A 110,689-nucleotide genomic window follows, 5' to 3' on the forward strand; every position below is an offset into this window, starting at 1 on the left:
TTTTGCGACATGCCCGGCTCGAAGCCTCCGCCTTGCACCATGAAGCCGGGGATCACGCGGTGGAACACCGTGTTGTCGTAGTGGCCCTTGGTCACGTAGGCGAGGAAGTTCTCGACCGACTTCGGCGCCTTGTCCTGGTCCAATTCGAGCGTGATGACGCCCTGGTTCTTGATGTGCAGTTCGACTTGGGGATTGCTCATGACGGCTCCTTGTTGATTGCTTACTTCGCCACGGTGGCGGATTGAATGGTGACGCTTTCGAGCGGCACGTCCTGCATGCCGCCTTTGTTGCCCGTGCGCACGGCGCGGATTTTGTCGACGACCTCGGTGCCGGAGACCACTTTGCCGAACACGGTGTAGCCGTGGCCGTCGGGATTGGGGGCGTTGAGCATCGCGTTGTCCTTCACGTTGATGAAGAACTGCGAGGTCGCCGAATTGGGATTGGCGGTGCGCGCCATCGCGATCGTGTACTTGTCGTTCTTCAGGCCGTTGCTCGCTTCCAGCGGGACCGGCGCGCGCGTGGGCTTCTGCTGCAGCTCGGGCGTGAAGCCGCCGCCCTGGATCATGAAGCCGTCGATCACGCGGTGGAACACCGTGCCGTCGTAATGCTTGTCGCGCACGTACTGCAGGAAGTTCTCGACCGTCTTGGGCGCCTTGTCGGGCGTGAGCTCGACCACGATGTCGCCGGCCGAGGTAGCGAGCTTGACGCGCGGCGCGCTCTGTTGCGCCCACGCGGCGCCTGCCAGGCTCAGCGTCGAGACGAGGATGAGTGCCGTGCGACGGGAAAGAGTGTGCATGGTGTGAAGTAGAACGGGCTGAAAGAAAGGCGCCTGGACGACCGCGCGCCCAAAGGCAGCAGGCTAGCGGCGCACCGGCTTGCGGGCCTCGGCTGGCGCTGCCGGCAGCGTGGCGCTGCCCGGCGCGCTGAACAGCTGGCGGATCAGCGCGAGCTTGGGCGCGATGCTGGTGTTGCTCGTCTCGAGCTGTTGCGCGCGGCCATAGGACTGACCGGCGAGACGGGCATAGACGTCGCCCAGGTTCTCGTGCGCAGTGGCGTAGCTCGGATTGAGCTTGATCGCCATCTCCAGCGCCGCGCGCGCCTTGTCGAACTGGCTCTGGGAGGCGTAGAGGGCCGCGAGGTTGTTGTAGGGCTCGGGCAATTCGGGAAAGTCCTGAGTGAGCTGCGTGAAGGCCGTGACCGCCTCGGCCTGCTTGCCCTGCTCGGTCAGGATCACGCCGCGCAGGAAGCGCATCTGCGGGTCGCGCGGCTTGCCGGCGATGTAGGCGTCGGCCTTGGTCAGCGCTTCGGCCGCCTTGCCCTGGCGCAGCAGGGTGTTGACATCGAGGTAGTCGTCGGCATGTGCCGCAACGGCCGCGAAGGCGAGCAACAGAACCGACAGGAAGCGCGGGATGGAGGAGGGGGAGGGGGCAGCGGCGTGCTTCATGAGCCTCGAGAGATGGGGAGGAACGCGGGCCTCGCAAACACCAGGGAAAATAACGGGACCGGCCGTTTATACTGACGCGGGATTGTAGCCGAGGGGCTCCCTTCATCCTCTCGTTGCCATAGCATCCTCACCCCTGAAAAAATCTCTGTCGCTCGCCCATGTCGCGTGGGCGCATTCGGCATTTCCCCTGTCTCATGAGTCTTCGCATCTACAACACGCTGTCGCGTGAACTGGAGGATTTTTCTCCTCTGCAACCCGGGCGGGTGCGCATGTACGTGTGCGGAATGACGGTCTACGACTACTGTCACCTCGGGCACGCGCGTTCGATGGTTGCCTTCGACGTGGTGCAGCGCTGGCTCAAGACCTCGGGCCTCGAGGTCGAGTACGTGCGCAACATCACCGACATCGACGACAAGATCATCCGGCGGGCCGTGGAGAACGGCGAGAGCATCCGCGCGCTCACCGACCGCATGATCCAGGCCCTGCACGAGGACGCCGACGCCCTGGGCATCGAGCGGCCCACGCACGAGCCGCGGGCCACCGAATATGTGCCGCAGATGCTGGCGATGATCTCCACGCTGGAGCAGAAGGGCCTGGCCTACCGCTCGACCAACGGCGACGTCAACTACGCGGTGCGCAAGTTCCCCGGCTACGGCAAGCTCAGCGGCAAGTCGCTGGACGAGCTCCATGCCGGCGAGCGCGTGGCCGTCCTGGACGGCAAGGACGACCCGCTCGACCCGGTGCTCTGGAAGAGCTCCAAGCCCACCGAGCCCGAGGAGGTGAAGTGGGCCAGCGAGTTCGGCCCGGGCCGTCCCGGCTGGCACATCGAATGCTCGGCCATGGCCTGCCAACTGCTCGGCGAGACCATCGACATCCACGGCGGCGGCATGGACCTTCAGTTCCCGCACCACGAGAACGAGATCGCGCAAAGCGAGGGCGCCAACGGCAAGCCCCTGGCCCGCACCTGGATGCACAACGGCTTCATCAACATCGACGACGAAAAGATGTCCAAGAGCCTGGGCAACTTCTTCCTGATCCGCGACGTGCTGAAGGAGTTCGATGCCGAGACCGTGCGCTTCTTCGTCGTGCGCGCGCATTACCGCAGCCCGCTCAACTACAGCGACGTGCACCTGGACGACGCGCGTGCCTCGCTCAAGCGGCTCTACACGGCCTTGCACCTGGTGGCGCCGGCCGAGGTCGCCATCGACTGGACCGACCCTCATGCCGCCCGCTTCAAAGCCGCGATGGACGAGGACTTCGGCACTCCCGAGGCAGTGGCCGTGCTCTTCGAGCTGGCCGGAGAAGTGAACCGCACGAAATCGGCCCACGCCGCCGGCCTCCTGAAGGCGCTGGGCTCCTGCCTTGGGCTTCTGCAGGCCGACCCCGAGGCCTTCCTGCAGGCCGGCAGCACGCTCGACGATGCCTCGATCCAGGCCTTGATCGCGCGCCGCGCCGAGGCCAAGGCGGCGAAGAACTTCGCCGAGGCGGATCGCATCCGCGGCGAGCTGCTGGCCCAGGGCATCGTGCTCAAGGATTCGCCGACCGGCACCACCTGGACCACCGTCAAGTGAGGGCATGAGAACAACAATGCCTCCCGCCAAGAAGTCCCCCCTCATCGAAATCCATACGCCGCCCTACTGGGAAGAGGCCTGCAAGTACCTGGCGCGGAAGGACCGCGTCATGAAGCGGCTGATTCCGCAGTTCGGCGATGCCTGCCTGGAGTCGCGCGGCGACGCCTTCACCACGCTGGCGCGCAGCATCGTCGGCCAGCAGATCTCGGTGAAGGCCGCCCAATCGGTGTGGGATCGCTTCGCCGAGCTGCCGCGCAAGATGACGCCGGCGAACGTGCTCAAGCTCAAGGTCGACGACATGCGCGCGGCCGGTCTGTCAGCGCGCAAGGTCGAGTACCTGGTCGACCTGGCGCTCAATTTCGACTCCGGCACCGTGCACGTCGATGCCTGGAAAGACATGTCCGACGAGATGATCATCGCGGAGCTGGTCGCGATTCGCGGCATCGGCCGCTGGACCGCCGAGATGTTCCTGATCTTCCACCTCATGCGGCCGAACGTGCTGCCGCTCGACGATGCCGGGCTGATCACGGGCATCAGCCGCAGCTACTTCTCGGGCGATCCCGTCAGCCGCAGCGACGCGCGCGAGGTCGCCGTCGCCTGGGCCCCATACTGCAGCGTCGCGACTTGGTATATTTGGCGATCGCTCGACCCCCTGCCGGTGGTCGCATACTGACAAGAGGAGAAGACGTTGGCGAAACGAACCTTTCTCGACTTCGAGCAGCCCGTCGCAGAGCTCGAATCCAAGATTGAAGAGCTGCGCTATGTGCAGACCGAATCGGCGGTCGATATTTCGGAAGAGATCGACCAGCTCGGCAAGAAGAGCCTTCAGCTCACCAAGGAAATCTACAGCGACCTGACGCCCTGGCAGATCACCAAGATCGCCCGGCATCCGGAGCGCCCCTATACGCTGGACTACGTCCACGAGATCTTCACCGACTTCGTCGAGCTGCACGGCGACCGCCATTTCGCGGACGACCTCTCCATCGTCGGCGGTCTGGCGCGCTTCAACGGTACGCCCTGCATGGTGCTGGGCCACCAGAAGGGCCGCGACACCAAGGAGCGCACCGCGCGCAACTTCGGCATGAGCAAGCCCGAGGGTTACCGCAAGGCGCTGCGGCTCATGAAGACGGCCGAGAAGTTCAAGCTGCCTGTCTTCACCTTCGTCGACACGCCGGGCGCCTACCCGGGCATCGACGCCGAGGAGCGCGGCCAGTCCGAGGCCATCGGGCGCAACATCTTCGAGATGGCGCAGCTCGAGGTGCCGGTGATCGTCACCATCATCGGCGAGGGCGGCTCCGGCGGCGCGCTGGCCATCTCGGTCGGCGACCAGGTGCTGATGCTGCAGTACTCGGTCTACTCGGTGATCAGCCCCGAAGGCTGCGCCTCCATCCTCTGGAAGACCAGCGACAAGGCGCAGGAAGCGGCCGACGCGCTGGGCATCACCGCCCACCGGCTCAAGGCCCTGGGCCTGGTCGACAAGATCGTCAACGAGCCGGTCGGCGGTGCGCACCGCGACCACCGCCAGATGGCCGCCTTCCTCAAGCGCGCGCTCAACGATGCCTTCCGCCAGGTCGCCGATCTGCGGCCCAAGGAGCTGCTCGACCGCCGCTACGAGCGCCTGCAGAGCTACGGCCGCTTCGCCGACACCAAGGCCGAGAGCGCCAAGTAGCCCTTCGCGGGCTGCCTGCAGCCCGCCAATCCCGATGGAGAATCCCGCCGCCCTCGCGCTTGCGTCCTGGGCGGCGCCGCTGCCGCTGGGCATCGCCTACAGCGGCGGGGCCGACTCCACCGCGCTGCTGCACGCCGCTGCGGGCCAGTGGCCCGGGCAGGTGCAGGCGCTGCACGTGCATCACGGCCTGCAAGCGGCGGCCGATGATTTCGAAGCCCACTGCCGTGCGACCTGCGAGGCCCTGGGCGTGCCGCTGCAGGTGGGCCACGTCGACGCGCGGCACGCGCCCGGCGAAAGTCCCGAAGACGCGGCGCGCCGGGCGCGCTATGTGACGCTGGCGGCGCTGGCGCGGGCACACGGCCTGGGCGATGTGGCGCTGGCCCAGCATGCGGACGACCAGGTAGAGACGATGCTCATCGCGCTCAGCCGCGGCGCCGGCCTCGATGGATTGGCCGGCATGCCGCAGCGGATGCAGCGGCATGGCGTGAACTTCCATCGGCCGCTGCTGGAAGTGCAGGCCGTGGCGCTGCGCGAGTGGATCGCCGGGAGCGGCACTGCCCACATCGACGACCCCAGCAACGCCGACCTGCGCTATACGCGCAACCGGATCCGGCTGCAGCTGCTGCCGGCGCTCGCCGCGACGCTGCCGCAGTTCCGCGAGACCTTCGCGCGCTCGGCGCGCAACGCCGCCAAGGCCTCGCGGCTGCTGGCCGAGGTCGCCGCTTCGGACAGCGCAGCCGCGGGCTCGCCGCCCGCGCTGGAAGCCTTGCGCAGCTTGCCGCGCGGGCGGCTCGCCAACGTGCTGCGCCATTGGCTCAAGCGCGAGCACGACGCGGTGCCCAGCGAGGCCCAGCTCGAACAGCTGCTCGACCAGATCGAGGCCTGCAGCACCCGCGGCCACCGCATCCGCCTCAAGGTTGCGGACGGTTACGTCCAGCGCGAGGGCGACATTCTGCGTTGGTACAATGCCCGGCCTCCGTCGCAGCCTGCAGCCTTGCGCTGAACTGGCACCCCAGGCATACGACAGGGCCCCCGGACGCCGGCACTGCGGCAGGCATCCGAATCCTTCTCCTTGACTTCACCCATGGCATTGATCGTTCACAAATACGGCGGCACGTCGATGGGCTCGACCGAGCGCATTCGAAATGTCGCCAAGCGCGTCGCCAAGTGGGCGCGCGCCGGCCACCAGATGGTGGTGGTCCCGAGCGCCATGAGCGGCGAGACCAATCGCCTGCTCGGCCTCGCCAAAGAGCTGGCACCCGGCAAGGTCGACGACGACCACAACCGAGAGCTCGACATGCTCGCGGCCACCGGCGAGCAGGCCTCGTCGGCACTGCTGGCGATCGCGCTGCAGGCCGAGGGCATGCAGGCGGTCAGCTATGCCGGCTGGCAGGTGCAGGTGAGGACCGACAGCGCCTTCACCAAGGCTCGCATCGAAAGCATTGAAGACGAGCGCGTGCGCGCCGACCTCGACGCCGGCAAGGTAGTGGTCATCACCGGCTTCCAGGGTGTGGACGACGCCGGCAACATCACCACGCTGGGCCGCGGCGGCAGCGACACCTCGGCGGTCGCGATCGCGGCGGCGATGAAGGCGCACGAGTGCCTGATCTACACCGACGTCGACGGCGTCTACACCACCGACCCGCGTGTCGAACCCGATGCGCGCCGCCTCACCACCGTGAGCTTCGAGGAGATGCTCGAGATGGCGAGCCTGGGCTCCAAGGTGCTGCAGATTCGCTCTGTCGAGTTCGCCGGCAAGTACAAGGTGCCGCTGCGGGTGCTGTCCAGCTTCACGCCCTGGGACATCGACATCAAGGAAGAGGCCCGCTCGGGCACCCTGATCACATTCGAGGAAGACGAAAACATGGAACAAGCCGTCGTATCCGGCATCGCGTTCAACCGTGACGAAGCCAAGATCTCCGTGCTCGGCGTGCCCGACAAGCCGGGCATCGCGTACCACATCCTGGGCGCCGTGGCCGATGCCAACGTCGAGGTCGACGTCATCATCCAGAACCTGAGCAAGGACGGCCGCACCGACTTCAGCTTCACGGTCCACCGCAACGACTACGCCAAGACCGTCGACCTGCTCAAGGAAAAGGTGCTGCCCACCCTGGGCGCGGCCGACATCGTCGGCGACACCAAGATCTGCAAGGTCAGTATCGTCGGCATCGGCATGCGCAGCCACGTGGGCGTGGCCAGCAAGATGTTCCGCGTGCTGAGCGAGGAGGGCATCAACATCCAGATGATCTCCACCAGCGAGATCAAGACCTCGGTCGTGATCGACGAGAAGTACATGGAGCTCGCCGTGCGCGCGCTGCACAAGGCCTTCGATCTCGATCAACCGGCCTCTTAAGCTGGCATAATCGCTTTTTGCTGGAAACGTGACCGAGTGGCCGAAGGTGCTCCCCTGCTAAGGGAGTATGGGGTGTAGAGCCTCATCGAGGGTTCGAATCCCTCCGTTTCCGCCAGGATCCAAATGAGAAAAGCCGTTGTGACCCAACGGCTTTCTTCATTTCTGGCGCCGCCATGGGCCCCTCATGGCAGGCGCTTCAAGCCTCCCGCTCCTCGATCCAGTGGGTGCCGTCGCCGTAGGTCTCGTTGCCGGCCGCCATGATCTGCTCGAGGGTCCGGCGGTTGTCGAAAGTGTCCGGATGCCACAGCCCGCCGCCAGGGTGCGCCGGCACACCCTCGACGGTGAGCTGTTCGTCGTCCTTTGCAATCCCATCGGACCAGCGTAGTCGGATCTCTTTCAATTTGGCCTTCCCGGCGGGGTGCATGCGATGGATAGTCTGCAACCATCGTCCATGCTTGGGTGTCCTGGCAAGCCCATGCCTTCCGCGCGCCTGCGTTTCCTATGTATCGATGATACGGCGCAGGATGTTGAACGGTGCAAGGCTCATCGTGCAACTGTCCGCGGGTTCGCGGGGCTTCGCTTCGGCGCCCCATCTCCGGTCAAGGGCGGCTCCTCGATGCCGCCGACTGCTGCGATCGATCGGACATGAAAAAGCCGCCTCGATGGGCGGCTTTCGCTTGTTTGGCCGTGGGCACTTACGCGGCCCACGTTACGGCATGTTCACTTGCAGGAGCCACCTTGTGTTTTTCTCGTCGTGGTAGCTCTTGTTCGACGTGCCGTTGTGAGATCCGGCTTTGCCTGCGCAGGCATTTGCTCAGCAACTTGAGCAAGGGCGGAGTGTACCACGCCCGGTGAGACGCCCTTCCAGAGAGGCGCTCACCGTACATGCGTAGTACACGCAACGACGGAATGGGGTCATACTGGCCTCACGCCGTCCCTAGCGTCTTGACAACTCGCTTCCGACCCCAGTATTGCTCCTCGATAACCCAGAGGAGCCATCGCGGAGCAAGATCGTGTTAATACGCCTTCCCAGCCGGCCAGCTTCAGCTCAGATGCCGATGCATCTTCTCCACATTCTGGGCTTGAGCGCATTGCCGCTATGCGTCACCGAACTGGCCGACATCGAGAGGGTGGCAAGGCTCCAGACGGCCGGTCTGGTGACGGCGACGTTGCCGAAGTGGCGGGACAGCTGTCGGGCTGTCTGGGCCACTGTTCATTCGATCACCCCTCGCGGCTACAGGGCGTTGGGGCGGTTCAAACTGGCCGAGGCGGCGAACGCGAGCTCGCTCGAGGCTTGAGCGCAGCGCAAGGAATCGTTTGAGCGATTCAGGCTGGCATCGTGGCCTTGGAGGGCTCGGTCAGGGCCATGAGCACGTCCGCGTACCAGGCGCAGTTGAGCCCAAGCGATTCGTCCTGCACAAGGTCGCGTGTTCGCATGTCCATGCGCGTGGAATGCACCCCCAGCAATTGCCAAGGCAACTGCGATCTGTCCGCGTTCGGATGGTGGATGCGCCGCAGCACCGGGGCACCGCTGCTGCCTCGATGGGTGCGGGCATCGGTCAGAAAGTAGCCCTGCTGCTGGAAGCGCACGCCGAATGCCGAGGCAATGGATGCACTGCGCACCACGGGCAGATGATGCACCGTGTCATGGAAGCCCAGCGGGAAGCCGACGATGACCAGCGCATCTCCGACCTCGGCCACGTCACCGGAGGGCTCGAGGTGCTCGGGGCCGAACGCATGCAGGATGCTCGGGGCAGGCAAGCTGCTGACGTCGATCTCGATGGCGGCCACATCCACGTCGCCGGCGGTGTCGGCTGCCTGGCGCCATTGGCTCAGGCCCCCGCGATACAGCGGCACCGAAACGGCCGCGTAGCGCGTCAGATTGAGCTTGTCGGTATGCACCTCGATCTCGATGCGGTCGGGGTAGTGGCTGCTCGTTTCATCGGCAAGGACATGCCGACTGGTGACCAGGAACAGCCGCCCGTCGCGGCGAAAGAAAAAGCCGCTGGCGCCGGACAGGGAGCAGGGCCCTTGGAAGGTGCTGACGCGCGTCGTGGTCAGGAGCGCCGCTTCGGTGGCAGTGCGCGGCGCGGCTGGCGCCGTGCCTGCGAGCACCGCGCGCATGCGGGCAATCTCGCGCTCGAAGGTGGAAAGGACCTGGTCGAAGAGGGGAGCGTGCTGCATCACCGTGCGCGTGGCCTCGGCATGCGCCTCGAACGAACGCACCAGGTGACCATGGGAGGCGACCGGCAGTGCCTCCAGCAGCGCGGGAAGGAGGGCGTCGATCGCCATCAAGCTCCCTTTGAGTTCGCAGATGCGCTCGCTGGCATCTTGAAGGCTCTTCATCATCGCGTGCGCCTTCCAAAAAAAGAAACGCGGTCAAGCCGCGTTCTCGAGATAGGGGCTGCCGTGGATATCGCCAGGGTCTGCGCGACGATCGGGTGCAGCGCGAATGTTGGAGGACTGGATCCCCCTCGGCGTCATGCTGGTGCAGCGCAGTGTACGCCGGATCGACATCCGCGCTCTCGCAGGATGAGGCCTCGCGCTCCTCGATCCAGCGCGTGCCCACGCATGGGTCTCGTTGCCGGCCTCAACGGCCTGCAAGCTCAACCCCCCGGCCAACGCCCAAAGCGCTCGTAGATCGCCGACTTGAGCCTCTTGATCTCCATCAGCGCATCCAGCTTCGGTGCCTCCTTGCCCGAGAGGATCGGCGCGACATGGCCTGCGATGTCCCTGCAGGCCTGCGCGTCGCAGGCGCAGCGCGCGAGTTCCTTCTGGCGCTCGGGAAGGCTCAGCTGCGCGAAATCCTGCATCAGGGATTCGCTGACACGCAAAGAGGCCGCGGCGGCCGCCAGGCTCATCTGGATGGCGGCGCGCAGGCGGTTGCCGAAGTCGTTCTCCTCCTGGATGCGCGATTCGGCTTCCTGCCTCGCCGGCGTCAGGCAGCCGATGTCCGTGGGCGCGAAGTAGGGGACCGCCGCCGCCATCGGACTGCGGCCGGCAATGATTTCCTCGACCAGGGCGCGTGCCTTCTCAACCGTTTCAAGATCCGGTGATTCCATGTCCAGTCCTCGAAGTCGTCAACGTCGTTTCGAACCTGTCGAAGTGTCGTTGTTGCGAGGGAGGCCAGATGTGGAGATCGCCAGAAATGCACGCGCGTTGTTAAATCGTCGACGCTTCCGGCATGCGGACCGCGGGCGCGGCATTGCGGCGCCGAGCTGCATTGATACTTTTCACTTCGGTGCCCATGACCCGTCACCCCCGATCCGGTTTGGCGCCGCCAAAAAAGAGACCCGCCGAAGCGGGTCAAGGTCGGCCCTTCACAGATGAGGAACGGAGGGGGCCAGGGCCGACAAGAGCCAATGTAGTCCCCGAATTGGGAGCGATTTGGGAGAAGGGCTCGCAAGGCGCCTGCAAGCGCATGCAGCGCCTTCTCAACGGGCGGCAGCCCGCGCTCCGAGCATGCCGCTCGCGATGGACTGCGCGGTGTTGATGGAATCCGTGAGCCCCAGGTGACCGTGGCCGACCGCCAGCCACAGCCCGGGCCGGCCGGCCGCCGGACCTATGACCGGCACCGAGTCGGGCATGCAGGGGCGGTGCCCCATCCATTGCGTGGTCTGCAGGTCGTCCAGGCCTTCGAAGGTCTCGCGCGCGATGCGCTCCAGGATCGCGGCGCGACGCGGATCGGGCGGGTGCTCGAGCCCGCCGATCTCCACCGTGCCGCCCACGCGCAGGCCGTCTTCCATCGGCGTGACGAAGATCTTGCGATCGGTCAGCACCACGGTGCGCGAGACGGTGTCGCGTCCGCCCTGGAACTGTACGTGGTAGCCGCGCTGGCTCTCCAGCGCCAGGCGCAGGCCCAACGGGTCCAGCAGCCGGCGCGACCAGGCACCGGCGGCCACCACCACCTGGTCGAAGCTGTCCTCGGCGCCATCGGCCGCGCCCGCCGTGGCGAGGCGCCAGCGCCCACCGTCCAGTGGCGTCATCGCGCGCACCTCCTCGCGCCGCAGCCGGCCGCCGCGCGCGGTGAAGGCACGCACCATCGCCTGCACATAGCGGAAAGGATTGACGATGGTCGCGTGGTCGGCCACGAACACCCCGATGCGGTAACGCTCGCCCACGCGCGGCTCCAGCGCCAGGATGCCGTCGCGGTCCAACTGCTGGAACGGGTAGCCGTAGTGCTGCCGCATGCGCCAGCCATCAGCGTCCTTGGCCAGGGCACGTGCATCGGGGTACAGGTGCAGGTGGCCGCGCCGCACGAAGAGCTCGGGCACGCCGAGCTCGCGAGCCAGCGCTTCGTGGCGGTCGAGGGCGCCCGTGTGCAGCGCGGCCAGCTTGGCGGCCGAGAGCGCGACCCGCGAGGGCTGGGCGGAGGCGACGAAGCGCATCAGCCACGGTGCCGCCTTCGGCAGGTAGGACAGGGGCAGATGCAGCGGGCTCTCCTCGTCCAGCAGCATGCGCGGCACCGAAGAGAGGATGCCGGGCATGGCTAGCGGCGCCACCGAGCCCGGGCTGATGGCGCCCGAGTTCCCGTAGCTGCAGCCGCGGCCGGGCTCGTCGCGGTCGATCAGCGTGACGGCCGCGCCGCGCTTGCGCAGCGCCAGCGCGATGCAGCTGCCGACCACGCCGGCGCCGACGATGGCGACCCGCGGTTCAGACGACGGCATGGGAGCCGGAGCGCCGGCGCCCGGCCGACACGAACAACTCGCCCGCCGGATGGCTGGAGGTGTCGTTGCCGGGCAGCGGGGCCGGGAGCAGGGCGATCAGAAAGGGGAGTCTCAGCATGAGGGCTTCGCGGGGGAAGGCCGCACTGTATTACGTGCCCTATCGTTTATCAATACGGTGTATTGCAATGCAATAATGACGTCGCCACTCGAGAGGCACGCATGCCCCGCCCCAGATCCATCGCAGCTACCCCCGCACGCAAGGCGCGCAAGCCGGACGCCGGCCTGGACAGCTCGCTCTTCATCGCATCGGTCGCCAAGTGCTTCCAGGTGCTGGAGGCGCTCAATGCGGCAGGGCGCGCGGTCGCGCTGACCGAGCTGGCGGCGCTGGCGCAGCTGGATCGCAGCGCGGTGCAGCGCGTCACGCACACCCTGCATGCGCTCGGCTATCTGCGCCAGCATCCGCTCACGCGGGCCTTCACGCTGTCGGGCCGGATGCTGGAATTCGGCCACACGGTGCTGGCGACCGACCGGCTGCGCGAGAAGGCGAGCCCGCACCTGGAGGCGCTGAACCGCAAGACCGGCGAGACGGTCAACCTCACGGAGATGGAGGGCCCGGAGATCGTCTACGTCGTGCGCTTTCCCAGCCTGCACGCAGTGAGCGTCGACCTGCATGTGGGCTCGCGGCTGCCGGTGTACTGCAGCGCGGCCGGCCGCGCGATCCTGTCGAGGCTCGACGAAGCCGAGGCGATGGCGATGCTGGGGGCCGTGAAGCGCACGTCGATGACCAAGCGGACGGTGACCGATCTGCAGGGGCTGCGCGCCGCGCTGGCGAGGGCGCGCGAGCTGGGCTATGCGCTGAACGACCAGGAGATCTTCGTGGGAGATATTTCGATCGCGACGGCACTGACCAATCGCGCCGGCGAGCCGGTCGGCGCCATCAACATCGCGGTCCCTTCGCCGCGCTGGCAACTGGCGGAGGTGCTGCGGCGCCTGGTGCCGCAGCTGCTGAAGACGGCGCGCGAGATCAACCGGGAACTGGCCGATCTCTGAAGAGGGGCCGGCCGTGCGGTCTCAGCGGGTGCGCGCGTCTTTGCAGGTGTCGATCAGCGCGATCGAGCGCTCGACGCGCAGCGCGATCTCGTCGTGCAGTGCCTTCGGTGCCCGGCTGGTGGCCAGCACGAGCAGGATGCCGGTGCCGATCGCCGAAAGAAGGCCGGTCATCAGCTCGGAAGAGGTCAAGACGTCCATCTGGGAATCCTTGGAGTAGGTGACGGCTCGGGGTGAGCAGGCACGCAGTCTCCCACCGGCCCCCACGACCTCTCAATACGCCATTTGGAGGAGAGACGAAGGTCGGAGGACGTAGAAGATGCGGCGCTGTCCTACACCACGACCAGCCCATCCAGAGACGGATCGGCGGGCGGCACCGCGAGCTCCATGCTGCGCAAGGTCTTGACCAGCAGCTGCGCGATCATCAGGTTGCGATGGCGCTTGCTGTCGGCGGGGATCACATGCCAGGGCGCGTGCTTGCTGGAAGTGGCGGCCAGCGCCTGTTCGTAGGCGTGCTGGTAGGCCGCCCATTTCTTGCGCACGTCCAGATCGCTGCGCTGGAATTTCCAGCGCTTGGCCGGCTCGTCGATGCGCGCCTGCAGGCGTTCGCGCTGCACCTTCTTGCTGATGTGCAGCATGCACTTGACGACCACCGTGCCGGTCTCGGCGAGCAGGCGCTCGAAGTCCTGGATCTGCGCGTAGCGGCGCCGCAGCTCGGCCTTGTCGATCCAGCCTTCGACCCAGGGCACCAGCACGTCCTCGTAGTGGCTGCGGTTCCACACCATGATCTCGCCGCTGCGCGGCACGTTGGCGTGGCAGCGCCAAAGGTAGTCGTGGGCGCGTTCGTCATCGCTCGGTGCCTTGAAGGCCGTCACGCGCACGCCCAGCGGCGAGGTGCGCGAGAACACCCAGCGGATGGTGCCGTCCTTGCCGCTGGTGTCCATGCCCTGCAGCACCAGGAGCACCTTGCGCCGGCCCTCGGCATGCAGCAGGTTCTGCAGCTCGTCGAGCTCGCCGGCCAGTTGTTCGAGCCGATCCCGCTGGGCCTGCTCGTCGCCTTCCAGAAAGGGCGAGTCGGCGGGGTCGATGCTCGCGAGGCTGAACTGGCTGCCGTCGACGCGGTACTTCTTGAAGCTGGCCATGCGCGGGACTCCTTTGTCGCAACGAGCCCGAGGGTAAGCGATGTTCAGTCTTCGTCTGGATCCAGCGATGCGCTCCAGCGCTTGTTCCAATCGACATGGCGGGCCTGATCGAGCTCGCGCCGGTCGCGCTTGGTGGGCCGCCCCTGCAAGATGCTGAGCGCCGGCTCGCTGCCCATGCGCCGCTGCTCGCGCGCGGCCGCCTGCGCAGCCAGGCTCTCGGGCGTTTCCTCGTAAAGCTGCTGCGCCACCGGTGCCGGCCCGCGCTGGCCGCTGAGCCCGAGCACCCGCACGATGCGGTCGACCCCGCCGCCGACCCGCATCGCGACCAGGTCGCCCGCCTTCACTTCGCGCGAGGCCTTGGCCACCTCGCCGTTGATCTGCACGCGGTTCTTGCCGATCTCTTCGGCGGCCAGGGTGCGCGTCTTGTAGAAGCGTGCGGCCCAGAGCCATTTGTCGATGCGCAGGCGGTCCATGTCCCGTGTGAGTGGTTTCAGCGATTGTCGCCGGCCAGCGGCAGTTGCACGACGGCATCGAGCCCGTGGCGTTGTCCGCCGCCTTCCCGGTTGTCGAGCGCGATGCTTCCGCCCAGCGCGAGCACGATTTCGCGGCAGATCGCCAGCCCCAGCCCCGAGCCGCTGGCCACGTCGCCGGCTGCGAAGGGCGCGAACAGGCGCTGGCGCAATTCGTTCGAGATGCCGGGGCCCTGGTCGCTGACGACGAAGACCGCGCTCTCGCCCTCGGCCTGCACGCCCACCCGCAGCGCGCCGCCGCGCGGGCTGTGCTTGATGGCGTTGTGCAGCAGGTTGCGCGCCAGTTCCTGCAGCATCCAGCGGTGGGCGCACACCAGCATCGGCGCGGCGCCAACCGAAAGCTCGACGTCCAGTGCCTTGTCGGCCATCAGCGGCGACAAGTCGAGCGCGAGCTGGCGCACCGTCTCGCCGAGGTCCAGCACCTGCCACTCGGGCTGCTGGCGCAGCTGCTCGACCTTGGCGAGCGACAGCATCTGGTTGGCCACCGTGGTGGCGCGCTCCACCGTGTCGCTGATCTCGGTGAGCGCCTGGCCGGTCGGCACGTCGCCGCGGCGCGCCGACTGCACCTGGGCCTTGAGCACCGCCAGCGGCGTGCGCAGCTGGTGCGCGCTGTCGCGCACGAAGCGCTTCTGGTGGTCCAGCAGGCGCTGCAGCCGGCCCATGACCTGGGTGGTGGCGTCGACCAGCGGGCGCAGCTCGCGCGGCGTGTCGGGCGCGTCGATGGGCGAGAGGTCGTCGGCCGCGCGGGCCTCGATCAGCTCGCCGAGGTGGCGCACCGGCCGGGTCGCGCGCTGCACCACGAACACCGTCACCGCGGCGATCACGCCCAGCAGCACCAGCTGTCGCCAGAGCATGTCGACGAGCAGCTTGCGCACCAGCGTCTCGCGCAGCTCCAGCGTCTCGGCCACCTGCACCACGGCCATGCCGCGCCCGCGCGCGCTGGCCACGGGCTGCAGCAGCACGGCCATGCGCACCGGCTGCTCGCGAAAGCGCGCATCGTAGAAGTCGACCAGCGCCGCGTAGGGCGGACGGTCGGGCAGCCTGCCGTGCCAGAAGGGCAGCTCGGCGAAGCCGGAGATCATCTCGCCGCCGAGCGTGGAGACGCGGTAGAAGATCTTGCTCTGGTTGTCGGCCTCGAAGGCCTCCAGCGCGGAGTAGGGGACGATGGCGCGCAGCGAGGCCTTCTCGTCGTAGCCCTCGACGTCGAGCTGCTCGCCGATGGTCTTGGCCGAGGCGAGCAGGGTGCGGTCGTAGGCGGTGGTGGCGGCCGCGAGGCTCTGCCGGTACAGGCTCACGCTGTTGATCACGATGAACAGCGCGACCGGTGCCAGGATGCCGGTGAGCAGCCTGGCGCGCAGCGAGACCGCGCGCATCACGGCTCTTCGCGCAGCAGGTAGCCGAGGCCGCGCAAGGTCATCAAGGCCGCGCCGGTGCCGGCCAGCTTCTTGCGGAGCCGATACACCACCACCTCGATCGCCTCGTACTGCACCTCGCTCTCGCCGGGAAAGACCAGCTCGAACAGGCGCTCCTTGGCCACCGCATGGCCCGGCTTCACCATCAGCGCCTTCAGCAGGGCGAGCTCGCGCGGCGTGAGCTCCAGCACCTCGGCGCGGTGGTAGATGGCGCCGTTGTCGGGCTCGTAGCGCAGGCTGCCGACCTGCTGCGGGTTGTTCGTGGCCTCCGGCCCGGCGCTCTGGTTGCGCCGATGCAGCGCGCGAATGCGCGCCTCCAGCTCGTCGAGGTCGAAGGGCTTGGGCAGGTAGTCGTCGGCGCCGGTGTTGAGGCCCACCACGCGATCGCCCACCGTGCCGCGCGCGGTCAGCAGCAGCACCGGCGTGCGCAGGCCTTCGGCGCGCGCCTGCGCCAGCACCTGCAGCCCGTCGACGTTGGGCAGGCTCAGGTCCAGCGCGACCACGTCGGGCTCGAGCGCGCGCCATTGCGCCAGGGCCTGCGCCCCGTCGCCGCACACGCGCACGTCGATCATGCGGCGGCCGAGGGTGCGCTGCAGGGTGGTTTGCATCGAGGCGTCGTCTTCGACTAACAGCAGCTTCATGGCCGGTACTTCGGTGTTTTCCCCAGTGCGCAGGACAGCCAACTGACAGCGGGCGCGCGCATCATAGCGGCGTTCCAGCCTTCCCGATCCCCCAAGGAGACATGCATGCGTCGAGATACCTTCCTGAAATCCATGGCCGCGCTGGCCGCCACCGGGGCCCTGCCGCTGTCGGCCTGGGCCGCGCCCAACGTCAAGATGATGATCCCGGCCAATCCGGGCGGTGGCTGGGACACCACGGGCCGTGCACTCGGCAAGGCCATGACCGACGGCAAGCTGGCCGATACGGTCACCTACGACAACAAGGGCGGCGCCGCCGGCGCGCTGGGCCTGGCGCAGTTCGTCAACGGCTCCAAGGGTGACCCGAATGCGCTGATGGTGATGGGCGCCGTGATGCTGGGCGGCATCATCACCGGCAAGCCGCCGGTGAACCTCTCGCAGGCCACGCCGCTGGCGCGCCTGACCAGCGAATACAACGTGTTCGTGCTGCCGGCCAGCTCGCCCCTGAAGACCATGAAGGACGTCGTCGAGCAGCTCAAGAAGGACCCGGGCAGCGTCAAGTGGGGCGGCGGCTCGCGCGGCTCCACCGAGCACATCGCGGCGGCCATGATCGCGCAGAAGGTCGGCGCCGATCCCTCCAAGATCAACTACGTGGCCTTCCGCGGCGGCGGCGAGGCCACCGCGGCCATCCTGGGCGGCAACGTCACGGTCGGCGGCAGCGGCTACAGCGAGTTCGCGCCGTACATCGCCGACGGCAAGATGCGCGCAATCGCCGTCACCTCGGCGCAGCGCCTGCCGGGCATCAACGTGCCCACGCTCAAGGAGCAGGGCATCGACGTCGAGATCGGCAACTGGCGCGGCGTCTACGGCGCCCCCGGCATCACCCCCGAACAGCGCAAGGCGCTGACGGACCTGGTGCTCGCCGCGCTGAAGACGCCGACCTGGGCCGATGCGATGAAGAAGAACGACTGGACGCCCGCCGTCCTGTCGGGCGACGCCTTCGCCAAGTTCGTGGACGAGGAGTTCGCGAGCCTGCGCGCGACGATGGTCAAGTCCGGCATGGTCTGACGCGCCAGGTGTCGCGCGAGCGTGCGGGGGTGCGGCGCGGGGCCGCGCTCCCTTCTTTCCCCGATCACACGCGAGGTCCAGAACAATGTCCAACATCGACCCCATTTCGAGTGGGCACGTGCCGCTCGAGCCCGAATCGCGGCCGCACGCGGTCTGGCCGCAGACGCTTGTCGGCGCCGGCATTCTCCTCACCGGCCTGGCCCTGGCCTACGGCGCGACCAGCATCTCGTCGGAAGCGGGCTACGGCGGCGTCGGCCCCAACTTCCTGCCCTGGCTGGTGTCGGTGGCGCTCACGCTCTGCGGTGCCTGGATTGTCTGGGAATCGCGCACCGGCGGCTTCCGCCAGATGGATGCGCCCTCGGACGAGCCCGCCTACTGGAGCGGCCTGGTCTGGGTCTCGGCCGGCCTGCTGCTCAACGCGGCGCTGATCACCACCATCGGCTTCATCCTGAGCTGCACGCTGTGCTACCTGCTCGCGGTCCAGGGGCTGCGGCGCTCGAAGGGGCAGGCCGGCGTCAATTCGCCGCGCACCTGGCTTATCGACATCGTGACGGGCCTGCTGATCTCCGCACCGGTCTTCTGGATGTTCACCAAGTTCCTGGCCATCAACCTGCCGGGCCTCACCGCCACCGGGTGGATCTGACATGGATATCTTCAACGCATTGCTGCAGGGCTTCGCCGCCGCGATCACGCCCGCGAACCTGCTCTGGTGCCTGGTGGGCTGCGCCCTCGGCACGGCCGTCGGCGTCCTGCCCGGCATCGGTCCCGCGGTGGCGGTCGCCATGCTGCTGCCGATCACCGGCAAGGTCGACATCACGGCCTCGATGATCTTCTTCTCGGGCATCTATTACGGCGCCATGTACGGCGGCTCGACCACCTCCATCCTGCTGAACACGCCGGGCGAAACGGCCAGTATGGTGACGGCGATGGAGGGCAACAAGATGGCCAAGAGCGGCCGCGCCGGCGCCGCGCTGGCGACCGCCGCCATCGGCTCCTTCGTGGCGGGCAGCATCGCCACCGTGATCGTCACGCTGTTCGCGCCCTTCGTGGCCGAGTTCGCGGTCAAGCTGGGGCCGCCCGAGTATTTCCTGCTGATGCTGCTGGCCTTCACCACCGTGAGCGCGGTCCTCGGCAAGAGCACGCTGCGCGGCCTCACGGCGCTGTTCATCGGCCTGGCCGCCGGCTGCATCGGCCTCGACCAGATCTCCGGCCAGGGCCGCTATACCGGCGGCATTCCCGAGCTGCTCGACGGCATCGAGATCGTGCTGGTCGCGGTCGGCCTGTTCGCGGTGGCCGAGGTGCTCTATGCGGTTCTGTACGAAGGCCGCGTGGTCGAGAGCCAGAACAAGCTCAGCCGCGTGCACATGACGGCGCGCGACTGGCGCCGCTCGGTGCCGGCCTGGCTGCGCGGCACCGCCATCGGCACGCCCTTCGGCTGCATTCCGGCCGGCGGCACCGAGATCCCGACCTTCCTGAGCTACGCCACTGAAAAGAAGCTGGTGAAGGACCCGCAGGACAAGGCCGAGTTCGGCACCAAGGGCGCGATCGAAGGCGTGGCCGGGCCCGAGGCCGCCAACAACGCCACCGTGACGGCGGCGCTGATCCCGCTGCTCACGCTGGGCATCCCGACCTCCAACACCACCGCCATCCTGCTGGGCGCCTTCCAGAACTACGGCATCCAGCCGGGACCGCAGCTCTTCACCACCTCGGCCGCGCTGGTGTGGGCGCTGATCGCCTCGCTCTACATCGGCAACGTGATGCTGCTGGTGCTGAACCTGCCGATGGTGGGCCTGTGGGTCAAGCTGCTCAAGATTCCGAAGCCGCAGCTCTACGCGGGCATCCTGATCTTCGCCACCGTGGGCGCCTATGGCATGCGCCAGAGCTCTTTCGACCTGGTGCTGCTCTTCGTGATCGGCGTGCTGGGCGTGGTGATGCGCCGCTTCGACTTCCCGACCGCCCCCGTGGTGGTGGGCATGATCCTGGGCCCGTTGGCCGAGGCACAGTTGCGCAACGCGATGTCGATCGGCGAGGGCAGTGCGGCGGTGTTCTTCCAGCGCCCGATGTCGCTGGTGCTGATCCTGGTCATCCTGGCGGTGCTGGTGCTTCCGCGCCTGGCCAAGTACATGGGCGAGAGAAAGCAGTTGCGCGCCGCGGCCGGCTGACCTGCCGGCCGCGGCGCGCGGCCTGGGCCTTACTCGTCGGCCGGGAGCGCAGCAGATTGCGCCGTGGTCGCGAATCCGCTGCCCGTGCCCTGGACGCGCGCGACCTCCGCGGTGAACTCCGGGCCATGGCGCAGCCGCTGGTACATCGCCACCTGCGCACGATAGCTCCCACGCATGGGATCGAAGTCGTCGCGCCAGGCGCTCTGGCCGAGGCCGGAGCGCAGCCACAGGTTCAGGTCAGCCACCGCCTCGGCGCGGCTCAATGCGCCGGTCTGCGGATCGGGCGGGCCGACTCGGAACTCCTGCGGCGTGCGCGCGTCCGCGGGCGCCGAAGCCAGATAGTCGCCCATCACCGCCGAGCGGCTCAGGGTGCTGACGGCCGGGATCGGCGCGCCGACCCATTGCTCGGGCGGAACCGTTTGGGCAGACACGAAACCGGCGAATGTGACAGCAAAAAAAGCAAGAACTTTTGTATTCATGATGAAATCACTCCTCGGGTGTGCGGCATGCGGGAATCGCAGCCATCACAGACGTACTGTGAGGAGCCGCCGCCTTCGGGGCTGTGCGTTTGCGCACAGGTTTTTGCAACCGGCGGGTCCTGCCGACGGTGGAGTTCAGCCATGCCGCCTGACCGCTCCAGCCTGGCCTTGCAGCACATCGCGCTGCTGGAGGGCCTCTCCCGCGAGTGCCTGGATCAGCTCGCCCAGCGCTGCCTGTGGCAGACCCTGCCGGCGGGCAAGCCGCTGCTGCTGCGCTCCGAGCGCAAGAGCGATGTCTTCTTCCTGGTCTCGGGCCGGCTGCGGGTGACGATCTACGCGGCCAACGGCCGGCAGGTCACCTTCCGCGATTCGCTCGAGGGCGAGCATTTCGGCGAGATCGCCGCCATCGACGGCCAGCCGCGCTCGGCCGACGTGGTCACGCTCGTGCCCAGCGTGGTCGCGAGTCTCGACCGCGGCGCCTTTCTCGGGCTGCTGCGCGACGAGCCGGTGGTCGCCGAGCGCGTCATGCGCAGCCTGGCCGCGCTGGTGCGCCAGCTGTCCGAGCGCGTCATCGACCTCAGCACGCTGGGCGTGCAGAACCGCGTCCACGCCGAGCTGCTGCGCCTGGCGCAGGCCGCGGGCATCGCCGGCAACCGGGCGCGCCTGGAGCCGGCGCCGACCCACGCCGAACTGGCCAATCAGATCAGCACCAACCGCGAGCAGGTGACGCGCGAGCTCAACGCCCTGCGACGCGGGGGGCTGCTGGCCAAGGACGGCCGGGCGCTGGTGCTGACCGACGCGCAGCGGCTCGTGCGAATGGTCGAGGAGGTGCGCGGCGCCTAGCGCGCCGCCGCAGCCTATTCGCCATCGGCCCGCCAGGCCGGCAGCTTCCAGCCCGTCAGCATCGCCAGGGCCCGCAGCAGGGTGACGCAGCCCGCCGCCGCCACCAGCCCCAGCCATTGCGGCATCGCCAGCGCATGGGCCAGCACCACCAGCCAGGCCCCCGCGAAGGCGCACAGCGCATAGGGCCGGTGGTCGCTGAAGGCGCGCGGGATCTCGTTGCAGACGATGTCGCGCAGCACGCCGCCGCACACCGCCGTCACCATGCCCATGAAGACCGCGACGATGGGCGGCATGGTGGCATCGATCGCGATCTGGGTGCCACCGGCGGTGAACAGACCCAGGCCCAGTGCATCGGGCCACTGCATGGCGCGCTCGGTCAGCGCGAAATGGCGCGTGCGCATGAAGAACATGGCGCCCACGCACAGCGCGAGCAGCACCCAGAGCCAGGCCGCATGCTGGACCCAGAAGAAGGGACGGCGGTCCAGCAGCACGTCGCGCAGCGTGCCGCCGCCGAAGGCCGCGAGGCCGGCCACCACGCAGACGCCGACCGCGTCCAGGCGCTTGCGCGCCGCCTCGATCAGCCCCGAGAGCGCGAACGCCAGCGTGGCCGCCGCCTCGATCGCGATCTGGGCGTTGGACAGGGACAGCACCTGGGACAGCGGCAGGCTCGACATGGTGGGCAACAACGGCGAAACAAGGTGTGTCGATGGTAGTTCGCCGCTGACAGGCTCCGTGCGCCATGGCACGATCGGCGTCGCGCGCAGCCACCGCGCCCCAGTCGTCCACTGACCGACGCCATGCCGCTGAAGCAGCAGATCCGCTACTGCACCGCGCCCGACGGTGTCCGCATCGCCTATGCGACGGCGGGCCGGGGGCCGCCGCTGTTCAAGGTCGGCAACTGGCTGTCGCACATGGAGTTCGACCTCACCAGCCCGGTCTGGGGCCATGTGCTGGAGGCGCTGTGCGAAACCCACACCCTGGTGCGCTACGACCAGCGCGGAACCGGCCTGTCGGACCGCGAGATCGAGCAGATGTCCTTCGAGATCTGGCTGAAGGACATGGAAACGGTGGCCGACGCCGCCGGGCTCGTGCGCTTCCCGATGCTGGCGATCTCCCAGGGCGTGAGCCTGGCCATCGCCTACGCTGCCCGCCACCCCGAGCGGGTGAGCCATCTGGTGCTCCAGGGCGGCTACGCGCGCGGGCGCCGGATGCGCGGCGGCGGCCAGGCGCTGGACGACGAGTCCGAGACCCAGGCCAAGCTGATGGAGATCGGCTGGGGCCGCTCGGACCCGGCCTTTCGCCAGTTCTTCACCAGCCAGTTCCTGCCGGAAGGCACGCCCGAGCAGCACCGCTGGTTCAACGAGCTGGCGCATGTCTCGACTTCGCCGCAGAACGCGGCGCGCATGCTGCGCGAGTTCGACCGCATCGACGTCTCCGCGCTGCTGCCCGAGGTGCAATGCCCGACCCTGGTGCTGCATTCCACCGGCGACCTGCGGGTGCCCTTCGACGAGGGGCGGATCATCGCCGGCGGCATCGCGCAGGCGCGCTTCGTGCCGCTGCACAGCGCGCACCATCTGGTGCTCCGGCAGGACGAGGTCTGGCCACGCTGGGTGGAGGAGGTGCGCAGCTTCCTGGCCGGCGCGGACGGGAGCGCGCCGGACCCGGTGCTGGCCGGCCTGACCGCGCGCGAGCGCGAGGTGCTGGAGCTTATCGCCCAGGGCCGCGACAACGCGCAGGTGGCGGCGGCGCTGCAGCTCAGCGAGAAGACGGTGCGCAACCACATCACCAGCGTGTTCGCCAAGCTCCAGGTCGAGAACCGGCCGCAGGCGATCGTGCGGGCACGCGAGGCCGGACTGGGCCGCGGCGCCTGAAGGCCCCACCCCGGACCGTGGTCCCGGCCGGATCGCGGCAAACGCCCGCCGTGCCCGGCGTTCCGGGACCGTGGCCTCATGGCCGGGCGCGGCATGCCTGCGAAGAATGGAAGCTCCCCCTCAACCCGTCGAAGGAGCCTCGCATGTCTTCCGTCCAGAGCGTGTCGTCCAACGGCGCCGCCACCCTTCGCGACGCCGCCCGCCGCACCGAGAACGCCGAGCGCATCCGCTCGGACATGGCCGACGTGCTGCGCGGCGTCGGGCTGCGCCGCTCGGAGCGCGTCTACTTCCAGGCATGCGCGTCCGGCCGCGTGAGGGTCGTGCACGAGCCCGTGCTGCCCGATGCTGCGAGCCTGGGAATCCGTCCGGTGCAGCGCGGCTGAGCGCAGCGCGCTGCATTCCTACGAAGCGACCGGCACGGTCCGACACCGTGGCGCAAGTGCAAGCCTAGGAGTCCGCGCGGCAGAAGTTTTTCTGCGCGGAGGTGAGCCCCGCGTTGAGTTCGTGCACGGCGAGGAAGGGTTGGCGCTGCGCCTTGGCTGTTCCTGAAGCTCCCGGACAGGGTCTATTTGGCCTGCCGGAGGCGAGGGGCACGCGTGTGCCCCCACTGTGGACCTTATCTGACCATCAAGGTGCTCATGCGCCGCAGGTTCAGCGCCAGGCACACGAGCTTGAACTCGGCCTTGACCTTGTTCAATCCCCGCAGGCTGAACTGCCGGAAGCCCAGCACGCTCTTGATCCACCCGTTGGGCGCCTCCACGATCCACTTCCTCTTGCGGTAGGCCGCTTGGCCTGGTGGCGTCTTCAGCCTGGCATCCATCGCTGCAGTGCGCGGGTATTGTTCGGCGTCGATGTCCAGCGCCTGCTTGCCCTCTCGGCCCAATGCCACGATCAGCTCGCTCGGGCTGTCCTTGAGCTGCTCGAACACGGCCTCCGAGCGGAATCCCGCATCCGCCAGCACCTGTCGGGCGTCCTCGCCCAGGTTGGCCTTCACCGCCGCCAACAGCACCGGCAGGCGGTCACTGTCGGCGGCGTTGTTGCTCAGTTCCGCGGCCACCACGAGTTGCGCGGCCTCGTCCACCGCGGTGTGGGCGTTGTAGCCGTAGTCGTAGCCGCCACCTGAGCGTTTCATGATCCGACTGTCCGTGTCGGTGAAGCTCTCCTGGGCGCTGTCCTTGGGAACACCGAAGTCGCGCTTGTAGCGCCCGCCCTTGGGCTTGCCGTCCTTGTCGCGGGGTTTGCGCTCGTCGTCGGCGCTGCGCCCGCGGGCCGCATCGGCCTCGCGCTGGCGTTGCTCCAGGCGCAGCTTGGCCTCGGTGATCGCCTTGAGCCGGTCCTCACGGCGCTTGATCTCCCCGGGGATGTCCAGGTCGGGTTCGTTCTTCTCCAGGTCGTCGGCGGCACACGCTCGGTTGAGCAAGCCATCGATCTGCGCCTTGAGTTCGCCCTCGGCCTTGACCATCCTGTCATAGCTCATGGCCTTGTGGCGGCTCGCGTTGGCCTTGAGCTTGGTGCCGTCCACCGCCACGGTGCCCAGCTTGACCAGGCCGCACTCGCGCGCCAGGCGCACCACCTGCACGAACAACGCCGCCAGTTCCTCCAGGTGCAGTGCCCGGAAGTCCGAGAGCGTGCGGTGCGCCGGGTAGTTCTCTGCAGCCAACACCCGCAGCGCAACGTCTTCGTGCAGCTTGGCCGCGAGCTTGCGCGAACTGAAGGTGCCGGTGGCATAGCCGTAGATCAGCACCTTAACCATCATGGCCGGGTGGAACGGCTGATTGCGCGGCCCACCCTTGGCGTATCGCGCATGGAAGGCGCTCAGATCCAGGCTGTCGACGCTGTCGCTGATGAAGTACGCCAGGTGCCCTTCGGGCAGCCAGTCTTGAAGTGCGTCAGGAAGCAGTCTTTGCTGCTGAGGCTCGTAGGGCAGGTAGCTGATGGGCATGCGCCCAAATCTATCAAGCATCTGCGCGCTCGTCACGCTTCTGCCGCGCAGGCTCCTAGCCTGTGGTCTCCACTTCATTTCGACGCAGGAGATGGCATATGTACCCACGCGATGACGTCAAGGCCAAGCAGCAGGGCTGAGCCCCTGACACGCCATGCGCGGCGCCCGGCCCGACGACGATCATGCGGTCCGTGCGATCCGTGCCGCGGCATGCCCGCTCGATGTCTCGCCGCATTGCCATTCGGCGCTGCTCTTCGCCATCGCGGACGCGCGCTTCGTGCTGCTGGGGGAGGCTTCGCATGGCACCGATGACTTCTACCGCGAGCGTGCGGCGATCACGAAGCGGCTGATCGAGGACAAGGCTTTCGACGCCGTCGCGGTCGAGGCAGACTGGCCCGACGCCCTGCGGGTCGATCGCTTCGTGCGTGGTGCGTCCGGCGATTCGAGTGCGCTGCAGGCGCTCGGCGATTTCCGGCGCTTTCCGGCGTGGATGTGGCGCAACCAGCCGGTGCGCGAGTTCGTGGACTGGCTGCGCGCCTCGAACCAGAAGAAGCCGATCGGGGAGCGGGTCGGCTTCTATGGCATCGATCTCTACAGTCTCTATACCTCCATCGCCTCGGTGCTCGACTACCTGGACCGGGTCGATCCGGAAGCCGCGCGGCGGGCGCGCTACCGCTACGGCTGCTTCGATCATTTCGGCGAGGACACGCAGGCCTACGGCCACGCCGCCGCCTTCGACCTGGGCGCGAGCTGCGAGGAGGCCGCAGTGGCGCAGTTGAGGGAGCTGCTCGAGAAGAGGGCCGACCCCGCCGGCGCGGACGTGCATTTCCATGCCGAACAGAACGCGCGGCTGGTGCGCAACGCCGAGCACTACTACCGCACCATGTTCAAGGGCCGCGTGGCCTCATGGAACCTGCGCGACCGCCACATGGCGCAGACGCTGGAGGCGCTGGACGCGCATTTGAGTGCCCAGCGATCCCGGCCCGCGCGCATCGCCGTATGGGCCCACAACTCGCACCTGGGCGATGCGCGCGCCACGGAGATGGCGGAAATCGGCGAGCTCAACGTGGGCCAGCTCATGCGCGAGCGCTACGGGGCGCAGTGCTTCAACGTCGGCTTCACCACTGCCGCCGGCGAAGTCACGGCTGCATCGGCCTGGGACGGGGAAGCGGAGCGCAAGCGCGTCAATCCGCCGCTGGCGGGCAGCATCGAGGCGCTGCTGCAGGAGGCCGGGCTCGGGCGCTTCGCCCTGATCCTGCGCAACAACGAAGTGCTCGCCGAGGCGCTGGCGCACGCGCGGTTGCAGCGCGCCATCGGCGTGATCTATGCGCCGGCGACGGAGCGGCAGAGCCACTACTTCCATGCGCGCGTGGGCGAACAGTTCGATGCGCTGGTTCACCTGGATCACAGCTCGGCGCTGGAGCCGTTGGACTAGGGCGTGCGACCTATCCCGCCTCGACCCGCGCGCAGTACGCCTCGATGGTCCGCTTCCACGCGGGCCGAGCCAGGCACCGATCCCGATACGACACGACTCCCGGATAGGGCTTGATCAGTCCCTCGTCCTTGATGCCCGCAGAGAGCACGTGCGCCATCAGGATGTCGGCGACGGTGAAAGCCTCTGTCGCGACGAAGTCGCGGCCAGCGAACCAGCGCTCCAGGTTCCCCAGCATCCGATTTGCCCAGCCGACCAGGAACTCGCGGTGCTTGCCGCAGCTGCCATCCGCCGTCCAGTCGAGCACCAGCAGGCTCATCAGCGGCAGCTCGACCGAGTTCATCGCGGCGAAGCACCAACGCATCACCTGCGCCTCGCCGGCGGGGTCGCCGGGCATCAGGCGGCCGGACTTCTTCGCCAGGTGGACGAGGATGGCGGCGGATTCGGACAGCAGCAACCCGTCGTCGTCGATCGACGGGATCTGTTCGAAGGGGCTGAGCCGGCGATAGGCTTCGGTGTTCAGGTCGTGTGCGGGGTGGTCCATGCCGGCCAGCTCGAACGGCAGTTGCATCTCTTCGAGCGCCCACAGCACGCGCAGGTCGCGGGTGTGGCCGCGCGCGCCAGCGTTGACCTTCGAAAAGCCGTAGACCTTGAGCATGGTGACGTTTCCTCGTTGAAGCTGCGCTGCTGCGAAGAATACCGCCATGCCGATATGGCTCCGTCTCCCCCTTGGGAGAGGCTGGGCGGGACCCTAACGCTGCGGCGGAGCCCGATCGGCCGGCAGCACGATGGTGGCGCGCCCGTCGCGTGAGGTGATGGCGTCCGAGCCGCTGGATGGCGGCGTGGTGCCGGCTGGCGCCACGATGGTGGCGCGGCCGTCGGCAGAGGATTGCGGCACCTCGGCGGGCGGTCCGCCGCGGGCCCGATCGAGCGCATTGCCGGCGGCGCGGATGCAGGCCTCGCGGGCCGGCGCCGCCAGGCTGCCGTTGTTGCAGGCGGCGATCTCGCGCTCGTAGCGTTGCTGCAGCGCGTCGCGTGCGGGCTGGGCGGATGCGCTCAAGGCCGTTGCCAGTCCGGCGCAGAGGAGGGGAAGAAATCGCTTCATGAGCTTCTCCAGTCCCGTGCAGCATCGCACCGCGCGCGCCGCCGCGCTGTGCGAGCGCGCAGCGAGTGCGGGTAGGCGCAGCGCGCGCCCGGCCGGCCTCAGTTCGCCGCCGGCTGTTCCCCGCGATGCAGCGGCGGCGCCCCTTCCGGCGCATCGGCCGGATCGGGCTGACGCCCGCGGATACGCGCCACCATCCGGTGCAGCCAGTGCTCGATGTCGTCCACGTAGGTGAACACGGCCGGCACCACCAAGAGGCTCAGCACGGTGGAGGTGATCAGCCCGCCGATCACCGCCATCGCCATCGGCGCGCGGAAGCTGGAATCGGCCGCGCTCAGGCCGAAGGCGATGGGCGCCATGCCCGCGCCCATGGCCAGCGTGGTCATGATGATGGGCCGCGCGCGCTTGTGGCAGGCGTCGCGCAGGGCTTCCCAACGGGTCATCCCATGGTCGCGGCGCGCCACGATGGCGTACTCCGCCAGCAGAATCGAGTTCTTCGTGGCCACGCCCATCAGCATGATGAAGCCGATCATCGAGGGCATCGACAGCGCCTGCTGCCCCAGCAGCAGGCCGATGAAGGCCCCGCCCAGCGCCAGCGGCAATGCGCACAGGATGGTGACCGGGTGCAGGAAGTCCTTGAACAGCAGCACCAGCACGATGTAGATGCACAGCACGCCGGTCAGCATCGCCAGGCCGAAGCTGGCGAACAGCTCGCCCATCATCTCGGCGTCGCCCACCTCGGCCACGCGTACGCCGGGCGGCAGGTTGCGCACGGAGGGCAGGGCCTCCACCGCCGTCTTGGCATCGCCCAGGCCCACGCCGGAGAGCTCGATCTCGAAGTTGACGTTGCGCGAGCGGTCGTAGCGATCGATCACGGCCGGGCCGCCCTCCATCGTGAGCTTGGCAACCTGGCTCAGCATCACCGGGCCGCGCGCGCCGGGGACGGTCAGGCGTTCCAGCAGCGACAGGTCCTGCCGCGCCGAATCCTCCAGCTTGACCACGATCGGCACCTGGCGCTGCGCCAGGTTGAGCTTGGGCAGCGCCTGGTCGTAGTCGCCCAGCGTGGCCACGCGCAGGGTCTCGGCGATGGCCGAGCTGGTGACGCCCAGGTCGGCGGCGCGCGCGAAGTCGGGCCGCACCGCGATCTCGGGCCGGATCAGGCTGGCGGTGGAGGTGATGTTGCCCAGGCCGGGGATGGTGCGCAGGTCTTTCTCGACCGCGCGCGCCGCGGCCGTGAGTGCGGTGGGCTCCTCGCCGGTCAGCACCAGGATGTACTTCTCGCCCGAGCCGCCCAGGCCGACCGTGGTGCGAACGCCGGGCAGGGTCTCGAGCGCCTTGCGGATGTTGTTCTCGATGCCCTGCTTGCGCGGCCGGTCGCCGCGCGGCGCGAGCTGGATGGTCAGCGTGGCCTTGCGCGTCTCCGGCGTGCCGAAGCTGGCGAAGGGGTCGCCGCCCGCGCTGCCGCCGCCCACGGTGGTGTAGGCGCTCTTCACATGCTCGACGGCCATCACGCGCTGGCGCGTCTCCTCGGCCATGGCCAGCGTCTGGGCCAGCGTCGCGCCCGGCGGCAGCGAGAGGTAGACCTGCGTCTGCGAGTTGTCGTCGGCCGGGATGAAGCCGGTCTTGAGCAACGGGATCAGCGCGATCGAGCCGAAGAAGAAGAGGGTGGCCAGCACCATGGTGGTGAAGCGGTGCCGCAGGCTGCGCTCGGCCAGGCGCATGTAGAAGCTGAGCCAGCGCGGCTCCTTCTCGGCGCCGACCAGCGGCTTCAGGATGTAGGCCGCCATCATCGGCGTGAGCACCCGCGCCACCACCAGCGATGCAAACACCGCGAGCGAGGCGGTCCAGCCGAACTGCTTGAAGAACTTGCCGGCCACACCGCTCATGAAGGCGGTGGGCAGGAACACCGCAATCAGCGTGAAGGTGGTGGCGATCACCGCCAGGCCGATCTCGTCGGCCGCCTCCATCGCCGCCTGGTAGGGCGACTTGCCCATGCGCAGGTGGCGGACGATGTTCTCGACCTCGACGATCGCGTCGTCCACCAGGATGCCCACCACCAGCGACAGCGCCAGCAGCGTGACCACGTTGATCGAGAAGCCCAGCAGGTACATGCCGACGAAGGCCGGGATGGCCGACATCGGCAGTGCGACGGCCGAGACGAAGGTGGCGCGCCAGTCGCGCAGGAACAGCCACACCACCAGCACGGCGAGCAGTGCGCCTTCGTAGAGCAGGTGCAGCGAGCCGTCGTATTCCTCCTGCACCGGCTCGACGAAGTTGAAGGCTTCGGTGAGCTGGATGTCGGGGTGCTGGGCGCGCAGTTCCCTCAATGTCTTTTGCACCGCGGCGCCCACTTCCACCTCGCTGGCGCCGCGGCTGCGTGCGACCTCGAAGCCGACCACCGGCTTGCCGTCGAGCAGGGCCGCAGCGCGCGGCTCGGCGATGGTGTCGGAGACGCGCGCCACCTGGTCGAGCCGGATGCTGCGGCCGTCGGACAGCGGGATCTGCATGTCGCGGAGTTCCTCGGCCGAGCGCACGGTGGCCAGCGTGCGCACCGGCTGCTCGCTGCCGCCCAGGTCGGTGCGCCCGCCGGCGCTCTCGGTCTGCACCTGGCGCAGCTGGCGCGAGATATCGGCCGCGGTCGCGCCCAGCGACTGCAGCCGGCCCGGATCGAGATCGACGTGGACCTGGCGCGTGGCGCCGCCCACTCGGTTGACCGCGCCCACGCCGCTGATGGCCAACAGCCTCTTGGTCACGGTGTCGTCGACGAACCAGCTGAGCGCCTCCGGGTCCATGCGCGAAGAGGCGATGGTGAAGGCCAGCACGGGCTGGGCCGCGAAGTCCAGCTTGTTGATCACCGGGTCGCGCACGTCGGCCGGCAGGTCGGCGCGCACGCGCGTCACCGCCGAGCGGACGTCGTCGACGGCCTCCTGCACCGGTTTCTCGAGCCGGAACTCGACGATCATCGTCGCCGCGCCGTCCTGCACCTTGGTCGTGATGTGCTTGAGGCCCTGGACGGTGGCGATCGAGTTCTCGATCTTGCGCGCCACGTCGTTCTCGAGCTGCGAGGGCGCCGCGCCCGGCAGTGCGACCGAGACCGTGACCGTGGGCAGGTCGATGTCGGGGAAGTTCTGCACCTTCATCGCGTTGAAGGACAGCAGGCCGGCGAAGGTGAGCAGCACGAACAGCATCACCGCCGGGATGGGGTTGCGGATGGACCAGGCGGAAACGTTCATGGCAGTGGGCTCGCTTCGGATCGGAGATGACTCACGGCGCGCTCCGCTTCGCAGGCAGCGCATCCACCACCCGCACCAGGTCGCCGTCGTTCAGGAAGCCGGCGCCCTGGACCACGATGCGCGCGTCTTCCGGCAGCTTGGTCATGATCTCGATGCGGTCGCCCACGCGGCGGCCGGTTTCGACCTTCAACTGGGCGACGCGGCTGTCGGGCTGCAGCACGAGCAGGTGGTTGAAGCCGTCGCGCGGCACCACGGCCGCCAGCGGCACGGTCAAGGCGCCGCTGCGGCCGAGCTGGAACTCGCCGCGGGCGAACATGCCGGCCTTGACGGCGCTCGTTTGCTGCACGCCCGGGATGTCGACGTAGACCAGGGCATTGCGCGTCTGCGGGTCCACCGTCGGCGCGATGCTGCGCACCTTGCCGCTGACCTGGGCGCCGCTGGCGCTGGTGATCACGGCGGGGGTGCCGACGGCGACGCGAGCCAGCTCGGCCGAAGTCACCTCGGCGCGCCATTCGAGGCGGCCCTGGCGGATCAGCCGGAACAGCTCGGTGCCGGCGCTGAGCACGCTGCCCACGGTCGCGGTGCGCGAGGAGATCACGCCGTCGTCGGGCGCCAGCACCTGCGTGTTGCGGCCGCGCACCTGCTGCGCCGCCAGCACGGCCTCGGCGGCCTCGACGCGCGCCTTGGCGGTCTGCTCGGCCGTCTGGTACTGGTTGATCTGCTGCTGGCTTAGGGCGCCGGTGGCCTGCAGGGTGCGGGCGCGCGCGGCGTTGCCGGCCGCATCGGCGGCCGTCGCCTTGGCTTCGGCCAGCGAGGCGCGGGCCTGGGCCATGTCGGCCTGCACCGTCTCGGGCGAGAAGGTGGCGAGCACCTGGCCCTTCTTCACTACATCGCCCACGTTGACGCGCACTTCGGCCAGGCGCAGGCCGGTGGACTCGGAGCCGACGCTGGCCTCCTGCCAGGCCGCGACGTTGCCGTTGGCGGCCAGCGTGATGGTGAGCTCGCTGGTCTCGGGCCTGGCCACCGTCACGGTCAGCGCGGGCCTGGGCTGGGCGGCGGCTTCCTTGGGCTTGGCGGCGCCTTGCTCCGGGGGCTTGCCGCGCGAGAACAGGAAGGCGGCGGCCGCAAGCAGCAGCACCAGCACGGCCGCGATGATGAGGAGGGTGGAACGCTTCATTCTTGTCATGGGAGCCACTTCACTTACTTCGCGATCGAAGAGGTGTTGGTTGTTTCGGAGCCGGGCCGCGCCCAGCCGCCGCCTGTCGTGCGGTAGAGCGCAACCCAGGCCTCGGCCCGCTCGCGCTGCAGCGAGACGCGCGCCGTTTGCGCGGCAAACAGGGTGCGCCGCGAATCCTCCAACTCGAACAGGCTGGCCAGCCCGCTCTGGTAGCGCGCACTGGTGGCGTCGAAGGAGGCCTGGTAGTTCTGCACCGCGGTGTCGGCATCGCCGGCGCGCTGGTCGGTGCTCTGCAAGCTGATCAGCGCCTCCTCGACCTCGCGCACCGCCTGGCGCACGTTGCCGCGGTAGAGCGCGACGGCCTCGTCGTAGCGCGCCCGTGCCGCGTCCACATTGGCGGCCAGGGCGCCGCCATCGAAGATCGGCACCGACAGCGCCACCGGGCCGATGCTCCAGGTGTCGACGGTGTCGCGGAAGCCGCTGGTGCGGAATTGCAGACGGCCGATCGAGCCCTGCAGCGTCAGGCGCGGGAAGCGCTGCGCCAGCGCGGAGCCGGCTTCGGCGCTGGCGGCGGCGACGCCGAGTTCGGCCGCATAGACGTCGGGCCGCTGGGCCAGCGCCTCGGCCGGCACGCTGGCGATCGCATGCACGACCGGCAGCGCGCGGTCCACCGGCGCGGCGTCCAGCCGGGCCTGCAGCGTGGGCGCATCGATGCCGGTCAGCTGGACCAGCGACTGCTGCAGCAGGGCGCACTGCGCGCGCTGCTGCGTCAGCTTGGCCGAGGCGTCGGAGGCGCCGGCGCGCGCCAGCGCGGCATCGGCGGGCGCGGTGAAGCCGGCGCGCGCCGACAGGTCGTTGAGGCGCGCGGTCTCGGCCCGCGACTGCGTATCGGCGGTGGCCACGGCGAGCTGGCGCCGGCACGCACGCTCGCCGAAATAGGCGTTGGCCGTCTCGGCCGCCACCGAGACCCGCGCCTCGTGCCACTTGGCGCCGGCGCTGTCGAGCCGGGCCTGGCTGGCGTCGCGGGTGGCGCGCAGGCCGCCGAAGAGGTCGATCTCCCAGTTCGACTGCAGGCCGGCCTGGAGGGTGGTGATCGCCGGGATCGAGGTGCTCGCCGAGCTGCTGCCGGTGCTGCCGGTCCCGCCCAGGCCGCCGAAGCCGCTGGTGGGCGAGTTGCTGCGCGTGGCCGAGGCATTGGCCGTGAGGTTGGGCGCCAGCGCCGCGCCGGCCGCCACGCGCGAGGCGCGCGCCTCGGCGATGCGCGCGGCGGCACTGGCCACGGTGGGGCTGGCGGCCTGGGCTGCGTCGATCAGCTCGACCAGGAGCGGATCGTCGAGCTGGCGCCACCAGTCGGCCAGCACGGGCAGCGAGCCGCCATGGGGCAGGGGCGTGCTCCACTGCGTGGGCGTCGGGGCCGTGACTTTCTCGGGCGGGCGCGGGAGCGTGCAGGCCGAGAAGGCCAGAGGGAGCGCGAAAGGGAGCGCAAAGCAGAGCGCTCGAAGCCGGGAGTTCCTCATGAGGTTCCGCAAAAAGTGGCGTGGCTGGCGATCGGGTAGGTCGCGTCGCTGGCGCCGGGTGCAGCCGGGTGGGCCGGGCAAGGCGCGCAGCATAGCAAGACTGCGCCTGCCTGAAATCAAGCCCCTACTGCAGATCGAAAAACCCTGCATCGTAGCCAGTTGCGGCAGCGCCATTGATGACGTTCGAAGCGTCCATTGATGCACAAGCTACGATTCCGGGATGTCAGCCATCACCGCGCCCACAGCCGCACTGCCGCTCGATGCCGAAGGCATCCTGGCGCTGGCAGCGCGCTCGATGTTTCATCTTTTTTCCAGCATCAGCCAGGGCATGTTCCTGGTCGACCGCAGCGGCCGCATCGTCTGGGTCAACGAGGGCTACCGCCGCTTCCTGCCGGCGCTGGGCTTCTCCTCCATCGACCAGTTCCTCGGCCACCCGGTCGAGGAGGTGGTGCCCAACACGCTGATGCAGCGCGTGCTGGAGACCGGCGAGCCGATCCTGATCGACCTGCTCACCAACAAGGCCGGCACCTTCGTGGTCAGCCGCATCCCGCTGCGCGAGGAGCGCGAGGACGGGGCGGCCGGCGCGGTGATCGGCGCCATCGGCATCGTGCTCTTCGACCACCCCGAGGACACGCTGAAGCCGCTGATCAGCAAGTTCGCGCTGCTGCAGCGCGACCTCGACGACGCGCGGCGCGAGCTCGCCACCCAGCGCAACAACCCGCTCTGGCAGCAGTCGGCCGACGGGCAGCGGCGCTCGAAATACACCTTCGCCAGCTTCATTGGTTCCAGCCCGGCGGCGGTGGAGGTCAAGCGCCATGCGCGGCGCGCGGCGCAGTCCTCCAGCCCGGTGCTGCTGCTGGGCGAGACCGGCACCGGCAAGGAACTGCTGGCGCATGCGATTCATGCCGCCTCGGCGCGGGCCCGCCACAGCTTCGTCAGCGTGAACATCGCGGCCGTGCCCGACACGCTGCTGGAGGCCGAGTTCTTCGGCGTCGCCCCCGGCGCCTACACCGGCGCCGACCGCAAGGCGCGCGAGGGCAAGTTCAAGCTGGCCGACGGCGGCACGCTCTTCCTCGACGAGATCGGCGACATGCCGCTGGCCCTGCAGGCCAAGCTGCTGCGCGCGCTGCAGGAAGGCGAGATCGAGCCGCTGGGCTCGAACAAGCTGGTGCCCTTCGATGCACGCGTGATCGCCGCCACCTCGCGCGACCTGCCGGCGCTGGTGAGGGAAGGGCGCTTCCGCGAGGACCTCTATTACCGCCTCAACGTGCTGCCCGTGCGCGTGCCGCCGCTGCGCGAGCGGCGCGCCGACATCCCGGCGCTGGTCGAGGCGCTGGGCGAGGACATGGCGCTGCGCAGCGGCGAGGCCCCGCCCGAGCTGCTGCCCGATGCCTTGGCGCTGCTGGCCGCGCAGCATTGGCGCGGCAACATCCGCGAGTTGCGCAACGTGCTGGAGCAGGTGACCATGCGCAGCGACTCGCAGCGCATCGATGCGGCGCAACTGGAGCGCATCCTGCGCGAGACGGGGCAGGAGAAGATCGCGGCGCCCGACCCGCTGCAAGCGGTGCCGGGTGCGACAGCAGCCGACGACAAGGCGCTGCTGCTGCGCCCGCTGGCCGAGCAGGTCGCGGAGCTGGAGCGTAGGGCGATTGCGGCGGCGATGTCGGCGACAGGAGGCAACAAGCTGGCGGCCTCGAGATTGCTCGGCATTTCGCGTGCGACGCTTTATGAGCGTCTCGACAAGTCCGAGTGAAAGCGGATTCCTGTTGGCAAGCACGCGGGCTCGCACTGCAAGCCCTCGGGTTGCGTCCGCGCGAGCGCGCGGCTCGCACGCTATGGCTGCTGCTGTGCAATGCGCTGCAGCGCCGCTGTGGCGGTGACAGCTCGGCCAGCAGCGGCGTGGAGCTGGCCAGCTCGATGCGAGCGGCCTGCCCCGCATCCAGCAGTTGCCCTGGCGTGCCGCTCCACAGCAGTCCCGACAGGGCCGTGTTGGTGTCAAGAACCAGTCGCACGCCGTTGCTCGCTGCGCCAGGCCTCGATCTCGGCGTGGATCTCCTAGGTGGTCATCGGCGCGATCGGGTCGGCGGCGAGCTTCGTGCGCGCCTGGGCCATTCGCTCGACGGCCTCCTGGCGCAACTGCTCGCGGAGCCACTGCTCCAGGCGCGAGGGCGACAGCAAGCCCGCGTTGCGGGCCTGCTGGGCCGGCGCATCGGGTAGCTCGAATTGCACAGTGGTCATGGTGAAGGTTCCTCGCTTGGCGTGCGTGCGTTGGTTGCTGCTTGGGTTGTACCGCAGGTTGCGTCTTGAGTTGAAGGGCGGGCTCAAATTCCCCGTGTCCCTGGAAAACCCTGACTGAAAAACATGCAATTGCCCAAAACAAAGGCAATTCAAATGTCCTGATTCCAGGCTTTTCGCTCGGGGCGCAAGGGAAAGTCCCGTGCTTCTCCCTCATTTGCGCCTGGCACGGACTGTGCAATATTCAGTCATCCATTTCAGGAGACAAAGAATGCATCGTCGCCATCTCGTCGCCCTCGCGGCGATCGCCACTCTGGGCGCTTCCGCGCTGAGCACGCCCGCGCTGGCCCAGTCCAACGAGATCCGAATCGCCCACATCTACAGCAAGACCGGTCCGCTGGAAGCCTACGGCAAGCAGACGCAGACCGGCTTCATGATGGGCCTGAACTACGCCACCGGCGGCACGATGACCGTCAACGGCAAGAAGCTGACCGTGATCGAGAAGGACGACCAGGGGAAGCCCGACCTCGGCAAGTCGCTGCTGGCCGCAGCCTATGCCGACGACAAGGCGGCGCTGGCGGTGGGCCCGACTTCCTCGGGCGTGGCGCTGGCGATGCTGCCGGTGGCCGAGGAGTACAAGAAAATCCTGCTGGTCGAGCCCGCGGTGGCCGATTCGATCACCGGCGACAAGTGGAACAAGTACATCTTCCGCACCGGCCGCAACTCCAGCCAGGACGCGATCAGCAACGCGGTCGCGCTCGACAAGCCCGGTGTCAGCATCGCCACGCTGGCGCAGGACTACGCTTTCGGCCGCGATGGCGTGAAGGCCTTCAAGGACGCGATCAAGAAGGCCAAGATCGTCCACGAGGAATACCTGCCGCAGAACACCACCGACTTCACCGCCGGTGCACAGCGGCTGATCGACAAGCTCAAGGACCAGCCGGGCCGCAAGGTGATCTGGATCGTGTGGGCCGGCGCCGGCAACCCCTTCAAGATCGCCGATCTCGACCTGAAGCGCTACGGCATCGAGATCGCCACCGGCGGCAACATCCTGCCGGCGATGGCCAGCTACAAGCAGTTCCCCGGCATGGAGGGCGCGACCTACTACTACTTCGGCATCCCGAAGAACCCGGTGAACGAGGCCCTGGTCGCGGCCCACTACAAGGAGTTCAAGACGCCGCCGGACTTCTTCACCGCCGGCGGCTTCAGCGCCGCAATGGCGGTGGTGACGGCGCTCAAGAAGACGGGCGGCGACACCGGCACCAACAAGCTCATCTCGACCATGGAAGGCATGAGCTTCGACACGCCCAAGGGCACGATGACCTTCCGCAAGGAAGACCACCAGGCGCTGCAGAGCATGTACCACTTCAAGATCAAGACGGACCCTGCCTTCGCCTGGGGCGTGCCTGAGCTGGTGCACGAGATCAAGGCGTCGCAGATGGACATTCCGGTCAAGAACAAGCGCTGATCTCCCGATGCTCGAGACGCGCGGGCTCACCGTCCGTTTCGGCGGCCATGTCGCGGTCAACGATGTCAGCTGCAGCTTCGCACCTGGCACGCTGACCGCGATCGTCGGCCCCAACGGCGCGGGCAAGACCACTTACTTCAACCTCATCTCGGGGCAGCTCAAGGCGACGGCCGGCACGGTGTCGCTGGACGGCCGGATGCTGTCGGGCCTCTCTGCCTCGGCGCGCACGCGTGCCGGGCTGGGGCGGGCCTTCCAGCTGACCAATCTCTTCCCCAACCTCACGGTGCTGGAGAACGTGCGCCTTGCGGTGCAGGCCACGCAGGAGGGGGCGCATCGGCGCGGGCTCAATCTGTGGAGCATCTGGAGCGACCACCGCGCGCTGACCGAGCGGGCCGACCGGATCCTGGCCGAGGTGGCGCTCAAGGCCAAGGAACACGCCACGGTCGCGAGCCTGCCGCATGGCGACCAGCGCAAGCTGGAAGTAGCGCTGCTGATGGCGCTGGAGCCGAAGGTCTTCATGTTCGACGAGCCGACGGCCGGCATGAACGCGGCCGAGGCGCCGGTGATCCTCGACCTGATCCGCGCGCTCAAAAAGGACCGCAGCAAGACCATCCTGCTGGTGGAGCACAAGATGGACGTGGTGCGCGAGCTGGCGGACCGGATCATCGTGCTGCACAACGGGCAGTTGGTGGCGGATGGGGAGCCGGCGGAGGTGATTGCCTCGCCGGTGGTCCAAGAAGCGTACCTGGGCGTGGCGAAGGAGCCTGCGTGACGAACGCGAACTTGTTAAGCCTCGAAGGCGTCCACACCCACATCGGCGCGTATCACATCCTTCATGGTGTGGATCTCGTCGTCCCCAAGGGCCAGCTCACCATGCTGCTCGGCCGCAACGGCGCCGGCAAGACCACCACGCTGCGGACCATCATGGGCCTGTGGCATGCCTCCCAAGGCCGGGTGCGCTTCGGGGACAAGGACATCACGGCCCTGCACACGCCGCAGATCGCCGAGCTGGGCATTGCCTACGTGCCCGAGAACATGGGCATCTTCTCCGACCTCACCGTCAAGGAGAACATGCTGCTCGCGGCACGCGGCGCGAAGCGCGCCGAGCAGATGGACGAGGCGCGGTTGAAGTGGATCTTCGAGCTCTTCCCCGCGGTGCAGAAGTTCTGGAACCACCCGGCCGGCAAGCTCTCGGGCGGACAAAAGCAGATGCTGGCCGTCTCGCGCGCGATCGTCGAGCCGCGCGAGCTGCTGATCGTCGACGAGCCCAGCAAGGGCTTGGCGCCCGCGATCATCAACAACATGATCCAGGCCTTCGATGCGCTCAAGAAGAGCGGCGTGACGATCCTGCTGGTGGAGCAGAACATCCACTTCGCGCAGCGGCTGGGGGACTCGGTCGCGGTGATGGACAACGGGCGCGTGGTGCACAGCGGCAGCATGGCGGCCTTCTCGGCCGATGAGGAATTGCAGCGGTCGCTGCTGGGGCTGGCCTTATGAGGGAGCAAGAGGACGCATGAAAACGCTCGACTTCGATTGGAAGCCGCTCCTGCTCGTCCCGGTGCTCGCGCTCGTCGCGCTGCCGCTGACCGGCTCCTTCTCCACCTGGCTCACCCTCACCGTCGCCGGCCTCGCCATGGGCATGATCGTCTTCATCATCGCCTCGGGCCTGACTTTGGTCTTCGGCCTGATGGACGTGCTCAACTTCGGCCACGGCGTCTTCATCGCGCTGGGCGCCTTCGTCGCCAGTGCCGTGCTCGGCGGCATGGGCGACTGGACCGGCTCGCAAGAGGTCTGGCGCAACCTGGTCGCGGTGTTCCCCGCGATGCTGGTGGCGATGGCGGTGGCCGGCGCGATCGGCCTGGCCTTCGAGCGCTTCATCGTGCGGCCGGTCTACGGCCAGCACCTGAAGCAGATCCTGATCACCATGGGCGGCATGATCATCGGCGAGGAGCTGATCAAGGTCATCTGGGGCCCGGGCCAGATCCCGCTTCCGCTGCCCGACGGCCTGCGCGGCTCGCTGCTGGTGGGCGATGCGGCGATCAGCAAGTACCGCCTGCTCGCGGTGGCGGTCGGGCTCGTGGTGTTCGGGGTGCTGGCCTGGACGCTGGCCCGGACCAAGATCGGCCTGCTGATCCGCGCCGGCGTGCAGGACCGCGAGATGGTCGAGTCGCTGGGCTACCGCATCGGCCGGCTCTTCATCGGCGTGTTCGTGGTGGGCAGCGCGCTGGCCGGCCTGGGCGGCGTGATGTGGGGCCTGTTCCAGCAGAACCTCATCCCGCAGATGGGCGCGCAGGTCAACGTGCTGATCTTCATCGTGATCATCATCGGCGGCCTGGGCTCGACCACCGGCGCGCTGATCGGCGCCTTGCTGGTGGGCCTCATGACCAACTACACCGGCTTCCTGCTGCCCGTGGCCACGCAGTTCGCCAGCATCGTGCTGATGGTGGCGGTGCTGCTGTGGCGGCCGCAGGGCGTGTATCCCGTGGCGAGCAGCCGGTGAGGGCGGGCGAATGCTGAATCGACTTCTGTCCAACGACCTGCCGCGCAGCCGCGTCCTGGCGGTGCTGCTGGTGGCGCTGCTGATCGCGCTGGCCTTTGCGCCCTTCGTCTTCCCGGGCGTCAAGGCGCTGAGCGTGGCGGCCAAGGTGCTGGTGTTCATCGTGCTGGTCGCGAGCTTCGACCTGCTGCTGGGCTACACCGGCATCGTGAGCTTTGCCCATACGATGTTCTTCGGTATCGGCGCCTACGGCATCGCGATCTCGGCGACGCGGCTGGGGCCGGGCTGGGGCGCGGTGCTGCTGGGGCTGGGCGCGGCGCTCGTCGTGTCCCTGCTGCTGTCGCTGGCGATCGGGCTGTTCTCGCTGCGCGTGCGGGCGATCTTCTTCGCGATGATCACGCTGGCGGTGGCCTCGGCCTTTCAGACCCTGGCCTCGCAGCTGTCGGACTTCACCGGCGGCGAGGACGGGCTGACCTTCAAGCTGCCGGAGCTGATCTCGCCGTCCTTCGAGTTCGCCGAGGAGCCCTTCCTCGGCGTCTCGCTCGACGGCCGGCTGCTGTGCTACTACCTGCTCTTCGCCGCCGCGGTGGTGCTGGTGCTGGCGCTGCTGCGCATCGTGAACTCGCCCTTCGGCCGCGTGCTGCAGGCGATCCGCGAGAACGAGTTCCGCGCCGAGGCGATCGGCTACCGGGTGGTGGTCTACCGCACCACGGCTTCGGTGCTGTCGGCGCTCTTTGCCACGCTGGCCGGCGCGATGCTGGCGATCTGGCTGCGCTACAACGGGCCGGACACCTCGCTGTCCTTCGAGATCATGATCGACGTGCTGCTGATCGTGGTGATCGGCGGCATGGGCACCGTCTACGGCGCGGCCATCGGCGCCGCGCTCTTCGTGGTGGCGCAGAGCTACCTGCAGGACTTGCTGCGCCTGGGCAGCGAGGCCGTGAGCGGCGTGTCGTGGCTGGCGGCGCTGCTGTCGCCGGACCGCTGGCTGCTGTGGCTGGGAGTGCTCTTCGTGCTCTCGGTTTACTACTTCCCGACCGGCATCGTCGGCCGCTTGCGAGCGAGGGCAAAGCGATGAATACACCGACTTCCAACTACCTGCAGATCGCCGGCCGCGAGATCCACTGGATGGACTGGGGCGGGCAGGGCGGCCCGGTGGTCATCGCCTGGCACGGCCTGGCGCGCACCTGCCGCGATATGGACGAGCTGGCCGTGCACTTCGCAGAGCGCGGCTTCCGCGTGGTCTGCCCCGACACCATCGGCCGCGGACTGAGCCAGTGGAGCCAGGTGCCGGACGACGAGTACCAGTTGGCCTTCTACGCCCGCCTGGCGAACGGCCTGTGCGATGCACTGGCGCTCGAGCGGGTGCACTGGGTCGGCACCTCGATGGGCGGCGCCATCGGCCTGGTCTGCGCGGGCGGGTTGGTCGAGCCGCGCATGAAGGCGCGCATCGCCAGCCTGGTGCTCAACGACATCGCGCCGCAGATCGCCGAGGCCGCCGTCGAGCGCATCCGCTCCTATGCCGGCCAGCCGCCGGCCTTCGACACCGTGGCCGAGCTCGAAGCCTTCTTCCGCACGGTCTACAAGCCCTATGGCTCGCTCACCGACGCGCAGTGGCGACGGCTCACCGAGACCTCGACCCGGCGCCTGCCCGACGGCCGCGTGACGCCGCACTACGACCCGGCCATGGTGCGTCAGTTCGTCGTGCATCCCGAGGACTATGTGCTGTGGCCGCACTACGACGCGATAGAGGTGCCCGTGCTGTGCCTGCGCGGCGCCGAATCGGATCTGGTGCTGCCCGAGACGCTCGTCGAGATGCAGCGCCGCGGACCCGGTGCGGCCGGCCGCCTGCAGATCATCGAGGTGCCGGGCTGCGGCCACGCGCCGGCGCTCAACGTGCCCGCGCATCTGGACCCCATCGAGGCCTTTGTGCGCGCCGCCGGCAATTAGTTGGCAAGCTCGCCACAATCGACGCCGAATCAACTCGGAGTCATCGATGGCGCTCTCGTTCTACGACATCTCGGTCCCGGTCTTCCTTCGCGGACTCGGCCAGCTTTCCCATCTGCTGGACAAGGGGATCGCGCATGCGCAGGCCTCGGGCCTGGACCCCGCGGTGCTGGTCGATGCGCGGCTCGCACCCGACATGTTCACGCTGGCCGGCCAGATCCAGAGCGCCAGCGACGCCTCCAAGCTGGGCACGGCGCGGATTGCCGGTCTCACGGCGCCGAGCTTTCCCGACACTGAGACCACCTACGCGGAACTGCAGGCCCGCGTCGCGAAAACCGTGGACTATCTGCAGAGCGTGGACCGCGCACTGATCGACGGTTTCGAAGACCGGCCCGTGACGATGAAGGCGCGCGGCAACGAACTGACCTTCACCGCGCAGCGCTACCTGCTGCAGTTCGCGCTGCCCAACTTCTTCTTCCACGTGACCACCGCCTACGACGTGCTGCGGCACAGCGGCGTGCCGCTCGGCAAGATGGACTACCTCGGTCGGTTCTGAGGCGTTCCCGATCTCAGGCCCGAGTGGGCCATCCGCTCAGGTGGCGTTCGGCAATCGCCGCCAGCGCGGTGATCCAGTCGCCACGGTCGTTGAGGCAGGAGATGTAGTGGAACGCCTTGCCGCCCGCCTGCAGGAAGGCGTCGCGCCCCTCGATCGCGATTTCTTCCAGCGTCTCCAGGCAGTCCGCCGGGAAGCCGGGGCACAGCACGTCGACGCGCGCGACGCCTGATGCGCCCAGCTCGCGCAGCGTGGGCTCGGTGTAGGGCTCCAGCCATCTGGCGCGGCCGAAGCGGGACTGGAAGGTGACGCGGTAGTGCGACTCCGCGAGCTTCAGGCGCTCTGCCAGCAGCCGCGCGGTTGCGAGGCATTGAGCCTGGTAGGGATCGCCGAGGCGGATGTTGCGTTCCGGAATGCCGTGGAAGCTCATCAGCAGCCGGTCCGGCCGGCCATGGTGCTTCCAGTGGTCTTCGACGCTCTTGGCCAGCGCTTCGATGTAGAGCGGCTCGTCGTGGTAGTCGTTGACGAAGCGAAACGCCGGCACGCGTCGCATGCCCGCGCTCCAGGCGTTGACGGCGTCGATCACGCTGGCGGTGGTGGTGCCCGAGTACTGGGGGTAGGCCTGCAGCACCAGCACCCGCGTCGCGCCCTCGGCCTTGAGCGCATCGAGCTGCGCCGCGATGGAAGGCTGGCCGTAGCGCATGGCCTCGCGCACTGTCACGCGGTGGCCGCGCTCGCCCAGCCAGCCGGCCAGCAGCTTCGCCTGCTTCTGCGTCCAGACCTTGAGCGGCGCGCCCTCGGGCATCCAGATGCCCGCGTACTTGGCGGCCGACTTCGCGGGCCGCGTGCGCAGGATGATGCCGTGCAGGATCGGTGCCCACAGTGCTTTCGGAATCTCGACCACGCGTGGGTCGCCGAGAAAGTCGGCCAGGTAGGGCCGCACCGCGCGTGCCGTCGGTTCGTCGGGCGAGCCGAGGTTGCACCAGAGCACGGCGGTGCGCTCCTGGTCGGTCGCGGCAGCAGGAGCTTCGGGTCGGAAAGGCATGCGCTATTCTCGGCCATGGCCCTTGCGACTCCCGATCCCCAGGCGCTCGACGTGAAGCGCATCGCCGCGATCTCGCTCGACCTCGACGACACGCTCTGGCCCATCTGGCCCACCATCGAACGCGCCGAACGCGTGCTCCACGAATGGCTGCTGCGCGAGGCGCCGAAGACCGCGAACCTGCTCATCACGCCGGGCGTTCTGCGCGAGCTGCGCGAAGCGACCGAGAAGGAGCGTTCCGACCTGGCCCATGACCTGAGCGCCCTGCGCCGCGAATCGATACGCACCGCGCTCAAGCGCGCGCACGAGGACCCGGCGCTGGCCGATCCGGCCTTCGAGGTCTTCTTCGCCGAGCGCCAGCGCGTGACGCTCTACGACGACGCCTTGCCCGCGCTCGAGTGGCTCAGCGCGCGCTATCCGCTGGTGGCGGTCTCCAACGGCAATGCCGACATCCACCTGGCCGGCGTGGGGCGTTGGTTCCGCGCGGCCTTCAGTGCCCGCGAGTTCGGCAGCGGCAAGCCGCACCCGGCGATCTTCCGGGCCGCCGCCGCCTCGGTCGGCCTGCTGCCCAGGGACGTGCTGCACGTGGGCGACGACGCGGCGCTGGACGTGGTGGGCGCCCTCGGCGCCGGCATGCAGGCGGCCTGGCTGGTGCGCGAGGAGCGGCCGTGGGAGCACGGCGCGCGGCCGCAGCTGATCGTGCCCAACCTGCGTGCGCTGTGCAGGGCCCTCGAGGCCGACTGACCGCTCCCCCGCTCAGCGGCCTGTTGCCGAACGGCTGAGCGCATCGCTCAGCGTGTCCTGGATGTTGAGGTTCTTGATCATGCCCATCGCGTTGCTGCGGGCATCGATCACGGTCTGATTCACGATGTGCTGGTTGCTCAGCGTGTTCTGGATGATGGTGCCGGTGCCGTTGGCCAGCACGTCCGGCGCAACGCTGTTGCCCGGCCCGACCTGGACCAGATTCAGCGCCGCCATCTGCTGGGCGAGCTGGCTGGCCTGCATCGGCGTCAGGTCGGCGACGCGGCCGAAATTGAGCGAGGTCTGCGTCACCAGGTCGCCGTTGACGTAGACGGCGCGCGTGATGCCGAAGCTCACCAGCAGGCCGCCGCCGACGTCGAAGCCGCCGCGCTGGCTGTCCAGCGTGCGGTTGCTCACCGCTTCCCAAATGGCCTCGGCACGCGCCGGCAGGGCTGAACCCAGGCCGAGCAGGGCACACAGCAGGAGCGGTGCGGCCCATTTCACAAGGCAACCTTCGCCTTCGGCTGCGGTGCGAGCCCCTTCGGGTGGCCGTGCGGGACTCATCAGAACTCTCCCGGCCCGAGCTTGGGCAGGGCGATGCCGGCCATGCCATCGCGGCTGAGGCCCTCGCCCAGCGGCGCGCGCGGCGCCGCGCGCCAGTCGGCCGCGAGGTTGAAGCGCGCCTTCTCCATCTGGTTGTGGATCACGAACAGCAGGCCGTTCTTCCAGATCGCCTCGAAAGCCTCGCGCCGCATCGCGCGCGTGCCCAGAGCCGGGTCGCCGATCAGCACGCGGTCGGGCTGCACGCCCTTGACCACCACGAAATGGTGGTAGCCGTTCTCGTTGATCAGCACGATGGCGGGAATGCGCGCCTCGTTGAGCTTGTCCAGCGGCTGCTCGAAGCCGTCGGCCTGGAAGCCGTGAGCCGCCAGGAAGTTCTTCATGTCGAGCAGCGAGAAGCCCTCGCGGTGGATCTTCTGGCGGTCGCCGCCCGCGTACATCTGCTCGAATACCACCTGCTCCGTGACCGGATAGCCGTAGTGATGAGTGAGCAGGGTGGCGAGCGCCGCCGATCCGCAGGAGAAGTCGTACTTCTGCAGCAGCGTGCCGGCCAGCCGCGCCTGGCGCATGCTGGTGACCGGCATGATGACGTCGCCCCCACCCATGGCCGGAAGATGCGCGAGCTGGCCCTCGGCCGGGCCGGCCGTGGCGAGGAAGGCGAGGGCGAGCAGCAGGCTGCGCATGCGCTCCCCTCAGTTCATCTGCAGATGCAGGATCACCGCGTTCTGGATCAGCACGTTCGCGCCGGTGTTCTGGATCACCACCGGCAGGCCGTTCATGTTGGCGAAGGAGCCCGAGCTGATGGCGTTGCTGCCGGTCGTGACGTTGCGCGCCGTGTTGTCGGCCGTGACGCCGCTCAGCTCCATGTCGTTGTGCACCGCCTGGCCGCCGCGCGAGCGGTCCAGCATCGTCGAGTCGACGGGTTTCCAGAGCGTGCCTGTGTCCTTCGGCGTCACCGATGTCTGCGCCGCGGCCGTGCCTGCCAGTACGAAGGCCAGCAGGACCGGGCCGGCGGACCGGAAGCATTCGATGGGTCTCATGGTGTCTCCCCCGTGGATGAGGGGCAGCCGCCCACGCGGCCCGCATCGCTGCGGGCCGCGCGGACCTTGCCCGCTCTCTCGCTAGCGTCCCACGGCCAGGTTGGCCTGCACATTCACGCTCTGCTGAACCAGCGACGCGAAGCCGCTGTTCTGGTTCGCGATCATGATGCCGGCCGCCGACTGCCCGACGCTCGTCATGGTGTTGGACATGTTGAACGTGCCGGCGTTGACCGTGTTGGTCCCGCCCGCGCCGCCCGTGCCACCTTCACCCACGCCGCCGGTGCCGCCCGCCGCGGTGTTCGTGCCGCCGCTGCCCGCGCCGCCGGCACCACCGGTGCCGCTGCCGCCCGGGCCGCCGCTGCCCGCGGTGTTGTTGCCGTTGCTGGCGCTGCCGTTCGTGGCGCTGCCGTTGGTCGCTGCGCCGCCGGCCCCGCCGGTGCCCGCGCCGCCCGTGCGGCTGCCGCTGTTGGTGCTGGTCGCCGTGCCGCCCGCACCGCCTGCCCCGCCGGCCGCGCCCGCTGCCGACGCCGACGAGTTGCCCGCGCCGCCCGCGCCGCCTGCGCCGGTCGTGCCGCCGGTGCCCGCGCCGCCCGTGCGGCTGCCGGCGCTGGTGCTGTCGGTCGTGTCGCCTCCACCGACCGCGCCGCCCGTGCCATTGGCATTGCCCGACGAGCCGCCATAGCCGCCGCTGCCGCCCGCCGCCGCTGCGTCTGCTGCGCCGTCGCCGCCACCGGCGCCGTTCGCACGCACGAAGCCGCTGGCATTCAGGCCATTCGCGCCGCCGCCGCTGCCCCAGCCGCCGTCGCCCGCGCTGGCGCTGCCGTTGGTCGCGCTGCCATGGCTGATCGCGCCATTGGAGGCGCTGCCGCCGGCCGCACCCACCGCGCCGTTGCCGACCGCGCCGTTGCCGCCCTGGCCGCTGCCGGAAGACGTGCCGCCGCGACCCACGCCGCCGTAGCCGCCGTTACCGGTGCCACCGCGGGCCGAGCCGGTGTTGTAGGCCTGGTTGCCGATGTTGTAGATGCTGTTGCCGGTCACCGCGCCGTTGAGGTTGCTGCTGGCGGTCGCCTTCGTCACGTTGAAGGCGTTGCTGAAGGTGCCGGTGGAGCCGTTGTTGAGCGCGGCCGAGCGCGCGGCGTTGGCATAGGCGCCTCCTGAATCCTTGTTGGTGCTGCTGTCCGTGTGCGTGCTCGTGCGCGAGCTGCTGCTCGTACGCGTGCTGGTGCTGGTGGAGGTGCTGGTGTTGCTGCTCGTGTTGTCCCCGCCGTCGGTCAGCTGGACCGCGAGCTGGCCTGTGTCGTTGGCGAGCGCCATGCCGCTGAACCCGAATGCAACCGTCAGGGCCGAAGCCAGAAGTGTCTTCTTCATAGGGTCTCCTCAACTGTGGATGGACAAAAGCTCGGATGAATTGCGTTGCCGCAAAACAAAAGCCTCGGTGCAACTTCGATGCCAACTGTGTTCGACGTGTAGCGGAGCGTTGCTCTTTCAGAGAGGAAATGAGAATGCCGGGCGGGTCGTCCGCGGACGTCGTACAGGCGTGAGAGCGCTTGCGAATCGCGATGTGTCACGGCGCCTTGACGGTCGCGCCGGCGACGCACAAGGCGGCGTTGTGCGTTTGACTCGACGGCCGCGAAGGTCTGCCGATTGCGCTATGCCCTTCAGCCGTCTCGTTGCTGTGACAGGCTTGCGAGGGCGATCACTGCGTCGCGTATGCCGCGCCGCGTGCAATGCGAGGCCAGTCAAGCGGGTGAGGATTTCGGCCCGGGCGGATGGGCGAATGCGCAGTGCATCAGCTGTGAGACACCCCCTGCGTCACCGAAGCTTCATCATTACTTTTGTTTTCAACTTGCATCTTGCAGCGATTTGTAAGATGCGTTTACGCTTCGGCGCGACAACACCCCCGGCGACAGCAACAAGGGAGGGTTACATGGAGAAGAGTCACCCGCGCAGAACGCTGACGTTCCTCGCCTGTTCCTCGATGATCATGTCCGGCGCGGCCGCGCAGGCGCAAAGCGGCGCAGGCGCCCGGACGCCGAGCACCCCCAAGCCGCCGAGCACGACCAAGCGCATCGAGACCCTGCAGCAGCAGTTGCAGGAACAGGGCCGGCAGATCGATTCGCTGCGTCAGCAGGCGCAGGAACAGGAGGCCCGCTATCGCGAGCTGCAGGACCGCCTGCAGACCCAGGAAGCACGCAGCGCACCGCCGCGGCCGCCAGAAGGCGCAGCCCCCGCGGCCACGGCCGAGGCGGTGCCCGATACCGGAACAAGGCCCGTGCGCGTCGGCGTGGCGCCCAGCACCGAAGGGCCCGCGATGCCCGAGGTCGCTCCGCTATTCGACCAGCCCGGCATCCTCACGCCGCGCGGCAAGTTCGTCTTCGAGCCTTCGCTGCAGTACGCGTATTCGTCGAACAACCGGGTCGCACTGGTGGGCTACACCGTCATCCCCGCCTTGCTGATCGGCCTGGTCGATGTGCGGGAGGTCAAGCGCAACACGCTGACGGCGGCCGTCACCGGACGCTGGGGCGTCACCAATCGGCTAGAGCTCGAGGCCAAGGTCCCTTACGTCTACCGCTCCGACTCGACCATCAGCCGCGAGATCTTCACCGGCTCTGCCAACGAGCGCGTGTTCGACACCCGCGGCAACGCGCTCGGCGACGTCGAGCTGGCGGCGCGCTACCAGCTCAACGAGGGCAAGGGCAACTGGCCCTACATGATCGGCTCGCTGCGCTTCAAGACCCGCACCGGCAAGGACCCCTTCGAGGTGGTCACCGACTGCGTCACGCGCTGCATCGGCAACACCACCGGCACCGGCCTGCCGCTGGACCTGCCCACCGGCTCGGGCTTCTATTCGCTGCAGGCCGGCCTGACCTGGCTGCTGCCCTCCGACCCGGCGGTGTTCTTCGGCAGCTTCACCTACACCTGGAACTACGGCCGCGACAACCTCAGCCGGCTGGTGCTCAACGGCGAACGGGAATTCATCGGCGAGGTGAAGCCCGGCAACATCTTCGGCATGAACTTCGGGATGGGGCTGGCGCTCAACGAGCGCTCCTCCTTCAGCGTCGGCTTCGAGCTGAACTCCATCGGCAAGACCCGGCAGAACGGCTTGCCGGTCGTGACCTCGGTGCGCACGCAACTGGGGTCGCTGCTCCTGGGCTATGCCTACCGCATCAACGAGAAGACCTCGCTGAACGTCACCGTCGGAGCGGGGCTGACGCGCGACACGCCCGACCTCACCCTGACCGTGCGGGTGCCGATCTCGTTCTAGGCTTCAGGAGCACACATGGCCCATCGGAGCCTGCTTTACGTCGCGCTCGGCGGCGAGGCGCGCGAGCTGCGCGAGCAGCTGCTCGCCGGCGGCTGGGAGCTCGCGCAGGCGGCAGACATGGCGGCGGCGAGCCGCCTGCAGGCCCATCGGCGCTTCCCGGTCGCACTGCTGGCGATCGGCGATTCGCTGCCGGTGCCGGAGACGGCGATCGAGGCCTGCGTCAACGCCTCCAACGGCACGGAGTGGGTGGCGGTGTGTGAGCCGCCCGCACTGGAATCGCCGGCCTTTCGTGACCTGGTGCTGGGCTACTTCTTCGACCATGCGCCCTTGCCGCTGGACGCCCGCGAGCTGATGGTGATGCTGGAGCATGCCAGCCGCCGTGCGTTGCTGCGGCGCCGGCACGAGGCCCAGATGCATGTGGCCGACACGCTGGGCATGGTCGGGCAGGGCCCCGCCATCACGCGCCTGCGCCAGCAGATTCGCCGCGTGGCCGCCACCGATGCGCCGGTGCTGATCGGCGGCGAGAGCGGCAGCGGCAAGGAGCTGGCGGCGCGTGCCATCCATCAATGCTCGCTGCGCTCGGCCGGGCCTTTCGTGGCGGTGAACTGCGGCGCGATCTCGCCCACGCTGATCCAGTCCGAGCTGTTCGGCCATGAGCGTGGCGCCTTCACCGGCGCCTCCTCGGAGCGCCGCGGGTTGATCGAAGCGGCCAATGGCGGCACCGTCTTCCTCGACGAGATCGGCGACCTGCCGCTGGAGCTGCAGACCAATCTGCTGCGCTTCCTGCAGGAGAAAACCATCAGCCGCGTGGGCGGCGTTCGCAGCCTGCGGGTGGATGTGCGGGTGCTGGCCGCGTCGCATGTGGACCTGGCGGAGGCGGTTGCCGTCGGCCAGTTCCGCGACGACCTCTTCTACCGGCTCAACGTGCTGTCCATCGAGCTGACGCCGCTGCGCCGCCGGATGGAGGATGTGCCGATGCTCGCCGAGCACTTCTTCCAGTGCTGCGCGGGCAGCGGCAAGACGCGCGTGAAGGGCTTCAGCCGGCAGGCCCTGGCGGCCCTGATGGCGCACGGCTGGCCCGGCAACGTGCGCGAGCTCTACAACCGTGTGCAGCGAGCGGTGGTGATGAGCGAGATGCGGCTGATCGGCCCGGCCGACCTCGGGCTGGCGGAGGTGGAGAGCCCGGCGTGCCTGGAGCTGGATGCGGCCCGCACCCTGGCCGAGCGCGATGCCATCTGCCTCACGCTGACGCGCGTCGGGCGCAACGTCACGCGGGCCGCGCGCGAGCTCGGCGTGTCGCGCATGACCCTGTATCGCCTGATGGACAAGCACAGCATCGCGACGGGCGCGCCGCAGGTTCCCTATACGGGGCCCAAGCCGCCCGCGGCCTTGCCGCTGCGCACCGCGCCTTCGATCGTCGCCGGGTAGGGGCCCTCGACGTAGTCGCCGCAGGCCACGAGGCCGGGGGCGATGCGCGCCGGCGGGCGTTCGAGCCCCGGCGTGCAGGCGAAGGTGGCGCGCTTCTCGACCACCGTCAGCAGCGGCTGCAGGCCGGCGAGGCCCAGTTGCTCGCGCGCCTGCGCCAAGACCTGCTGCTGCAGCGCCTCGCGTTCCTCGCTGCTGGCGCTGACCACGAAGCTCAGCAGGCCCGGCGGCCCGCCGAGCTGGCCGCGGTCGAAGATGAACTGCGCGGGCGCGCCGGCGGACGAGCGCAGCGCAAGCATCGGCGCGGACAGCGCCGGGCCGCCGGTGACGTAGACGGTGGCGATGGCTTCGTGCGCCAGCGCCTGGGCCGATTGCGACCAGGCCGCGGCTTCGAGCAGGCCGGCCCCGGCGGCGAGGCGCGCGGCTTCCCAGGGCGGGCAGGCGAGCACCACGCGGTCGAAGCGTTCGCCGTCGGCCAGCCAGCCCGTGGTGTCGCGGGCGATGGCCTGCACGCGCGTGCCGGTCAGAACGCGCGTTCCGTGCTGGGCCAGCCAGCGCGCCGCCGCGTCGGGCAGCAAGGCGCCGAGGTCGACGCGGGGCAGCAGCAGGTCGGCGCCGCCGCGTTCGGTGAAGAGGGCGTCGTGCAGCACGCGCAGGAAGACCTGGCCGCTGGCGTGTTCGACGGGGGTGTTGAGGGCGGAGATGCACAGCGGCTCGACCAGCTCGCGCCGCACGCGCGGCGTGAGGCCGGCGCACAGCTGGCCGACCGAGGTCGACGGATCGCAGAGGAAGCCGCCCGCGCGCCAGGCGAGCGCGCTGCGCAGCAGCGCGGCCTTGTCGCGCCAGGACCAGCCGCGCGCGCCGAGGATGCCGGCCAAGAGGTCCAGCGGCGGCGGCCAGCCCGGCGGCACCGCGAGGCCGCCGCCGTCGGCGAAGCGCAGCCGCAGCGGCATGCGGTGCAGCACCGCCGCGGGATCGATGCCCAGCTCGCGCATCAGGCCCAGGGTCGCGCTGTAGGCGCCGATCAGGATGTGCTGGCCGTTGTCGAGCAGGACCGGCGCGCCGCCCGGCAGCTGCGCTGGCAGGGCCCGCGCGCGGCCGCCGAGCGTGCGCGCGGCCTCGAACACGGTCACCGCGTGGCCGGCGCGCGTGGCCTCGATGGCGCAGGCCAGGCCGGCCCAGCCGGCGCCGATGATTCCGATCGTCTTCACAACCTGCCGAGGGCTTGCACGCGCCACGCCAGCCACAGCTTGCGCAACGGCGTCAGGCTCACGCGCTGGTCCAGCACCCGGAAGTCGTCGTGCTCGATCTCGCGCAGCAGGGTGCGGTAGATGCTGGCCATCATCAGCCCCGGCTTCTGCGCGCGGCGGTCGGCCGCGGGCAGCAGGGCGAGCGCTTCGTCGTAGGCTGCGTGGGCGCGCTCGGCCTGGAACTTCATGAGGGCGACGAAGCGCTCCGAATGCAGGCGGTTGAGCACCTCGTGCGCCTTGACGTCGAACTGCTGCAGCTCGTTGACCGGCAGGTAGATGCGCCCGCGCAGCGCGTCCTCGCCGACGTCGCGGATGATGTTGGTCAGCTGCAGGGCCAGGCCCAGCTTGTGGGCGTAGGCGGTGGTCTGTGCGTCGGTCTGGCCGAAGATGCGCGCCGCCCCTTCGCCCACCACGCCGGCTACCAGGTGGCAGTAGCGCTTGAGGGCCGCGAAGTCGAGGTAGCGGGTCTGGTCCAGGTCCATCTGGCAGCCGTCGATCACCTCGTGCAGCTGGCGCGCCTCGATGCCGTAGGCGCCGGCGTGCGGCATCAGCGCCTGCATCACCGGATGCTGGGGATGGCCGTCGAAGGCCTGCGCGACTTCCTTGCGCCACCAGGCCAGCTTGGTGGCGGCGACGCCGGGGTCGCTGACCTCGTCGACCACGTCGTCGACCTCGCGGCAGAAGGCGTAGAAGGCGGTGATGGCGGCGCGCCGCGGCTTGGGCAGGAAGAGGAAGGCGTAGTAGAAGCTGCTGCCCGAGGCGGCAGCCTTGTCCTGGACGTACTGCTCGGGCGTCATCGTGGAAAACTCGTCATCGCGGGCGATTGTCTCCGCATCCGCAGGGCGCGCCAGGCCAGCAGCGGGGCATCGGCCTTGCCGATGGTCGGGCGCTGCGACCAAGTGTCGAAGCCCAGGGCCTCGATCTTGTCGAGGATGCGCAAGCCGCCCTGGACGACGAAGCGCAGCTCCCAGCCGGCGCGGCCCGGCAGGCGGTGCACGAGCGGTGCGCCTTCGTTCATCAGGTCGCGGGCCCAGGCCACCTGGGCTGCGACCAGCGCGATGGCGGCCGGCGGCGGGGCGGGCAGCGCCAGCGGCCTGAAGGCGCGGAAGTCCTCGGCCGTGAGGCCGTGCGATGCGACCTCGGCCGCGGGCAGGTAGTAGCGGCCGCGCGGGAGGTCGACGCTCAGGTCCTGCCAGAAATTGATCAGCTGCAGCGCGCTGCAGATGGCGTCGCTCCGGGCGAGGGCGCGCGCGTCGTCCACGCCGTAGAGATGCAGCAGCAGCCGGCCGATCGGGTTGGCCGAGCGGCGGCAGTAGTCGAGCAACTCGGCGCGGTCGGCATAGCCGGCGGCGTCGCGGGTCTTCTCGATGTCCTGCATGAAGGCCGAGAGCAGGTCGGCCAGCAGGGGCTCGGGCAGGGCGAAGTCGCGCATGGCCTGCGCAAGCGGGCCGAAGACCTCGGGCCAGCGCGCCGAAGGCGTGGCGCCGCGGGCCGCGGCCGCGAGCTCGGCGCGAAAGGCCCGCAGGTCCTCGAGGCGCTGGGCCGCAGCGGCCACGCCCTCGTCGGCGATGTCGTCGGCCGTGCGGGCGAAGCCGTAGATCGCCGCGATGGGCGGCCGCAGCCGCGGCGGGCACAGCCAGGAGGCGACCGGAAAATTCTCGTAGTGGGTGGGCGCCGCAGCGGCGGCAGGGTAGGGCGTGGAAGGCACGCGCCGGATTGTCGTGTACCGCGCAGTACGATCGTCGCGCCGCAGCCACCCCCTTTGTCATGACCTCTCCCGCGCAGACGCTGAGCCCAGCCGATCCCGGCACGCATGCCAAGGCCGGGCCCGGCCTCATGATCGCGGCGCTCGGCGTGGTCTTCGGCGACATCGGCACCTCGCCGCTCTATGCCTTCAAGGAAACGCTCAATCCCGATCACGGGGTGGCCTTCTCGCCGGATGCGGTGCTGGGCCTGCTGTCGCTGATCTTCTGGGGCCTGACGTTCGTGGTGACGCTGAAGTACGTGGTCTTCGTGCTGCGCGCCGACCACGACGGCGAGGGCGGCATCCTTGCGCTGCAGGCGCTGGCGCGCAACGCGGTCGCCGGGACGCGGACGCGGCCCTGGGTCTGGAAGGCGATCGGCGCCTTGGGCCTGGTCGGCGCCGCAATGTTCTACGGCGACAGCCTGATCACGCCGGCCATCTCGGTGCTCTCGGCGGTCGAGGGCCTGGAGGTCGAGGCGCATGCGCTCAAGCCCTTCGTGATCCCGATCACCCTCCTGATCCTGGTCGGCCTGTTCGCGGTGCAGCGCCAGGGCACCGGCGTGGTGGGCAAGGTCTTCGGCCCGGTGATGCTGCTGTGGTTCCTGGTAATCGGGCTGGCGGGCCTGTGGCAGGTGCTGCAGCAGCCGCAGGTGCTGGCCGCCCTCGATCCGCGCCGGGCGGCGGGCTTCCTGCTGACGCACCATGCGCAGTCGCTGGCGGTGCTGGGCGCCGTGTTCCTGGCCTTCACGGGCGGCGAGGCGCTGTATGCCGACATGGGGCATTTCGGCGCGCGGCCGATACGGCTGGCCTGGATGTTCCTGGCCCTGCCGGGGCTGGCGCTCAACTACTTCGGGCAGGGGGCGCTGGTGCTGGCCAATCCGGCGGCGGTCGACAACCCCTTCTTCCGGATGTTCCCGGGCTGGAGCGTGCTGCCGATGGTGGTGCTGGCCGCGATGGCCACGGTGATCGCCTCGCAGGCGGTGATCTCGGGCGCCTTCTCTCTGACCGCGCAGGCCATGCGCATGGGCTACCTGCCGCGCATGCGGGTGGTCCAGACCTCGGGCGAGGCCATCGGCCAGATCTACGTGCCGTCCGTCAACTGGCTGCTGATGGTCGGCGTGCTGGCGCTGGTGCTGGGGTTCCGCAGCTCCAGCGCCTTGTCGGCGGCCTACGGCATCGCGGTCTCGGTCACGATGGTCACGACCACGCTGCTGGCCGGCGTGGTGGCCTTCAAGCTGTGGCACTGGAACCGCGTGGCGGTGGTGCTGGGCGTGCTGGCCTTCGCGGCGGTCGACCTGGGCTTCGTGGTGGCCAACAGCCTCAAGATCCATGAGGGCGGCTGGCTCACGCTGGCGGTGGCCGCGTTCGCGCTGCTGATCTTCACCACCTGGGCCAAGGGACGCCGCCTGGGCTTGGCGGCCGCGGCGGCGCAGCAGGTGCCGCTCGAGCCCTTCGTCGAGTCGCTGGCGCTCAGCATGCCGCACCGGGTGCACGGCACCGCGGTCTTCCTCAACCCGGACATCAATGCGGTGCCGCATGCGCTGCTGCACAACCTCAAGCACAACCAGGTGCTGCACGAGCAGGTGATCCTGCTGCGCGTGGAGGCCCGCGATACGCCGCGCGTCGACGCGCAGCAGCGCATCGAGGCCCGCTTCATGGGCCACGGCATCTGGGCCATGACGGCGCGCCACGGCTTCATGGAGCGGGCCAACGTGCCCGAGTTCATCCGCATCCTGGCCTACCAGAAGACGCTGGCGATCGAGTCGATGAGCACCTCCTATTTCGTCTCGCGCGCCACGCTGGGCGACAAGCCGCTGCCGGGCATGAACCCGGTGCGCCGTGCGCTGTTTGCCTGGATGCAGCGCAATGCGGGGCGCGCCTCGGACTACTTCGGCATCCCCGGCAACAGCCTGGTCGAGCTGGGTCAGCGGACCTGAGCCCTTCGCGCGTCATTGACAGCGGTTCGCGTTTACCCTAAATTACTAACCGGCCGGTCATTAATGACCCCGATCGTTTTGCCTAGGGTGCTCCATGACCGCGTCATCCGCTTCTCCCGCCTTCCGTCACGCCGGCCTCCTGCTTGTGGCCGCCCTTGCGCTCGCGGGTTGTTCCCGCCCCCAGCCCGCTGAAGAGCCGCTGCGCGCGGTCAAGGTGATGGCGGTGGGCACCAGCGCCTACGGCAGCGAGCCGGAGTTCTCCGCGGAGGTGCGGGCCCGCGTCGAATCGCGGCTGGGCTTCCGCGTGGCGGGCAAGATCACCCGCCGGCAGGCCGAGCTCGGCCAGCAGGTGAAAGCCGGCCAGGTGCTGGCGCAGCTCGATCCGCAGGACTACCGGCTGGCGGCCGAGGCGGCCCGGGCCCAGCACGCCGCCGCGCTGACCAACCGCGACCTGGCCCAGGCCGATCTCAAGCGCTACCGCGGCCTGCGCGAGCAGAACTTCATCAGCGCCGCCGAGCTGGAGCGGCGCGACAGCACCTACAAGGCGGCGCAGGCCCAGCTCGAGCAGGCGCAGGCGCAGATGTCCTCGCAGGGCAACCAGGCGCAGTACACGACGCTGGTGGCCGACGTGCCGGGCATCATCACAGCGATCGAGGCCGAGCCGGGCCAGGTGGTGACGGCCGGCACGCCGGTCGTGCGCATCGCGCAGGACGGCGCGCGCGACGTGGTGTTCTCGGTGCCGGAAGACCGGGCCGCCCTGGTCAAGCCGGGCTCGGCGGTGGCCGTGCGCGGCTGGTCCGACGGCAAGGAGATGGAAGGCAAGGTGCGCGAGGTGGCGGCCAGCGCCGACGCGGTGACGCGCACCTACACCGTCAAGGTCGCCATCGATGCCGCCACGGCGCCGGCCCTGGGCGCCACCGTCTTCGCCCGGCCGCAGGCGCTGTCGCGCAGCGGCACGCCGGTGCTGAAGCTGCCGACCAGCGCGCTGCGCCAGGAAGGCAAGGGCAGCGCGGTCTGGGTGCTCGACAAGGCGAGCATGACGGTGCGCTCGCAGCCGGTGCAGGTGGCCACGGCGGACGGCAACGAGGCGGTGATCGGCAGCGGCCTCACGCCGGGGATGCTGGTGGTGGTGGCCGGCGTGCACGTGCTGTCGCCGGGGCAGAAAGTGTCGATCTACCGCGAGAAGACGGCTGCGCCCGCGGGGGCCGCGGCGATGCAGGAGGCCGTGAACGCGCCGGGCCAGGTCACCCCGATTTCCTCCACCCGCTGAGGACGGTTCAATGACGTCAGAGACCACCGTCGCCGGGGCCGGCAAGGCCGGCTTCAACCTCTCGAAGTGGGCGCTGGACCATCCGGCGCTTACCCGCTACCTGATGCTGGTGCTGATGCTGCTGGGCTTCGCGGCCTACTTCCAGCTGGGCCAGGACGAGGACCCGCCCTTCACCTTCCGCGCGATGGTTGTGCGCACCTATTGGCCCGGCGCGACGGCGCAGCAGGTGGCCGAGCAGGTCACCGACAAGCTCGAGCGCGCGCTGCAGGAGGCGCCCTACGCCGACAAGATCCGCAGCTACTCCAAGCCCGGCGAGTCGCAGATCATCTTCCAGATCAAGGACTCCTCGAAGCCCGGCGATGTGGCCAACGTCTGGTACACGGTGCGCAAGAAGATCGGCGACATCCGCGGCACCCTGCCGGCGGGCATCCAGGGCCCCTTCTTCAACGACGACTTCGGCGACGTCTACGGCGTGATCTACGCGCTGGAGAGCGACGGCTTCAGCTACGCCGAGCTCAAGACCTTTGCCGACGACGTGCGCCAGCAGCTGCTGCGCGTGAAGGACGTGGCCAAGGTCGAGCAGTTCGGCGTGCAGGACGAGAAGGTCTTCGTCGAGGTCTCGCAAAAGCGCCTGGCGCAATTGGGGCTGGACTTCAACACGGTGCTGTCGCAGCTCGGGCAGCAGAACGCGATCGAGAGCGCCGGCACGATCCAGGCGCCGCAGGACGTGGTGCAGGTGCGGGTGGCCGGCCAGTTCACCAACGTGGAGCAGCTGCGCGCGATGCCGATCCGCGGCACTTCGGGCAGCCAGATGCGCCTCGGCGACATCGCGGAGATCCGGCGGGCCTACGTCGATCCCCCGCAGGTCAAAGTGCGGCACCAGGGCAAGGAGGTGATCGCGCTGGGCATCTCCATGGCCAAGGGCGGCGACATCATCGCGCTCGGCGAGTCGCTGCGCGCGGCCACCGACGACATCGACAAGCGCCTGCCGGCGGGCGTGAAGCTGGCGCAGGTGCAGGACCAGCCGGTGGCGGTCGCGACCTCGGTCAACGAGTTCGTGCGGACGCTGATCGAGGCGGTGGCGATCGTGCTGGCGGTGAGCTTCATTGCGCTCGGGCTGCACAAGGGCGGACGCTTCGGGTACTTCATCGACATCCGCCCGGGGCTGGTGGTGGCGATCACGATCCCGCTGGTGCTGGCCGTGACCTTCCTCGCGATGAACTACTTCGGCATCGGGCTGCACAAGATCTCGCTGGGCTCGCTGATCATCGCGCTCGGCCTCTTGGTGGACGACGCGATCATCGCGGTCGAGATGATGGTGCGGAAGATGGAGGAGGGCTACGACAAGGTGCGTGCCGCCACCTTCGCCTACGACGTCACGGCCAAGCCGATGCTGACCGGCACGCTGATCACGGCCGCGGGCTTCCTGCCCATCGGCATCGCGAAGTCGGTGACCGGCGAGTACACCTTCGCGATCTTCGCGGTGACGGTGATCGCGCTGGTGCTGAGCTGGCTTGTGTCGGTCTACTTCGTGCCCTACCTCGGCACCTTGCTGCTCAAGGTCAAGCCGCACAATCCCGAGGATCCGCCGCACGAGCTGTTCGACTCGCCCTTCTACAACACCTTCCGGCGCACGGTGAACTGGTGCGTCAAGCACCGCTGGCTGACCATCGGCGCGACGCTGCTGACCTTCGCGCTGGGCATCGTCGGGATGGGCAAGGTGCAGCAGCAGTTCTTCCCCGATTCGAGCCGGCCGGAGATCATGGTCGACCTGTGGTTCCCCGAAGGCACCTCCTTCGCCGCCAACGAGGAGGTGGCCAAGCGGGTCGAGCAGCGCCTGCTGAAGGAAGAGGGCATCACCACCGTCAGCACCTGGGTCGGCTCCGGCGTGCCGCGCTTCTACCTGCCGCTGGACCAGGTGTTCCCGCAGACCAACGTCTCGCAATTGATCGTGCTGGCCAAGGACCTCAAGTACCGTGAGTCGCTGCGCCTCAAGCTGCCGGGGCTGCTGGCAGAGGAGTTCCCCGAGATCCGCGGCCGCATAAAGCTGCTGCCCAACGGACCGCCGGTGGCCTATCCGGTGCAGTTCCGAGTGATCGGCACCGAGCCGGAGCTGCTGCGCACGCATGCCGACGAGGTCAAGGCGATCATGCGCGACAACGCCAACATGCGCGGCGTGAACGACAACTGGAACGAGTCGGTCAAGGTGATCCGGCTCGAGGTGGACCAGGACAAGGCGCGCGCCCTCGGCGTCACCAGCCAGGCCATCGCGCAGGCCTCGCGCACGATGTTCAGCGGCACCACCATCGGCCAGTACCGCGAGAACGACCTGCTGATCGACATCGTGCTGCGCCAGCAGCCCGACGAGCGCGAGGCGATCTCGGACATCGGCAACGCCTACCTGCCGACCAGCTCGGGCCGCTCGATCCCGCTCACGCAGATCGCTCGGCCGGTGTTCAGCTGGGAACCCGGCGTGATGTGGCGCGAGAACCGCGACTACGCGATCACGGTGCAGGGCGACATCGTCGAGGGGCTGCAGGGCGCCACCGTCACCGAGCAGCTGCTGCCGGCGCTGCGCAAGCTGGAGGCCAAGTGGCATGCCGAAGGGCAGGGCGCCTACCGCATCGAAGTGGCGGGCGCGGTGGAGGAGAGCAGCAAGGGCTCGTCCTCGATCGTGGCCGGCGTGCCGATCATGCTGTTCCTGGTCTTCACGCTGCTGATGCTGCAGCTGCACAGCTTCAGCCGCTCGATGCTGGTCTTCCTGACCGGGCCGCTGGGCATCGCCGGCGTGGCCGGCGCGCTGCTGGTGACGAACCGGCCCTTCGGCTTCGTGGCGCTGCTGGGCGTGATCGCGCTGATGGGCATGATCCAGCGCAACGCAGTGATCCTGATCGACCAGATCGAGCACGACCGCGCGGCCGGCGTGCCGACCTGGGACGCGATCGTCGAGTCGGCCGTGCGCCGGCTGCGGCCCATCGTGCTGACCGCGGCGGCGGCGGTGCTGGCGATGATCCCGCTGTCGCGCAGCGTGTTCTGGGGGCCGATGGCGATCTCGATCATGGGCGGCCTCATCGTCGCTACCGTGCTGACGCTGCTGGCCCTGCCGGCGATGTACGCGGCCTGGTTCCGCGTCAGGCGGGATGAGCACAACCCCGCCAAGGAGGCCGAGGAGGCCCTGGTTCGCGCTTAAAATACGCGGTTGACCGATTTCAGGCGGTCGGCTTTCCCGGCCGGCTGCTATTCGAATGCGAAGGCGGCCTCCGGGCCGCCTTCCGTATTCATCACCTGAAAAAACTGGAACCGCGCGGGTGGCGAAATTGGTAGACGCACCAGGTTTAGGTCCTGACGTTCGCAAGAACGTGCCGGTTCGAGTCCGGCCCCGCGCACCAGCACAAGACCCTCCTCAAGGAAGACACAAATGACCGTGAACGTTGAAACCCTCGACAAGCTCGAGCGCAAGATCACGCTGACCTTGCCCGTCGGCACCATCCAGTCCGAGGTCGATTCACGCCTCAAGAAGCTGGCCCGCACCGTCAAGATGGACGGCTTCCGCCCCGGCAAGGTGCCGATGACCGTCGTGGCCCAGCGCTACGGCTACTCGGTGCACTACGAGGTCATGAACGACAAGGTCGGCGAGGCCTTCTCGCAGGCCGCCAACGAGGCCAAGCTGCGCGTGGCCGGCCAGCCGCGCATCACCGAGAAGGAAGAGTCGCCCGAGGGCCAGCTGGCTTTCGACGCGGTCTTCGAAGTCTTCCCCGACGTCAAGATCAACGACCTGTCCAACGCCGAGGTCGAGAAGCTCAGCGCCGAGGTGGGCGACGACGCGATCGACAAGACGCTCGACATCTTGCGCAAGCAGCGCCGCACCTTCGCCCAGCGTCCGCAGGACGCCGCCGTGCAGGACGGCGACCGCGTGACGGTCGACTTCGAGGGCAAGATCGACGGGGAGCCCTTCCAGGGCGGCAAGGCCGACGACTTCCAGTTCATCGTCGGCGAAGGCCAGATGCTCAAGGAATTCGAGGACGCTGTGCGCGGCCTGAAGGCCGGCGACAGCCGCACCTTCCCGCTGTCCTTCCCGGCCGACTACCACGGCAAGGACGTGGCCGGCAAGCAGGCCGACTTCATGGTCACCGTCAAGAAGATCGAGGCCTCGCACCTGCCCGAGGTCAACGAGCAACTGGCCAAGTCGCTCGGCATCGCCGAGGCCACGGTCGAAGGCCTGCGCGCCGACATCAAGAAAAACCTGGAGCGCGAAGTCAAGTTCCGCCTGCTGGCGCGCAACAAGAACGCCGTGATGGACGCGCTGATCGCCAGCGCCGAGCTGGACCTGCCCAAGTCCAGCGTGCAGGCCGAGGTCGACCGCATGGTCGAAGGCGCTCGCGCCGAGCTCAAGCAGCGCGGCATCAAGGACGCCGAGAAGGCCCCGATCCCCGACGACGTGTTCCGCCCGCAAGCCGAGCGCCGCGTGCGCCTGGGCCTGGTCGTGGCCGAGCTGGTGCGTGCCAACAACCTGCAGGCCAAGCCCGAGCAGATCAAGGCCCACATCGACGAGCTGGCCGCCAGCTACGAGAAGCCGGCCGACGTGGTGCGCTGGTACTTCAGCGACAACCGCCGCCTGGCCGAGGTCGAGGCGGTGGTGATCGAGAACAACGTCACGGATTTCGTGCTCGGCCAGGCCAAGGTCAACGCCAAGTCGGTCTCCTTCGACGAGCTGATGGCCCAGCAGGGCTGACACGCCGGCGGCCGCCCTGGGGCTTGTGCTTTGTGGCACGAGCCCCATGTCGTCTGGGTACAGTACAAACCTCTCTGGAGAGCACACATGAGCGCACAGGACATTCAAGGCCTCGGCATGATCCCGATGGTCATCGAGCAATCGGGCCGCGGCGAGCGTTCCTACGACATCTATTCGCGGCTGCTCAAGGAGCGGGTGATCTTCCTGGTGGGCGAGGTCAACGACCAGACCGCCAACCTGGTGGTGGCGCAGCTGCTCTTCCTGGAAAGCGAGAATCCGGACAAGGACATCTCGTTCTACATCAACTCGCCCGGCGGCAGCGTGAGCGCCGGCATGGCGATCTACGACACCATGCAGTTCATCAAGCCGGCCGTGTCGACCCTGTGCGTGGGTTTCGCGGCCAGCATGGGCGCCTTCCTGCTGGCGGCGGGCGAGAAGGGCAAGCGCTTCTCGTTGCCCAACTCCAAGATCATGATTCACCAGGTGCTGGGCGGCGCCCGTGGCCAGGCCACGGATATCGAGATCCATGCCCGCGACATCCTGAAGACCCGCGAGCAGATGAACCGCATCCTGGCCGAGCGCACCGGCCAGTCGCTGGACAAGATCGCCCGCGACACCGAGCGGGACTACTTCCTGACCGCGGACGAAGCCAAGGACTACGGCCTGGTCGACCAGGTGATCGCCAAGCGCAGCTGAGCCGGCCGGCGCTGCGGCGCCCTGGCGGCGACAACGGCGTTTTCCGCACGGAAAACGCCGTTTTTCTTCGGGTCGGGGACGGGCCGAGGGTCTTCCTTCTTCGCTATCATTGTTAAACCCCTGTTACGAGGCATCTGTCCATGGCCGAGAAAAAAGGCTCTTCCAGCGAAAAAACGCTTTACTGCTCGTTCTGCGGGAAGAGCCAGCACGAGGTCAAGAAGCTGATCGCCGGTCCGTCGGTTTTCATTTGCGACGAGTGCATCGATCTCTGCAACGAGATCATCCGCGACGAGTTGCCCGCCGGCGAGGAATCGCGCGAGGCGCGCAGCGACCTGCCGACCCCGCTGGAGATCAAGGCCAACCTCGACAACTACGTGATCGGTCAGGAGCCTGCCAAGCGCATGCTGTCGGTGGCGGTCTACAACCACTACAAGCGGCTGCGCCACAAGGACAAGGCCAAGGGCGACGACGTCGAGCTCAGCAAGAGCAACATCCTGCTGATCGGCCCGACGGGCTCCGGCAAGACCCTCCTGGCCCAGACCCTGGCCCGCATGCTCGACGTGCCCTTCGTGATGGCCGACGCCACCACGCTCACCGAGGCCGGCTACGTCGGCGAAGACGTCGAGAACATCATCCAGAAGCTGCTGCAAAGCTGCAACTACGAGGTGGAGCGCGCCCAGCGCGGCATCGTCTACATCGACGAGATCGACAAGATCTCGCGCAAGTCCGACAACCCGTCGATCACGCGCGACGTGTCGGGCGAGGGCGTGCAGCAGGCGCTGCTCAAGCTGATCGAAGGCACCATGGCCAGCGTGCCGCCGCAGGGCGGGCGCAAGCACCCCAACCAGGACTTCCTGCAGATCGACACGACCAACATCCTGTTCATCTGCGGCGGCGCCTTTGCCGGGCTGGAGAAGGTGATCGAGAACCGCACCGAGGCCTCCGGCATCGGCTTCGGCGCCTCGGTCAAGAGCAAGCAGCAACGCAGCCTGACCGAGGTGTTCCGCGAGGTGGAGCCCGAGGACCTGATCAAGTTCGGCCTGATTCCGGAGCTGGTCGGCCGCATGCCGGTCGTTGCCTCGCTGGCCGAGCTCAGCGAGGACGCCCTGGTGCAGATCCTTACCGAGCCTAAGAACGCGGTGGTCAAGCAGTTCACCAAGCTGCTGCAAATGGAGGGCGTCGACCTGGAAATCCGCCCGGCGGCGCTCAAGGCCATCGCGCGCAAGGCGCTGGCCCGCAAGACCGGTGCCCGGGGCCTGCGTTCGATCCTGGAGCAATCCCTGATCGACACCATGTTCGAGCTGCCGAATGCCACCAATGTCGACAAGGTCGTGGTCGAAGAATCCACAATCGACGAAAACAAGCCACCGCTCCTCGTGTACCGCGAGGCGGCCAAGAAGGCCTGACTGAGTGACTTTCAGGCCGGCCCCTCCGATACCGGCGACCGGCGTCTTCGGCGATTACCGCGCCCGCGGGCTTGAAAAGCGCGCGTGGCCGACCATCTTTCCATGATCAAGTAAAGGATTTCCATGTCCGGTCATACCCCCCTGCCTGCCACCGAAATCGACCTGCCGCTGCTGCCGCTGCGCGACGTGGTCGTTTTCCCCCACATGGTGATCCCGCTCTTCGTCGGCCGACCCAAGAGCATCAAGGCGCTCGAACTCGCGATGGAAGCGGAGCGCCGCATCATGCTGGTCGCCCAGAAGGCCGCCGCCAAGGACGAGCCCTCGGTCGAGGACATGTTCGAGGTCGGCTGCATCTCCACCATCCTGCAGATGCTGAAGCTGCCCGACGGTACGGTGAAGGTGCTCGTCGAAGGCCAGCAGCGCGCGCGCGTCAATCGCATCGACGACGGCGAGACGCATTTCTCCGCCAACGTGACGCCGGTGCAAGTGCCGGAGGCCGCGGTGCAGAAGGGCACCGAAGTCGAGGCGCTGCGCCGCGCGGTGATGCAGCAGTTCGACCAGTACGTCAAGCTCAACAAGAAGATCCCGCCCGAGATCCTGACTTCGATCTCGAGCATCGACGACCCGGGCCGCCTGGCCGACACCATCGCCGCCCACTTGCCGCTCAAGCTCGACAACAAGCAGGCGGTGCTCGACCTCGACGACATCAAGGCGCGGCTGGAGAACCTGTTCGGCCAGTTGGAGCGCGAAGTCGACATCCTCAACGTCGACAAGAAGATCCGCGGCCGCGTCAAGCGCCAGATGGAGAAGAACCAGCGCGACTTCTACCTGAACGAGCAGGTCAAGGCGATCCAGAAGGAACTTGGCGAAGGCGAAGAGGGCGCGGACGTCGAGGAGATCGAAAAGAAGATCAAGCTCGCCAAGATGCCCAAGGAAGCGCTCAAGAAGGCCGAGGGCGAGCTCAAAAAGCTCAAGCTGATGTCGCCGATGTCCGCCGAGGCCACCGTCGTGCGCAACTACATCGACGTGCTGATCGGCCTGCCCTGGAGCAAGAAGACCAAGATCAAGCACGACCTTGCGCACGCCGAAGAGGTGCTCAACGAGGACCACTACGGCCTCGAAAAGGTCAAGGACCGCATCCTTGAATATCTTGCGGTGCAGCAACGCGTCGACAAGGTGAAGGCGCCGATCCTCTGCCTCGTGGGCCCGCCGGGCGTGGGCAAGACCTCGCTGGGCCAGTCGATCGCCAAGGCGACCGGCCGCAAGTACACGCGCATGGCGCTGGGCGGCATGCGCGACGAGGCCGAGATCCGCGGACACCGCCGTACCTACATCGGCGCATTGCCGGGCAAGGTGCTGCAGAGCCTGAACAAAGTGGGCACGCGCAATCCGCTGTTCCTGCTCGACGAGATCGACAAGCTGGGCACGGACTTCCGCGGCGATCCGTCGAGTGCGCTGCTGGAAGTGCTGGACCCCGAGCAGAACCACACCTTCGGCGACCACTATGTCGAGGTGGACTTCGACCTCTCCGACGTGATGTTCGTCGCCACCTCGAACTCGATGAACATCCCGCCGGCGCTGCTGGACCGGATGGAAGTGATCCGACTGGCGGGCTACACCGAGGACGAAAAGACGCACATCGCGCTCAAGTACCTGCTTCCGAAGCAGATGAAGAACAACGGCGTGAAGGAGGACGAGCTCCTGATCACCGAAGAGGCCGTGCGCGACATCGTGCGCTACTACACCCGCGAGGCCGGTGTGCGTTCGCTCGAGCGCGAGCTCTCGAAGATCTGCCGCAAGACGGTCAAGGGCCTGCTGCTCAAGAAGATGACGCCCAAGGTCGTGGTCGAGGGCAAGAACCTCAACGACTTCCTTGGCGTGCGCAAGTACACCTTCGGCCTGGCTGAGAAGCAGAACCAGGTGGGCCAGGTGGTTGGCCTGGCGTGGACCGAAGTGGGGGGCGACCTGCTCACGATCGAGGCAGTGACGATGCCCGGCAAGGGCGTGATCAGCCGCACCGGTTCGCTCGGCGATGTGATGAAGGAGTCGGTGGAGGCCGCCCGCACCGTGGTGCGCAGCCGCGCACGCCGGCTCGGCATCAAGGACGAGGTGTTCGAGAAGCGCGACATCCACATCCACGTGCCCGACGGCGCCACGCCCAAGGACGGCCCGAGCGCGGGCGCCGCGATGACGACGGCCTTCGTGTCGGCGCTGACCGGCATCCCCGTGCGCGCCGACGTCGCGATGACCGGCGAGATCACGCTGCGCGGCGAAGTCACTGCCATCGGCGGCCTGAAGGAAAAGCTGCTGGCCGCCCTGCGCGGCGGCATCAAGACCGTGCTGATCCCGGAAGAGAACGCCAAGGATCTGCAGGACATCCCCGAGAACGTGAAGAACGGCCTCGAGATCGTGCCGGTGAAGTGGATCGACAAGGTGCTGGAGATTGCGCTGGAAAAACTGCCGACGCCGCTGTCCGACGAAGAGGTCGCAGCATCGGCGGCGGCGATGGCCGAGCAGGCCAAGCAGCGTGCATCGCAGCCCGCGGAAGGCTCGATCAAGCATTGAGCCGCGGCCCTTGCGGGACCTCGAAAAAATGCTATATAATTTAAGGCTTGAAACGCGGGAATAGCTCAGTTGGTAGAGCGCAACCTTGCCAAGGTTGAGGTCGAGAGTTCGAGACTCTTTTCCCGCTCCAGTTTTCAAAAAGGGAAGCTTCAAGCTTCCCTTTTTTTCGCGAGTTCTGACCAAGAAGAAAACCTCGATTCAGCATGGCGCGATAGCAAAGCGGTTATGCAACGGATTGCAAATCCGTCTAGCCCGGTTCGACTCCGGGTCGCGCCTCCACCCTTCATCGGTATCGATCAGAACAGCCCCTCCAACCATCGTTGTCGGGGCTGTTTCTGTTTCGGGTATCGTCCATATCCAACCGGAGGCCCGGATGGTGAAATTGGTAGACACATCGGACTTAAAATCCGCCGCTTCCTGCATAAGGGGCGTACCGGTTCGACCCCGGTTCCGGGCACCACCACATCACAAGGGAGCCATGACATGCCTCGCTACAACGCTCCGTTCGAAATCCACGTCCACGGCGACGTGCCGCTGCGCCCCGATGCGAGCTTCGAGCAGATTCAGGAAGCCCTGAAACCGCTCTGGAAATACGCTGGCGCCCGTTCGCTGGCCGATGGCGCGAACAGCGTCTATGAGGAAGAGCCCGGCATCCGTTTCGAGCAGAAGGAGCACATGCTCCAGATCTGCTGGACGGTTGCCGGCGACGAAGATTTCCGCCAGGCACTGGACGAGATGTGCATGGCTCTCAACGAGCTCGCCGAGCAGGGCGCCGCGATCGAGGTCACGTTCTACGACACCGACTTCGACGAGGAGGAGAGCGATCCCGAGGACGAGTCCCGCGACGACTTCCTGATGCTCTTCATCGGCCCCAACCCGGCCGCGATCATGCAGGTCCAGCGGGACCTCCTGGTCGAGGACGTGGTGAACCTCATGGAGCGCCATTTCGACGGCGCCGAGCTCGGTGGCGTGGTGGCCGAGATCGACAAGCTCTTCGGTGACCGCTTCGATGCGCTGGTGAACTCGCTCGAGATCGGCAAGCGCCCGCGCGGCGGCACCGGTGGCCCGGGCACCGGCGGCCATGGCGGCGGACGCCGCCCGCGCCACCTGCACTGAGCACGGAGGCGCTGAAGCTGCGCCACGGAGCGGTCAACCCGCTCCGCTATGCTCGGCGACCTTCTGTACGAGGAGAGTCGCTTGGCCCTTTTTTCCCAGTCCGCCCTCCGTCCCGGCGTGCGCAAGCGCGAAGTGTTCGGCTGGGCGATGTACGACTTCGCCAACTCTGGCTACACCACGGTCGTGATCACGGCGGTGTTCGCCGCCTATTTCGTCGGCGGGATCACCAAGAGCGCGCCCTGGGGGCCCTTCGCGTGGACGGTCGCCCTGAGCATCTCCTATGCGATCGTCATGCTGAGCATGCCGGCGATCGGTGCCTGGGCCGACCTCCATGCCGCGAAGAAAAGGATTCTGGCGATCGTCACCATCGGCTGCGTGCTCGGCACCGCGGCGCTGGCGATCACGCCGCAACTCGGCGGCCCCTTCGCGGTCGCGCTGGCGATGGGCCTGGTGGTGGTCTCCAACACCTTCTACTCGTACGGCGAGTCGCTCACCGGCGCCTTTCTGCCGGAGCTGGCGACGGCCGAAGGCATGGGCAAGGTCAGCGGCTGGGGCTGGGCCTTCGGCTACATCGGCGGCATGCTCGCGCTCGGGCTGTGCCTGGCCTACGTGCTGTGGTCGCAGGCCCGGGGCCTGCCTGCCGCGCACTTCGTGCCGGTCACGATGCTGATCACCGCGGCCATCTACGGCCTGGCCGCCTGCGCCACCTTCGCGCTGCTGCCCGAGCGGGCGCAGCCGCGGGCGGCGGCGGACAGCCGCAGCGCCTGGCAGCAGCTGCGCGACACCTTCCGCCAGGCGCGCGCCTACCGCGACTTCATGTGGCTGCTGGCCTGCACCGTCTGCTACCAAGGCGGCGTGGCGGTGGCGATCACGCTGGCGGCGATCTACGCGGAGCAGGTGATCGGTTTTGTGCCGAGCGAGACCATGATGCTGATCTTCGTGCTCAACGTCGCCGCGGCGCTGGGCGCCTTCGGCTTCGGCTATCTGCAGGACCGCATTGGGCATCGGCGCGCGCTCTCGGGCACGCTGGTGGCCTGGATCGCGGTGTGCGTCATCGCGGCCTCGGTCACGACCAAGGGCGGGTTCTGGTGGGCGGCGACGATCGCGGGCCTGGCCATGGGCTCGAGCCAGTCGGCCGGTCGCGCCATGACGGGCGTGCTCGCGCCGCCGCGGCAGCTGGCGGAGTTCTTCGGCCTTTGGAGCTTTGCAACGCGCTTGGCGGCGATCATCGGCCCGCTGAGCTACGGGACCATCACCTGGGCCACCGGCGGCAACCAGCGCATCGCCATCCTCGCCACCAGCACATTGTTCATCGCCGGCCTGCTGCTGCTGCTGCCGATCGACATGCGGCGCGGCCGGGCGGCAGCGCTGCGCGGAGAGGGAGCTCAGTCGGAAGCAGAGCCGCCCTTGACAGCGCGGTAGGCAGTCCCGTCGTAGCGCAGCGTCTGCGACGAGAACTTCGCAGGACGCTCGTGCGTCACGCATTCGTCGCCCTGCGAGCTGGAGCGGGTCTCGGTGCGGGTCTGGCGCAGCAGCAGGTCGGCCCAGCCGTGGCTCGTGCTGCGCGCGATCGACAGGCTGCCGCGCACGGTCTCGAAGTTGCCGGCGCAGTTGGCGTCCCACTCGCCGCGCTCCAGCGTCATCCCGAGCTCGTCGAGCACCCGGGCGAGCTTGGGGCCCTGCAGGACGTACAGCGTGAGCGTCTCGTTCGAGTAGGGATTCACGCGCGACGATCCCTGGCGCACGATGCGCAGGCCGAAAGCGCGCGCGTCGGCGGCCAGGATGTAGCGCGCCGTGTCGACCTTGATCTCGTTGATGCGGATGGCGTCCTCGCGCATGGCCGAGGGCTGGAACAGCCGGCTGACGACCGTGGCGCGCTCGGTGTTGCCGTTGTCGGCCTGCTGCACCACCAGCACATCGAGATCGAACTGCGTAATGCCGGGGTCGGAAGAGGGGCGCGGCAGCGGCAGCACGACGATGAAGCGCCCCGCAAAGCCGCGCCAGGGCTGGCACACGGCGCGTTCGTGGTCGAGCGCACGCTTGGGATGCAGCTTGGCATGCATGCGCTCCGCGAGCCCGGTATCGCAGGCGGCATGGCCTGCGGTGCTCAGCAGGGCCAGCAGGCAGGCAAGGATCAGTCGACAAGCCATGCGCGCAACAGCAGCATCAGGCGGTGGCCGCGGTTGCGGGCCCGGCCGGACGTGCGAGCCAGCGCGCCGCCGCAGCATCGAGCGCCTCGGGCGCCGCGCTGCTCAGGAGCGCGACGCTGCCTTCGCCTTCGGCGGCCAGTTGCCCGGCCTCTGCCAGCAGCCGCCGCGTCTGCAGCGCGACGGGCGCACCGGTGTCGATGAAGCGCACCGATTCGCCGCAATGGCGGCGGAGCTCGGCCGCGATGAAGGGGTAGTGCGTGCAGCCCAGCACCAGCGTGTCGATTTCCCCGGGCGCGCTGCCGAAGCGGCCGGCGTCGCGCAGATAGCGTTCGCTCAAGGCGGCGATACCGGCCGCGTCGCCGCGCTCGATCGCGCCCGCCAGGCCGTCGCAGGGAACGATGCGGAAGTCCGCCTGCCCGGCCAGCGAGGCGTGCAGCGCCTCGAACTTGCGGCTCTCCAGCGTCACGCGGGTGGCGATCACCGCGATGTGGCCGGTGCGCGTGGCAGCCACCGCGGGCTTGAGGGCGGGCTCGACACCGACCACCGGCAGCGCCCGATGCTCGCCCCGCAACTCGTGGATGGCTGCCGCGGTCGCGGTGTTGCAGGCGACCACCAGAGCCTTGATCCGATACCGGTCCAGCAGGTAGCGCGCGACCGCTCGGGTGCGCATCGCCACGTAGGCGTCGCCGCGCTCGCCGTAGGGCGCGTGGCCGGCATCGGCGAAGTACACGAAGCGCTCGTGCGGCAGCGCCTCGCGCAGCGCGTTGAGCACGCTCAGGCCGCCCACGCCGCTGTCGAAGACGCCGATGGGAGAGGTGCTCAAGCCTCTTCCATCATGATGGTCTTGAACTCGCCGCTGGCGATGCGCTTCTGCCACTCGGCGGGGCCGGTGATGTGGGCGCTGGTGCCGCCGGCGTCCACCGCCACCGTCACCGGCATATCGACCACGTCGAATTCGTAGATCGCCTCCATGCCGAGATCGGCGAAGCCCACCACCTTGGCGGTCTTGATCGCCTTGCTCACCAGGTAGGCGGCGCCGCCCACGGCCATCAGGTAGGCGCTCTTGTGCTTCTGGATCGCCTCGATCGCCACCGGCCCGCGCTCGGCCTTGCCGATCATCGCGATCAGGCCGGTCTTCGCCAGCATCATCTCGGTGAAGCCGTCCATGCGGGTGGCGGTGGTCGGGCCGGCCGGGCCCACGGCCTCGTCCTTGACCGGATCGACCGGGCCCACGTAGTAGATCACCCGGTTGGTGAAGTCCACCGGCAGCTTCTCGCCCTTGGCCAGCATGTCGGCGATGCGCTTGTGCGCGGCGTCGCGGCCGGTCAGCATCTTGCCCTTGAGCAGGAGGGTGTCGCCCGGCTTCCAGCTCGCGACCTCGGCCGGCGTGAGCGTGTCGAGATCCACGCGCTTGCTCTTGTTGTAGTCGGGCGCCCAGTCGATCTTGGGCCACAGGTCCAGCGAGGGTGCTTCCAGGTACACCGGCCCCGAGCCGTCGAGCACGAAGTGCGCGTGCCGCGTGGCCGCGCAGTTCGGGATCATCGCCACCGGCTTGCTGGCCGCGTGCGTCGGGTACATCTTGATCTTGACGTCCAGCACCGTGGCCAGGCCGCCCAGGCCCTGCGCGCCGATGCCCAGCGCATTGACCTTCTCGTAGAGCTCCACGCGCAGCGCCTCCACCTTGTCCAGCTCGGCGCCCGAACGCTTCTTGGCCAGCAGCTCGTGCATGTCGAGGTCGTCCATCAGGCTTTCCTTGGCCATCAGGGCGGCCTTCTCAGCCGTGCCGCCGATGCCGATGCCCAGCATGCCCGGCGGGCACCAGCCGGCGCCCATCGTGGGCACCGTCTTGAGCACCCAGTCGACCACGCTGTCGCCGGGGTTGAGCATCACCAGCTTGCTCTTGTTCTCGCTGCCGCCGCCCTTGGCGGCCACCGTCACCTCGACGGTGTTGCCGGGCACGATCTCCGTGAAGATCACGGCCGGCGTGTTGTCCTTGGTGTTCTTGCGATCGAACTGCGGGTCGGCCACGACTGAGGCGCGCAGCGTGTTGTCGGGGTGGTTGTAGCCGCGGCGCACGCCTTCGTTGATCGCGTCATCCAGGCTGCCGGTGAACCCGCCCCAGCGCACGTCCATGCCCACCTTGAGGAAGACGTTGACGATGCCGGTGTCCTGGCAGATCGGCCGCTGGCCGGTTGCGCTCATCTTGCTGTTGGTCAGGATCTGCGCCATCGCGTCCTTGGCCGCGGGGCTTTGCTCGCGCTCGTAGGCGCGCGCCAGGTGGGCGATGTAGTCGGTGGGGTGGTAGTAGCTGATGTACTGGAGCGCGGCGGCAACCGACTCGATCAGGTCGGTTTGCTGGATGATGGTCATGGCAGAGTCCGTGGGAGGGGGAAAGTACTCGCACAAATGCGAGCCGTTCTTGTTTGCGACGATACTGGGCAGATGCCCTGGTGCGCCAGGCGCGCCCTCCATTTTGACAGCGGAGCTTTTTTCATGGCGATATCCACCCAGACCCGAATCGAACGCGACACCTTCGGCCCCATCGAGGTGCCGGCCGGCAAGCTGTGGGGGGCGCAGACGCAGCGCTCGCTGCAGAACTTCGACATCTCCGGCGAGCAGCAGCCGCGCGAGATCATCAAGGCCCTGGCGCAGGTCAAGCGCGCGTCAGCAGTGGTGAACCATGCGCTGGGCCTGCAGGACGAGAAGAAGACGCAGGCCATCGTCGCCGCGGCCGACGAGGTGATCGCGGGCAAGCACGGCGACGAGTTCCCGCTGGTCGTCTGGCAGACAGGCTCCGGCACGCAGACCAACATGAACGTGAACGAGGTGCTGGCGAACCGCGCCAGCGAACTGCTGGGCGGCGAGCGCGGGGAAGGGCGTCTCGTGCATCCCAACGACGACGTGAACCGCAGCCAGTCCTCGAACGACGTGTTCCCGACTGCGATGCATGTGGCGGCGGTCGAGGCGCTCACCCACCGGCTGCTGCCGGCCATCGCGCAGTTGCGCGGGACGCTGGACAAGAAGTCGAAGGAGTTCGCCGACATCGTCAAGATCGGCCGCACCCACTTGCAAGACGCAACCCCGCTCACGCTGGGCCAGGAGTTCTCGGGCTACGTGGCCCAGCTGGCGCATGGCGAGGCGCACGTGCGCGCCGCGCTACCCCATCTGTGCGAGCTGGCGCTGGGCGGCACCGCGGTCGGCACCGGGCTGAATGCGCCCAAGGGCTATGCCGAGCAGGTGGCGGCTGAGCTCGCGAAGCTCACCGGCCTGCCTTTCGTTACTGCGCCCAGCAAGTTCGAGGCGATGGCCTCGGTCGATGCGCTGGTGCATGCGCACGGGTCGCTCAAGACGCTGGCCGCGAGCATGACCAAGATCGCCAACGACGTGCGCTGGCTCGCCAGCGGGCCGCGCAGCGGCATCGGCGAGCTGAGCATCCCGGAGAACGAGCCGGGCTCGTCGATCATGCCCGGCAAGGTCAACCCGACGCAGAGCGAGGCGGTCACCATGTTGGCCGCGCAGGTGTTCGGCAACGACGTCGCGATCAACATCGGCGGGGCCTCGGGCAACTTCGAGCTCAACGTGTTCCGTCCGATGGTGGCCCACAACTTCCTGCAGAGCGTGCGCCTGCTGGCCGACGGCATGCGCAGCTTCAACGACCACTGCGCGGTCGGTATCGAACCCAACCGCGAGCGCATCACCGAGCTGGTGCAGCGTTCGCTGATGCTGGTGACGGCGCTCAACACCCACATCGGCTACGACAAGGCAGCCTTCATCGCGAAGAAGGCGCACAAGGAAGGCAGCAGCCTGCGCGAGGCGGCGATCGCCTCGGGCCACCTCACGGCCGAGCAGTTCGACCAGTGGGTGGTGCCGGAGAAGATGACCGGCCGTTGAGGATCAGTGACCGGCGGAGGGCGGCGGTGCCATCAGCCGGTCGGTGAACGCGATCGCCATCGCCGACAGCAGGAAGGCGATATGGATCACCGTCTGCGCGATCAGCACGCGGTCGGTGTAGTTGTCGGCGTTGATGAAGGTCTTGAGCAGGTGGATCGAGCTGATGCCGATGATGGCGGTCGCCAGCTTGACCTTCAGCACGGACGCGTTCACATGGCTCAGCCATTCGGGTTGGTCGCGATGGCCCTCGAGGTTCATGCGGCTCACGAAGGTCTCGTAGCCGCCGACGATCACCATGATCAGCAGGTTGGAGATCATCACCACATCGATCAGCGCCAGCACCACCAGCATGATCACCGTCTCGTTGAGCGTGTTGATCGGCGCGGTGGTCTTGTAGCCGATGCTGGTGATCAGCGACTTCAGCGCTTCCTCGCTGCCGAAGGCCGCTTCCACGAGATGGAGCAGCTCGACCAGGAAGTGCACCACGTACACGCCCTGCGCGACGATGAGGCCCAGGTACAGCGGCAACTGCAGCCAGCGGCTGGCGAAGATCAGGTTGGGCAGGGCGCAGCGGCGAGGATTGCCGGCGTGTTTCTGAAGGATGGGGTCGAGATTGGACATCGGTGGGCAGGCCGGTGGGGTGGGGGGCGGGGAACGCGATTCTAGAGTGCCCCGCGGCGCCGATCGGAGTGCCCCTAGGGCGCCGATGTGTCACGATGCAGTCGCTAACATGCAGCGTCAGTCATCCGTAAGTGCGGGCGCTGACATTAGCGCCCGTCAGTTTCCAGCTATCTACCGGAGGCAAAGAATGAGCAGCACGATCGAGTCCGTCCTGGTCGAGAACCGCGTGTTCCCGCCCGATGCCCGCGCCGTGAAGGGCGCACGCATCGACAGCATGGCCGCCTACGAGGCGCTATGCAAGGAGGCCGCCGACGACTTCGAGGGCTTCTGGGCCCGGCAGGCCAAGGCCAACGTGGTGTGGACCAAGCCCTTCACCCGCACCCTCGACGAATCCAAGGCGCCGTTCTACAAGTGGTTCGAGGACGGTGAGCTCAACGCCTCGGCCAACTGCCTCGACAGGCACATCGGCACGCCGGTCGAGAACAAGACGGCCATCATCTTCGAGGCCGACGACGGCACGGTCACCCAGGTCACGTACAAGGAGCTGCTGGCGCGCGTCTCGCAGTTCGCCAACGCGCTGAAGGCGCAGGGCATCCGCAAGGGCGACCGCGTCATCATCTACATGCCGATGACCATCGAAGGCGTGATCGCGATGCAGGCCTGCGCCCGCATCGGCGCGACGCACAGCGTGGTGTTCGGCGGCTTCTCGGCCAAGGCGCTGCAGGAGCGCATCATCGACGCCGGTGCGGTGGCGGTGATCACGTCCAACTTCCAGCTGCGCGGCGGCAAGGAGCTGCCGCTCAAGGCGATCGTCGACGACGCACTCGCGCTCGGCGGCTGCGACACGCTCAAGACCGTGCTCGTCTACCAGCGCACCGCGACCGCCTGCAACATGGTCGCCGGCCGTGACAAGACGTTCGACGAGGTGCTCAAGGGGCAGGGCAGCGAATGCCCGCCGGAGCCGGTGGGCGCCGAGCACCCGCTCTTCGTCCTCTACACCTCGGGCTCGACCGGCAAGCCCAAGGGCGTGCAGCATGCCACCGGCGGCTACCTGCTGTGGGCCAAGCTCACCATGGACTGGACCTTCGACATCCGGCCCGAGGACGTGTTCTGGTGCACCGCCGACATCGGCTGGATCACCGGCCACACCTACGTCGCCTACGGTCCGCTCGCGGCCGGCGCCACGCAGGTGGTGTTCGAGGGCATCCCCACCTTCCCGCATGCGGGCCGCTTCTGGCAGATGATCGAGAAGCACAAGGTCACGGTCTTCTACACCGCACCGACCGCGATCCGCTCGCTGATCAAGGCCGCCGACAGCGACGAGAAGGTGCACCCGAAGAACTGGGACCTGTCCTCACTGCGCATCCTCGGCACGGTGGGCGAGCCGATCAATCCAGAAGCCTGGATGTGGTACCACCGGAACGTCGGTCGCGAGAAGTGCCCGATCGTCGACACCTTCTGGCAGACCGAGACCGGCGGCCACGTGATCACGCCGCTGCCCGGCGCCACGCCGCTGGTGCCCGGCTCCTGCACGCTGCCGCTGCCCGGCATCATGGCCGCGATCGTCGACGAGACCGGCAAGGACATCCCCAACGGCGCCGGCGGCATGCTGGTGATCAAGCGGCCCTGGCCCTCGATGATCCGCACCATCTGGAACGACCCCGAGCGCTTCAAGAAGAGCTACTTCCCCGAGGAGATGGGCGGCACGATCTATCTCGCCGGCGACGGTGCGGTGCGCAGTGCCGACCGCGGCTACTTCCGCATTACGGGGCGCATCGACGACGTGCTCAACGTCTCGGGCCACCGGCTCGGCACGATGGAGATCGAGTCGGCGCTGGTCGCCAAGACCGACCTGGTGGCAGAGGCGGCAGTGGTCGGCCGCCCCGACGACGTGACGGGCGAGGCAGTCTGCGCCTTCGTCGTGCTCAAGCGCGGCCGTCCGAGCGGGGACGAGGCCAAGCAGCTGGCCGCCGAGCTGCGCAACTGGGTGGCCAAGGAGATCGGGCCGATCGCCAAGCCCAAGGACATCCGCTTCGGCGAGAACCTGCCCAAGACCCGCAGCGGCAAGATCATGCGGCGCCTGCTGCGCAGCATTGCCAAGGGCGAGGCCATCACGCAGGACACCTCGACCCTCGAGAACCCGGCCATCCTGGAGCAACTGGGCCAGGCTTACTAGTCCGGCCACGCCCGGCACCCGCGCCTCCGTCCGACAGGGGCGGGGAGCCGGATGCGTTACAAACAACCCATCGAATGTCGAGGAGAGACTTCCATGGGATTGAGAACAGGCGTGCTGCTGGTAGTCGTGCTGCTGATCGCAGCGCTTGCGGCCCTGAACTGGGGCGTGCTCGCCACGCCCACCGTGATGTCGCTCGGCTTCATGCAGGTGACGGCGCCGCTTGGCCTGATCATGCTGGGCCTCACGGCGCTGTTGGGCATCTTCTTCGTGGCCTACGTGGTCTACCTGCAAACCACGGTGCTGCTGGAGACGCGACGCCACACGAAGGAGATGCAGGCCCAGCGCGACCTGGCCGATCGCGCCGAGGCCTCGCGCTTCACCGAGCTGCGCAATTTCCTGGAAACGCAGGAGAACACCCACATGGCGCGCAACGCCGAGCGGCATGCGGCGCTCCTGGCGCGCGTGGAACAGCTGGAGACCATGATCAAGGTGCGATCCGACCAGACCGACAACACGCTGGCAGCGCACATCGGCCAGCTCGAGGACCGCTTCGACCGCAGGTCGCCGGCCACGACGGTGGCGGCGCCCGTCGCGGGCATGCCGCCGCCCGTTTGAGCGCCGCTACTTCGCGGAAAGGACCCAGGCCGCCAGCTTCTTGGCGTCGGCCTCGCTGACCTGGTTGTTGGCGGGCATCGGCACCGCGCCCCACACGCCGGAGCCGCCCTTCACGATCTTGGTGGCCAGCATATCGGCTGCACCCTTGTTGTCCTTGTACTTGGCCGCTACCTCCTTGAAGGAGGGGCCGAGGATCTTGCGGTCGACGGCGTGGCAGCTCATGCAGTTCTTGGAGGTGGCCAGTGCCAGGTCGGCCAGGGCGGGGGCCGAGGCGGCCAGGCCCAGGGCGGCGACGAGAAGCGCTCTTTTCATGGGGTCGGGTGACGTGGGTGCGTTAAAGTCGATCCAACGCGATTGTAGGTAGCGCGGTGCACGGCCCATCCTCATGCCGGCCGGACGATCGGAGGAGTTTTTTCATGTGGTTTCTTTTGCTCGGCCTGCTCGCAGTTGCCCTCAAGTATTTCGAGGTCGGCTTCGTGGCGCAATGGAGCTGGTGGGTGGTGCTCATCCCCTTCGGGCTGGCCGTCGCCTGGTGGGCCTGGGCCGACGCCTCGGGCTACACCAAGCGCAAGGTGGTCGAGCGCGAGAACGAACGCCGGCAGGCGCGCATCGACCGGCAGCGCAGCCAGATGGGGCTGCTGACCAGCCGCTCCAACCGGCGCCGCCGCGGCCGCTGAGCCGCCCGGCCTGCTTCGCGCTCGAGCGCGCATGGACGAGCAGCTCGTCAATCGGGCGCTGCTGATCTTCTTTGGCGCCTGCGTTCTCGGCCCGCTGTCGGGCGCCTTGCTGGGTTGGAAAAAAGGCTTCGAAAGCGGCATCGCGCTCGGCTGCCTGGTCATCGGGCTCACCGGGCTGGCGATGGCGGGCTGGGTGGCGCTGCAGCGCCAGGCCTCGATCGCGGGCACCGAGGTCGTTCAAGGGCGGCTGGTCGAGTTCGTCGAGGAAACCCACAAGGACGCCAAGGGCCAGCGCACGACCACCGTCGCGCCGATCGTCGAATACACGGCGCCCGATGGCCAACAGCGCCGCGTCAAGGGCCTGGGCGGCAGCCAGCGCCATGCCGAGGTGGGCGAGGCCGTGGAACTGCGATATCGCCCGGCCGATCCGTCCCAGGCCGTGGTGGCGGACTTCCAGAACCTCTGGGGCGCCGTGCTGGGGCTGGGCATCTTCGGGCTGTTCCCGACGCTCTTCGGCCTGTTCTTCGTCGGTGCCCTCCGCGACGGTCGCCGCGGTCCGGTTTCGCGCGTGGAGGCGACGCCGGCACAGCAGCACCGGCGCACGCGCCTGACCGTCATCGCCAACGTGGTCTTCCTGGGTGGTTTCGTCATCACCTTTGTCGGCGAGGATGTCGCGCGCTCGCTGGGCGCAGGCTTCATGACGATCGGTGCCGGCGCGCTGCTTCACTTCGTGGCCCAGAGCCTGCCGCCGGCAGCGGCCTTCCAGCCGCGCTTCATCCTCGTGATGGTGGGACTGGGCTTCGGCGTCTTCGGCGCCAGCGCCTGGGTGTTGGCGGGCTAGGCGGGCTAGGCGGGCTAGGCGGGCTAGGCGCCCAGGCTGTCGCGGGCGATCAGCGGCGCGACGAAGCGCCGGCCCAACTGGTGGAGCGACCAGAAGACTCCGGCGATGGCGCCCGCCAGCAGCAGCCCGGCCAGGATGTCGAGCGGGAAATGCACGCCCACGTAGATGCGGGCCCAGCCCGTCAGGACGGCGACCGCCAGGATCGCGAGCCCGATTTTCCTGAGCGCCGGCCGCATGCAGAACACCAAGCCGACGGTGAACATCACGGTGGCATGCGCGCTCGGCAGCGAGCCGCGGATGCCATGCTCGATATGTGCCGGGCTCAGGCCCAGGACGAAGGGCCGCGGCATCGCGAAGACTTCGGCCAGCTCATGGGCCAACAAGGAGGCCGCGGCGGCCGTGACCAGCGCTGCCAGCGCATACAGCCGCTGCGCGGGCCACCGCCATGCGGCCCATGCCATCAGGGCCACGCACACCCAGGAAGCGCCTTCTGCCACGTTGCTCGCCAACCAGAGAAGCAGCGCATCGGGATCGTGGCCGGCGCCGAGTGCCTGGAAGAGTGCGATGTTCAGCGGCTGCATGCCGGGCATGATAGAGCCGAGGTGCGGCGATTTGATGAATGCACCCTGAACGCTCCGTTCAGGATCGTCTCGCAACGTACCGCCGACTCAACCCACGCCCAGCAACTGGTGCAATCGCGTGCTGGTGGTGGTGTACTGCAGCGGCACCGCCTTGCCGGGGAACACGATCTCGGTAGCGCCCCAGGCCGCCAGCGTGGCCTCGTGGAAGCCGCAGACGATGAGCTTCTTCTTGCCCGGGTAGGTGTTGATGTCGCCGACCGCGAACACGCCTGGCTCGCGCGTCTGGAAGCGTTCGGTGTCGACCGGGATCTGCTTGCGCACCAGGTCCAGCCCCCAGTCGGCAATGGGACCGAGCCGGGGCGAGATGCCGAGGCAGGCGACGAGCGCATCGAGCGGCAGGCTCAGGGTCTGCGCGTCGGGTGTGGCGATCTGCAGCGCCTGGCCATCGAAGGCAGTGGGCTGGCCCACGGCGAAGCGCAAGCTGCCTTCGGCCACCGCCGCCCGCATGCGCGCCACCAGCCCCTCGTCGGCCTGGAAGCCGTCGCGCCGGTGCACCAGCGTGACCTGGCGGGCCCGGCCCACCAGCGCGAGCGCGGTGGCCAGCGCAGCGTCGTCCCCGCCATTGACCACGACGGCCTGGCCGTCGAAGCGCTCCAGCGATTCCGGGTGATAGAAAAGCGCAGTGCCCTCGAAGCGCTGGATGTCCTCCAGCGCGATGCGCTTGGGGACGAAGGCGCCCACGCCCGCGGCGATGAACACCGTCTTCACGAGAAAGCCCGTGCCCCTGGAGGTGCGAAGCAGCAGGCGCTGGTCGGGCTGTCGTTCCAGGCTCGCGACCTGCTGCTCGAAATGGAAGCTGGGCTTCAGCGGCGCGAGCTGCTCCAGCAGCGCAGTTGCCAGGCCATGCCCGCTGGTCGCCGGAATGCCCGGGATGTCGTAGATCGGCTTGTCGCCGTAGAGCTGCACGCATTGGCCGCCCGCCGCGGGCAGCGCGTCGACGATGTGGCAGGGGATCTCGAGCAGGCCCAGCTGGAAGGCCTGGAACAGCCCGACCGGGCCGGCGCCGATGACCAGCGCGTCGGTCTCGATGGGCGCGGGAAGCGTGCTCAGCGCACCAGCTCCCCGATCTTGTCGGTCTTGTCCTTCCACTCGTCGGCATCCGGCAGCGCGGGCTTGCGCTTGGTGATGCTCTTCCAGCCGTCGGCCAGGGCCAGCTCGGCGTTGAGCTTGATGAAGGCGAGCTGGTTGCCGGGGAGGTCTTCCTCGGCGTAGATCGCGTTGACCGGGCACTCGGGGATGCAGACCGCGCAGTCGATGCACTCGTCCGGATCGATCACCAGCATGTTGGGACCTTCCCTGAAGCAGTCCACGGGACAGACATCGACGCAATCGGTGTACTTGCAGCGGATACAGGCTTCGGAGACGACGTGGGTCATGGCGGGGCGTTGAATCGTTCGGGAAAACCAGGAATTTTAGGCCTTTGCCGGCGCGGGCTGCACGAGCACGGCCGCCGAGGTGCGGTGGGATGCGGTGTCGACCAGCACCAGCGAACCCAGCGCGCGCGATTGCGCGAAAGGCAGCACTGCGAGCGGCTGCTGCAGCGAGAGCACCACGTCGCCGATCGAGTTGGGCTCCAGCCGGTCCGCGGGCTCGGAGTCCAGCGTCGTGATGTTGACGCGGTCGATGATGCGCGCCACCTTGGCCTTGACCCAGCGATGGCCCTGCAGCGCCCAGTAGACGCGGCCCGCGGTCAGCGGCTCGTCGTCCAGCCAGGCGATGGTGGCGGTGATCTCGCGCACCGGCTCGAAGGCCTCGGGCGCCAGCAGCCAGTCGCCGCGCGAGACGTCGAGCTCGCGGTCGAGCACGATGCCGGCGCTGTGGCCCGCATGCACGGTCTTGGGCTGGCGCGTGTGGCTCAGCACCTGCGCCACGGTCGCGACTTGGTTGCCCGGCAGCACGGCGACGCGCTGGCCCGGCTCCACGTGGCCGCTGGCCACGCGGCCCCAGAACACGCGGCGGCCCTTGGAGGTGTCGGCCGAGCCGGAGAACTTCTCGACCCACTGCACCGGGAAGGCGAAGGGCACGGCTTCGTCCTGCTGGGTGACGGGCAGGTCCTCGAGCAGCTCGATCAGGCTCGGGCCCTCGTAGCCGCACCAGTCGCCATGGCGCGAGGCTACGTTCCAGCCCTTCAGCGCCGAGATCGGCACGGTGGCCGTGACATTCACGCCCGCGGCCTCTGCGAAGCTCGCGAGTGCTTCCGAGATGCGCTCGAAGGCGAGCTCTGCATCGGCAATGGCATCGAGCTTGTTGACGGCGAAGACGATGGACTGCACGCGCAGCAGGTGGCACAGAAGCGTATGACGGCGCGTCTGCGGCAGCAGCTCGCGCTTGACCACCTCGCCGTCCCCCACTTCGGCGGCCCAGGCCAGCTTGGTCGCGTCGACCAGCACCACGGCAGCGTCGGCGCTGGAGGCGGCGGTGACCATGTTGCGCGTGTACTGCTCATGGCCCGGCGCGTCGCCGATGATGAACTTGCGCCGCGCCGTGGAGAAGTAGCGGTAGGCGACGTCGATGGTGATGCCCTGCTCGCGCTCGGCCGAGAGCCCGTCGGTCAGCAGCGCCAGATCGGTCTCGCCGCCGCGCTGCACGCCGGCCAGCTGGTCCTGCAGCACCGTCTTGCTGTCGACCAGCAGGCGGCCGATCAGCGTGCTCTTGCCGTCGTCGACGCTGCCGCAGGTGATGAAGCGCAGGGCCGTGCCCGTGTCGCCATGGATGGCCTCGGCCGCGGAGGAAGTGGTGGTCGTCGCAGTCATCATCAGAAGTAGCCGTCTTTCTTGCGCTTCTCCATCGAAGCCTCGGAAGTCTTGTCGTCCATGCGCGTGGCGCCGCGCTCGCTGACCTCGGCGGCCAGCGTTTCGATCACCACGTCGGCGGCATCGGCCGCCAGGCTTTCGACCGGGCAAGTGCAGGTGATGTCGCCCACGGTGCGGAAGCGCACGTCGCGCAACTCGATCTGCTCGCCGTCGCGCGGCGGCGTGAGCTCGGTCACCGGCACCAGCAAGCCGCGGCGCTCGATCACCTCGCGCTTGTGGGTGTAGTAGATCGAGGGCAGGGCGATCTTCTCGCGCTCGATGTACTGCCAGACGTCCAGCTCGGTCCAGTTCGAGATCGGGAACACGCGGAAATGCTCGCCGGGCGCCAGGCGGGTGTTGAACAGGGTCCAGAGCTCGGGGCGCTGGTCCTTGGGCTGCCATTGGCCGAAGGCATCGCGGTGCGAGAAGATGCGCTCCTTCGCGCGGGCCTTCTCCTCGTCGCGGCGCGCGCCGCCGATCAGCGCGTCGAAGCGGAATTCCTCGATCGCTTCGAGCAAGGTCACCGACTGGTGCACGTTGCGCGACTCGCCCGGATGCGCCAGGCGCACGGTGCCGCGCGCCATCGAATCCTCGACGCTGCGCACGATCAGCTCGGCGCCCAGTTCCTGCGCGCGGTGGTCGCGGAAGGCCGTCACTTCTGGGAAGTTGTGGCCGGTGTCGATCATCAGCAGCGGGTAAGGCAGGCGGCCGGCGCCAAAAGCCTTCTCGGCGCACTTCAGCAGCACCAGCGAGTCCTTGCCGCCCGAGAACAGCAGGGTCGGGCGCTCGAAGGAGGCAGCGACCTCGCGCAGGATGAAGATGGCCTCTTCCTCCAGTGCATCGAGCTGCGTGTTGGACAGGCGGGTCGGCGCGTGCGCGGTTTGCAGCAGCAGGTCGGGTTCGGTTCTGGCGTTCATCGGGTGCGGTGCTCAGTGCGGAGAATCAGTGAAACGTCGGGGCTCAATGCGCGAGATGCAATCCGCACTCGCGGTTCTCTTCGCCTTTGGTCGGGTCCACGTAGTCGAAGTTGTTGGGCAGGCCATGCGCTTCGCAGTAGGCATACAGATCCTTGGACGACCAGTGCAGCAGCGGGGCAACCTTGATCAGGCCATCCGGATTGACGCTGACCGCATCCATTTGCGCGCGCACGGCTGTGTCGGTGGCCCGAAGCGCGGTGAACCAGACCTTCGGTGCCGTCTCGCGCAGCGCTCGGGCAAAGGGCTCCAGCTTCACTTCTTCCGTGAAAGCGGCATGGCGCGGATCGTCGAGCGCCGGCGTCGGGCCCTCCACCGCTTCGCGATGCGCGCGCGAGCGGCGCGGCAGATAGATATGCAGATCCAGACCGAGCAGCTTCGTCACCTCGTCGGCAAACCGGTAGGTGGCCTCGGTGTTGTAGCCGTTGTCCATCCAGACCACGGGAACATCAGCCTTTGCGCGCGTCACCATGTGCAGGATCACGGCCTCGAACGGGCGAAAGTTCGTGGTGACGATTGCGGGCTGGCCCAGACCGATCGCCCAGTCCACCAGGCCCTCCGCGTTGTGGCCGAGTTCGGAGTTGATGCGTGGAAGATCGATGCTCATGTCAAAGGTTCTCATGCGGCCTTGGATGCCGCCGAGGCGAAGTGCGGCGTGGACTGCACCGCATCGCCCTGGTAGTAGGTGGCGAAGCGGTCGAACTGGCGCTGGGCAGCCGAGGCGTCCACACCTTCCTTCAGCACCGCGCTGGAGAAGCCGGTGCGCTGCATCTGCACCAGCTGGTCGATCAGCACGTCGCCGGTGGCACGGATGTCGCCCTTGAAGCCCAGGCGGCGGCGCAGCAGGAAGGCCTGGCTGTAGGCGCGGCCATCGGTGAATTTCGGGAAGTCCAGGTCGATGCGGTCCACGTCGTCGAGGCAGACCTCAATCGCCAGCGGGTCGGCGTCGTTGGCGAGCTGCAGCACGTTCGGCTCGCCGTCGTCGACATGCTCTTCAGCCGATAGGATGCGAAGCGTCTTGTTCATGCCGCCTCCTCCACCTTGAAGCGCGCACCGTTGGCCGCAGCCTTGAAGGGCTCGATGCCCACGCGGCGCAGCGCGTCGATGAAGGTCTCGCCGGCTTGCCGGGTGTCGCGGTAGGTGTTGAGCACCGCCTCGATGACCTCGGGCACCTCGGCCGCCGAGAAAGAGGGGCCGACCACCTTGCCCGGCTGCGCCGCGCCCGACAACGCCGAGCCGTCGGAGCCGCCCAGCGTGACCTGGTACCACTCCTTGCCGTCCTTGTCGACGCCGAGGATGCCGATGTGGCCGCTGTGGTGGTGGCCGCAAGAATTGATGCAACCGCTGATGTGCAGGTCGATCTCGCCCAGGTCGTCGAGCTCGTCCAGGTCCTGGTAGCGCTCGGTGATCGCCTCGGCGATCGGGATCGAGCGCGCATTGGCCAGCGCGCAGAAGTCGCCGCCGGGGCAGGCGATCATGTCGGTCAGGAGGTGCACGTTGGCGCTGGCGAAGCCGGCCTCGCGGGCGGCGAGCCACAGCGCGTGCAGGTCCTCGGCATGCACCCAGGGCAGGAGCAGGTTCTGGTCGTGCGTGACACGGGCCTCGCCGGCCGAGAAGCGGTCGGCCAGCCGGGCCGCCGTGTCGAGCTGGTCGGCCGAGGCGTCGCCGGGCGCCTGCCCGATGCGCTTGAAGGACAGCGTGACCGCGCGCAGCGCCGGGTTCTTGTGCGGCGCCACGTTGCGCTGCAGCCAGCGCGCGAACATCACGTCGTCGGCGGCCTGCGCGCGCAACTCTGAATCGGTCTGCTCGGCGCTCTGGAACACGCGGGTCGCGAGCTGGGGCGGCACGAAGGAGGCCGCCACGCGGTCGAACTCGTCCTGCGGGATGGTGTGCGGCGCGCCGTCGTGCTCGAGGATCTGCTTGTATTCGGCCTCGACGTCGTCGATGTAGCGCTGGCCCTCGGCCTTCACCAGGATCTTGATACGCGCCTTGTACATGTTGTCGCGCCGGCCGTAGCGGTTGTAGACCCGCACCACGGCCTCGAGGTAATTCATGATCTGGTTCCAGGGCAGGAACTCGCGCAGCAAGGTGCCGATGATGGGCGTGCGGCCCATGCCGCCGCCCACCTGCACGCGGAAGCCCAGCTCGCCGGCCTCGTTCTTCAGCAGCTTCAGGCCGACGTCGTGCCAGCCGGTGGCGGCACGGTCCTCGGCGGCGCCGGTGATCGCGATCTTGAACTTGCGCGGCAGGAAGGCGAACTCCGGATGCAGCGTGCTCCACTGCCGCATGATCTCGGCAAAGGGGCGCGGATCGGCGGCCTCGTCGACCGCGATGCCAGCGCGCTCGTCGCTGGTGATGTTGCGGATGCAGTTGCCGCTGGTCTGGATGCCGTGCATGTCGACCGAGGCCAGCAGGTCCATCACGTCGGCCGACTTGGACAGCGGAATCCAGTTGTACTGCACGTTCTGGCGCGTGGTGAAGTGGCCGTAGTGCGTGGGCAGCTTGTGCGTGCCGAGCAGGCCTTGGGTTTTCTGCGCGGTCTTGTAGACCTCGGCCTCGGGCTCGTCGTATTCGCGCGCGATGCGCGCCAGCACCCGCAGTTGGGCGCTCGAGAGTTCGCCGTAGGGCACCGCCACGCGCAGCATCGGCGCGTAGCGCTGCACGTACCAGCCGTTCTGCAGGCGCAGCGGCCGGAATTCGTCTTCGGCGAGCTTGCCGGTTTGCCAGCGTTCGAGCTGGTCGCGAAATTGCGCCGCGCGCTGGTGCACGAACTGGCGATCGAAATCTGTGTATTGGTACATCGTGTTTTTCTGCTGCTGGAAGGCGTGCGTCCACGGCCCTGTCAACGTGAGCCGGGACTTTAGAAGCGCGCCTTATGGAAACAAACTATTTTTTGGTTCGCGCTTTATGCGGATAAGCATATTCACAAGCATTCATGCGGGTTGCGGGGCGATGGAATGCTTATTCGGGATAAGGCCGAAGGCGGTGCAGCCGCCCGCGGCGCGCGGGTCGCGCCTCGAACACCAACTGATTCTAGGAAGCGCTGCCGTGGCTTGCACCGAGCGCGTCCTGGATGTCCTCCAGCCCGCGTCCGCGCGTCTCGATCCCGCTGCGCACCAGCATCACCGCCGCCACCGCCATCGGCACCGCGATCAGCAGGGCCGAGACGGCGAAATGGCCGAACACGCCCAGCACGCCGAAGCCCGCGCCCAGGATGCCGCCGAACTTGGAGCCGGCCGCCACCACGCCGGAGCCAGTGCCGCGCAGGTGGACCGGGTAGATCTCCGCGGCGTAGGGGATCAGCATCGCGATCACCCCGCTGGAGCTCACCAGCAACAACGCGGTGGTCAGCACCATCGCGAGGCTGGACTGCACCCGCGCCAGCCCCAGGGCGAAGAAGAGCAGCAGCGTCGCGGCCGTGAGCGCGATGAACAGCACCAGCGCCTTGATGCTGCTCCAGCGGTGGTAAAGCCAGATGACGATCGCGATGCCCGGCAGGGCCAGCAGGGCCGATCGCGCCAGCAGCGCGCTGGCGGCGGTGGCGTCCATGCCCATGCTGCCCAGGTTGGTCGGCAGCCACAGCAGGAAGCCGAAGTTCACCAGGCCCCAGGCCACGCCGCAGACCATCAGGCCCCAGGTGATGCGCGCGTGGCTGCCGCGCAGCAGTTGGCGGATGCCACCGGCCGGCGGTTCCTCCTCGGCCACCACGGCGGCGGCGCCGGGCTGCCTGGCGCTCGCGGCTTCGGTGCCGGCGAAGCGCGCGAGCACCGCGCGTGCCTCGTCGTCGAGCCCCGCGTTGGCGAGGAAGCGCGGCGATTCGGGAATGTAGCGGCCCAGGAAGACGATCAGGAGCCCGGTCGGCAGGCCCAGCAGCCAGAGCGCGCGCCAGCTGAATTCCGGCACCAGCAACGCCGCCGATCCGGCCGCCAGCAGGTAGCCGGCCGAGGTGCCGACGCCGCCCAACGCCACCAGCAGCCAGCCGCGGTGTGCGGCCGGCACGGTCTCGGCCATCAGCGTGAAGGTGATGGGCAGCAGCCCGCCGGCCGAGGCGCCCATCAAAAAGCACATGGCGAGGTTCCAGCCGAAGGCGGGCATCGCGCCGCAGATCGCGGTGCCGATGAACATCAATGCCGACAGCAGGATCGCCGCGCGGCGCCCGAACACATCGGCCATCCGGCCCCAGAGCACCGAGCCCACGGTGGTGCCGGTGAGCGCCACCAGCGCCAGCACGCCGGCGGTCTGCTTGCTGATTTCGTATTCCTTCGTCATGCCGGGCATCACGAAACCCAGCGTGGCGGGCTTGAGCACGTCCACCGCGAGGGCGATCACCAGCACGATCACCAGCTTCCAGTGCTCGCCGTTGAGCGGCACTCCGTCGGCCACATGGAACTGCAGGTGGCGGTCGCCGTGCAGGCTCTTCTTCATCTGCGCGATGCGCGGCATCAGGCCGTACATGGCCAGCAGCACGCCCAGCGGAATCATGGCCATGCCGGCGAGCATGGTGGCGTCCATCTCCATCCCCACCATCTGGTAGCCGGTGTGGCGGCCCATCATGAACATCGGCACGTGGGCCAGCACGCCGCCGATGATGGCGATGCAGCCGAGCCAGAAGGCGATGGGGTGGTGGAAGGAGAAGTTCTGGGGCTTCATGCGTTATTTCGAGGACGGCGCTGCATGTTAGCGAAGGCCGCCGCCGCGGCTCAGCGGCACAGGCCCCAGCCGCCGACCTCGAGGTGGAAGTGATCCGCGTGCACGGCGTTGTAGTCGGGGCCGAGCACGCCGTCGAAGAAGCGGCAGGCGCCGGCGTGCGCATCGCGCAGGAAGAGCGCCTCGGCGTCGCCGTCCTCCCAATCGCGCCGCACGGTGATGCGCCGCCGGTCCTCGCGCACGAAGCCCGCGACGTCGAGCGCGTCCGCGGTCGCGTGGCGGCTGCGGCGGCCGCTCGTTCGAGCCTGGCCTTCGCCGGTGTTGATATCGCGACAGGCATAGCTGCCCAGGTGCTCCAGCGTCACGACGGGCATGCCGAGGCGCAGCACTGCCGCCGGCTGCAGCGCGTGGCGCTCCCACATCGCGAAGGACAGCGCGGCCCCGCAGCTCAGCACCGTCGGCGAAGACAGCGACATGCTCCGGCCGCTGCGCAGGCGCACCGCATTCTGGAAGCCGCAGCCGGGCCCGGTGCTGCGATCGGGGACCGTCTCGTACGCCAGGCCGGTGCCGGCCAGGGCAGCCAGGCAGCGTGCCGGGTCGCGGCGCGCGTGGCGGAGCTTGAAGCCGGTCAGCAGGTTGGGCTCGGCCGCCACGTCGAGCGGTGCCCACGGGTTGAAAGGTTCGGGAATCCGGATCGAGCCGCTGTGCAGGGCCCAGCCCAGCGAGAGCAGTGCCGCCAGCACGGCGATCCATGCCAGGCGGACGACGATGCGGCGAGCGCGGGAAGAGGAGGGGGCAGGCACGTCGCCCCAAGTCTAGGGGCGCCTAAAGGACGAAGTGCGCCACCGTCACGTAGTGGCTCGCCGTGCCCGCCAGCACGAACAGGTGCCAGGTGCCGTGCGCATGCCGCCAGCCCAGCGGGTTGCGATAGAACACCGTGCCCGCCGAGTACCACAGGGCGCCGACCAGCAGCCAGGCCAGCCCGGCACCGTCGAGCCGCTCGACCAGCGGCACCGCCGCCAGCACGCCCAGCCAGCCCATGCCCAGGTAGAGCGCCAGCGAAGGCGCCGGCGGCTCGCCCGGCCGCATCTCGCGCACGATGCCGAACAGGGCCGTGCCCCAGGCCGCGGCCAATAGCGCCCAGCCCCAGGCGCCCTGCAGTGTGACCAGGGCGAAGGGCGTGTAGCTGCCGGCGATCAGCAGGTAGATCGCGCAATGGTCCACCCGCTGCCAGAACAGCTTCGTGCGGCCGCGCGTGCTGTGGAAGAGGGTGGAGGCCCCGTACAGCGCCACCATCGACAGCCCGAACGCCAGGGCGCTCGCGGTCTTGGCCGGGTCGTTGCCGGGCATCGTCTTCGTCAGCAGCAGGGCGGAGCCGGCCGTGGCCAGCATCAGGCCGAGCAGGTGGCTGTAGCCGTTGAAGCGTTCGCCTTGGTACATGGGGGTCACCTCAAAGGAATTGGGTCGAGTGGGCCGCGGCATTGCTGCGCCGTCATGACATCTGACAACGAACGTCGCGCCCGCACATCACCCGTTGGGCTTAGACGTACCCCATTCATGGGACCCCAAAAGTACTGGCCTTGCGGCTTGCCGCTGAGCGGGTCCCCGAGGGCGGCGAGGCGCGTGCCCTGGTGGCCGAGCTCGAAGCTCGCCTGGCGCAGGCGCGCGCCTCAGCGCAGCAGCAGCGCAGACAGCCCCTGGCCCGCCAGCAGCCCGCCCAGCAGCAGCATCACGGAGCCCACGAAGGCATCGAGCCAGCGCCAGGCGGCCGGCTGCGCGAAAAGCGGCGCCAGCAGGCGGGCGCCGATGCCCAGCGTCACGAACCAGCCCGCGCTGGCCAGCGCGCTGCCGGCGATGAAGGCGGCCTTGCCGGCGCCGGGCTGCTGCGCGCCGACGGCGCCGACCAGCAGCACGGTGTCGACATACACATGCGGGTTGAGCAGGGTGAAGGCTGCCGTTTGCGCCATCACGCGCGGGAGCGGACTGGCGCCGCCGCCGGCCCGCGCCGCATGCAGCGCGCCGGGGTTCAGCGCGCGCCGCCAGGCCAGGGCCGCATGGGCGAGGAGGAACAGGGCGCCGCCGAGGGTCAGCAGGGGGGCCAGCGCCGGCAGGCTGTCGAGCACCCGGCCCATCCCGAGCACGCCGACCGCGACCAGGAGCGCATCGGCCACCGCGCAGAACAGGACCACCGGCAGCACGTGCTCGCGCCGCAGGCCCTGGCGCAGCACGAAGGCGTTCTGCGCGCCGATGGCGACGATCAGGCCCAGGCTCAGGGCGAATCCGGTGGTGAAGGAGGGAAGGAAGAAGCGATCCATGCGCCGATCATTGGCGCTGCTGCAAAATCAGTCCAGTTAACTTATCTGCGGCTGCATTAGGAATACTTCATTGCTCGACTACCTTTCCCTCTCGGCCGTCGCGCAGGTTGTGCGCGAGGGCAGCTTCGAGCGCGCCGCGCGCGCCCTGCATGTCACGCCCTCGGCGGTGTCGCAGCGCGTCAAGCAGTTGGAGGACCGGCTGGGCCTCGCGCTCATCGTGCGCGGCACGCCTTGCGTCGCGACCGAGGCGGGCGCCTGGCTGTGCCGCCACGTGGAGCAGGTCGGCATGCTCGAGCGCGAGTTGCACAGCGCCCTGCCGGCTCTCGGCGCGCTCGATGCGGGCGATCAGCGCGTGACCCTGCGCGTCGCCGTCAACGCCGACAGCCTGGGAACCTGGCTCATGCCCGCCATCGCGGCCTTCGGCGCGCGCGAGCCGGCCCTGGTGGACCTGAGCATCGACGACGAGACGCACACGGCCGAATGGCTGCGCACCGGAGCCGTGCTCGCCGCCGTGACCGCCAGCCCCAAGCCCGGCCAGGGCTGCCGGAGCGTGCCGCTGGGCCGCATGCGCTATCGCGCGACGGCGAGCCCTGATTTCAAGAAGAAGTACTTCGCGCGCGGCGTGACGGCGAAGGCCCTGGCCGAGGCGCCGAGCCTGGCCTTCAGCCGCAAGGACAAGCTGCAGGCCCAGTGGCTGCAGGCCGTGTGCGGCGAGGCGGTGGAGGTGCCGCGGCACTGGCTCCCCTCGACCCAGGCCTTCGTGGCCGCGAGCGTGGCCGGCGTGGGCTGGGGCATGAACCCCGCGACGCTGGTGGAGCCGCACCTGCGCGACGGCAGCCTGGTCGAGCTGGTTCGCGGCGCCGACCTGCAGGTGCCGCTGTACTGGCACCACGTGCGGCTGAAGATCCCGATGCTGGAGCGGCTCACGCAGGACGTGGTGGCGGCTGCGCGCGAGGGGCTGGAGCCCTGAGACGCGCTCAAGCCTTCTTCAGGGCCACCAGTGCCGGACGGTGACGGCGATCACCCGCGCCGCCTGGCTGCGCAGATCGCGGGCCGGCGCGGGCAGCGGCGGCCCGCGCCGTGGCGGGGGAGGGGGAATCAGGAAAAGATGCCGGGCCCGCGCCGGTGCACAGGCGGGGGATGGAGGTGTGCATGCCGGGGTGCCTTGGATTTTTTCTCGGGAAGGCAGGGCATCTTAGCTGTATAAAAATACAGTGTCATGACAGCCTCCTGCCAAACCCCCATCCGGCTCGGAAGAAGAGCGCCGGCCGTCCTCATCCGGCGCTGCGCCGCACCTGCACCGTCGCCTCCAGGCCCTCGTAGGCCTCGGGCTTGCCGAACCAGCTCCCGCTGATGGGCGCCGCCAGCGACGGATCGCGCGCCACGCCCACGCGGATGAGCAGGCCGCTGCCCATCAACAGGTTGTTGGTGGGATCGAAGGCCACCCAGCCGGCGCCGGGCAGGTAGGCGTGCAGCCAGGCGTGCGTGGCGCCCGCGCCGGTGATCGTCTCGCCCGGCGCGGCTGTGTCGCCATCGAGCGCCGAGTCGTAGAGATAGCCCGAGACGAAGCGCGTCGCCACGCCGAGCCGGCGCGCCGCCTCCATCATCAGCAGCGCGTAGTCGCGGCAGCTGCCGCTGCCCAGCGCCAGCGTCTCCAGCGGCGTCTGCGTGCCTTCCTCGTCGCGTGACGTGTACTTCAGGCTGTGGCCTATGTGGGCGTTCATGCGGGTCAGGACCTCGAGCGTCCCGTTGGGCTTGTCGACGTGCAGAAACTGGTGGGCCCAGCGGATCAGCGTGCCTTCCGGGTCGTCGTGGTGCGGGCGCAGGTAGTGTTCCAGGTCCAGCCGCTCCTGCACCGAGTAGGCGAAGGGCAGGTACTCGGCGGCCGGCTCCAGCGTGAGCAGGTCCGGCGGCGCCGGCACATGTTCGATGGTGAAGGAGCACACGATGCGCAGCTCGGTCGCCTCGCCCATCGGCTGCACCAGCGCGATCGAGTTGGAGTAGGGGTCCTGGATCATGCGCACGTGCGCCTCGGGGCTGATCTGCAGGTCGGTGGCGAGCACGCGCAGGTCATGGCTGTCGCGCGGCCTGAACATCACGCGGTGCAGGCCGAAGCGCACCGGCGCCTTGTAGCGGTAGACCGTGGTGTGGGTGATGTCGTAGCGGATGGTCATGGCGGATTTGTCTAGCCTCGATTGAGGAGGTCTCTTCCGTTCGGAGGACGCTGCTGTGCCGAAAGGCACATTGTCGCGGCAGCGCACCTTCCTAGACTGGACTGTGAAGGGGGCCGCATGGACAAGGACTCCAAGTCCGGATTCGGAGGCGCGACAGGCAACGGCGTCATCGCGGTACTGCTCGTGGCGGTCGGGGTGCTGTTCGTGCGCGAGGTGCCACTGGAAACCATGCGCATGCCAGCTACCGACCCACGCCTCGAGCTGCATCACGCCATGCAGGACATCGATGCGCGCCTTTGGCAGGATCCCTTTGGCGCCGTCAGCAGGGGCAGGGCGGAAGCGCGGAAGAATGATGCGGCAAGAGCCCGGGGCGATGATGCGCGCCGCACAGCGAAGCTGATGGAGGAGATCCGTTCACGCCGACCCGTGGAAATACTGGCTGTCATGCTGCCCGGCGGGCCGTATTCGGAAAATGTGGAAAGCCGGCGGCGTGCGCGCTACGCCGTGCTCGCGGGCCTGAATGCGAGCAGGTTTTCGCCCGTGGACACCGAGCATCTGGGCTACTTTTTCGGGCCGTCCCCTCCGGAACCTCCGGCGGCATCCATGGAACCGATTCCTTACGAATGGTTCGAGCCTGCGCTGGACGCCCGCCAGCGGCCCGACGGCCTCGACGCCCACGTGCTCGTGGTCTGGCTGCAGAGCGAGGCCTTCGGCAGCGAGCCATTGCGGCGCATCACGGACTTGGCCCGGCTCTTTCCTCAGGCGGGCGTGAGCTGGCGGATCCTTGGGCCGAACGGTTCTGACGGACTCAAGGCCATGATCGACGAGGTGGCAGCTCGGACTTTCAGGAGCGAAGCCCTGGTCTGGCCGATGCGCTTCTACTCGCCGTACGCGACCGTGCCCGACCGCGTCCTTTTGCGTGGCGTGGTGCCGGACGGCAGCATCCTGAGCCTCTCCGAGTTCTTTTCGAGAAGGGGCGTGGCACTGGTGCGAACCATCGGCAACGATGCTCGGCTCGCCGACGACCTGGTCAAGGAGCTCGGCTTGCGTGGCCTCGACGCAAGAGCCCTTCACGACGGTGAGGACTACAGCGACGCCTGCCCCCGAGCCGCGGGTGAGGAGAGGAAGAAGGAGAGCAAGAAACCGAGCAAGGAAAAAACTTCGCCACACAGCCACATCGCCGTGGTCGCCGAATGGGACACCTTATACGGCCGCAGCTTGCGGCGCGAGTTCAGGCCGACCCGCCATGAGGCGGGCTTCTGCGTGGAGCGCTTCCACTATGTGCGCGGACTCGACGGACAGATGCCTCGCAGCGATGGAGGCGCCTCGGCGCCCGAGGACGGCCGGAAGCCGACGCAGGTCGAGAAGGAGGCGGTGCATCGCAAGGACGGCACCTTCATCGAGCGCGCCGAAGGGCAAAGCCAGTTCGACTACCTGCGGCGGCTCGCCGTCCAGATGCGCGAGCAGGACCGCCGACTGCGTCGCACGAGTGCCGACGGCAAGGGCCTGCGTGCGATCGGCGTGCTGGGCAGCGATGTGCACGACAAGCTGCTGGTGCTGCAGGCGCTGCGGCCGGAGTTTCCCAGCGCCATCTTTTTCACGACCGACCTGGATGCGCGCTTTCTGCATCCGCGTGAGCAGGCCTGGACACGCAACGTCGTTGTCGCCTCCAGCTTCGGCTTCACGCTGGCCGACCGGGTGCAGATGGGAACGCCGCCGTTTCGCGACGGCTACCAGACCTCCACCTTTCTCTCCACCCGCATCGCGCTCGATGATGCGCGGCGCCCGTCGGAGCCCTTGACGCAGGTGACGATCTCGAACTGGCTCGTACCTTCGCGGATCTTCGAGATTGGCCGGACGACGGCCTTCGGCTTTCACGGTCAGGCAGACAACGACGCGGCCGCCAGCGAGGGCACCCGGTGCAAGCCGCGGGAGTGGATCCGATGCGACAACATCCATCCGCCCGCGTCGCCGCGCTATCCGGCGATGAACTGGGCCGCCGCGAGCTTGATCGCCTGCACGCTCGCCCTTGCGCTGTGGGCGCGCGCCTTTCCGTTCAGACGTCGTGTCGAAGGCGCGCCCGCGCGCGGCCTCGGTCCCGTGCCCAGTGGGAAAGCCGTGCTCGCGCGCGGCGCCGCCGTCGCGGCCGTCTTCCTGCTGCTCCTGCTGGTCTTGCTGGCCTTCGCGGCCCACTGGCAGCTCCTCGCCGAACAGCTCACTCGCGATGGCAAGCCGCTGCTGTTTCTCGAAGGCATCAGCCTTTGGCCCACGGAAGCGATACGGTTGATAACGCTGCTGCTGTGCATGTACCTGCTGTGCCGGGGCTGGGCGGCGTTGACCGACAACTTCGATGAGATCACGAGCGAATTCGAGCTGAGCCCCGCGCGCCAGGAGTTGATTGCAGAGCAGCGCAAGGCCGAGGCGAAGATGCCCCTGTGGCGAAAGATCGCCCAGGTCTTCTCCATGCGTTTCGTGCCGCCCCGCACGCGCACAAGCCACGCCGCACCGGGCTTGCCGATCGAGGCACTGGATTTCTGGAAGCGCTATGTGGTGCAGGACCGTCTCGCTGCCAGGGTGTTGCGCACCGCCACCTATACGGCCATCTCTCTGTTCCTGATCTGGCTGGTGGTGCAGTCTGTTGGCGAAGAACGCTTCGTGCCGCAGCGCGGCGACCTGTCGCTTGCGGTGCATGACGCGCTGCGCGGCCCGGTGCTCATCGCGATCTGCTTCCTCATCTTCTTCGTGGTCGATGCGACCGCCTTCTGCGTAGGATTCGTGCGTGGCCTGCGCGGCCAGACGGTCAGCTGGCCGGAACCCACGTTGAATCTTTTCCGTTGGCGCACGGGCATCCCGCGAACGCACTTGGACGGCTGGATCGACCTGCAATTCATCGCACTGCGCACGCGCTGCGTGACGCGCCTCATCTACTACCCCTTCATCGTGATTTCGCTGTTCCTGCTGTCCAGGAGCGCTGTGTTCGATCACTGGACTTTGTCCATGAGCACTCTGCTGCTGTCCGTCGGTGGTGCCGTCGTCGCGTTGGGTTGCGCGGTCGCGTTGCGCATGGCGGCCGAGGGCTCGCGCCGGCACGCGATCGAGCAGGTTGAGGACGCGTTGATGCGCGCGAACGCACAGACGCCCACCCGGGCGGCTGCCGCTACGCCGGAGCAACTCCAGCGGCTCAAGGAGCGCATCGAGCACCTGCAGATGGGTGCCTTCGCGCCCTTCTGGCAGCAGCCGCTGGTCAAAGCCGTGCTGCTGCCTTTCGCCACGCTGGGTGGCTCGACGCTGCTGGATTACTTGGCGCTCGCCGACATCTGAGGCGCTCGACGCCCGCGCTGCGCGTCGAGCGCCCGGGCCTGCGCGGCTGGCAGCGGCAGGGGCTCGCCATGCCAGCGCGCCGCCAGCAGTTCGGCGCACAGCGCTGCAAAGCTGAGCCCGCGCGAGCCCATCGCCGTACACAGCCAGATGCCGCCCGGCGCCTCCGCGTCTCGCGGGCCGACCAGGGGCCGCCGGTCGCTGGAGGCACAGCGCACGCCGGCCCACGCCTCGAGCTCGCCGCGCTCGAACAGCGGGGCGAGCTGCCGTGCCGCCTCCGGATGCAGGCGCGCGAGGCGCTCGCGGTTGGATTCGGTGTCGTCGCTGCGAAGACTCGCCTCGCCGTTGTCGCGATCGAAGGTGGCGCCTGTGAGCCAGAGCGGGCCGCCGGGGTCGGGCACGTGGGCGATGAGATGGCCGTCGCCATTGATGGGCATCGGGGGCAGGCGCATGCCCGCCGCCATGCGTCCCCAGGCGAGCTGGCCGCGCACCGGCTGCAGCGGCATTGCCGGTGTCAGCGCCGCGCTCTCATGGCCGGCCGCGATCACCACGCGATCCGCCTCGGCCAACAGTTCGCCTTCGGCATCTCGCAGCAGCCAGGGGCCAGAGCCGTCGATCCGTGCGACGCGGCATGCCATCCGCACGCGGATGCCGGGCTGATCTAGCCAGGCCTCGACCAGCCGCGCCGGCCGCACCCAGCCGCCGCGCGCGTGCCAGATCCCGACCGCATCGGCGGGCAGGCCGGCCTCGCGCAGCTGATCTGCGGACGCGTGCCAAGACTCGTTCGGCCCCTCGGCGCTCCAGCCCAGCGGCAGGCGGGCGGTGTCGACGCTGCGGCGCTCGAGCACGCCGCCGGCGCGCCAGTCCGTGCCTTCGGCCAGCAGCGTGCATGCCTGTTGCCAGGTGGCCCGCACGCCCGCGCGCGTGAGGCGCGAGAGCAGGGCGTCGTCGGGCGAGACATGCGGCGCGAGCACGCCTGCCGGCAGGCCCGAAGCGCCCGCCGCGGAATGGGCGCCGGCCTCCAGCACCAGCACCTGCCAGCCGCGCCGCGCCAGGCTCGCCGCGACGGCAGCGCCGGCCAGCCCCGCGCCGACCACGACACAGTGGCCGGGCGAGGAGACCACCGCCCGATCCACGACGCGTTGCCGCAGCGGCCACGAAGGCTCGAACACGCCCTGCAAGCAGTCGCGCTTGGGCGGCAAGCCCGCGGTCTTGCGCAGTTGAAAGCCCGAGGGCGCCAGCGCATCGCGCACCCCCCGCGCCACGGTCCAGGTCGCCAGCCGCGTGCCGCGCCGGGCAAAGCGGGCGACGGCCTTGAGCGTCTCGGCAGACCACATCTGCGGATTGCGTTCCGGGCTGAAGCCGTCCAGGAAGATGCTGTCGGCCTCGAAGCGATGCAGGGCGCGCAGCATGGCCTGCACATCGCCGATGCACAGCGTGAGCAGAACCCGGCCGCCCTCGAACGCCAGACGATGGAAACCGGGAAGTAGCTCCCACCACTGCGCGGCCAGTTCGGCGGCCAGCGGTGCGAGCTCGGGGTGTGCCGCCGCGGCCCGCAGCAAGTCTTCGCGAGCGACCGGGTACGCCTCGATCGAGACGAAATGCAGCAGCCGCGGCCGCTGCGGGTCAGCCCGCCAGGCCTGCCAGCTTGTCAGAAAGGAAAGGCCGAGCCCGAAGCCGGTTTCGAGAATCCGCCATTGCGACTGGCCGGCCCAGGCCTCGGGCAGGCCGCAGCCGTCCAGGAACACATGCCGGGCTTGGGCCACGGCACCGCTTTCGGAGTGATAGATGTCGCCGAAACGCACGCTGTGCGGCACGCCGTCGGCGCCCCAGGCGACCGGCTCGGCCATCGCGCGAGCCAGGGGATCAGTTGGGCGGTGGGGGAACGTAGCCCTGCGCGACGTCGGCGCCTTCGCCGAAGAAATGCTTTTCCATCTGGCGCGCCAGGTACTGGCGGGCGCGGGCATCGGCCAGGTTCAGCCGGTTTTCGTTGACCAGCATGGTCTGTTGCTTGAGCCAGGCGGCCCAGGCCTCCTTGCTGACGCTTTCCCAGATGCGCTTGCCGAGTTCGCCGGGGTAGGGTGGGAAATCGAGCCCCTCGGCCTCTTTGCCGAGCTTGATGCACTGGACCATGCGTGCCATTTGGATGCCTCTTCAGAAACGGGGGTGGGGTGGCTTAGTTGATTTGGCTATTTAGAACTGAGAACTCGGTCGTTCCAGATTCCTTATGCCGAATTCAGAATTCGAAGCTTCACTGTTATGCCTTTCTGAAGCACAAGACCATGAGCTACCGCCGCGACTTTATCAAGCTTTCCCTCGCTGCTGCCGCTGCTGCAGGCATCGCCCTCACGGCATTGCCGTCGTTTGCGCAGGGCGTGACGCTGCTCAATGTCTCCTACGACCCCACGCGCGAGCTCTACGTGGACTACAACAAGGCCTTTGCCGCCTATTGGAAGGGCAAGACCGGCCAAGCCGTCACCGTCAAGCAGTCGCATGGCGGTTCCGGCAAGCAGGCGCGCTCGATCATCGACGGCATCGACGCCGACATCGCCACGCTGGCGCTGGCCGGCGACACGGATGCGTTGGTCAAGCACGGCGGCCTGGTCAACGCCGACTGGCAGAAGCGCCTGCCGCACAACTCGGCCCCCTACACCTCGACCATCGTCTTCCTCGTGAAGAAGGGCAACCCCAAGGGCCTGAAGGACTGGGACGACCTCGCCAAGCCCGGCGTGCAGGTGATCACGCCCAACCCCAAGACCTCGGGCGGCGCGCGCTGGAACTACCTGGCGGCCTGGGAGTTCGGCAAGCGCAAGTTCGGCGGCGACGCCAAGGCCAAGGAATTCGTGTCGAAGGTCTACAAGAACGTGCCGGTGCTGGACACCGGCGCGCGCGGCTCCACCATCACCTTCGTCCAGCGCGGCGTGGGCGACGTGCTGCTGGCCTGGGAGAACGAGGCTTTCCTGGCGCTGAAGGAATTCGGCCCCGAGAAATTCGAGATCGTGGTGCCCTCGGTCAGCATCCTGGCCGAGCCCACGGTGACGGTGGTGGACAAGGTGGTCGACAAGAAGGGCACGCGCGCCGTGGCCGAGGAATACCTCAAGTACCTGTACTCCGACGAAGGCCAGGACATCGCGGGCCGCAACTACTACCGCCCGACTTCCGACAAGGCGAAGGCCAAGTACGAGAAGCAGTTCCCCAAGCTCACGCTGTTCACCATCGACCAGGCCTTCGGCGGCTGGGCCAGGGCGGACAAGGAGCACTTCGCCGACGGCGGGTCCTTCGATCAAATCTACAGCGCCAAGTAAGAGCGCCCCGATCGTGACTGTTCTCCTGATTGCCGGCAGCCCCTCGGCCCCTTCGCGCTCGGCGGTGCTGCTCGATGCGGTGGCCGCGCGGCTGGCATTGCGAGACGTGCCGGTCGAGCGGATCGCGATCCGCGAGCTGGCAGCGCATGCATTGCTGCTGGGCGAGGCCTCGCATCCGGCGATCCAGCATGCCGCCGAACAGGTGCGAAAGGCCGATGCGATCGTGATCGCGACGCCGGTCTACAAGGCGGCGTACAGCGGCGTGCTCAAGGTCTTCCTCGATCTGCTGCCGCAGTCCGCGCTGCGCGGCAAGACGGTGCTGCCGCTGGCCACCGGCGGCAGTCCGCACCACATGCTGGCGCTGGACTATGCGCTGCGGCCGGTGCTGCAGTCGCTGGCGGCGCGGCACATCCTGCCGGGCGTGTATGCGACCGATGGGCAGGTAACGCTGCAGCCCGAGGGGGCCTACCAGCTGCAGAGCGAGCTGGCCCAGCGCCTCGACGACGCGGTGGACGCGCTCGCGCACGAAGGGCTCAAGCTCCCGGCGACGAACGGCTTCGAGCCGGTGCCCTTCTCGCGCGTGCGATGTAGCGTCTGAAGCCCGGGCCTGCGGGCCCGGCGCGTCTCTCTCCCTCCCATTTCCTCCTGCGTTCTTCGCCGCCGCGCGTGCGGCGCGGGACGGCTCACGCCTGAAAGACATTCACCATGAAGACCTTGCATTCATCGAAACGCCGCGCCTTGATCCGCGGCGCCGCCGCGGCGATCGCACTGCCATCCCTGGCCGCGTTCGCCCAGGCACCGGCGCGCCAGCTGCGCATTGGCCACCAGAAGGGCGTGCTGAGCCTGCTCAAGGGCCGCGGCACCCTGGAGAAGCAGCTGGCGCCGCTGAACGTCTCGCTCAAGTGGACCGAGTTCACGGCCGGGCCGGTGCAACTCGAAGCGCTCAACGTCGGCTCGATCGACTTCGGCGATGTCGGCGAAGCGCCGCCGATCTTCGCGCAGGCCGCGGGTGCGCCGCTGGCCTACGTGGCGGCCACGGTGCCGCGCCCGCAGTCGGAAGCGGTGCTGGTGCCCAAAGGGTCGGCGATCCGTTCGGTGGCCGAGCTCAAGGGCAGGAAGGTCGCGCTCAACAAGGGCAGCAACGTGCACTACTTCCTGGTCAAGCTGCTGGAGAAGCACGGTCTCGGCTATGGCGACGTCAACGTCGTCTTCCTGCCGCCTTCGGATGCGCGTGCCGCCTTCGAGAAGGGCTCGATCGACGCCTGGGTGATCTGGGACCCCTTCCTCGCCGCGGCAGAAAAGACGCTCGAGGCGCGGGTGCTGGCCGACGCCGCGGGCGTGGTGGGCAACCGCGGCTACTACTTCTCCTCGCTCGGCTACGCAGAGAAGAACGCCGATGTGATCCGGATCCTGACCGAGGAGATCGACAAGGTCGACCAATGGGGCCAGGCGAACAAGAGCGCCTACGCCGCCGAGCTGTCGCAGCTGTGGGGTATTCCGCAGCCGGTCGTCGACGTCGTGGTGGGTCGCTGGAAGTACGGCACGGGGCCGATCACCAAGGCCATCCTGGCGGAGCAGCAGAAGATCGCCGACACCTTTTTGTCCCTCGGGTTGATCCCCAAGAAGATCAACGTGCTCGATGCAGCGGCTGCCGGCATTGCCTGACCGCGCGCTGTGGCGCCTGCGCGCCGTGCGGGTGCTTCGCGCCACGGCACGGGCGTGGGGCCTGCGGCGCTTTCTCTTCGCCATCTGATCGAGATCACACCATGCAAGTCTTCTGGTTTCTTCCCACCCACGGCGACAGCCGCTACCTCGGCACGACCGAAGGTGCACGCCCCGTCGACCTGGCCTACCTGCAGCAGGTCGCCGGCGCGGCCGACCAGCTCGGCTACGAGGGCGTCTTGATCCCTACCGGCCGTTCCTGCGAGGACCCGTGGGTGATCGCGGCCAGCCTGATCGGCGCGACGCGCCGGCTCAAGTTCCTGGTCGCGGTGCGGCCCGGCTTGCACCAGCCCAGCCTGGCCGCGCGCATGGCCGCGACCTTCGACCGGCTCTCGGGTGGGCGCGTGCTGGTCAACCTGGTGACCGGCGGCGATCAGGCCGAGCTGGAGGGCGACGGCGTCTTCCTCGACCACGCATCGCGTTACGAGCAGTCGGCCGAGTTCATCCGCATCTGGCGCGAGATCATTGCGCGCAGCCATGAGGGCCAGGCTTTCGACTACGAGGGCAAGCACCTGAGCGTGAAGGGCGCCAAGCTCTTGTACCCGCCGACGCAGAAGCCTTATCCGCCGGTGTGGTTCGGCGGCTCCTCGGCGGCTGCGCACGAGCTCGCGGCGGAGCAGGTCGATACCTATCTGACTTGGGGCGAGCCGCCGGCCGAAGTGGCGAAGAAGATCGCCGACGTTCGCGAGCGCGCAGCGCGCAAGGGCCGGAGCGTGAAGTTCGGCATTCGCCTGCACGTGATCGTGCGCGAGACCGATGACGCGGCCTGGAAGGCGGCAGAGGAACTGATCAGCCGCGTCGACGACGCCACCGTGATCCGCGCTCAGGCCGCCTTCGCGCGCATGGACTCCGAAGGCCAGCGCCGCATGGCCGCGCTGCACGCGGGCGGAGCCAAGCGCACACGCGCCGAACTGGAGATCTCGCCCAACCTCTGGGCTGGCGTGGGCCTGGTGCGCGGCGGCGCCGGCACCGCACTGGTGGGCGACGCGAAGACCGTGGCCGCACGCATCGAGGAGTACGCGGCGCTGGGCCTCGACAACTTCATCCTCTCGGGCTACCCGCACCTCGAAGAGTCGTACCGCTTCGCCGAGCTGGTGTTCCCGCTCCTGCCGCGTAAGCGCCGCCCCAGCCTGCCGGGCGGGTCGCTGACCGGTCCCTTCGGCGAAGTCGTCGCCAATCTCGATGCGCCTTCGCGCCTCGTCTCTCAAAGCTGATCGCGAGGATTTCTACTCATGACTGAACAAGTGCAGCCGTTGCCGGTCGCGGCTCCTTTGCTGGGGCCAGCTCGAGCCTTCGGCCTCGGCGTCGCCAGGCGCCTCGTGCCCTGGCTCGTGCCCGTGGGGCTGATCGTCGCGTGGCAGATCGCCTCGTCGCTCGGCTGGCTCTCCACCCGCGTGCTGCCGGCGCCGGTCGACGTGGTCAAGGCCGCGTGGACGCTGGCCGTCTCCGGCGAGCTGTGGACCCATGTGAAGGTGAGCGCCGGCCGGGCTTTGTCGGGCCTGGCCATCGGCGGCGGGCTCGGGCTTGCGCTGGGGCTACTGACCGGCTCGGTCAAGTTCCTCGAGACGCTGCTCGACTCCACCATCCAGATGGTGCGCAACATCCCGGCGCTGGCGTTGATTCCGCTGGTGATCCTCTGGTTCGGCATCGACGAGTCGGCCAAGCTGTTCCTCATTTCGGTGTCGGTGTTCTTCCCGATCTACCTCAACACCTTCCACGGCATCCGCAACGTGGACCCGCAGCTGATCGAGATGGGCCGCACCTACGGGCTCTCCCGCTGGCAGCTCTACAAGGAGGTGATCCTACCCGGCGCGCTGTCCTCGATTTTGGTGGGCCTGCGCTTCTCGCTGGGCCTCATGTGGGTGATCCTCATCGTGGCCGAAACGATCTCGGCGCAGGCCGGCATCGGCTACCTCACGATGAATGCGCGCGAGTTCCTGCAGACCGACATCGTGCTGGTGGGCATCCTGCTGTACGCGCTGCTCGGCAAGCTGGCCGACGTGTTCGCCCGCGGGCTCGAACACTGGTGGTTGCGCTGGCACCCCGGTTATCAAAAGCGCCAATGACCCATGCCGAAGCCCGCACGACCATGAATGCCATTCTCGAAACCCGACCCGTCGCAGACCCGCACATCGCCCAGGGCGTCAAGCTCGAAGCGCGCGGCCTCCACAAGCGCTACGGCACGCGCGAGGTGCTGCGCAACACGCAGCTCACGATCGAGCCGGGCCAGTTCATCGCCATCGTGGGCCGCAGCGGCTGCGGCAAGAGCACGCTGCTGCGCCTCGTCGCAGGCCTCGAAGAAGCCTCCGACGGCGGCCTTTACACCGACGGCAAGCCCGTCGACGGACTGCACGACGACACGCGGATCATGTTTCAGGAGGCGCGCCTCTTGCCCTGGCGCCGCGTGCTCGAGAACGTCACGCTCGGCCTGCCGCCGGCGGCGCGTGCGCGCGGCGAGGAAGTGCTCGCGCAGGTCGGCCTGGCCGATCGCCAGGCCGAATGGCCGGCGCGCCTGTCGGGTGGGCAGCGCCAGCGCGTCTCGCTGGCGCGTGCGCTGGTGCATCAGCCGCGGCTGCTGTTGCTCGACGAGCCGCTGGGCGCGCTCGATGCCTTGACGCGCATCGAGATGCACCGGCTGATCGAGAACCTGTGGCAGCGCCACCGCTTCACGGCCCTGCTGGTCACGCACGACGTGCAGGAGGCGGTGGCGCTGGCCGACCGCGTGATCCTGATCGAGGACGGCCGCATCGCGCTCGACGAGAACATCGCACTCGCGCGGCCGCGCTCGCAGGGCGATCCGGCCTTTGCGGCGATCGAGAAGCGCATTCTCGACCGCGTGCTGCAGAAGCCCGATGCCGAGCCGGCCAAGGACACGCGCTGGGCCCATGGGCCGGCGCATGCCTTGCGCTGGGCCGTCTGATCTATTTCCTTCTTTTCTTTTTTCAACAGGAGCTACCCATGTCCATCCAAGCCATCAACGTTCGCAATCAGTTCAAGGGCAAGGTCCGCGAAATCATCCGCGGCGACGTCGTCTCCGAAGTCGACGTCGAGACCGCCTGGGGCATCGTGACCTCGGTCATCACCACGCGTTCGGTCGACGAGCTTCAGCTCAAGCCCGGCTCCGACGTGGTCGCGCTGGTGAAGTCCACGGAGGTGTCGATCGCCAAGCTGTAGAGCCGTGCGGCGGGGCCCCAAGCCTCGCCCCTTTCAATTGGATTAACTCCATTACTCAGCAGTCGGAAATATAGGCGACAGATGGCGCTTCGAAGAATGATCGAACAAGCCGGCGATTCTTCTGCATGCTGCGCAGTTGCTGGTCGATGCGGATTTCGAGTTTCTCGCCAGCTCGCAATGGGTTGCGAGCCACGCCGGTACGTTTGACGTGACTCCAGACCAGTTCGTCCGGGTTCAGGTCCGGTGCGTAGCCCGGCAGAATGTGCATGCTCAGCTTGCCCTGAGTGGATTCGATGTACTCGCGCACGTTGGCTTTCTTGTGGGCCGGCAATCCGTCGACCACCAAGTGCACCGGCTTGCTTCGACCCTTCATCATCTTCTTGAGCAATTCGATGAACAGTTCGGCATTGAGCGCACCCTGGTAAGTCGCAAACCAGAATCCACCCCTGGCGTTGACGGCCGATGCCGCGGAGATCGACTGGCGTTGGCCGGGCCGCTCGATGACCGGGGTCTTGCCCATGGGCGCCCAGGTCTTGCCGTGCACGGTGTCGGCACGAAAGCCCGATTCGTCCCAGAAGTAGACGTCGGCACCACTTTGCCTCGCAGCCGTGGCGATGCCGGGGTAGATTTCACGCTGCCAGCGCTCGATGGCTTGTGGATCGCGTTGATAGGCGCGTTGCAGCGGCTTTTGCGGGGTCAGTCCGAGCTTGGCCAGCAACGCACCGACTGCGGTCACCCCCATATTCACGCCAAACTTCTGCTCGATCAGCGCCACGACAATGGCGCGTGTCCACAGCCCGAAGTCCAGTCCGTACTGTCGCGGGTCGCGCCCATTGATCCAACGAAATATTTGGCGCTCTTGCGCGGCACTCAGCGTCCGGGGTCGCCCGGTGCCGCGCGTGCCGCGCAATGCCTTGAGTCCCTTGCCTCGACCCGACGAGGCCTTCAGCCATTTGTAGATGGTGGTGCGGCTGAAACCGTAGGCGGCAATCACTGCAGAGGGCTTCTCCCCGTCGCGAACTCGCTCCACCGCCATCAGGCGAATCTCTTCAAGCGTCTTGTGATCCAGCGTGCGGCCATCTCGCTTCATGCACTATTGGATCATCAAACCGATCGCCGCGGTGAATTTTGTAGCCTAAATTATCGACTACTGAGTAACTCCTGAATATGAAGCACTGAGGTGATGTAAAGCAGAAGCGTTAGCGACTTTGGTTGAAGACGGTAATCTTCACCTCGCCATTGCCGCCCATTCTTTGTTCAGCTATCTTCCGCCGTCCTAAAAGATCAGGGAGAAAAAGTTGAATGAATGGGTACGACCCCTTGCTTCCAGCGAGGGCGCAGCCACGCCGGCCACGACAACAACGTCCTCACCAAAGCCTCACCCGGCACTCGTGGCCCTTTGCACGCTGGCACGTCTGCATCAGGTCGCCGCAGATCCGTCGACCTTGGCGCATCAGCTGGGTCTTGGTCCCTGCGATGGGGTCGACACCACCATCGTGCTGCGCGCGGCCAGGCTGCTGGGGCTCAAGGCCAAGCTCACGCGCACCACACTCGATCGCCTGAGCATGACGCCGCTGCCGGTGCTCGCGCTGATGCATGGCGACGAAGGCAGGACGCGCTGCGTGATCCTCGGCCGGTGCGATGCGCACCGCGTGCTGTTCCAGGATGATCCTTCCGAGGGCTCTTCCTGCCCGGTGATCGAGCCCCTGGAAGTCTTTGCGCAGCACTGGACTGGCGACATCATCCTCATCACCAGCCGCGCCAGCCTTGCGGGCGAGTTGGCCAAGTTCGATTTCTCCTGGTTCGTGCCCAGCCTCGTCAAGCATCGCCGCCTGCTGGGCGAGGTGCTGGCCATTTCCTTCATGCTCCAGCTCTTCGCGCTGGCGAGTCCGCTGTTCTTCCAGGTCGTCATGGACAAGGTGCTGGTGCACCGCGGCCTCACCACCCTCGATGTCCTCGTCATCGGCTTGCTGGTGGTGGTCGTGTTCGAGAGTCTGCTCAACGGGCTGCGCGGCTACATCTTCGGTCACACCACCACCCGCATCGACGTCGAGCTCGGCACGCGACTGTTCCACCATCTGGTGCAACTGCCGCTGGCCTACTTCCAGGCCCGCAGGATCGGCGACTCGGTGGCACGCGTGCGCGAGCTCGAGAACATCCGCAGCTTTCTCACCGGCAATGCGCTCACCGTCGTGCTGGATGTGCTGTTCTCGGCGATGTTCATCGGCGTCATGCTGTTCTACAGCGTCTCGTTGACGCTCATCGTGCTCGCGAGCCTGCCGCTGTACTTCGGCCTGAGCCTCGCCGTCGTGCCTGTGCTGCGCCGACGCCTGGACCAGAAGTTTGCCCGCGGCGCCGAGAACCAGGCGCTGCTGGTGGAGACCGTCGGCGCCATCCAGACCGTCAAGGCCAGCGCGCTCGAACCCGTCTTCGGCCGCCGCTGGGACGAGCAGCTCGCCGCCTACGCCTCGGCCAGCTTCCGAACGCAGAACCTCGCGAGCTGGGCCCATGAGGGCATCAACCTCATCGGCAAGCTGGTCAACGCGGCCACGCTCTGGTGGGGCGCGCACCTGGTGATGGACAACCAGCTCAGCGTCGGCCAGTTCGTCGCCTTCAACATGTTCGACCAGCGCGTGGCCCAGCCGATCATGCGCATGGCCCAGCTGTGGACCGATTTCCAGCAGACCGGCATCTCGATGGCGCGGCTGGGCGACATCCTGAACAGCCGAACCGAGGTGCCGTCTCACGCGGCGGCGCAGTTGCCGACGCTCGAAGGGAGAGTGACGCTGGAGAACCTGACCTTCCGCTACCGCCCGGAAGGCGCACCCCGTGCTCGATGGCGTGAGCCTCGACGTGTGCCCCGGCGAAGTGATCGGCATCGTCGGGCGCTCCGGCTCGGGCAAGAGCACGCTGACCAAGCTGGTCCAGCGCCTCTACATCCCAGAGCAAGGCCGCCTCCTGGTGGATGGGGCCGACATCCGGCAGGTCGACGCAGCCCAGCTGAGAAGACAGATCGGCGTGGTGCTGCAGGAGAACGTGCTGTTCAACCGCAGCGTGCGCGAGAACATCGCCATCGGCGACCCCGCTGCGCCGATCGAAGCCGTGATGCAGGCCGCGGAGCTGGCCGGCGCGGATGCCTTCATCAGCGACTTGCCCGAGGGCTACGACACCGTTGTGGGCGAGCAGGGCGCCAGCCTCTCCGGCGGCCAGCGCCAGCGCATCGCGATCGCCAGGGCGCTGTTCACCCAGCCGCGCATCCTGATCTTCGACGAGGCGACCAGCGCGCTCGACTATGAAAGCGAGGCCATCGTCCAGCGCAACATGGCGCAGATCTGCGAGGGCCGCACCGTCTTCATCATCGCGCACCGCCTGAGCGCGGTCAGGCATGCGCATCGCATCGTCGTGATGGACAAGGGCAGCATCGTCGAGGAGGGCCAGCACGAAGCCCTGCTGGCGAACGAGCGCGGCATCTACGCGCGGCTCTGGGCCATGCAGGCCGGCGGCCAGCCGACCGACGGAGCGGAGGACTTGCTCCCTCTCCCTCTGGGAGAGGGCGGGGGTGAGGGCATCGGCGCATCCAGGACCTGCACGCCATGAACAAGCCAGACCCCGCACCCATGCGCCATCCCTTGCAAGACCTGCTGGCCCGTTACCGCACCGTCTTCCACGCCGCCTGGCAAGCCCGCCACGAGCTCGCCGGCCCGAAGCGCCTGACCGACGAGCTCGCCTTCCTGCCCGCCGCCCTGAGCCTGCAGGAGACCCCCGTGCATCCCGCCCCGCGGCGCCTGGCCTTCGCGCTGATCGCCCTGTTTCTCATCGCGCTGCTGTGGTCCGTCATCGGCCAGATCGACATCGTGGCCGTGGCATCGGGCCGCATCGTGGTGAGCGAGCGCACCAAGCTCGTCCAGCCCCTGGAGCGCAGCGTGGTCCGCCGCGTGCTGGTGAAGGATGGCGACCCTGTCGAGGCCGGTCAGGTGCTCGTGGAGCTGGACCCTACGAGCGCCAGCGCCGACAAGACCAGCATCGACGAACAGTTGAAGTCGGCCCAGTCGGAGTTGTTGCGCACGCGTGCCCTGTCGCAGGCGATCCACCGGCCGTCGCTGCTGCCCGGTCTCGGCGACGTCTTGCCTGCCGGCTGGTCCGAGTCCGATGCGCGGGCCGCGCGAACCCAACTGCGCGACGAGTGGAGCGACATCACCGCCAAGCTCGCCAGGACCGCCGCCGAGATCCCGACAAGCACGGCCTGCAGCACTGGGGTGTTGACTACGCGCGTGCGCTTACCGGCGACGCAGGCGCCAACGTCCTGGATGGCCTGGCAGGCGCCGACAGCATGACCGGCCGCACGGGCGACGACACCTACGTGGTCGACAACGCCGGCGACACGGTCAGCGGTTACCAGGTCGAGGAGTTCCGCACCAGCGACGGCCATGTGCTGATCGACACCCAGGTGCAGAACCTGGTGCAGGCGATGGCCAGCTTCGTGCCGCCGGCGGCGGGGCAGACGACATTGCCGCAGGCCTACCAGAACAACCTGGCACCCCTCCTGGCCGCCGACTGGCGCTGAAGCGCAACGATCTCAGCGCCCCGGCAGCCCCATCGCCCGCGTGATCACCTCTTTCATGATCTCGTGCGCGGCGCCACAAATGTCGGCTCTTGAACCGCTCTGAGCCAATCCGCCTCCGAGGTCTCGATCAACAGGGGCCGGTCGCGCTGACTGCCGGCCGCCTGGCGCAAGGCCCGGCGCAGCGATTCAGGATCGTCCGCGCGGCAGCTGTCGCAGCCGAAGCCGCGCGCGAGCATCTGGAAATCCGGCGTGTAGATGTCGACGCCGATCTCCGCGATGCCGCGCTGCTGCATGTAGCGCTTGATCTCGCCATAGCCCTGGTTGTTCCACAGCAGCACGATGACGGGCAGCCGCGCCTCCACGGCGCTGGCCAGCTCGGGCAGCGTGAACTGCAGCCCGCCGTCGCCGATCAGGCTGACGACGGGCCGGCCGGGCGCCGCCAGCTGCGCGCCGATCGCGGCCGGCAGCCCGTAGCCCAGGGTGCCGTAGCCGGTGGACGAGTTGAACCAGCGCCGCGGCCCGGGCATGTCGATCGCGAGATTGCCCTGGTACACCGGCTGCGTCGAATCGCCGACGAAGAGCGCCTCGGGCAGTTCGTCCAGCACCGTCCGCAGGTAGTGCCGCTGCGCGCGCAGGGCCGGGTCCCAGCCGGCCTCCAGCGCTTCGCGCACGGCATGCACGCGCCCGGCGCCCCAAGGGGCATCGTCCGGAGCGGCGGTGGCGTGCGGGGCAGGGGTGCGGCGCACGCTGTCGGCCAGGCGCTCCAGGGCATCGGCGCTGTCGCCGAGCACGGTGCAGGCCGGCGCGAAGTTGCGCGACAGCTGCGCAGCCTCGATGTCGACGCGGATCACCGCGCCATCGAGCGCGAAGCCGCCGTCGAAGACCGTGTCGTAATCGGTCTCGCCGAGCTCGGTGCCCACGGCCAGCACCACGTCGGCCTCGCGCGCCAGCACGCGCACCGGCCCGGTGGACTGCGTCGAGCCCAGCAGCAGGGGATGCCCCGGCGGCAGCAGGCCCTTGGCGTTGATGGTGAGCGCCGTCGGCGCCTGCAGCAGCTCTGCAAGGCCCTGCAGCGCGGCCGCCGCATGCACCGCGCCGCCGCCCGCCAGGATCAGCGGCCGGCGTGAGCGCGACAGCAGCGCCGCGGCGTCGTCGATCGAGGCCTGGCTGGCGATCGGCCTGCGCGAACGGGCGGGCGCCTGCCGGGGCAGGGCGCTCGCGTCGGCGGTGATCACGTCGAGCGGGATCTCGATGTGCACCGGCCGGGGCCGCGCGCTGTCGAAGACGGCGAAGGCGCGCGCCAGCACGTCGGGCAGGTCCTCGGCCTGCATCAGCGTGTGGGAGAAGGCGGTCAGCCCGGCGACCAGGCCCTGCTGCGAAGGCAGCTCGTGCAGGTGGCCGTTGCCCTTGCCGAGCTGGCCGCGCGCGTTGACGCTGGAGATCACCAGCATCGGCACCGAGTCCGCATAGGCCTGGCCGAGCGCGGTTGCGATGTTGGTCATGCCCGGGCCGGTGATGATGAGGCACACGCCGGGCTTGCCGCTCGCGCGCGCATAGCCGTCGGCCATAAAGCCAGCGCCCTGTTCGTGGCGCGGCGTGACGTGGCGGATGCGCGAGGCGGCCAGCCCGCGGTAGAGCTCCACCGTGTGCACGCCGGGAATGCCGAAGACATGGTCTACGCCATAGCCTTCGAGCAGGTCGATCAGGACTTCGCCGAGGGTCGCCATGGTGCGGGTCCGATCTACTTGAGGGAGCCGGAAATGAACTGCCCCAGGCGCTCGCTGCGCGGCTGGCTCAGCACCTGCGCCGGGTCGCCTTCCTCCTCGACCTGGCCGCGGTGCAGGAAGATCACGTGGTTCGAGACGCAGCGCGCGAAGCCCATCTCGTGGGTGACCACGATCATCGTGCGGCCCTCCTGCGCGAGCGACTGCATCACGCGCAGCACTTCGCCCACCAGCTCGGGGTCGAGCGCGGAGGTCGGCTCGTCGAACAGCAGCACCTCGGGCTCGACCGCAAGCGCCCGCGCGATGGCCGCACGCTGCTGCTGCCCGCCGGAGAGATGCGCGGGGTAGTAGTGCCGGCGCTCGTGGAGCCCGACCTTCTGCAGGTAGGCCTCGGCGGCCTCGATCGCCGCCGCCTTGCGCATGCCCAGCACGTGGATCGGCGCCTCGATGATGTTCTCGAGCACCGTCATGTGCGACCACAGGTTGAAGTTCTGGAACACCATCGCCAGCCTCGAGCGCACCCGCTGCAGCTGCTTGCGGTCGGCGCATTCCAGGTCGCCGCGCGCGTCGCGGCGCAGGCGCAGCGGCTCCCCGCCGACCCGGATCTCGCCTTCGGTGGGGTGCTCCAGCAGGTTGATGCATCGCAGCAGCGTGCTTTTGCCGGAGCCGCTGGAGCCGATGATGCTCAGCACGTCGCCCTTGCGCGCGGTGAGCGACACGCCGCGCAGCACCTCGTGGGTGCCGTAGCGCTTGTGCACCCCGCTGAGCTGCAGCGGGCACGCTGCGGTGGTGGCGGCCGACAGGCTGCGTGCGGCCGTGTCGAGGGGGGCCGACGGCGCCTGGAGCGGCGCGTCGATCGCGGCATACGAGGGTGTGGTCATGGCGAGGCTCGGCAATGGAAGAGGGGACTGAAGGGGCGGGGGCGCTCAGGACTTGCGCGGCCGCAGGTGCACCAGCCAGCGCCGCTCGGCGGCGACGAACAGGCGCACCAGCAGCAGCGTGATCGCGAGGTAGAGCACACCGGCGGTGATGAAGGGTTCGAAGGCGAGATAGAACTCGGCATTGACGTAGCGCGCCGCGCCGGTGATGTCGATCAGCGTCACCAGGCCCGCGAGCGAGCTCATGTGCAGCAGCATGATGATCTCGTTGGCGTACTGCGGCAGCGCGCGCCGCAGCATCGAGGGCGCCAGGATGCGCCGTACCTGCGTCCAGCGCGACATGCCGAAGCTCATGGCGGCCTCGAGCTCGCCGCGCGGAAGGCTCTTCAGCGCGCCGTGGAAGATCTCGGTCGTGTAGGCCGTCGTGTTCAGGGTGAAGGCCAGCAGCGCGCACACGCCGGCGTTCGACAGCCACGGCCACAGCACGCTGGCGCGCACCGCCTCGAACTGCGACAAGCCGTAGTAGATGAGGTAGAGCTGCACCAGCGCGGGCGTGCCGCGGATCACGAAGGTGAAGGCCGCGACCGGGGCCGACAGGAGGCGGCGCTCGGCGTGGCGCGCAAAGGCGAGCGGCACCGACAGCAGCAGCCCCAGCACCGCGGTGCCTGCCGTCAGCGCCAGCGAGATGCCGACGCCGCGCG

104 protein-coding genes, 5 tRNA genes and 1 pseudogene (2 of these 110 running past the window's edge) are annotated in these 110,689 nt (G+C 68.3%); 56 read left to right on the forward strand and 54 right to left on the reverse strand.

Annotation, left to right across the window (positions count from 1 at the left end; translation table 11 throughout):
- The 3 genes from GXN78_RS26260 to GXN78_RS26270 form a co-directional block, all read right to left on the reverse strand.
- Window positions 1–200, reverse strand: partial view of a peptidylprolyl isomerase gene (locus tag GXN78_RS26260; protein WP_106558751.1) — the 5' end (the start) only. Its footprint begins 310 nt before the window's first position; only the first 200 of its 510 coding nucleotides appear in the window; its start codon is at window positions 198–200; its stop codon lies off the left edge, out of view.
- Between the two features lie 20 nt (window positions 201–220).
- Window positions 221–796, reverse strand: coding sequence for a peptidylprolyl isomerase (locus GXN78_RS26265; protein WP_106558750.1), 576 nt, complete (start codon window positions 794–796; stop codon window positions 221–223).
- A 63-nt stretch (window positions 797–859) separates the two neighbouring features.
- A complete protein-coding gene (locus tag GXN78_RS26270; protein WP_106558749.1) occupies window positions 860–1,444 on the reverse strand; it encodes a tetratricopeptide repeat protein in 585 nt (194 codons plus the stop codon).
- 194 nt (window positions 1,445–1,638) lie between these two features.
- On the opposite strand from GXN78_RS26270, the gene cysS reads away from it, so the two are divergent.
- The 6 genes from cysS (at window position 1,639) to GXN78_RS26300 (ending at window position 7,152) form a co-directional block, all read left to right on the forward strand.
- The gene (gene cysS, locus GXN78_RS26275) at window positions 1,639–3,015 is read left to right on the forward strand and encodes a cysteine--tRNA ligase (RefSeq protein ID WP_106558748.1); all 1,377 of its coding nucleotides are present in this window, start codon (window positions 1,639–1,641) and stop codon (window positions 3,013–3,015) included.
- 16 nt (window positions 3,016–3,031) lie between these two features.
- A complete protein-coding gene (locus GXN78_RS26280; protein WP_106558747.1) occupies window positions 3,032–3,688 on the forward strand; it encodes a DNA-3-methyladenine glycosylase in 657 nt (218 codons plus the stop codon).
- Between the two features lie 15 nt (window positions 3,689–3,703).
- Window positions 3,704–4,684, forward strand: a complete 981-nt coding sequence (locus tag GXN78_RS26285) for an acetyl-CoA carboxylase carboxyltransferase subunit alpha (protein ID WP_106558746.1) — start codon at window positions 3,704–3,706, stop codon at window positions 4,682–4,684.
- Window positions 4,685–4,718: 34 nt separating this feature from the next.
- Window positions 4,719–5,687 (forward strand): tRNA lysidine(34) synthetase TilS, encoded by a 969-nt coding sequence (gene tilS, locus GXN78_RS26290; protein WP_106558745.1) that lies wholly within the window; start codon window positions 4,719–4,721, stop codon window positions 5,685–5,687.
- 81 nt (window positions 5,688–5,768) lie between these two features.
- A complete protein-coding gene (locus tag GXN78_RS26295) occupies window positions 5,769–7,037 on the forward strand; it encodes an aspartate kinase (RefSeq protein WP_106558744.1) in 1,269 nt (422 codons plus the stop codon).
- Window positions 7,038–7,059: 22 nt separating this feature from the next.
- Window positions 7,060–7,152 (forward strand) — tRNA-Ser (locus GXN78_RS26300).
- Between the two features lie 81 nt (window positions 7,153–7,233).
- Here GXN78_RS26300 and GXN78_RS26305 read toward each other — a convergent pair.
- Entirely contained in the window at window positions 7,234–7,461 is a 228-nt protein-coding gene (locus GXN78_RS26305; protein WP_106558743.1) for a hypothetical protein, read from the reverse strand.
- Between the two features lie 634 nt (window positions 7,462–8,095).
- Here GXN78_RS26305 and GXN78_RS26310 point away from each other — a divergent pair.
- Complete coding sequence (locus GXN78_RS26310) at window positions 8,096–8,335, forward strand: hypothetical protein (RefSeq protein ID WP_164255775.1); 240 nt, start codon at window positions 8,096–8,098, stop codon at window positions 8,333–8,335.
- A gap of 28 nt (window positions 8,336–8,363) precedes the next feature.
- Here the strand turns inward: GXN78_RS26310 and GXN78_RS26315 are convergent, their stop codons facing one another.
- From GXN78_RS26315 to GXN78_RS42010, 4 genes are all read right to left on the reverse strand, one after another.
- Window positions 8,364–9,383, reverse strand: a complete 1,020-nt coding sequence (locus GXN78_RS26315) for a serine protease (protein WP_106558789.1) — start codon at window positions 9,381–9,383, stop codon at window positions 8,364–8,366.
- Between the two features lie 260 nt (window positions 9,384–9,643).
- On the reverse strand, window positions 9,644–10,099 hold the full coding sequence (locus GXN78_RS26320) for a hypothetical protein (protein ID WP_106558741.1): 456 nt from the start codon (window positions 10,097–10,099) through the stop codon (window positions 9,644–9,646).
- A 372-nt stretch (window positions 10,100–10,471) separates the two neighbouring features.
- Window positions 10,472–11,704: an FAD-dependent oxidoreductase gene (locus GXN78_RS26325; RefSeq protein WP_106558740.1), complete on the reverse strand. Its 1,233-nt coding sequence runs from the start codon at window positions 11,702–11,704 to the stop codon at window positions 10,472–10,474.
- On the reverse strand, window positions 11,691–11,822 hold the full coding sequence (locus GXN78_RS42010) for a hypothetical protein (RefSeq protein WP_258187056.1): 132 nt from the start codon (window positions 11,820–11,822) through the stop codon (window positions 11,691–11,693). Before GXN78_RS42010 ends, GXN78_RS26325 begins: the two co-directional genes overlap by 14 nt.
- 101 nt (window positions 11,823–11,923) lie before the next feature.
- Here GXN78_RS42010 and GXN78_RS26330 point away from each other — a divergent pair, with 101 nt between their 5' ends.
- A complete protein-coding gene (locus tag GXN78_RS26330; RefSeq protein ID WP_106558739.1) occupies window positions 11,924–12,754 on the forward strand; it encodes an IclR family transcriptional regulator C-terminal domain-containing protein in 831 nt (276 codons plus the stop codon).
- 21 nt (window positions 12,755–12,775) lie between these two features.
- On the opposite strand, the gene GXN78_RS26335 is transcribed toward GXN78_RS26330, so the two are convergent.
- From GXN78_RS26335 to GXN78_RS26355, 5 genes are all read right to left on the reverse strand, one after another.
- Window positions 12,776–12,952 (reverse strand): hypothetical protein, encoded by a 177-nt coding sequence (locus GXN78_RS26335; RefSeq protein WP_164255777.1) that lies wholly within the window; start codon window positions 12,950–12,952, stop codon window positions 12,776–12,778.
- Between the two features lie 131 nt (window positions 12,953–13,083).
- Window positions 13,084–13,893, reverse strand: coding sequence for a PPK2 family polyphosphate kinase (locus GXN78_RS26340; RefSeq protein ID WP_106558738.1), 810 nt, complete (start codon window positions 13,891–13,893; stop codon window positions 13,084–13,086).
- Window positions 13,894–13,937: 44 nt separating this feature from the next.
- Window positions 13,938–14,366, reverse strand: a complete 429-nt coding sequence (locus tag GXN78_RS26345) for an RNA-binding S4 domain-containing protein (RefSeq protein ID WP_106558737.1) — start codon at window positions 14,364–14,366, stop codon at window positions 13,938–13,940.
- A 17-nt stretch (window positions 14,367–14,383) separates the two neighbouring features.
- Entirely contained in the window at window positions 14,384–15,799 is a 1,416-nt protein-coding gene (locus tag GXN78_RS26350; protein ID WP_106558736.1) for a sensor histidine kinase, read from the reverse strand.
- Window positions 15,796–16,476, reverse strand: coding sequence for a response regulator transcription factor (locus tag GXN78_RS26355; protein WP_106558735.1), 681 nt, complete (start codon window positions 16,474–16,476; stop codon window positions 15,796–15,798). The genes GXN78_RS26350 and GXN78_RS26355 overlap by 4 nt, the downstream gene beginning before the upstream one ends.
- A 105-nt stretch (window positions 16,477–16,581) precedes the next feature.
- Here GXN78_RS26355 and GXN78_RS26360 point away from each other — a divergent pair, with 105 nt between their 5' ends.
- From GXN78_RS26360 to GXN78_RS26370, 3 genes are all read left to right on the forward strand, one after another.
- Window positions 16,582–17,541 (forward strand): tripartite tricarboxylate transporter substrate-binding protein, encoded by a 960-nt coding sequence (locus GXN78_RS26360; RefSeq protein ID WP_106558734.1) that lies wholly within the window; start codon window positions 16,582–16,584, stop codon window positions 17,539–17,541.
- An 85-nt stretch (window positions 17,542–17,626) separates the two neighbouring features.
- Window positions 17,627–18,184 (forward strand): tripartite tricarboxylate transporter TctB family protein, encoded by a 558-nt coding sequence (locus tag GXN78_RS26365; RefSeq protein ID WP_106558733.1) that lies wholly within the window; start codon window positions 17,627–17,629, stop codon window positions 18,182–18,184.
- Between the two features lies 1 nt (window position 18,185).
- Window positions 18,186–19,703 (forward strand): tripartite tricarboxylate transporter permease, encoded by a 1,518-nt coding sequence (locus tag GXN78_RS26370; protein WP_106558732.1) that lies wholly within the window; start codon window positions 18,186–18,188, stop codon window positions 19,701–19,703.
- A gap of 29 nt (window positions 19,704–19,732) precedes the next feature.
- Here the strand turns inward: GXN78_RS26370 and GXN78_RS26375 are convergent, their stop codons facing one another.
- Window positions 19,733–20,182, reverse strand: coding sequence for a hypothetical protein (locus GXN78_RS26375; protein ID WP_164255779.1), 450 nt, complete (start codon window positions 20,180–20,182; stop codon window positions 19,733–19,735).
- Window positions 20,183–20,323: 141 nt separating this feature from the next.
- Between GXN78_RS26375 and GXN78_RS26380 the strand changes: the two genes are divergently transcribed.
- Complete coding sequence (locus tag GXN78_RS26380; RefSeq protein WP_106558730.1) at window positions 20,324–21,025, forward strand: Crp/Fnr family transcriptional regulator; 702 nt, start codon at window positions 20,324–20,326, stop codon at window positions 21,023–21,025.
- Window positions 21,026–21,039: 14 nt separating this feature from the next.
- On the opposite strand, the gene GXN78_RS26385 is transcribed toward GXN78_RS26380, so the two are convergent.
- Window positions 21,040–21,699 carry a trimeric intracellular cation channel family protein gene (locus tag GXN78_RS26385; protein ID WP_106558788.1) on the reverse strand — a complete coding sequence of 220 codons (660 nt, stop codon included), beginning with the start codon at window positions 21,697–21,699 and terminating at the stop codon, window positions 21,040–21,042.
- Window positions 21,700–21,822: 123 nt separating this feature from the next.
- On the opposite strand from GXN78_RS26385, the gene GXN78_RS42015 reads away from it, so the two are divergent.
- Window positions 21,823–22,896 (forward strand): alpha/beta fold hydrolase, encoded by a 1,074-nt coding sequence (locus tag GXN78_RS42015; RefSeq protein WP_181360618.1) that lies wholly within the window; start codon window positions 21,823–21,825, stop codon window positions 22,894–22,896.
- A gap of 143 nt (window positions 22,897–23,039) precedes the next feature.
- Window positions 23,040–23,279 carry a hypothetical protein gene (locus GXN78_RS26395; protein WP_106558728.1) on the forward strand — a complete coding sequence of 80 codons (240 nt, stop codon included), beginning with the start codon at window positions 23,040–23,042 and terminating at the stop codon, window positions 23,277–23,279.
- 233 nt (window positions 23,280–23,512) lie between these two features.
- Here GXN78_RS26395 and GXN78_RS26400 read toward each other — a convergent pair whose 3' ends face one another.
- The gene (locus tag GXN78_RS26400; RefSeq protein ID WP_164255356.1) at window positions 23,513–24,838 is read right to left on the reverse strand and encodes an IS1182 family transposase; all 1,326 of its coding nucleotides are present in this window, start codon (window positions 24,836–24,838) and stop codon (window positions 23,513–23,515) included.
- 154 nt (window positions 24,839–24,992) lie between these two features.
- On the opposite strand from GXN78_RS26400, the gene GXN78_RS26405 reads away from it, so the two are divergent.
- A complete protein-coding gene (locus GXN78_RS26405) occupies window positions 24,993–26,273 on the forward strand; it encodes an erythromycin esterase family protein (RefSeq protein ID WP_106558333.1) in 1,281 nt (426 codons plus the stop codon).
- A gap of 10 nt (window positions 26,274–26,283) precedes the next feature.
- Here the strand turns inward: GXN78_RS26405 and GXN78_RS26410 are convergent, their stop codons facing one another.
- The 5 genes from GXN78_RS26410 to GXN78_RS26430 all read right to left on the reverse strand — a co-directional run bounded on the left by GXN78_RS26410 (window position 26,284) and on the right by GXN78_RS26430 (window position 33,299).
- Window positions 26,284–26,928: a glutathione S-transferase family protein gene (locus GXN78_RS26410; protein ID WP_106558334.1), complete on the reverse strand. Its 645-nt coding sequence runs from the start codon at window positions 26,926–26,928 to the stop codon at window positions 26,284–26,286.
- A gap of 93 nt (window positions 26,929–27,021) precedes the next feature.
- A complete protein-coding gene (locus GXN78_RS26415; protein ID WP_106558335.1) occupies window positions 27,022–27,375 on the reverse strand; it encodes a hypothetical protein in 354 nt (117 codons plus the stop codon).
- A gap of 98 nt (window positions 27,376–27,473) precedes the next feature.
- Window positions 27,474–30,605, reverse strand: coding sequence for an efflux RND transporter permease subunit (locus tag GXN78_RS26420; RefSeq protein ID WP_106558336.1), 3,132 nt, complete (start codon window positions 30,603–30,605; stop codon window positions 27,474–27,476).
- A 31-nt stretch (window positions 30,606–30,636) separates the two neighbouring features.
- On the reverse strand, window positions 30,637–31,791 hold the full coding sequence (locus GXN78_RS26425) for an efflux RND transporter periplasmic adaptor subunit (RefSeq protein ID WP_106558337.1): 1,155 nt from the start codon (window positions 31,789–31,791) through the stop codon (window positions 30,637–30,639).
- Between the two features lie 14 nt (window positions 31,792–31,805).
- Window positions 31,806–33,299, reverse strand: coding sequence for an efflux transporter outer membrane subunit (locus tag GXN78_RS26430; protein ID WP_106558338.1), 1,494 nt, complete (start codon window positions 33,297–33,299; stop codon window positions 31,806–31,808).
- Window positions 33,300–33,519: 220 nt separating this feature from the next.
- Here GXN78_RS26430 and GXN78_RS26435 point away from each other — a divergent pair, with 220 nt between their 5' ends.
- A complete protein-coding gene (locus tag GXN78_RS26435; RefSeq protein ID WP_106558339.1) occupies window positions 33,520–35,052 on the forward strand; it encodes a sigma 54-interacting transcriptional regulator in 1,533 nt (510 codons plus the stop codon).
- A gap of 302 nt (window positions 35,053–35,354) precedes the next feature.
- Here the strand turns inward: GXN78_RS26435 and GXN78_RS26440 are convergent, their stop codons facing one another.
- Window positions 35,355–35,537, reverse strand: coding sequence for a hypothetical protein (locus GXN78_RS26440; protein WP_106558340.1), 183 nt, complete (start codon window positions 35,535–35,537; stop codon window positions 35,355–35,357).
- 268 nt (window positions 35,538–35,805) lie between these two features.
- Here GXN78_RS26440 and GXN78_RS26445 point away from each other — a divergent pair, with 268 nt between their 5' ends.
- Genes GXN78_RS26445 through GXN78_RS26475 form a run of 7 tightly spaced genes read left to right on the forward strand, consistent with a single transcriptional unit; the run spans window position 35,806 to window position 42,002 of the window.
- Complete coding sequence (locus GXN78_RS26445) at window positions 35,806–37,002, forward strand: substrate-binding domain-containing protein (protein WP_106558341.1); 1,197 nt, start codon at window positions 35,806–35,808, stop codon at window positions 37,000–37,002.
- 7 nt (window positions 37,003–37,009) lie between these two features.
- On the forward strand, window positions 37,010–37,774 hold the full coding sequence (locus GXN78_RS26450; RefSeq protein WP_106558342.1) for an ABC transporter ATP-binding protein: 765 nt from the start codon (window positions 37,010–37,012) through the stop codon (window positions 37,772–37,774).
- Window positions 37,771–38,499: an ABC transporter ATP-binding protein gene (locus tag GXN78_RS26455; RefSeq protein ID WP_106558343.1), complete on the forward strand. Its 729-nt coding sequence runs from the start codon at window positions 37,771–37,773 to the stop codon at window positions 38,497–38,499. The genes GXN78_RS26450 and GXN78_RS26455 overlap by 4 nt, the downstream gene beginning before the upstream one ends.
- A gap of 16 nt (window positions 38,500–38,515) precedes the next feature.
- Window positions 38,516–39,502 (forward strand): branched-chain amino acid ABC transporter permease, encoded by a 987-nt coding sequence (locus tag GXN78_RS26460; RefSeq protein WP_106558344.1) that lies wholly within the window; start codon window positions 38,516–38,518, stop codon window positions 39,500–39,502.
- Window positions 39,503–39,512: 10 nt separating this feature from the next.
- Entirely contained in the window at window positions 39,513–40,577 is a 1,065-nt protein-coding gene (locus tag GXN78_RS26465; RefSeq protein WP_106558345.1) for a branched-chain amino acid ABC transporter permease, read from the forward strand.
- Window positions 40,574–41,449 (forward strand): alpha/beta hydrolase, encoded by an 876-nt coding sequence (locus GXN78_RS26470; RefSeq protein WP_106558346.1) that lies wholly within the window; start codon window positions 40,574–40,576, stop codon window positions 41,447–41,449. The genes GXN78_RS26465 and GXN78_RS26470 overlap by 4 nt, the downstream gene beginning before the upstream one ends.
- Window positions 41,450–41,495: 46 nt before the next feature.
- Window positions 41,496–42,002 (forward strand): DUF1993 domain-containing protein, encoded by a 507-nt coding sequence (locus GXN78_RS26475; RefSeq protein ID WP_106558347.1) that lies wholly within the window; start codon window positions 41,496–41,498, stop codon window positions 42,000–42,002.
- A 13-nt stretch (window positions 42,003–42,015) separates the two neighbouring features.
- Here GXN78_RS26475 and hemH read toward each other — a convergent pair whose 3' ends face one another.
- A complete protein-coding gene (gene hemH / locus GXN78_RS26480; RefSeq protein WP_106558348.1) occupies window positions 42,016–43,044 on the reverse strand; it encodes a ferrochelatase in 1,029 nt (342 codons plus the stop codon).
- A gap of 15 nt (window positions 43,045–43,059) precedes the next feature.
- Here hemH and GXN78_RS26485 point away from each other — a divergent pair, with 15 nt between their 5' ends.
- A complete protein-coding gene (locus GXN78_RS26485; protein ID WP_106558349.1) occupies window positions 43,060–43,785 on the forward strand; it encodes an HAD-IA family hydrolase in 726 nt (241 codons plus the stop codon).
- A 12-nt stretch (window positions 43,786–43,797) separates the two neighbouring features.
- Here the strand turns inward: GXN78_RS26485 and GXN78_RS26490 are convergent, their stop codons facing one another.
- The 4 genes from GXN78_RS26490 to GXN78_RS26505 form a co-directional block, all read right to left on the reverse strand.
- On the reverse strand, window positions 43,798–44,286 hold the full coding sequence (locus tag GXN78_RS26490) for a hypothetical protein (protein WP_106558350.1): 489 nt from the start codon (window positions 44,284–44,286) through the stop codon (window positions 43,798–43,800).
- A gap of 59 nt (window positions 44,287–44,345) precedes the next feature.
- On the reverse strand, window positions 44,346–45,026 hold the full coding sequence (locus tag GXN78_RS26495; protein WP_106558351.1) for a C39 family peptidase: 681 nt from the start codon (window positions 45,024–45,026) through the stop codon (window positions 44,346–44,348).
- 9 nt (window positions 45,027–45,035) lie between these two features.
- Complete coding sequence (locus GXN78_RS40930; RefSeq protein WP_181360599.1) at window positions 45,036–45,383, reverse strand: hypothetical protein; 348 nt, start codon at window positions 45,381–45,383, stop codon at window positions 45,036–45,038.
- 81 nt (window positions 45,384–45,464) lie between these two features.
- Window positions 45,465–46,751, reverse strand: coding sequence for a hypothetical protein (locus GXN78_RS26505; RefSeq protein WP_106558352.1), 1,287 nt, complete (start codon window positions 46,749–46,751; stop codon window positions 45,465–45,467).
- A gap of 559 nt (window positions 46,752–47,310) precedes the next feature.
- Here GXN78_RS26505 and GXN78_RS26510 point away from each other — a divergent pair.
- Both GXN78_RS26510 and GXN78_RS26515 read left to right on the forward strand, forming a co-directional pair.
- Window positions 47,311–48,648: an acetate kinase gene (locus GXN78_RS26510; protein WP_106558353.1), complete on the forward strand. Its 1,338-nt coding sequence runs from the start codon at window positions 47,311–47,313 to the stop codon at window positions 48,646–48,648.
- A gap of 15 nt (window positions 48,649–48,663) precedes the next feature.
- Complete coding sequence (locus GXN78_RS26515; protein ID WP_106558354.1) at window positions 48,664–50,076, forward strand: sigma-54 dependent transcriptional regulator; 1,413 nt, start codon at window positions 48,664–48,666, stop codon at window positions 50,074–50,076.
- Here the strand turns inward: GXN78_RS26515 and hpnE are convergent.
- From hpnE to hpnC, 3 genes are read right to left on the reverse strand one after another with little or no spacing between them, the layout of a single operon-like run.
- Complete coding sequence (hpnE, locus tag GXN78_RS26520) at window positions 50,010–51,284, reverse strand: hydroxysqualene dehydroxylase HpnE (protein ID WP_106558355.1); 1,275 nt, start codon at window positions 51,282–51,284, stop codon at window positions 50,010–50,012. The genes GXN78_RS26515 and hpnE overlap by 67 nt on opposite strands.
- The gene (hpnD, locus tag GXN78_RS26525; protein WP_106558356.1) at window positions 51,281–52,120 is read right to left on the reverse strand and encodes a presqualene diphosphate synthase HpnD; all 840 of its coding nucleotides are present in this window, start codon (window positions 52,118–52,120) and stop codon (window positions 51,281–51,283) included. The genes hpnE and hpnD overlap by 4 nt, the downstream gene beginning before the upstream one ends.
- On the reverse strand, window positions 52,117–53,031 hold the full coding sequence (gene hpnC, locus GXN78_RS26530; RefSeq protein WP_308812422.1) for a squalene synthase HpnC: 915 nt from the start codon (window positions 53,029–53,031) through the stop codon (window positions 52,117–52,119). The genes hpnD and hpnC overlap by 4 nt, the downstream gene beginning before the upstream one ends.
- Window positions 53,032–53,159: 128 nt before the next feature.
- Between hpnC and GXN78_RS26535 the strand changes: the two genes are divergently transcribed.
- The 13 genes from GXN78_RS26535 (at window position 53,160) to GXN78_RS26595 (ending at window position 68,211) form a co-directional block, all read left to right on the forward strand.
- Entirely contained in the window at window positions 53,160–55,004 is a 1,845-nt protein-coding gene (locus GXN78_RS26535; protein WP_106558396.1) for a potassium transporter Kup, read from the forward strand.
- Window positions 55,005–55,098: 94 nt separating this feature from the next.
- Window positions 55,099–56,274 carry an efflux RND transporter periplasmic adaptor subunit gene (locus tag GXN78_RS26540; protein WP_106558358.1) on the forward strand — a complete coding sequence of 392 codons (1,176 nt, stop codon included), beginning with the start codon at window positions 55,099–55,101 and terminating at the stop codon, window positions 56,272–56,274.
- Window positions 56,275–56,284: 10 nt separating this feature from the next.
- Entirely contained in the window at window positions 56,285–59,464 is a 3,180-nt protein-coding gene (locus GXN78_RS26545; RefSeq protein WP_106558359.1) for an efflux RND transporter permease subunit, read from the forward strand.
- A gap of 112 nt (window positions 59,465–59,576) precedes the next feature.
- A tRNA-Leu gene (locus GXN78_RS26550) sits at window positions 59,577–59,663 on the forward strand.
- A gap of 29 nt (window positions 59,664–59,692) precedes the next feature.
- Window positions 59,693–61,006 carry a trigger factor gene (gene tig / locus GXN78_RS26555; protein ID WP_106558360.1) on the forward strand — a complete coding sequence of 438 codons (1,314 nt, stop codon included), beginning with the start codon at window positions 59,693–59,695 and terminating at the stop codon, window positions 61,004–61,006.
- 87 nt (window positions 61,007–61,093) lie between these two features.
- A complete protein-coding gene (clpP, locus tag GXN78_RS26560; protein ID WP_106558361.1) occupies window positions 61,094–61,702 on the forward strand; it encodes an ATP-dependent Clp endopeptidase proteolytic subunit ClpP in 609 nt (202 codons plus the stop codon).
- Between the two features lie 140 nt (window positions 61,703–61,842).
- Window positions 61,843–63,108 (forward strand): ATP-dependent Clp protease ATP-binding subunit ClpX, encoded by a 1,266-nt coding sequence (clpX, locus tag GXN78_RS26565; protein WP_106558362.1) that lies wholly within the window; start codon window positions 61,843–61,845, stop codon window positions 63,106–63,108.
- A 123-nt stretch (window positions 63,109–63,231) separates the two neighbouring features.
- Window positions 63,232–65,673 (forward strand): endopeptidase La, encoded by a 2,442-nt coding sequence (gene lon / locus GXN78_RS26570; protein WP_106558363.1) that lies wholly within the window; start codon window positions 63,232–63,234, stop codon window positions 65,671–65,673.
- Between the two features lie 54 nt (window positions 65,674–65,727).
- Window positions 65,728–65,803: transfer RNA gene (locus GXN78_RS26575), tRNA-Gly, on the forward strand.
- Window positions 65,804–65,878: 75 nt separating this feature from the next.
- A tRNA-Cys gene (locus GXN78_RS26580) sits at window positions 65,879–65,952 on the forward strand.
- Between the two features lie 88 nt (window positions 65,953–66,040).
- Window positions 66,041–66,133, forward strand: a tRNA-Leu gene (locus tag GXN78_RS26585).
- A 23-nt stretch (window positions 66,134–66,156) separates the two neighbouring features.
- Window positions 66,157–66,789, forward strand: coding sequence for a DUF6806 family protein (locus GXN78_RS26590; protein ID WP_106558364.1), 633 nt, complete (start codon window positions 66,157–66,159; stop codon window positions 66,787–66,789).
- 81 nt (window positions 66,790–66,870) lie between these two features.
- Complete coding sequence (locus GXN78_RS26595; protein ID WP_106558397.1) at window positions 66,871–68,211, forward strand: MFS transporter; 1,341 nt, start codon at window positions 66,871–66,873, stop codon at window positions 68,209–68,211.
- Here the strand turns inward: GXN78_RS26595 and GXN78_RS26600 are convergent.
- Genes GXN78_RS26600 through GXN78_RS26610 form a run of 3 tightly spaced genes read right to left on the reverse strand, consistent with a single transcriptional unit; the run spans window position 68,175 to window position 71,309 of the window.
- A complete protein-coding gene (locus tag GXN78_RS26600; RefSeq protein WP_106558365.1) occupies window positions 68,175–68,939 on the reverse strand; it encodes a hypothetical protein in 765 nt (254 codons plus the stop codon). The two genes, GXN78_RS26595 and GXN78_RS26600, sit on opposite strands and share 37 nt — an antisense overlap.
- A gap of 16 nt (window positions 68,940–68,955) precedes the next feature.
- Window positions 68,956–69,762 carry a glutamate racemase gene (murI, locus tag GXN78_RS26605; protein ID WP_106558366.1) on the reverse strand — a complete coding sequence of 269 codons (807 nt, stop codon included), beginning with the start codon at window positions 69,760–69,762 and terminating at the stop codon, window positions 68,956–68,958.
- Complete coding sequence (locus GXN78_RS26610; RefSeq protein WP_106558367.1) at window positions 69,759–71,309, reverse strand: fumarate hydratase; 1,551 nt, start codon at window positions 71,307–71,309, stop codon at window positions 69,759–69,761. The genes murI and GXN78_RS26610 overlap by 4 nt, the downstream gene beginning before the upstream one ends.
- Window positions 71,310–71,432: 123 nt before the next feature.
- On the opposite strand from GXN78_RS26610, the gene fumC reads away from it, so the two are divergent.
- Window positions 71,433–72,830, forward strand: a complete 1,398-nt coding sequence (fumC, locus tag GXN78_RS26615) for a class II fumarate hydratase (RefSeq protein ID WP_106558368.1) — start codon at window positions 71,433–71,435, stop codon at window positions 72,828–72,830.
- A gap of 3 nt (window positions 72,831–72,833) precedes the next feature.
- Here the strand turns inward: fumC and GXN78_RS26620 are convergent, their stop codons facing one another.
- Window positions 72,834–73,451, reverse strand: a complete 618-nt coding sequence (locus GXN78_RS26620) for a YqhA family protein (protein ID WP_164255781.1) — start codon at window positions 73,449–73,451, stop codon at window positions 72,834–72,836.
- A gap of 187 nt (window positions 73,452–73,638) precedes the next feature.
- Between GXN78_RS26620 and acs the strand changes: the two genes are divergently transcribed.
- A complete protein-coding gene (acs, locus tag GXN78_RS26625) occupies window positions 73,639–75,627 on the forward strand; it encodes an acetate--CoA ligase (RefSeq protein WP_106558370.1) in 1,989 nt (662 codons plus the stop codon).
- Between the two features lie 93 nt (window positions 75,628–75,720).
- Window positions 75,721–76,242: a Signal transduction histidine kinase gene (locus tag GXN78_RS26630; RefSeq protein ID WP_106558371.1), complete on the forward strand. Its 522-nt coding sequence runs from the start codon at window positions 75,721–75,723 to the stop codon at window positions 76,240–76,242.
- Window positions 76,243–76,248: 6 nt separating this feature from the next.
- Here GXN78_RS26630 and GXN78_RS26635 read toward each other — a convergent pair whose 3' ends face one another.
- Complete coding sequence (locus tag GXN78_RS26635; protein WP_106558372.1) at window positions 76,249–76,554, reverse strand: c-type cytochrome; 306 nt, start codon at window positions 76,552–76,554, stop codon at window positions 76,249–76,251.
- A gap of 104 nt (window positions 76,555–76,658) precedes the next feature.
- On the opposite strand from GXN78_RS26635, the gene GXN78_RS26640 reads away from it, so the two are divergent.
- Together GXN78_RS26640 and GXN78_RS26645 are read left to right on the forward strand one after the other, a co-directional pair.
- Complete coding sequence (locus GXN78_RS26640) at window positions 76,659–76,919, forward strand: TIGR04438 family Trp-rich protein (RefSeq protein WP_106558373.1); 261 nt, start codon at window positions 76,659–76,661, stop codon at window positions 76,917–76,919.
- 31 nt (window positions 76,920–76,950) lie between these two features.
- Window positions 76,951–77,760: a DUF3592 domain-containing protein gene (locus tag GXN78_RS26645; RefSeq protein ID WP_106558374.1), complete on the forward strand. Its 810-nt coding sequence runs from the start codon at window positions 76,951–76,953 to the stop codon at window positions 77,758–77,760.
- A 23-nt stretch (window positions 77,761–77,783) separates the two neighbouring features.
- Here the strand turns inward: GXN78_RS26645 and GXN78_RS26650 are convergent, their stop codons facing one another.
- The 12 genes from GXN78_RS26650 to GXN78_RS26705 all read right to left on the reverse strand — a co-directional run bounded on the left by GXN78_RS26650 (window position 77,784) and on the right by GXN78_RS26705 (window position 89,129).
- Window positions 77,784–78,350: a phosphatase PAP2 family protein gene (locus GXN78_RS26650; protein ID WP_106558375.1), complete on the reverse strand. Its 567-nt coding sequence runs from the start codon at window positions 78,348–78,350 to the stop codon at window positions 77,784–77,786.
- A 78-nt stretch (window positions 78,351–78,428) separates the two neighbouring features.
- Window positions 78,429–79,490 carry an NAD(P)/FAD-dependent oxidoreductase gene (locus GXN78_RS26655; protein WP_106558376.1) on the reverse strand — a complete coding sequence of 354 codons (1,062 nt, stop codon included), beginning with the start codon at window positions 79,488–79,490 and terminating at the stop codon, window positions 78,429–78,431.
- A complete protein-coding gene (gene fdxA / locus GXN78_RS26660) occupies window positions 79,448–79,777 on the reverse strand; it encodes a ferredoxin FdxA (protein WP_106558377.1) in 330 nt (109 codons plus the stop codon). The genes GXN78_RS26655 and fdxA overlap by 43 nt, the downstream gene beginning before the upstream one ends.
- 36 nt (window positions 79,778–79,813) lie before the next feature.
- Complete coding sequence (locus GXN78_RS26665) at window positions 79,814–81,154, reverse strand: GTP-binding protein (protein ID WP_106558398.1); 1,341 nt, start codon at window positions 81,152–81,154, stop codon at window positions 79,814–79,816.
- 2 nt (window positions 81,155–81,156) lie between these two features.
- Window positions 81,157–82,110 (reverse strand): sulfate adenylyltransferase subunit CysD, encoded by a 954-nt coding sequence (cysD, locus tag GXN78_RS26670; protein WP_106558378.1) that lies wholly within the window; start codon window positions 82,108–82,110, stop codon window positions 81,157–81,159.
- 43 nt (window positions 82,111–82,153) lie between these two features.
- Window positions 82,154–82,774 carry a phosphoadenosine phosphosulfate reductase family protein gene (locus tag GXN78_RS26675; RefSeq protein ID WP_106558379.1) on the reverse strand — a complete coding sequence of 207 codons (621 nt, stop codon included), beginning with the start codon at window positions 82,772–82,774 and terminating at the stop codon, window positions 82,154–82,156.
- 11 nt (window positions 82,775–82,785) lie between these two features.
- The gene (locus GXN78_RS26680) at window positions 82,786–83,193 is read right to left on the reverse strand and encodes a DUF934 domain-containing protein (protein WP_106558380.1); all 408 of its coding nucleotides are present in this window, start codon (window positions 83,191–83,193) and stop codon (window positions 82,786–82,788) included.
- A complete protein-coding gene (locus GXN78_RS26685; protein ID WP_106558381.1) occupies window positions 83,190–84,968 on the reverse strand; it encodes a nitrite/sulfite reductase in 1,779 nt (592 codons plus the stop codon). The genes GXN78_RS26680 and GXN78_RS26685 overlap by 4 nt, the downstream gene beginning before the upstream one ends.
- A gap of 232 nt (window positions 84,969–85,200) precedes the next feature.
- On the reverse strand, window positions 85,201–86,817 hold the full coding sequence (locus GXN78_RS26690) for an MFS transporter (RefSeq protein WP_106558382.1): 1,617 nt from the start codon (window positions 86,815–86,817) through the stop codon (window positions 85,201–85,203).
- Window positions 86,818–86,867: 50 nt separating this feature from the next.
- A complete protein-coding gene (locus GXN78_RS26695; RefSeq protein WP_239142938.1) occupies window positions 86,868–87,617 on the reverse strand; it encodes an extensin family protein in 750 nt (249 codons plus the stop codon).
- 22 nt (window positions 87,618–87,639) lie between these two features.
- A complete protein-coding gene (locus GXN78_RS26700; protein WP_106558383.1) occupies window positions 87,640–88,254 on the reverse strand; it encodes a hemolysin III family protein in 615 nt (204 codons plus the stop codon).
- Window positions 88,255–88,484: 230 nt separating this feature from the next.
- On the reverse strand, window positions 88,485–89,129 hold the full coding sequence (locus GXN78_RS26705) for a LysE family transporter (protein WP_106558384.1): 645 nt from the start codon (window positions 89,127–89,129) through the stop codon (window positions 88,485–88,487).
- Between the two features lie 70 nt (window positions 89,130–89,199).
- On the opposite strand from GXN78_RS26705, the gene GXN78_RS26710 reads away from it, so the two are divergent.
- Window positions 89,200–90,099 (forward strand): LysR family transcriptional regulator ArgP, encoded by a 900-nt coding sequence (locus GXN78_RS26710; protein ID WP_106558385.1) that lies wholly within the window; start codon window positions 89,200–89,202, stop codon window positions 90,097–90,099.
- Window positions 90,100–90,403: 304 nt separating this feature from the next.
- On the opposite strand, the gene GXN78_RS26715 is transcribed toward GXN78_RS26710, so the two are convergent.
- Window positions 90,404–91,303: a transglutaminase family protein gene (locus GXN78_RS26715; RefSeq protein ID WP_106558386.1), complete on the reverse strand. Its 900-nt coding sequence runs from the start codon at window positions 91,301–91,303 to the stop codon at window positions 90,404–90,406.
- A gap of 21 nt (window positions 91,304–91,324) precedes the next feature.
- Between GXN78_RS26715 and GXN78_RS26720 the strand changes: the two genes are divergently transcribed.
- Complete coding sequence (locus tag GXN78_RS26720; RefSeq protein ID WP_164255783.1) at window positions 91,325–94,624, forward strand: hypothetical protein; 3,300 nt, start codon at window positions 91,325–91,327, stop codon at window positions 94,622–94,624.
- Here the strand turns inward: GXN78_RS26720 and mnmC are convergent.
- Both mnmC and GXN78_RS26730 read right to left on the reverse strand, forming a co-directional pair.
- Window positions 94,600–96,471, reverse strand: a complete 1,872-nt coding sequence (gene mnmC, locus GXN78_RS26725; protein ID WP_106558388.1) for an FAD-dependent 5-carboxymethylaminomethyl-2-thiouridine(34) oxidoreductase MnmC — start codon at window positions 96,469–96,471, stop codon at window positions 94,600–94,602. The two genes, GXN78_RS26720 and mnmC, sit on opposite strands and share 25 nt — an antisense overlap.
- A gap of 16 nt (window positions 96,472–96,487) precedes the next feature.
- Complete coding sequence (locus tag GXN78_RS26730) at window positions 96,488–96,763, reverse strand: oxidative damage protection protein (RefSeq protein ID WP_106558389.1); 276 nt, start codon at window positions 96,761–96,763, stop codon at window positions 96,488–96,490.
- A gap of 140 nt (window positions 96,764–96,903) precedes the next feature.
- Between GXN78_RS26730 and GXN78_RS26735 the strand changes: the two genes are divergently transcribed.
- The 7 genes from GXN78_RS26735 to GXN78_RS26765 all read left to right on the forward strand — a co-directional run bounded on the left by GXN78_RS26735 (window position 96,904) and on the right by GXN78_RS26765 (window position 102,822).
- The gene (locus GXN78_RS26735) at window positions 96,904–97,926 is read left to right on the forward strand and encodes a sulfate ABC transporter substrate-binding protein (protein WP_106558390.1); all 1,023 of its coding nucleotides are present in this window, start codon (window positions 96,904–96,906) and stop codon (window positions 97,924–97,926) included.
- A gap of 13 nt (window positions 97,927–97,939) precedes the next feature.
- Window positions 97,940–98,524, forward strand: a complete 585-nt coding sequence (gene ssuE, locus GXN78_RS26740; RefSeq protein ID WP_106558391.1) for an NADPH-dependent FMN reductase — start codon at window positions 97,940–97,942, stop codon at window positions 98,522–98,524.
- A gap of 107 nt (window positions 98,525–98,631) precedes the next feature.
- Window positions 98,632–99,591 carry a sulfonate ABC transporter substrate-binding protein gene (locus GXN78_RS26745; RefSeq protein ID WP_106558392.1) on the forward strand — a complete coding sequence of 320 codons (960 nt, stop codon included), beginning with the start codon at window positions 98,632–98,634 and terminating at the stop codon, window positions 99,589–99,591.
- A gap of 101 nt (window positions 99,592–99,692) precedes the next feature.
- Complete coding sequence (ssuD, locus tag GXN78_RS26750) at window positions 99,693–100,862, forward strand: FMNH2-dependent alkanesulfonate monooxygenase (RefSeq protein ID WP_106558393.1); 1,170 nt, start codon at window positions 99,693–99,695, stop codon at window positions 100,860–100,862.
- A gap of 18 nt (window positions 100,863–100,880) precedes the next feature.
- The gene (gene ssuC, locus GXN78_RS26755; protein WP_106558394.1) at window positions 100,881–101,714 is read left to right on the forward strand and encodes an aliphatic sulfonate ABC transporter permease SsuC; all 834 of its coding nucleotides are present in this window, start codon (window positions 100,881–100,883) and stop codon (window positions 101,712–101,714) included.
- Window positions 101,715–101,737: 23 nt separating this feature from the next.
- Window positions 101,738–102,568 carry an ATP-binding cassette domain-containing protein gene (locus GXN78_RS26760; RefSeq protein ID WP_106558400.1) on the forward strand — a complete coding sequence of 277 codons (831 nt, stop codon included), beginning with the start codon at window positions 101,738–101,740 and terminating at the stop codon, window positions 102,566–102,568.
- A gap of 38 nt (window positions 102,569–102,606) precedes the next feature.
- The gene (locus tag GXN78_RS26765; protein WP_028250350.1) at window positions 102,607–102,822 is read left to right on the forward strand and encodes a molybdopterin-binding protein; all 216 of its coding nucleotides are present in this window, start codon (window positions 102,607–102,609) and stop codon (window positions 102,820–102,822) included.
- A 55-nt stretch (window positions 102,823–102,877) separates the two neighbouring features.
- Here the strand turns inward: GXN78_RS26765 and GXN78_RS26770 are convergent, their stop codons facing one another.
- Window positions 102,878–103,912 (reverse strand): IS630 family transposase, encoded by a 1,035-nt coding sequence (locus GXN78_RS26770; RefSeq protein WP_164255786.1) that lies wholly within the window; start codon window positions 103,910–103,912, stop codon window positions 102,878–102,880.
- A 301-nt stretch (window positions 103,913–104,213) separates the two neighbouring features.
- Between GXN78_RS26770 and GXN78_RS26775 the strand changes: the two are divergent.
- The 3 genes and pseudogenes from GXN78_RS26775 (at window position 104,214) to GXN78_RS26785 (ending at window position 107,386) form a co-directional block, all read left to right on the forward strand.
- Window positions 104,214–106,419: pseudogene (locus GXN78_RS26775) on the forward strand (type I secretion system permease/ATPase).
- The gene (locus tag GXN78_RS26780) at window positions 106,416–107,156 is read left to right on the forward strand and encodes a biotin/lipoyl-binding protein (RefSeq protein WP_106558097.1); all 741 of its coding nucleotides are present in this window, start codon (window positions 106,416–106,418) and stop codon (window positions 107,154–107,156) included. The pseudogene GXN78_RS26775 and the gene GXN78_RS26780 overlap by 4 nt, the downstream one beginning before the upstream one ends.
- A complete protein-coding gene (locus tag GXN78_RS26785) occupies window positions 107,153–107,386 on the forward strand; it encodes a hypothetical protein (RefSeq protein ID WP_106558098.1) in 234 nt (77 codons plus the stop codon). The genes GXN78_RS26780 and GXN78_RS26785 overlap by 4 nt, the downstream gene beginning before the upstream one ends.
- Window positions 107,387–107,439: 53 nt before the next feature.
- On the opposite strand, the gene GXN78_RS26790 is transcribed toward GXN78_RS26785, so the two are convergent.
- The 3 genes in view from GXN78_RS26790 to GXN78_RS26800 are tightly spaced (at most 45 nt apart) and all read right to left on the reverse strand, a layout consistent with a single transcriptional unit that may run on beyond the window.
- Window positions 107,440–109,113, reverse strand: a complete 1,674-nt coding sequence (locus tag GXN78_RS26790; RefSeq protein WP_106558099.1) for a 5-guanidino-2-oxopentanoate decarboxylase — start codon at window positions 109,111–109,113, stop codon at window positions 107,440–107,442.
- Between the two features lie 14 nt (window positions 109,114–109,127).
- Entirely contained in the window at window positions 109,128–109,991 is an 864-nt protein-coding gene (locus tag GXN78_RS26795; protein WP_106558100.1) for an ATP-binding cassette domain-containing protein, read from the reverse strand.
- Between the two features lie 45 nt (window positions 109,992–110,036).
- Window positions 110,037–110,689, reverse strand: partial view of an ABC transporter permease gene (locus GXN78_RS26800; RefSeq protein ID WP_106558101.1) — the 3' portion only. The gene runs 40 nt beyond the window's last position; 653 of the gene's 693 nt are visible here — the last part of the coding sequence; the start codon falls outside the window, past its right edge — the gene reads right to left on this strand; its stop codon occupies window positions 110,037–110,039.

The organism is Variovorax sp. WS11 (genome assembly GCF_010499245.1).
Taxonomy (GTDB): domain Bacteria; phylum Pseudomonadota; class Gammaproteobacteria; order Burkholderiales; family Burkholderiaceae_C; genus Variovorax.

What these genes read in the sequence shown, in the direction of transcription:
- clpX (WP_106558362.1), top strand. Translation starts at nt 61,843, where the DNA reads ATGGCCGAGAAAAAAGGCTCTTCCAGCGAAAAAACGCTTTACTGCTCG.
- GXN78_RS26620 (WP_164255781.1), bottom strand. Translation starts at nt 73,451, where the DNA reads ATGTCCAATCTCGACCCCATCCTTCAGAAACACGCCGGCAATCCTCGC.
- GXN78_RS26650 (WP_106558375.1), bottom strand. Translation starts at nt 78,350, where the DNA reads ATGCCCGGCATGCAGCCGCTGAACATCGCACTCTTCCAGGCACTCGGC.
- GXN78_RS26360 (WP_106558734.1), top strand. Translation starts at nt 16,582, where the DNA reads ATGCGTCGAGATACCTTCCTGAAATCCATGGCCGCGCTGGCCGCCACC.
- fumC (WP_106558368.1), top strand. Translation starts at nt 71,433, where the DNA reads ATGGCGATATCCACCCAGACCCGAATCGAACGCGACACCTTCGGCCCC.
- GXN78_RS26665 (WP_106558398.1), bottom strand. Translation starts at nt 81,154, where the DNA reads ATGACTGCGACGACCACCACTTCCTCCGCGGCCGAGGCCATCCATGGC.
- cysD (WP_106558378.1), bottom strand. Translation starts at nt 82,110, where the DNA reads ATGAACGCCAGAACCGAACCCGACCTGCTGCTGCAAACCGCGCACGCG.
- GXN78_RS26470 (WP_106558346.1), top strand. Translation starts at nt 40,574, where the DNA reads ATGAATACACCGACTTCCAACTACCTGCAGATCGCCGGCCGCGAGATC.
- GXN78_RS26460 (WP_106558344.1), top strand. Translation starts at nt 38,516, where the DNA reads ATGAAAACGCTCGACTTCGATTGGAAGCCGCTCCTGCTCGTCCCGGTG.
- ssuC (WP_106558394.1), top strand. Translation starts at nt 100,881, where the DNA reads ATGACTGAACAAGTGCAGCCGTTGCCGGTCGCGGCTCCTTTGCTGGGG.
- GXN78_RS26355 (WP_106558735.1), bottom strand. Translation starts at nt 16,476, where the DNA reads ATGAAGCTGCTGTTAGTCGAAGACGACGCCTCGATGCAAACCACCCTG.
- GXN78_RS26485 (WP_106558349.1), top strand. Translation starts at nt 43,060, where the DNA reads ATGGCCCTTGCGACTCCCGATCCCCAGGCGCTCGACGTGAAGCGCATC.
- GXN78_RS26705 (WP_106558384.1), bottom strand. Translation starts at nt 89,129, where the DNA reads ATGGATCGCTTCTTCCTTCCCTCCTTCACCACCGGATTCGCCCTGAGC.
- acs (WP_106558370.1), top strand. Translation starts at nt 73,639, where the DNA reads ATGAGCAGCACGATCGAGTCCGTCCTGGTCGAGAACCGCGTGTTCCCG.
- GXN78_RS26790 (WP_106558099.1), bottom strand. Translation starts at nt 109,113, where the DNA reads ATGGCGACCCTCGGCGAAGTCCTGATCGACCTGCTCGAAGGCTATGGC.
- GXN78_RS26335 (WP_164255777.1), bottom strand. Translation starts at nt 12,952, where the DNA reads ATGGACGTCTTGACCTCTTCCGAGCTGATGACCGGCCTTCTTTCGGCG.
- GXN78_RS26305 (WP_106558743.1), bottom strand. Translation starts at nt 7,461, where the DNA reads ATGCACCCCGCCGGGAAGGCCAAATTGAAAGAGATCCGACTACGCTGG.
- GXN78_RS26440 (WP_106558340.1), bottom strand. Translation starts at nt 35,537, where the DNA reads ATGACCACTGTGCAATTCGAGCTACCCGATGCGCCGGCCCAGCAGGCC.
- GXN78_RS26325 (WP_106558740.1), bottom strand. Translation starts at nt 11,704, where the DNA reads ATGCCGTCGTCTGAACCGCGGGTCGCCATCGTCGGCGCCGGCGTGGTC.
- GXN78_RS26320 (WP_106558741.1), bottom strand. Translation starts at nt 10,099, where the DNA reads ATGGAATCACCGGATCTTGAAACGGTTGAGAAGGCACGCGCCCTGGTC.
- GXN78_RS26735 (WP_106558390.1), top strand. Translation starts at nt 96,904, where the DNA reads ATGAGCTACCGCCGCGACTTTATCAAGCTTTCCCTCGCTGCTGCCGCT.
- clpP (WP_106558361.1), top strand. Translation starts at nt 61,094, where the DNA reads ATGAGCGCACAGGACATTCAAGGCCTCGGCATGATCCCGATGGTCATC.
- GXN78_RS26760 (WP_106558400.1), top strand. Translation starts at nt 101,738, where the DNA reads ATGAATGCCATTCTCGAAACCCGACCCGTCGCAGACCCGCACATCGCC.
- GXN78_RS26315 (WP_106558789.1), bottom strand. Translation starts at nt 9,383, where the DNA reads ATGAAGAGCCTTCAAGATGCCAGCGAGCGCATCTGCGAACTCAAAGGG.
- GXN78_RS42010 (WP_258187056.1), bottom strand. Translation starts at nt 11,822, where the DNA reads ATGCTGAGACTCCCCTTTCTGATCGCCCTGCTCCCGGCCCCGCTGCCC.
- GXN78_RS26690 (WP_106558382.1), bottom strand. Translation starts at nt 86,817, where the DNA reads ATGAAGCCCCAGAACTTCTCCTTCCACCACCCCATCGCCTTCTGGCTC.
- GXN78_RS42015 (WP_181360618.1), top strand. Translation starts at nt 21,823, where the DNA reads ATGCCGCTGAAGCAGCAGATCCGCTACTGCACCGCGCCCGACGGTGTC.
- GXN78_RS26535 (WP_106558396.1), top strand. Translation starts at nt 53,160, where the DNA reads ATGATCGCGGCGCTCGGCGTGGTCTTCGGCGACATCGGCACCTCGCCG.
- GXN78_RS26795 (WP_106558100.1), bottom strand. Translation starts at nt 109,991, where the DNA reads ATGACCACACCCTCGTATGCCGCGATCGACGCGCCGCTCCAGGCGCCG.
- GXN78_RS26425 (WP_106558337.1), bottom strand. Translation starts at nt 31,791, where the DNA reads ATGACAAGAATGAAGCGTTCCACCCTCCTCATCATCGCGGCCGTGCTG.
- GXN78_RS26270 (WP_106558749.1), bottom strand. Translation starts at nt 1,444, where the DNA reads ATGAAGCACGCCGCTGCCCCCTCCCCCTCCTCCATCCCGCGCTTCCTG.
- GXN78_RS26640 (WP_106558373.1), top strand. Translation starts at nt 76,659, where the DNA reads ATGTGGTTTCTTTTGCTCGGCCTGCTCGCAGTTGCCCTCAAGTATTTC.
- GXN78_RS26630 (WP_106558371.1), top strand. Translation starts at nt 75,721, where the DNA reads ATGGGATTGAGAACAGGCGTGCTGCTGGTAGTCGTGCTGCTGATCGCA.
- hemH (WP_106558348.1), bottom strand. Translation starts at nt 43,044, where the DNA reads ATGCCTTTCCGACCCGAAGCTCCTGCTGCCGCGACCGACCAGGAGCGC.
- GXN78_RS26715 (WP_106558386.1), bottom strand. Translation starts at nt 91,303, where the DNA reads ATGACCATCCGCTACGACATCACCCACACCACGGTCTACCGCTACAAG.
- GXN78_RS26600 (WP_106558365.1), bottom strand. Translation starts at nt 68,939, where the DNA reads ATGGCTTGTCGACTGATCCTTGCCTGCCTGCTGGCCCTGCTGAGCACC.
- GXN78_RS26385 (WP_106558788.1), bottom strand. Translation starts at nt 21,699, where the DNA reads ATGTCGAGCCTGCCGCTGTCCCAGGTGCTGTCCCTGTCCAACGCCCAG.
- hpnD (WP_106558356.1), bottom strand. Translation starts at nt 52,120, where the DNA reads ATGACGCCCGAGCAGTACGTCCAGGACAAGGCTGCCGCCTCGGGCAGC.
- GXN78_RS26370 (WP_106558732.1), top strand. Translation starts at nt 18,186, where the DNA reads ATGGATATCTTCAACGCATTGCTGCAGGGCTTCGCCGCCGCGATCACG.
- GXN78_RS26395 (WP_106558728.1), top strand. Translation starts at nt 23,040, where the DNA reads ATGTCTTCCGTCCAGAGCGTGTCGTCCAACGGCGCCGCCACCCTTCGC.
- GXN78_RS26765 (WP_028250350.1), top strand. Translation starts at nt 102,607, where the DNA reads ATGTCCATCCAAGCCATCAACGTTCGCAATCAGTTCAAGGGCAAGGTC.
- GXN78_RS26330 (WP_106558739.1), top strand. Translation starts at nt 11,924, where the DNA reads ATGCCCCGCCCCAGATCCATCGCAGCTACCCCCGCACGCAAGGCGCGC.
- tilS (WP_106558745.1), top strand. Translation starts at nt 4,719, where the DNA reads ATGGAGAATCCCGCCGCCCTCGCGCTTGCGTCCTGGGCGGCGCCGCTG.
- GXN78_RS26280 (WP_106558747.1), top strand. Translation starts at nt 3,032, where the DNA reads ATGCCTCCCGCCAAGAAGTCCCCCCTCATCGAAATCCATACGCCGCCC.
- GXN78_RS26780 (WP_106558097.1), top strand. Translation starts at nt 106,416, where the DNA reads ATGAACAAGCCAGACCCCGCACCCATGCGCCATCCCTTGCAAGACCTG.
- GXN78_RS26345 (WP_106558737.1), bottom strand. Translation starts at nt 14,366, where the DNA reads ATGGACCGCCTGCGCATCGACAAATGGCTCTGGGCCGCACGCTTCTAC.
- GXN78_RS26380 (WP_106558730.1), top strand. Translation starts at nt 20,324, where the DNA reads ATGCCGCCTGACCGCTCCAGCCTGGCCTTGCAGCACATCGCGCTGCTG.
- GXN78_RS26400 (WP_164255356.1), bottom strand. Translation starts at nt 24,838, where the DNA reads ATGCCCATCAGCTACCTGCCCTACGAGCCTCAGCAGCAAAGACTGCTT.
- GXN78_RS26375 (WP_164255779.1), bottom strand. Translation starts at nt 20,182, where the DNA reads ATGAATACAAAAGTTCTTGCTTTTTTTGCTGTCACATTCGCCGGTTTC.
- GXN78_RS26475 (WP_106558347.1), top strand. Translation starts at nt 41,496, where the DNA reads ATGGCGCTCTCGTTCTACGACATCTCGGTCCCGGTCTTCCTTCGCGGA.
- GXN78_RS26340 (WP_106558738.1), bottom strand. Translation starts at nt 13,893, where the DNA reads ATGGCCAGCTTCAAGAAGTACCGCGTCGACGGCAGCCAGTTCAGCCTC.
- GXN78_RS26680 (WP_106558380.1), bottom strand. Translation starts at nt 83,193, where the DNA reads ATGAACAAGACGCTTCGCATCCTATCGGCTGAAGAGCATGTCGACGAC.
- GXN78_RS26590 (WP_106558364.1), top strand. Translation starts at nt 66,157, where the DNA reads ATGCCTCGCTACAACGCTCCGTTCGAAATCCACGTCCACGGCGACGTG.
- GXN78_RS26745 (WP_106558392.1), top strand. Translation starts at nt 98,632, where the DNA reads ATGAAGACCTTGCATTCATCGAAACGCCGCGCCTTGATCCGCGGCGCC.
- GXN78_RS26405 (WP_106558333.1), top strand. Translation starts at nt 24,993, where the DNA reads ATGCGCGGCGCCCGGCCCGACGACGATCATGCGGTCCGTGCGATCCGT.
- GXN78_RS26420 (WP_106558336.1), bottom strand. Translation starts at nt 30,605, where the DNA reads ATGAACGTTTCCGCCTGGTCCATCCGCAACCCCATCCCGGCGGTGATG.
- GXN78_RS26610 (WP_106558367.1), bottom strand. Translation starts at nt 71,309, where the DNA reads ATGACCATCATCCAGCAAACCGACCTGATCGAGTCGGTTGCCGCCGCG.
- ssuD (WP_106558393.1), top strand. Translation starts at nt 99,693, where the DNA reads ATGCAAGTCTTCTGGTTTCTTCCCACCCACGGCGACAGCCGCTACCTC.
- GXN78_RS26265 (WP_106558750.1), bottom strand. Translation starts at nt 796, where the DNA reads ATGCACACTCTTTCCCGTCGCACGGCACTCATCCTCGTCTCGACGCTG.
- fdxA (WP_106558377.1), bottom strand. Translation starts at nt 79,777, where the DNA reads ATGACCCACGTCGTCTCCGAAGCCTGTATCCGCTGCAAGTACACCGAT.
- tig (WP_106558360.1), top strand. Translation starts at nt 59,693, where the DNA reads ATGACCGTGAACGTTGAAACCCTCGACAAGCTCGAGCGCAAGATCACG.
- GXN78_RS26410 (WP_106558334.1), bottom strand. Translation starts at nt 26,928, where the DNA reads ATGCTCAAGGTCTACGGCTTTTCGAAGGTCAACGCTGGCGCGCGCGGC.
- GXN78_RS26540 (WP_106558358.1), top strand. Translation starts at nt 55,099, where the DNA reads ATGACCGCGTCATCCGCTTCTCCCGCCTTCCGTCACGCCGGCCTCCTG.
- GXN78_RS26730 (WP_106558389.1), bottom strand. Translation starts at nt 96,763, where the DNA reads ATGGCACGCATGGTCCAGTGCATCAAGCTCGGCAAAGAGGCCGAGGGG.
- GXN78_RS26635 (WP_106558372.1), bottom strand. Translation starts at nt 76,554, where the DNA reads ATGAAAAGAGCGCTTCTCGTCGCCGCCCTGGGCCTGGCCGCCTCGGCC.
- GXN78_RS26645 (WP_106558374.1), top strand. Translation starts at nt 76,951, where the DNA reads ATGGACGAGCAGCTCGTCAATCGGGCGCTGCTGATCTTCTTTGGCGCC.
- GXN78_RS26435 (WP_106558339.1), top strand. Translation starts at nt 33,520, where the DNA reads ATGTCAGCCATCACCGCGCCCACAGCCGCACTGCCGCTCGATGCCGAA.
- GXN78_RS40930 (WP_181360599.1), bottom strand. Translation starts at nt 45,383, where the DNA reads ATGAGACCCATCGAATGCTTCCGGTCCGCCGGCCCGGTCCTGCTGGCC.
- GXN78_RS26365 (WP_106558733.1), top strand. Translation starts at nt 17,627, where the DNA reads ATGTCCAACATCGACCCCATTTCGAGTGGGCACGTGCCGCTCGAGCCC.
- cysS (WP_106558748.1), top strand. Translation starts at nt 1,639, where the DNA reads ATGAGTCTTCGCATCTACAACACGCTGTCGCGTGAACTGGAGGATTTT.
- lon (WP_106558363.1), top strand. Translation starts at nt 63,232, where the DNA reads ATGTCCGGTCATACCCCCCTGCCTGCCACCGAAATCGACCTGCCGCTG.
- GXN78_RS26295 (WP_106558744.1), top strand. Translation starts at nt 5,769, where the DNA reads ATGGCATTGATCGTTCACAAATACGGCGGCACGTCGATGGGCTCGACC.
- GXN78_RS26785 (WP_106558098.1), top strand. Translation starts at nt 107,153, where the DNA reads ATGACCGGCCGCACGGGCGACGACACCTACGTGGTCGACAACGCCGGC.
- GXN78_RS26545 (WP_106558359.1), top strand. Translation starts at nt 56,285, where the DNA reads ATGACGTCAGAGACCACCGTCGCCGGGGCCGGCAAGGCCGGCTTCAAC.
- GXN78_RS26430 (WP_106558338.1), bottom strand. Translation starts at nt 33,299, where the DNA reads ATGAGGAACTCCCGGCTTCGAGCGCTCTGCTTTGCGCTCCCTTTCGCG.
- GXN78_RS26465 (WP_106558345.1), top strand. Translation starts at nt 39,513, where the DNA reads ATGCTGAATCGACTTCTGTCCAACGACCTGCCGCGCAGCCGCGTCCTG.
- GXN78_RS26685 (WP_106558381.1), bottom strand. Translation starts at nt 84,968, where the DNA reads ATGTACCAATACACAGATTTCGATCGCCAGTTCGTGCACCAGCGCGCG.
- GXN78_RS26310 (WP_164255775.1), top strand. Translation starts at nt 8,096, where the DNA reads ATGCATCTTCTCCACATTCTGGGCTTGAGCGCATTGCCGCTATGCGTC.
- GXN78_RS26675 (WP_106558379.1), bottom strand. Translation starts at nt 82,774, where the DNA reads ATGAGCATCGATCTTCCACGCATCAACTCCGAACTCGGCCACAACGCG.
- GXN78_RS26770 (WP_164255786.1), bottom strand. Translation starts at nt 103,912, where the DNA reads ATGAAGCGAGATGGCCGCACGCTGGATCACAAGACGCTTGAAGAGATT.
- GXN78_RS26445 (WP_106558341.1), top strand. Translation starts at nt 35,806, where the DNA reads ATGCATCGTCGCCATCTCGTCGCCCTCGCGGCGATCGCCACTCTGGGC.
- GXN78_RS26700 (WP_106558383.1), bottom strand. Translation starts at nt 88,254, where the DNA reads ATGTACCAAGGCGAACGCTTCAACGGCTACAGCCACCTGCTCGGCCTG.
- GXN78_RS26510 (WP_106558353.1), top strand. Translation starts at nt 47,311, where the DNA reads ATGGAGAAGAGTCACCCGCGCAGAACGCTGACGTTCCTCGCCTGTTCC.
- GXN78_RS26495 (WP_106558351.1), bottom strand. Translation starts at nt 45,026, where the DNA reads ATGCGCAGCCTGCTGCTCGCCCTCGCCTTCCTCGCCACGGCCGGCCCG.
- GXN78_RS26515 (WP_106558354.1), top strand. Translation starts at nt 48,664, where the DNA reads ATGGCCCATCGGAGCCTGCTTTACGTCGCGCTCGGCGGCGAGGCGCGC.
- GXN78_RS26450 (WP_106558342.1), top strand. Translation starts at nt 37,010, where the DNA reads ATGCTCGAGACGCGCGGGCTCACCGTCCGTTTCGGCGGCCATGTCGCG.
- GXN78_RS26505 (WP_106558352.1), bottom strand. Translation starts at nt 46,751, where the DNA reads ATGAAGAAGACACTTCTGGCTTCGGCCCTGACGGTTGCATTCGGGTTC.
- mnmC (WP_106558388.1), bottom strand. Translation starts at nt 96,471, where the DNA reads ATGGCCGAGCCGGTCGCCTGGGGCGCCGACGGCGTGCCGCACAGCGTG.
- GXN78_RS26415 (WP_106558335.1), bottom strand. Translation starts at nt 27,375, where the DNA reads ATGAAGCGATTTCTTCCCCTCCTCTGCGCCGGACTGGCAACGGCCTTG.